We start from the raw sequence: 111992 nt of genomic DNA on the forward strand, positions 1-111992 counted from the left end.
TAGATCGGCGGTACCATTGCCGCGATCGTTTCGTCGCCGGCCTGCAGACGACTGAGGATCGCCGCCTCGCGCAGGCGGCGGTGCTGGACCAGCCCGCGCAGGAAGCGTTGCGGCTCGCGCACCGGGCCGCCATGGCCGGGCCAGTAGAGTCGGTCCCCACGTCCCCGCAATTTCTCGATCGAGGCCATGTAGGCGACCATCGAGCCGTCGGGCGGGGCGACGATCGAGGTCGACCAAGCCATGACATGGTCGCCCGAGAACAGGGTGTTCTCCTCCGGCAGGGCGAAGGCGAGATGGTTGGCGGTGTGGCCGGGCGTCTCCAGCGCCTCAAGCGTCCAGCCCGGCCCGGAGACGGCATCGCCCTCAGCCATGATGAGATCGGGCGCATAGTCCCTGTCCGCGGCGGCATCGAGCGGGTTGATCTCGCCGAGGACGAGTTCGCGTGCCGGCCGGTGCAGGCCGCAGCCGACGATACGCGCGCCGGTCGCCGCCTTCAGGGCCCGCGAGGCCGGGGAGTGGTCGCGATGGGTGTGGGTGATGACGATGTCGGTGACGGTCTCGCCGGCAATCGCCGCGAGCAGGCGCTCGACATGGCCGGGATCGTCCGGGCCGGGATCGATGATCGCGATGCGGCCGCGGCCGACGATATAGCTGCAGGTGCCGGTGAAGGTCATCGGCCCGCCATTGCCGGCGATCAGACGGCGCACCAGCGGCGAGAGCTGCACCAGCTCGCCCGACGCCGCGCCGGGGTCGCGGTCGAAGTCGAGCGGCTCGTCGGAGGTGTCCTTGGTGGCGCTGGTCATCTGCACATCCGGAAGCGGGCATGATCGCCGGCTTGTCGGCCGGCGGGCCATTTCCTATAGACGAACGAGCCGGGCGTCGACGGCGCCCGAAGAAGAAGGACAAATCCGATGGCCGAGACGCTGCCACTGCCCGCCACCACCATGGTCAACGCTGCCCTGCCGGCCTTGTCGGATCCGCGCACGCGCGTCCTGCGCAATGTCGCGCTCGCCTTCGTCGGCAGCCTGCTCATCATCGCCGCCGCCAAGGTCAAGGTGCCGTTCTGGCCGGTGCCGATGACGCTGCAGACTCTGGCCGTGCTCGGTCTCGGCGCCGCCTATGGCGCGCGCCTGGGCGCCGCGACCGTCGCGCTCTACATCGCCTATGGCCTGGTCGGCCTGCCGGTCTTCACCAACACCCCGCCGGTCGCGGCCGGCCCGCTTTATCTGCTCGGACCGACAGGCGGCTTCCTGATCGGCTTTATCGCCGCGGCGGCGATCGCCGGCTGGGCCGGCTCGCGTGGTGCTTCGCTCTGGCGCCTTGCCGGCGGCGTGGTGCTGGCCGAGATCGCGCTGATGACGCTGGGCTTCGCTTGGCTGGCGCTCGGCGCGCAGATGGCAAGCGGGGCGACCGGCCTCGGTTTCGCCAAGGCCTGGGCTTTCGGCGTGCAGCCCTTCCTGCTCGGCGACCTGATCAAGGCGGCATTGGCGGCAAGCCTGGTCGGAGCCGGCTGGTCGGTGCTGAAGCGCCGCGGCTGAGCCGTTCAGCTTTTACAGAATCAGAAAGCCGGGGCCTGGCCCCGGCTTTTTTTGTTGTCCACCGGTAGCGGGAAGTCAGCCCTGCGGCTTCTGGTCGGTGCAGGCCTTCTTGACCGGCTGCAGGAACATGTCGAGCTCCATCAAACTGCCGCAGCGGTCGCAGCCGGCGAGCAATGTCGTGAGGCCGAGGACGGCGATGAGGCGGATGGCGGATTTCATGCGAGCGCGGCTCCAGATTGCGGCGCGAGCATAGCGAAGCGGCCCGCCGCGCGCCACTCCGCTCCCATTCCGAGGCAACGGCGCGCGGAGCTACATGACCTAACGGAAGTTCGATAGATTCCGAAGATCGCCTCTCCTGTGGCTTCCACTCAGGATTGCATGCAAGACGCTGCTGCGGGCCTGCTGGTCCGATAAAGACCAGTTTTGGCTCGAAGGTGAATACGCATCCACAGTAATCGATCCTGTTTACCACCTGTAAAGTCCGGCGGCCGCACTCTTTTCGACGGATTACCAACTGCGGATCGATGCCGGGGGGGCACGCGATGCGTGAAATCGGTTTCGGGCTGATATTCAGCCTGGCCATCGCCTTGGCCGCCTTTCTGGTCGCTGCCTGGCCCGTTCCTGGGCAGCCGATCGCGGCCTTCTTTCGGTCTGGCACGTCCCAGCCGGAGATGGCGCGTGCCGTCGCCGCGGCCGGGGGCAGCCTCCTCCAACTGGACGGCACCGCAGCCGTCGCGATCAGCGTCGGCGACGGCCGCGATTATGCGACGTCCCTCTATCGGGCGGGCGCCTGGCTCGTCATTGACGGCTCGCTGGCGCAAACCTGCATCCGTCAGGCAAGGAGCCTCGCAAATGGGTGAGGTCGAGCGGCTCCGTGCGCGGTTCGCCAGGCTCCTGATGGCAATTCTGTGGACGAATGTCGGGCTGCTCCTGGTTGCAACGCCATCGGGCGGGCCGGCTCAGTTGAATCTCGCGGCGATGGGCACGGCGCTCGCGATCCTGGGCACCCTCGCCTGGCGGATCGACCGGATCGGCTGGGTTACGCGCCAGGTGTCCAGTGTCGTGCTGGTCGGCCAGGTCATGCTGCTGGTCTATGCCTTTGCCGGGCATCCCTATCAGGTCGACCTGCACATGTATTTCTTCGCCATGCTGGCGGTGCTGGCCGGTTGGCTGGACTGGCGCATCTTCCTGCCGGCGTCGCTCGCCATCACCGCTCACCATCTCGTGCTGAGCTTCGTCAATTCGATGGGTGTGTTTCCGGGCGGCGGCGATCTGCGCCGCGCGCTGCTGCACGGCGCCATCGTGGCGGTTCAGGCGGTGGTGCTGAGCTGGATCGTCTGGTCTCTGCGGCAGGCGGTGGAAGCCTCCGAACACGAACGCACCGAGGCACAGGCGGCGAGGAGCGTCGCCGACGAGGCGCGCCGGGATGTCGCCACGACGACGGCGCAGGCCGCGCATGAGCGCCGCCGCATCCTGCACGACCTAGCCAACGAGTTCGAGCGCAAGATCGCCGGCATCGCGCGGGCGGTGATCGCCTCGATCGCGTCGCTCAGGGCTGCCTCGGAGCAGATGCGCACCGGCGCGGAGGAGGTGTCGCAGCGTTCCATGGCGGCGTTGCAAGCATCGCGCTCGTCCTCCTCCAACGTCGTCGCCATCACCGAGACGACATCGGAACTGGCCAGCTCCTTCACCGAGGTCGACCGCCAGGTGAACGAGGCTGCGCGCCTCGTCGGGCATACCACGCAGCAGGCGCTCACCGTGCTCGACCGGGTCGGCGAACTCTCGCGCAAGGTGCATGAGATCGGCAATGTCACCCAGGTGATCTCGACCATCGCCCGGCATACCAATCTCCTGGCGCTCAACGCCTCGATCGAGGCTGCCAGGATCGGCAATATGGGCGGTGGCTTTGCCGTGGTCGCGCACGAGATCAAGGGACTCGCCGACGAGACCTGGCGGGCGACCGAGCAGATACAGAACCAGATCGACGCGATCGGCCTTTCCGGCGCCGATGCGGTCACCGCAATCGATGCGATGACGGCGACGATCGACGCGCTCAACCAGATCTCCTCCGTGGTCGCGGCGGTGGTGGAGAAGCAGAACGTGGCGACGGCCGGCATCGCCGAAAACGTCAGGCGCGCCGCGGACGAGACGGTGACGGCGGGCGGGCATATCGACATCGTCAGCCGCGTCGCCGAGGAGACCGGCGAGGCGGCCAACCATGTCGCTGATTCCGCCGATGTGCTGTCGCGTCAGTCGGCCGATCTCGACACCGAGGTCGCCGATTTCCTCGGCCGCATCCGGGTCGCCTGAAGCTGTCCTCTCGGCCGGGCCGAAGCAGCGCCCGAACCAGGCGGGCGGGGTCGCGCTCAACAGCGCAGGCGAGGACCGGTGGTTCCCAGGAAATCCGCTGGGCAAGAAAAAAGCCCCGAAGGGCTGTTCTCGCAAGATCTTGGACTATCTCGGGAAATTTTGGTCGGAGTGGCAGGATTTGAACCTGCGACCCCCTCGTCCCGAACGAGGTGCTCTACCAGGCTGAGCCACACTCCGATTAACTGGTGGCCGGCTTATAGCCAGCCCGCCGCCGCAGCGCAACAGCCAAGGATATGGGTTGTGCAATCTTTTCGGCAAAGGGTGGGATCAATGCGGGCCACGCGCATCGCGATCGAAACGGGACGTGCGTGATCCGATGTTGCACGCGCTCGCGACGCGCTCTAGAAGGCAGCGCAGATTGGGGCGTCGCCAAGCGGTAAGGCAGCGGTTTTTGGTACCGCCATTCCCAGGTTCGAATCCTGGCGCCCCAGCCACTTTCATGTAAAGCGCTGATTTACAAGCGGTTCTGCTGCCCTCATAGGTCCGGCAATGCGATTTGCCCGTCCGGTTGCTACAAAGGGCACCATTTTGGCGCGTCTTCTCCGCAACGTCGTCCAACGAAACCGCATCTTTCATTTCCGCCGCGGCATCCCGCTTGATCTACGCCCGCGCTTTCGGCGCCGCGAGATCACCTGCTCATTGCGAACCTCCGAACTTCACCTCGCCGGGATCAGGTCGCGGGAGCTATATTTAGCGGCAGAATCGCTCTTCGACGAAAGCCGCTGCGACCCCATGCTCTCAGACGACCAGCTCGCGGCCATCGTGCAGGATTTCTATGGCTACGTTCTCGAACAGGAAAACAAACTGCGGCTCAGGCATGGGCGCATCCCGGAGGAGGTTCGAGTCCGACGCGCCGAGCACTTCAGCACCGTCGCCAAGCAGGCGCGCGCCGACCTCGGCGCTAACGAGTTCGGCAGTGTCGCCTTCATCAGCGAGGCAATGTTGCGCAAGCACAAACTCGCCGGTCAGCTCGACGAGACGAGCCGGAACCAGGTCTCGCAGGTGCTGATGCGCGGGGGCATTGAACTCGCCGAAGCGGTCAGGGCTCGCTACGAAGGCGATTTCAATTTCGAGCCACGTGACAAGCTGCTGGCGCGGAAGGTCGAGGCCTTGTTCGCGGCGCCGGCGAATAAGGGCTTCGTCGCACCCCACTGGCTGACCTTCAAGCAAGCCCAAGCGCTCGGCGCCCAGGTTCGTAAAGGCGAGCGGGCCAGCCAGGTCGTCTATGCCGGGACGCTGAACCGGACCGAGATCGACGAGGCCGGGGCCGAGGTCGAGCGCGGCATCCCCTTCCTCAAAGCCTACGCCGTCTTCAACGCCGACCAGATCGACGGCTTGCCGGACCGGTTCATCCCACGGCCGCTCGAGGCTATCCCCGACCACACGCGCAACGCCCAGGCCGAGGCATTCGTCGCCGCAACGGCAGCCGATGTCCGCCATGGCGGGCCCCGGGCCTATTACAGTCCCAGCGGCGACCACATCCAGATGCCGCCGTTCGCCAGCTTCAACGAAGCCGAGGGCTACTACGCCACGCTTTGCCATGAACTGACCCATTGGACGGGCCATTCGACCCGCCTCGACCGCGACCTCAGTCGCACACGCTGGGGCGATGCCGCCTATGCCGCCGAGGAACTCCTGGCTGAACTCGGGGCCGCCTTCATCTGCGCCCAGCTCCAGCTCACGCCGCAGGTCCGCGAGGACCACGCGGCCTACATCGCTTGCTGGCTCAAGGTCCTCAAGGCCGACAAGCGTGCCATCTTCACCGCCGCCGGCCAGGCGCAGCGCGCCGCCGACTTCCTCCTCGCCTTCATCCACCCGGTCGAGCCGCTCACCGACGGCCTACCTTCATGAAGCGGCGCAGCGCAACCGACCCCAACCAACTCGGCTTCGACCTCCTGCTCGCCGAGACCGACAAGGCGAACCAGGCGGCTGCGCTCAACCGTGCCATCGGTCACCTTCCCAGCTCGCTGGAAGCGGCCTTGCCCTATTACCGCGACTTCATCGCCCGGCATCATGCCGCGATGCTGGCTGGCGACGGAAAGACCGCCATCGCGCTTCGTGAGGAAGCCGGCCATCTCGCCTTGCGCCTCAATCACGGCGAGCCGGGCATTCTCGCCGGCCCCGATGCCCCTGGCTGCCAGCTTGCCGATCTCACCGCCGCCGAGCCCGGCACAGTTCCAAGCTGGGGCCAGCAGGGCGAGTTCATCCTCAAGGTCGCCGGCATCCGCGTCCTCATCAATATGAGCGGCCTATTCGGCATCGGCGCGCGCTTCATGACGTACCTGAGCTTCAGCGCTCGCGCGGTCGACTGGGACCAGCCGTTCCTGAGCGAGCCCGGCTACCGCAGCTTCATGGGCACCAACGCGCCACTCGTGCCCGGCTTTACCCCAGCTGGCTTTGCACGCGCAGTCATCGGCAATCACGTCGCCACCACACTGAAAGGCAAGCTCGTCGCGATCACACAGCAGTATCGACCGACAGACGCGCGATGGGCAGCGCCGCCCGGCTCTGATAGGACCGCCGGTACAGATATCGATCTCTAACAGCCTGCACGTCTTGGGCACCGGTTTTCCAGAACCCCTCCCGTACGCTTCCAGAATCCGATTGTGGAAGCGCAGCAGCCTGAAATGCCGGCCGAGAGTCGAGTGCGCCGACGACCCACCTCGGACTTCGCGCATGTCGGCGCCTGGCCCATTGCCGACGTCTAGGGAGTCTGCTTTCGGGCAATCTGATCGCGGGCGCCGGGTTCGTAGTGCCACCGAGCTTGGCTGATTTCAACGGCCGAACCCATCGAGCAACCGGTTCCATTTCATGCCGAGGTCGAGCACGGCGCTCCGGGCGAAATGGAAGGGGAAGGGCTTGATCGGCGTGTTCGGCAGGCTGGTCGTCTCCGGCTTGCCGGCGAGGTTGCGGCCGAGCCAGGCGCCGCATCGGTTGGCCAGCGCGACACCGCGGCCGTTATAGCCGACCATGACATGCAGATCGTCTTCGAGCGCGTGATAATGGGGTAGATAGTCGAAGGTGATGCCGACCAGCCCCGTCCAGCGATAGGCGATCGGCACGTCGCGCAGTGCCGGGAGGATGCCGTGGAGCACCCCTTCCAGCACCGAGTAATCGGCGATGTCGCGCGCGGTCTCGCGCGACGACAGGAAGGAGGCGCGCCCGCCCAGCATCAGCCGCCCGTCCGGGCTGCGGCGGAAGTAGAGGACGAGCCGGCGGCTGTCATAGACCGTCTCGGCCCCAGGCAGAATGCCGGCATGCTCGGGGCCGAGCGGCGCGGTCGCGATCTGGAAGCTGTTCACCGGTAGCAGAGACTGCGCGAGGCCGGGTACGAGCGCGTCGCTGTAGGCATTGGTCGCGACGAGGACCTTGCGGGCGAACAGCACACCGTCGGGCGTCGGGATGCGCCAACGGCCGGCCTCGCGCCGCAGTGACAGGGCCGGCGAGTTCGGAAACAGCTCCGCGCCGGCGCTGCGGGCCACGCGGGCCAGCTCCCGGGCGAGATCCAGCGGCTGGACGCTCGCGCCGCGCGGATCGTAGAGGCCGCCGAGATAGCGTGTCGTGCCGACGCGCCGCTCGACATCGGCTGCGTCGAGATCCAGGGCGGCGACGCCGGCCTTGCGCAGCCCGCCGGCGGCCTGCCGCACGCTGGCGAGCGCGGCGGGATGATGCGCCAGGCGCAGCAGACCCGGCCGGGCGAAGCGGCAGGCGAGCCTCTGGCGTTCGACCAGCTCGGCGAGGAAATCGGGCGCCTCCTGCCCGAGCCGATGAAGCCCGCGCCCGGCTTCGCCATAGCGGGCCGACAGCGCCGCTTCGTCGAGCTTGACGCCGGGATTGACCTGCCCGCCATTGCGGCCGCTCGCGCCATAGCCGATCGGCCCGGCCTCCAGCAGCGCCACGGAGGCGCCGATCTCGGCGGCATGCAGCGCCGCGGACAGGCCGGTGAAGCCGCCGCCGACGATCGCGATCTCGACGCTGCGTTCGCCGGCGAGCGGCGGGGCCGAGAATGGCTCCGCCGAGGCGGTAGCGAGCCACAGGCTCTCGGGCTGGGCAAGCGTCGCGGCGCCGTCGGCCATGGTCAGCGCAGGCGCACGAAGAAGTGCTTGGCCATCGGCTCCAGCACCTCCCATGTCCCCTTGAAGCCGGGATTGATGACGAGCGTCGCGCCGGGCACGAGCTCGGTCCGGGAACCGTCCTCGCCGCGCACCACGCCGCGGCCGGACAGGATCGTCATGAACTCCCATTTGTCATAGGCGATCGTCCAGCAGCCGGGGGTCGACTCCCAGCGCCCGCTCGTCATGCCGTTCTCCGAGAGATAGAGCCAGCTGCGCCAGGTCGGCTGGCCGTGGAGGATGCGCTCGGGCGCCGGCGCGCTGTCGCGCGGCTCGGCGCTCGCATCGTTGAAGTCGATGATCGTGGGCATGGAAAGGGCTCGCTTGTTGGCTTCTGGTCAGCGCGGCGGGAAGAGCAGGGCGTCCCGCTCGTTCCAGCTGAGTCGGACGGTGTCGCCCGCCTTGAAGCGCGCGGCCTCGCTGACGCGCCCGTCGCGGACGATCATCGGGCCGAGCTCGGTATCGATGGTCAGGCGCACGGTCGCGCCCATAAATTCGCGCAGGGCGACGCGGCCCGGAATGGCGTTGCAGGGGGGTGTGTCCTGCAATGCGGCGAGCCGCAGAGCCTCGGGGCGGATCGCCATCACGGCCTGCGCCTGCGCAGGCGCCGCTGCACGGGAAGTGGTCGCGGTGAACAGCGCGCCGGGGATGCCCGTCGGGGCGACGGTGGCGAGCGGGCCGTCTTGGCCGCGCATCGTCACGTCGATGAAGTTCGACTCGCCGACGAAGCCGGCGACGAAGGCCGAGGCCGGGTTCTCATAGATCTCGTCGGGCGTCGCGAGCTGGCAGATCTTGCCCTCCGCCATCACGGCGATCCGGTCGGACAGCGCCAGCGCCTCCTCCTGATCATGCGTGACGTAGAGCACCGTCACGCCGAGATCGCGCTGGATGCGCTTGATCTCGGTCTGGAGCTGGTCGCGCAGGCTGCGGTCGAGCGCACCCAGCGGCTCGTCCATCAGCAGCACGGGCGGCTCGAAGACGAGGGCCCGGGCAAGCGCGACGCGCTGCTGCTGGCCGCCTGACAGCTCGGCGATCCGGCGCGTGGCGAGATGGCCGAGCGAAACGATGTCGAGCACCCGGCCGATAGCCTTCTCGATCGCCGGCTGCGTCCATTTGCGCATGCGCAAGGGGAAGGCGACGTTCTCGAAGACGTTGAGATGTGGGAACAGCGCGTAGTTCTGGAAGACGACGCCGAGGTCGCGCTTTTCCGGCGGGAGACCCGCGATGTCGCGGCCGTCGATCGCGATACGCCCGGCGTCGAGGTCGACGAAGCCGGCGACCGCCATCAGCGTCGTCGTCTTGCCCGAGCCGCTGAGGCCGAGCAGGGTGACGAACTCGCCCGGCGCGACGTCGAGCGAGACATCGTCGACCGCGACGAAATCGCTGTAGCGCTTGCTGAGATGGCTGATCTGGACTGCGGCGCCGGTCATGCTCGTGTCCCGCCGCTCACCAGAAGCGCATCGTCGCGTCGGTCAGGCGTTCATAGCCGTCGGGCGTGATCAGCACGGATTCCTCGTAGTCGCCGAGATAGCCGTCCTGCATGATCGTGCGCTCGACCGAGAGCACCATGTTCGGGACGATTGGCGTCGTCACGCCGCGCGCCAGCCAGGGATCGTCCCAGCCCAGCCCGATGCCGTGGCCCATTGCCGAGAACACGCCATCGACGGCAAAGCCCATGGATTTCTGCTTGTCGAGGCCTGCCGCGCCAAGATCGCCCGCAGTGGCACCCGGCCGGATCGCGGCCAGCGTCGCCTCGATGCTGGCGATGGCCGACTCGAACAGCTCGACCTGCCGGTTGGTGACCGGGCCGACGGCCTTGGAGCGCGCGAGGTCGAAGACATAGCCGTCGACCGCGCCCGAAATGCCGAGCCGGATCCAGTCGCCATCGGCGAGGCGCTTGTCGGAGCCCCAGGTCGGGAAGTTGCTCTTGGCAAAGCGCGAGGGATCGCCACCGCGGCCCGAGGCCATGAAGGAGTTGTAGAGCATGCCGCCGGCGGGAACGAGATAGTTCAGGCCGGCCGCGACGACGTCGCCATGCGAGGCGCCTGTGACGGCGGCGTCCATCATCGCCTCGATCATGCGCGAGCCGATCGTGGAGGCGCGGCGCAGCAGGGCGATCTCGGCCGGCGACTTGATCGAGCGCAGGTTCATCAGCAGGTCGTCGGCGGGCTCGATGACAAGCTCGGGCAGCGCGGCCCGCAGCTTGTTCAGCATGGTGAAGGTCAGCACGTCGCCGCCGACGAGGCCGATGCGCGCGCTGCCGAGCCCGGCCGTCTTCAGCGCCTTGACGGCATCGTCCAGCACGAAATCGGAATAGGTCACGCGGCCGTCGGCGAGCCGGATGCGTCCGTCGTCGGGCACGTCGATGACGAGCTCGGGGACCTCGTCCACGGGCAGGATCAGGAAGGTGTGGGCGCGCGCCGACCAGTTCCCCTCGAAATCCGGGATGAAGGGGAAATGCGTGTAAAAATTCGTGAGGTAGAGCACGTCGGCATAGCGGTCGAGCGTGCCGCCGCCACGCGAGCAGACCAGGAGGCCGGCGAGCCCGCGCGCCTTGGCGGTCGCGATCGCCCGCCGGCGGCGCTCGACGAACTCCTCTGCCGGGACGGTCGGCTTTCCGACCGATGCGGTTGCGTCTGCAGTCATGGGATCATTTCCGCTTGAGGAACCAGAACAAGGCGAGCAGCAGGCAGGACACCACCAGCAGCAGGCAGGAGGCCGCCGCGACGATCGGGCTGATCTCGAAGCGGATGCCGCTCCACATCTGGACCGGCAGGGTGGTTGCGCCTGAGCCGCTGACGAAGAGCGCGACGACGACCTCGTCGAAGCTGGTCAGGAAGGCGAAGATGGCGCCGGCTGCGATGCCCGGAGCCAGCACCGGCAGCGTCACGCGAAGGAAGGCGACGAGCGGCGTGGCGCCGAGGCTGCGCGCGGCGTTGACCATGCGCCAGTCCATCGATTGCGCGACGGCCGAGACGTTGATGACGACGAAGGGCAGCGCCAGAATGGTGTGCGCGAGCACGAGGCCGGGGACCGTCGCGACCAGCCCGAGCTTGGCGAAGGGCGAGTAGAGCGCGGCGGCGGTGATGATCGTCGGGACGATCATCGGCAGCAGGAAGAAGAAGCTGACCAGCCGGTTGGCCCGGCGCGGGAGGCGCGCGAGCCCGAGCGCGATCATGCTTCCCAGCAGGGTCGCGAGCAGCGTGGTGACGACGGCGACCATCGTGCTCGTGATCAGCGAGCCATACCATTCTGGCCGCTCGAAGAAGGCCTCGTACCAGCGCCCCGAGAAGCCGCGCGGCGGAAAGGTGATGAAATCCGTCTGCGTGAACGAGATCGGCGCGACGATCAGGGTCGGCATGATCAGGAACAGGCAGAGCAGGCCTGTCGCGCCCGAAAGGATGCCGTTGCCGAGGCCCTTGGTCATCGCGCACCCCAGAGGCGGCCGAGGCCGAAGAAGCGGTCCCCGATCCAGTAGAGTGTCACCGTGGCGGCGAGCAGCACGGTCGAGAGCGCGGCGGCAAACGGCCAGTTCAGCGTCTGGTTGATGTTGAACTCGATCAGCTGTGCGAGCAGCAGGTCGCGCGGGCCGCCCAGGATCGCCGGCACCACGAAGAAGCCGAGGCTGAGCATGAAGACGAGCAGGAAGCCGCCGAGCACGCCGGGCAGCGTCAGCGGTACATAGACCTTGAGGAAGGCCTGGGCGGGCGAGGCGCCGAGCGAGCGCGCCGCCCGCATCACCGCGGGGTCGAGCCGGCTCATCACGGCGGCGAGCGGCAGGACCATGTAGGGCAGCATGATCTGCGTCATGCCGATCAGGACGCCGGTGGTGTTGTAGACCAGCGGCACCGCCCCCTCGATCAGGCCGAGCTGGCGCAAGACCCCGTTGATGACGCCCTGCGGGTTGAGCAGGATGATCCAGCCATAGGTCCGCACCAGCAGATTGGTCCAGAACGGGATCAGGATGCAGACCAGGATCACGGCCTTGCCGATGCCTCCGGCGCGGTTGAGCTGATAGGCCAGCGGGTAGCCCAGCAGCACGCACAGCATCGCCGTCTGCGCGCTCAGCAGCAGCGTCCGCCCGACGACGCGCAGATAGGTCGGCTCGGTGAAGATTTTCACATAGTGCACGAGCGCACCGGCGCGATCGCCGAAGCTGGTCGCGACCAATTGCGCGACGGGCCAGACGAACAGGCCCGCAACGAGCAGGAAACCCGGCAGGATCAGGGCCGCCGGGACGGCGCTGCGCAATCTGGCGGACATCGCCGCTCCCATCGTCCCGGTCGGCTCAGGAGAGCTTCCAGGCGTTCACTTTCTCGGTCGCGGCGGCGAGGTTGGCGCCCCACCACTTCTCGCCCATGACGACGGCGTCCTTCATCTGCGGGCCGCCGGAGAGGATGGCGGCGCGCTCGGCCGGGATCATCTCGAAGGCCTTCGGGACGACGGGGCCGTAAGTGTAGGCCTTGGCGATCGCGGCCTGCGCGTCGGGCGTCAGCGCGAAGGCGAGGAACTGCATCGCCTGCTTGGCGCGCGGCGCGCCCTTCGGCACCACCATCGCCGACCAGGTCAGGAAGGCGAGGTTATTGGCGATCTCGATCGGTGCGCCGTTCTTCTTGGCGCTCAATGCCCGCCCGTCTGGGACGAGACCGATCACGGCCTGGCCATCGGTGATGAACTGCTCGGCCTGGGCATTGGTCTCGTAGAACAGGATGTCGTCGCGGATCGTCGACAGCTTCTTCAGCGCGCGCTCGATGTCGAGCGGATAGAGCGCCGAGGGAGCGACGCCGTCGGCGAGCAGGGCCGCCTCCAGGAACGCGCCGTTCGCCTTGGAATAGAAGGCGCGCTTGCCGGGGAATTTCTTGGTGTCGAACACGTCGGCGAAGCTCGCCGGGCCGGGCGAGAACTTCTTGTTGTAGGCGATCAGCCGCGAGAACAGCACCTGGGGCACGGAATAGGGCGTCACCAGATCGGTGGCGGTCATGATCGGCGTCTTGTCGACGACGGTGAAGTCGATCGGCTCGAGCAGCTTCTTCTCCGCGCCGATCCACTGGAAGTCCGGCAGCACCTCGACGATGTCCCATTCGGTCTTGCCCGCCTCGACCATCGCCTGGATGCGCCCATAGGCGTTGCCCGAGACGGTCCGGATGGTGATCCCGGTCTTCTGCGTGAACGGCTTGAACCAGGCCTCGCGCATCGCCGCCTCCCAGGAACCGCCCCAGCTCGCGAAGACGAGCTCGCCGGACTGCGCATTCAGGATCGACGGGGCGGCGACGGAAGCCAGGGCGGCCGTCGACAGCTTGAGGAGATCGCGGCGGCTGGCGCCGCTACGGGGCCGGGATGTCCAGTCGCGAGGGGACGTCATGGGGCACTCCTTCGATCGCGTCCTGCAAGGTTCGCCTGCAAGCCGCATTGGTATGAACCAATCCATACCATATCAGGTTACGCACGCGATCAAATGCTGTAAAGGGGAATTTCGGATACCAAATTCCGGCTTGCGGCGCCTGGATTGGTATGATTGGTATAGGCTTAGGAGACGCAGGCATGAGCGATCGCATCGGCAGGGATTGGCCAATCGGCGCCGCGTCCTCGCGCGACGATCTGTTGCAGCAATGCCTTGCTGCGCTGGAGCGCGGCCAGTTGCGGGCCGGCCAGCGGCTGCCGAACGAGCGCAACCTGGCCGACATCACCGGGCTGTCGCGTTCGACCGTGCGCGTCGTCCTCGACACCCTGGAGCGCGATGGCCGGATCGTCCGCCAGGTCGGGCGCGGCACCTATGTGGCCGATGGCGCCCGCGCCGAGGCGACGGACGTCCCGATGCTGCCGACGCCGGCCGAGTTCATGGAATTCCGCCTCGCCATCGAGCCGTCGCTGGCGGAGCTCGTCGTGCTCGGCGCCACGGATGCACGGCTGGAAGAGCTGAGCGCCATCGTCGCCCAGGGCGGCAGGGTCGAGCGCTGGCAGGAGGCGGAGGCGGCCGACAGGGCGTTTCACCAGGCGCTGTTCGACGCGACGGGCAACCGCCTCTTCACCGAACTCGGACAGCGCCTCAGCGATGCGCGCGAGAGCCGGAGCTGGCTACGGCTCAAGGAGGGCAGCTTCTCGCCGGAGAAATGGGCCGTCTATCATCGCGAGCACGAGGTCATCGTCGCCGCCTTGCTCGACCGCAATGCGGAGAACGCCAAGAATGCGTTGCGGCGCCATCTCGGCGGGGTGCGGGCGAATGCTCGCATGGCGGTCTGGGAGCTATAGGCAATCCGCGACGGCGAGATGGCCGGCCAGAATGGGCTGGTAGCGCTCGACCGTGCGCAGGGCGGCTGCCGCGCGATGTCGCGATCTTCATTTCCTTGAGATCGGCGACCGATTTGAAGGCATGCTGTATTCGCGGCCTTCACGATCAGGACGACGAGAATGCTGGCGATGCCGCTCTTTATGGCCTGGTCCTCGCTCACTGGAGAACGCGCCCCGATCGCCAGGACGACAGGCGCCGCCGTCAGGCCACGACATTATCCGCAGGCGCTGCCTGCAGGCACTTCATGGACAGGCTGCTTGACCGGCAAGCCTTTGTCTTTGCGGGCGAAAGTTTCGCAATGGCGCGGCAGCGCGGGTGCCAGCACCTAAGTACCAGCAGTTAGGCATCCTGCCCTTCTTCGGCCAGGGACGCCCTGCAGCGGCGCTCGGCGGTGATCCTGCCGACAAACCGGAGATCGGCCCCATGAGCGCTGCTCAGTGAATGTCCGCTCTCTGGCAGACAGCCAACTTCCGCTCTTGGCGCGATGGCGACACGAAGATGCCCCTCAAACTTTAGCTGGCTCCTCGAGCCTGCAACCGAGGCGGCCGCGCTGGAAGGTGTTTTAAAGCCGCCGGCGACAAGATCTTCCGCTTCTATAATCCCGTTCCTGACATTGGTTATCCCACATGCTCGCGTTCATCCCGCTCCGCGAAGGCTGCCTACCAACATAGCGCCTGCCTACCAAGCCTACCGCTCCGATCCTGTCCTGCTGCGTGATAGGTGATCAGGCGGTCTGAGCATGGAAACCAGCGCGACCTTCGTCATTCCGCTCGCCGAGCACGACCTCCTGCTAGCCAACGGCCGGCTGACTGCGTCTGGTGTCCAAAATGACCCGTTGCCAGTGGTCCGGCTGTTCATGAGCGATACCGAAGCGTTTTTCCTTCTGTTCAACCTCGACCCAGCACAGCCGGACTGTAGCCTGGCCTTTTACGATCTAGGCGTGGGCCAGCCCAGAGTCGGCCATATTTCGCTAGCCGAGGTCGCAGGCTTTCGGGGGGCGGGGAGCATCGCCCCGTGCGGCGCGACACTGCGTTCGAGCCAAAGCTGCTGCTATCCGCATATGCGCAGTATGCCGCCGCTTATGCACGGCTGTTCGCGTAGCCTCTATGCTGGATGCAGCTGCTGCATCAAAGCAGACTACGGGCGCTGAGAGGCTTTTAGATAGAAGTGATCCTAGATAAAGGGCAGAGCCAATCCAAATAAAGTGACAAAACCTGTCGCGATCGGCCGCAAAGGATAATTCTTATAATATTCTCTTGTTTCGCTCTGAATCAGCTCGGCGTTAAGACGAGCTTCTGGCATTTTACTAGAAATCACAGATGCAGCAATCATCAAGCCAAAGCCGATAAACGTTGCGATTATAGTCCATGGGATGGAAATAATATCAAAAGACATTACGGCAATTGGAAAAATAGACGGGACCCATCCTACGTCGTGGCGCAGTTTTAGAGCTCTAATACTCACTGAAAGCTCCCATCTGCCGTGCGGTTTCACTACCTTCGGTAGCAAGACATATAGCGCTCACGCGTTAGGGAATCTCGGTGACGAGTTGGTTGTCCACAAAACCGGGGCAACTCCATACTGGACCTGTTCCGGACCGGTGAGCGGTCCGACTACGCCGGTAAGGCCGACGGCTGAAACCGCCGGCCTTACCGCGAGGGCAGGGGGCTTCAGAGCTGCTGCAGCCCGCGATAACGCGCGAAGACGTTCTGCCGGCCGGCGGAGAAGACGACGACGTCATAGGTATCGGGCGGCTGCCCCTGTACTTCCATGCCGGGCGAGCCGACAGGCATGCCGGCGACGGCGAGGCCCGTCACCTTCGGCCGCTCGGCGAACAATCGCTTGATTGCCTGCGCCGGAACATGGCCTTCCAGCACATAGCCGCCGATCTCCGCGGTGTGGCAGGATGCGAGGGCGTCGGGCACGCCGAGCTTCAGCTTGAGCGGGCCGACATCCACGACCTCGACCACCTCGACCGGAAAGCCGGCCGCCTTCACATGCTCGACCCAGTTGCCGCAGCAGCCGCAGTTCGGATCGCGCGTCACGACCATCTTCGGCAGCGTTTCGGCGGCGCTCGACGGGCGTAGCAGTCCGAACACGGCGGCAGCCTGCGTAGCGCCGATCAGCAGCCCGCGGCGGGAGAGGGCGAGTTCTTTCGTCATGCTGGTCTCCTTGTCGTCTTGAGTTCCATTGCCGCCGGCATCAGTCGAGCGAGACGCTGCGCAGGCGCAGCGCATTGCCGATCACGCTCACCGATGACAGCGCCATCGCCGCTGCCGCAATGATCGGGGACAAAAGCAGCCCGAACAGCGGATAGAGCACGCCCGCCGCCACTGGCACGCCCGCTGCGTTGTAGATGAAGGCGAAGAACAGGTTCTGCCGGATATTGCGCATCGTTGCCCGGCTGAGCTGGAGCGCCCGCACGATCCCTTGCAGATCGCCCTTGAGCAGGGTCACGCCGGCGCTCTCGATCGCGACATCGGTGCCGGTACCCATGGCGATGCCGACATCGGCCGCCGCGAGCGCCGGCGCGTCGTTGACGCCGTCGCCGGCCATCGCGACCACGCGACCCTGCGCGCGCAGCCTGCTCACGACGGCGCTCTTGTCTTCGGGCAGGACCTCGGCCTCGACCTCGTCGATGCCGAGCCGGCGCGCCACGGCCTGCGCCGTGGTCCGGTTGTCGCCGGTCAGCATGACCACGCGGATGCCGGCTCCCTTGAGCGCCGTGATCGCTGCCGGTGTGGTCGGCTTGACCGGGTCGGCGATCGCCAGGAGCCCGCCGACGCGATCGTCGACGGCGACGAAGATGACCGTGCCGCCCTCGGCCCTGAGCGCCTCTGCTTCACTCGTCAGGGCAGCGAGATCGACACCGGCCTCGGCCATGATGCGATGGCTGCCGATCACCAGCCGCCGGCCGTCGACGATGCCGGTCACACCCTTGCCGACGGGACTGTCGAAGTCCTGTGCCTCGCTCAGGGCGAGCCCGCGCTCCTTTGCCGCGTCGACGATCGCGGCAGCCAGCGGGTGCTCGCTCGCGCGCTCCAGCGAGGCCGCGAGCCGCAGCAACTCGGCCTCGTCGAAACCATCGACCGGCTTGAGCGCGGTCAGCTTCGGCTTGCCTTCGGTCAATGTGCCGGTCTTGTCGACGACGAGCGTATCGACCTTCTCGAAGCGTTCGAGCGCCTCGGCATTCTTGATCAGCACGCCGAGATGGGCGCCGCGGCCGACGCCGACCATGATCGACATCGGCGTCGCCAGGCCGAGCGCGCAGGGGCAGGCGATGATCAGCACGGCGACCGCGGCGACGAGCCCATGGGCGAGGCGCGGCTCCGGCCCGAACGCCATCCAGGCAATGAAGGCGGCGATGGCGATGACGATGACCAGCGGGACGAACCAGCCGGAGACCTGGTCGGCCAGTCGCTGGATCGGCGCCTGCGAACGCTGCGCCTCGGCGACCATGCCGACGATGCGGGCGAGCATGGTGTCGCTGCCGACCTTGCCGGCGCGCATGATGAAGCCGCCGGTCCGGTTGAGCGTGCCGCCGATCAGCACGGCGCCGGCCTCCTTGGTGACGGGCATTGATTCGCCGGTGACCATGGATTCGTCGATCGAGCTGCGGCCCTCGATCAGCTCGCCATCGACCGGCACGGTCTCGCCGGGCCGGACGCGCAGGCGGTCACCGACATGGACGGCATCGAGGCCGATATCCTCATCGGTGCCGTCATCCCGCACCCGCCGGGCCGTCTTCGGCACCAGGTCGAGCAAGGCGCGGATCGCGCCGCCGGTCTGCTCGCGCGCCCGCAATTCGAGTACCTGCCCGAGCAGGACGAGCACAGTGATCACCGCCGCCGCCTCGAAATAGACCGCCACCGAGCCGTCGCCGGCGCGGAACACCGGCGGGAACAGGCCGGGCGCGACTGTCGCGATCAGGCTGTAGAGCCAGGCGACGCCGGTGCCCATGGCGATCAGCGTGAACATGTTCAGGCTGCGATTGACGAGGGAGGCAAAAGCCCGCTGGAAGAACGGCCAGCCGGCCCAGAGCACGACGGGCGTCGCCAGCGCGAGCTGAATCCAGTTCGAGCTCTGCGGGCCGATCCACCTATGCAGGTCGACGAGATGCCCACCCATTTCGAGCATGAAGACCGGCACGGCGAGGGCGAGTCCGACCCAGAACCGGCGGGTCATGTCGATGAGCTCGGCGCTTGGGCCCTGCTCCGCGCTCGCAATCTCGGGTTCCAGCGCCATGCCGCAGATCGGGCAATTGCCCGGCTTCGGCTGGCGGATTTCAGGATGCATCGGGCAGGTATAGATCGCCCCCTTCGGAGCCTGCTTCCCAGGGGAAGTCCCGATCGTCTCCGCGACATAGGTGGCCGGGTTCGCCTCGAACTTGCCGCGGCAGCCGGTGGAGCAGAAAAAATAGGCCTGCCCCGCATGGGAGACGCGGTGCTTTGCCGTCGCCGGATCGACGACCATGCCGCAAACCGGGTCTTTCACAACCGCGGCCGAGGTATCGTGGTGATGCCCGTGGTCATGATTATGACCGTGGTCATGATGATGACCGCTGTGATGATGCTGGTCCGTCATGGGAACGCTGCCCCGCTGTTCCATCTCGTCGCATAAATGCTGCGCCAGCCGGCGCTTTCGCGCCGGCTGGCGTGCCTCAGACCGGCTCGGTCAAATCAGCCTGCGCTGGGCGTATATCCCGCCGCTGACACCGCTGACTTGATCGCTGCGATATCGGCGCTGCCCTGCACGCTGACCAGCTTCGAGCCGGGATCGGCGGTGACAGAGGTGCCCGGGATTTTGCCTTCGATCGCCTGCTTGATCGTTCCGGCGCAGTGGCCGCAGGTCATGTCCTCGACGCGAAGGCTGATCGCCCCGCTGGGGGGCGGTGTCGCGGCCAAGGCCGGGGTCGAATGCTGCTGGCAGGAGCACATGGCTGCAATGTCCTTTGCGTGACGATTGCAGCAGCCTGCACCTTCCCACGATGGTAAGGTCAAGCGCCTTTCGATCATTTTCGCGAGGTGCTGCTGATCGCGCCATGCGGCTCATGCCGGATATGCGCTGTCGCACTGGTCCAGCGGCGCAAAGCCTGCATTGTGCGCGCAGCTACTCCAGCGGCGAACGCACATGCCCGAGACCATGGCCCAGCGGCCGACGCCGCTGCAGCTCTTCCTGATCTTCTCCCGCATCGGCCTGACCAGCTTCGGCGGCGGCCTCAGCGGCTGGATGCTCCGGGAGTTCGTGCAGCGGCGCAGGCTGCTGAGCGAGGAGGACTTCCTCAACGGGCTTTCGATCGCGCAGGCGTTGCCCGGCGTCAACGTGACCAACATGGCGATCTGGATCGGCTACAGGCTGGGCGGGCGGGGCGGCGCCATCGCCTCCTGGCTCGGCATGATCGTTCCGGCGGCGATCGTCATCGTCCTGATCGGCAGCGCCTTCGCCTCGATCTCCGGCTACGAACTCAGCCATGTCGCGCTCAACGGTGCGGCCGCCGCGGCGATCGGGCTCTCGCTGGCGATGGGGCTGACGGCGGCGCGGCGCGTACCGCGACGGATATTCCCGCTCGCGGTCATGATCGCGACCTTCATCGCCGTCACCGTGCTGCACTGGCCGCTGCTCTGGACCGTGCTGGGCATCGGCTCGCTCAGCGTCGCCGTCGCCTATCACCAGAGCTGAGAGGGCATCGTGCCTGCCACACCCTTCAGCATCCTGCTCGTCTTCCTGCCGCTCTCGCTGGTCACGATCGGCGGCGGCCAGAGCGCGATCGCCGACATGCATCGCCAGATCGTCGACGTGAACCACTGGCTGAGCGCCGCGCAATTCGTCGACGCCTTCGCCATCGCCCGGCTGGCGCCCGGGCCGGGCTCGTTGCTGGCGACACTGATCGGCTGGCAGATCGCCGGGTTCTGGGGCGCAGTCGCCGCGACGGTCGGCATCTTCGGGCCGACCGCCGTGCTGATCTATGCCGTCACCAGCCTGTGGTCGCGCTATCAGGGCGCCCGCATTCTCACTGCGCTGGAGGTGGGGCTTCGGCCCGTCGCAGCCGGGATGATCCTGGCGGCCAGCTATGTCCTGATCCAGGCGCTCGACGGCGGCTGGTTCGCGCGCGGCCTCGCGCTGGTATCGACCGCCTTGTTGATGCTGACGCCGGTCAATCCGCTACTGCTGATCGCGGCCGGGGCAGGCTGCTTCGTCGGCCTGCATAGCCTGGCGTTGATATAGGAAGGCTGGCTTTACACGCCGTTCCTGACGGCGCGGAACTGCGCGATGAAGGCCTGCGGATCGGGGAGCGAGGCCATGCGCGCGACCTCCCGCTCCTTCGGCGCCTTTGCTGCAAGCCCGCTGACGCTGGTTGGGAAGAACTGGATCGCCGGCGTGCCCTCGATACCGTAGCGCGCCGCGAACGCCTTCTCGGTCAGCTTGCTCCCGTCGAAATCGGTGACCTCGCGCGCGCCGAGAATGTTGAGGTGAAGCACCGCGAAATTGTCGCGGATATAGGCTTCGATCTTGGGGTCGGCGAGATGGACCTCGTGCATGCGCCGGCAGGCCGGGCAGTTGCGCAGGCCCCAGAGGATCGCGAAGCGCTTGCCGCCCTGGCTCGCCGTCGAGAGATCCTCGGTGAGGTCGAGGAAGCTCTCGAGATACCAGTCCTCCTGGTAGAGCCCGTCGTCGCCGAGGCGGGCCTTGGCCAGGGCCGGCGCCGCCGCCATCACCGCCAGGGTGCCCGCCAGCAGACCGCGTCGTGTGATCATGGCGTCGCCTCCGTACGGCCCGAACGGGCTCTGGTATATACATATGAATACGACTATGTTCCGGGGATGATTGCAAGCGGGCGATATCGCGCAAGGCTGGCGGCAACGCTCACATTGTCGCTATTCCTGTCGCTGCCGGCCTTCGCGGCCGAGCTCGTGATGTACACCCGCAATGGCTGCCCCTTCTGCGTGCGCTTTGAGCGAGAGGTCGCACCGGTCTACTCCAAAACCTCGGAGGGCAAGGCCGCGCCGCTGCGTCGGATCGAGCTTCCGGCTGGCGGTGTCCGCGGCGGAGAGTTGCGCGAGCCCGTCATAGCCACGCCGACTTTCGTGCTGCTCGACGATGGCCGCGAGGTCGGCCGCATCACCGGCTATCTCAATGACGACATGTTCTGGGGTTTGCTCGGGCGGCTCGTTGCTGTCATTGAGACTCCAGACCAGATTCAACGATCAAGTGCGGAGAAACAATGACCGCGATCGTCTCGAAGGCGCTCGAAACCGAACTGCGCGATGGCGCCGAGTTCTCGCCCGAGCTCGACCAGCTGATGCGCAAGGCCCGCAAGGCCAGCGATTTCCTGAAAGCCCTCTCGCATGAGAACCGGCTGCTGCTGCTCTGCCTGCTGGCCGAGCGCGAGCGGACGGTGACCGAGCTCGAGAACCTGCTCTCGCTGCGCCAGCCCATGGTTTCGCAGCAGCTGGCGCGCCTGCGCCTCGACCAGCTCGTCACCACCCGCCGCGACGGCAAGGCGATCTATTACAGCCTCGCCAGCGACGATGTCCGGCGCGTCATCGCCGTGATCTACGACATCTTCTGCGGCCCGCCCGGGACCGAAGCCGGGAAGTCGTGAGCCGACCTCGCCCGCATCGGCGCTCGTCATGATCGCGCTATCCGCCTGGGGCGCGACGCTCGCAGGCGTGGCGGTAGGCGCCGCCTGCGGCTTCACCGTTCGTCGCGCGCGGCTGTGCTCCTTCGGCGCAGTCGAGGATGCCTGGATGGGCGGCGACACCCGCCGGCTGCGGATTTTCGGTCTCGCGCTCGCGATCGCGCTGATCGGCACACAGAGCCTGATCGGGCTTGGCCTGCTCGACCCCGCGAATTCGACCTATGTCCAGCCGGCTCTGCCCTGGCTGTCGATCGTGGTCGGCAGCACATTGTTCGGGCTCGGCATGGCGCTGGTCGGCACCTGCGGCTTCGGCTCGCTCGTGCGGCTCGGCTCCGGCGATCTGCGCAGCCTGATCGTGATGATGATCTTCGGCGCGGTCGCCTATGCGACGCTGCGCGGCATGTTTGCCCCGATCCGGATCGAGTTGCTGGAGAAGGTCTACTGGCCGCTTCCCGGTGGTCTCAAGGGCGATCTCGCCAGCATCCTGACCTATCTCGGCGCCCCCGCGGCGCGCGTGCTGGTCACAGCCGCCGGCGCGTTCATCCTGATCGCCATCGTCGCCCTCGATCCGCGGCTGCGGCGCTCGCCGCGACTGCTGCTCGCCGGCGCGGTGCTCGGCGTTGCCGTCGTCGCCGGCTGGTGGGTGACAGGCGTCGCCGTCGATGCCTTCGAGACCGTGCCGCGAGCCCAGAGCCTGACCTTCGTCTCACCGGTCGGCCGGGCGCTCTATGCCGTGCTGAGCGTGCCCTCGGCCCTGCTCGAATTCGGGATAGGCACGCTCGCCGGCGTCACGCTCGGCTCGTTCCTGTCGGCGCTCTATGACCGTGAATTCCGCTGGGAGGCCTTCGACGACGACCGCGAGATGCGCCGCCATCTGCTCGGCGCCGTGCTGATGGGCGGCGGCGGCGTTCTTGCCGGCGGCTGCACCATCGGGCAGGGCATCTCGGCCGGTTCGATGCTGGCCCTGTCCTGGCCGCTGGCGATCGCCGGCATGATGATCGGCGCACGGATCGGCATCGCCTTCCTGGTTGAAGGCTCGCTCAGAGGGCTCTGGCAGCGCGGCTGACAGGGCGCCTGCGACATCGCTTCCGCGATCGCGCCAGGTCATCTCAATTGACGTATATCATTTCTAATATATATTGAATTTCATATTTGTTCAAGAAGCCGGATACCGGCTGACGAAAATCCTCATGGAGATCGCCATGAATCGCAGGACGATCCTGACAGTCGCAGCCGGGGCGGCCATCAGCGGCATCGCGGCCCGCGCCGAGGCGCAGCAGGCAGTCACTCCTCAAGCGACAGGCTCGCATGTCGGCATCGCCAAGGCCAAGCAGACGACGCTCGGCCTCTACATGACCCCGCGCGAGGCGGCTGATGCGATGGGGCGCGAAGGTGCAAAAACCCTGTTCGTCGATGTCCGCACCCGCGCCGAGATGATGTTCACCGGCTGGGCTCCGGCGATCGACGGCAATGTACCCTTCGTCGATGTCACCGAGTTCTGGGACTGGGACGACAAGGAAGGGCGCTACAGGCTCGATGCCAATCCGACCTTCTCGCAGGATGTCGGCCGGCTGCTGACGGCGAAGGGCCTCGCCAAGAGCGACCGCGTCATCGTCATGTGCCGCTCCGGCGACCGCTCGGCGCGCGCGATCGACAAGCTCGCCGAAGCCGGCTTCACGCAGGTCTACAATCAGTATGAGGGCTTCGAGGGCGATCTCACTCCTGAAGGCCGGCGCAGCGTCAACGGCTGGCGCAATGCCGGGTTGCCCTGGACCTTCAAGCCCGACAAGGCGAAGTTCTACCTGCGCGGCTGAAGGATCAACGAGCCCTTATCCTGAGGAGCCATGTCGCAGGCATGGCGTCTCGAAGGATGCTCCAGGAGGCTCCGGAGACATCTGAAACATCCTTCGAGACGGCCGCTGACGCGGCCTCCTCAGGATGAGGGCTGAGGTTCTGAAGCAGAATTCTCAGGATGCCGCGACAAAGCGGTAGGCCGTGCCCTGCCGCTCGACCCGCCCGACGGCGCCGGGCAGGTGATAGCCGATGATCTGTGCCTTGTCCTGGCTGAGCCGATCGAGCAGCCGGCGCCGCGTTGTGACGGCAAGATCGGCATCGTGGTCGGACGCCGGCCGCCAGTCCGGTCGCGCGAACGAAATCAGCGGATGCGTCAGCGCATCGCCCAGCACCATGACCGGCCCACCGGCCGTCTTGAAAGCGAACGAGACATGGCCGAGCGTATGTCCCGGCGTTGGAACCGCCTCGATGCCGGGCAGCCATTCCCGGCCGAGCTCCAGCCGTTCCAGCTTGTCGCCCAGTTCCTTGGCGATGCGCTGTGCCCCGGCCGCGAAGGCATGCCGGTCTTCGGGCAGGCGCTGATAGACCTTCGGATCGGTCCAGAAGCCGATCTCGGGCGCAGCGACCAGCCAGCGTGCATTGGGAAAGAGCGGGCTGTCGAACTCGTCGAGCGCACCCCAGAAATGATCGGGATGGAGATGGGTGAACAGCACATGCGTCACCGCATCGGGCTCGATTCCGGCCGTCTTCAGGCTCTCCCCGAGCTTGCCCGAGCCCGCCAGGAAGTTCGCGCCCGAGCCGCAATCGAACAGGATCACGTCCTTGCCGCGCTTCAGGCAGGTGACGTTGAGCACCGAGCGCGTCGGCCCGGCTTGCTTCGCCTCGGCGGCGAGTTCGGCCGGTGAGACATCACGCGCCAGCATCGACAACGGCAGCTCGAAGCTGCCGTCGCTGAGGACGGTCAGCGCCTCATCGCCGGCCCCGAGCGTCGCCACGACCTGGGCGAGCGCAGGGGAGGCGAGGGCGCAGGCACCGACAGTGACGAACAGGCGACGCGTCAACATGGGGCGCTCCGACAAGGCCTACTTGTTCACCGGCGATTCCGGATCGAACAGATAGGCCATCACGTCCTTGATCTGCTGCTCGTCCAGGACCTTGTTGACGCCGAAGCGCGGCATGTTCGAGCAGGGCACCACCGCCATCGAGTTGTAGATCTTGGTGTAGGCGTCCTTGATCGTCTCGGGGTCGTATTTGCGGTCCTTGCCATAGGCGGCGAGGCTCGGCCCGAGCGTGCCGTAGCTCACTTCCTTCGGGTCGAGCTGGTGGCAGGCGAAGCAGTTGCCGCCGGCGACCGTACCGGCCGGATCGGAGAACTGGCCGCCGCGGCCGTTATTGGCGACCTGATAGCCCTTCTTCCAATCGCCGAGGAATTTTCCGTCGGCGGGATAGACGACGCGCGCCGATTCCCGCTTCAGCATCGCGTCGGACTCCGCCGAAGACGGATTGTTGCGGGTCGTGTTGCAGACCGCCAACGAGTCGTCCGGCTTGATCCTGGCCTGCCATTCGGCCGAGGCCTTGCCGAAGGTCGATTTCAGATAGGCGTCGATCACGGCCTGAGCCGGGCGTTCCTCGGCGGTAGCGGCCCCTGCGACGACCAGCAGGGTCGCCAGGGGAATGAGTGTCCTGATCATCACGTTTCCCCTCAGCGCTTGATCGACGGAACTTTGATCTCGCCGCCTTCGGCCTGCTTCTGCAGGAAGACGGTGAGCGCGGTCAGGGCCTCCGAGCCGTATTCCGGCACCGGCCAGCGCTGCTGGCGATAGCAGTCCCAGAGCCGGTGCTGCATCGTCCTGAGCGCGCTCTGCGAGACGCGGTAGGTCGGCCAGGAGCCCATCGTCTCCTGCGCGGTCTTGCCCTTGACCGAAAGATTGGGCAGGCCCTGCAGGCGGATGCGCTTGCCCTCCTCGGCATGGCAGGTGGCGCAGGAGAAATCGTTGACGCCGCCGCGCGTGTAGAACAGGGCTTCGCCGACCGCCGCCATCTCCTTTTCCTTGGGATGAGCGAGCTGCGGCTGGATCTTCATCTCGCTCGACTTGTTGGCGATGAAGGCAACGAGGTCCTCCATGTCCGAGGCCCGGGCCGGACCCGAGAAGCGCCGCAGGACGACCTCCTTGGTGTCGAGCCCCTGCAACTTGTCCATGCACCAGAGCAGTCGCTGCTCAGTGTCCATCACCTTGTCTGCGTCGGCGAAATAGCGCGGTAGCTTGGCGAAGGCGCCCTCGAGCTTGCCCGCCCCCTCGCCGAGGTCGCAGCCCTCCAGCGAGACGTTCTTGGTGCCGCGCTTCTCCGCCCAGAGCACCTCGCCGCGGTCGACCGCGAGGAAGCCCGGATTCGAGAATGGGTCCGAGAGCATCTGGCGATAGCGCTCGATCTCCTTCTCGCTGTCGTCCTGCGGCGGCGATTGCGCGGTCAACGGTCCCGCGACCAATGTCATGACAGCCGCCAAAGCGGCCGCTCCGATGATCGGAAGCTTCATCCCTCGCCCTTTCGTTTCCTCCGGGACCGCTTATCCTGCGATCTCGTCGACGGCCCTCTCGGGGGCTTTACATTCACAAAAAACAATATCACGATACGTGCAAATGATTGGCGTCCCGCTGTCGCGCCGTCAAGAGTTAAAACAAGACGAATGTGAAGGAGGAGCCCTCGTATGCTGACCCCCCTGTCGACGCTGTCGCGCCGTGATGCGGTGAAGGCCGCCGCTTGGGCCCTCGCCGCCGCTGCGATCGCGCCGAAGCTCGCTTTTGCCGACGAGAAGGCCGTCGCCGCCGAGATCAAGAAGCTCTACGGCGACAAGCCGATGACCTCCGGCAAGATCAAGCTCGACGTTCCCGAGATCGCCGAAAACGGCCTGGTCGTTCCGATCAATATCGAGATCGAGAGCCCGATGACGGACGCCGATTACGTCAAGGCGGTGCACGTCTTCGCCGAGGGCAACCCCCTGCCCGGCGTCGTCAGCTACCAGTTCACCCCGGCCTGCGGAAAGGCCTCGGCCGCGACGCGCATGCGGCTCGCGCAGACGCAGGACATCATCTGCGTCGCCGAGATGTCGAACGGCACGCTGCACACGGCCAAGGCCAACATCAAGGTCACGATCGGCGGCTGCGGCGGCTGACACCCCGCATCGTCATCGAACAGAACAAGGCGAGGAAATCCCCATGACCACCAAGCCCACGCCCCGCGTGCGTGTTCCGGCCAAGGCCACTGCCGGCGAGATGATCGAGATCAAGACGCTGATCTCGCACGAGATGGAATCCGGCCAGCGCAAGGACGCCAAGGGCGAGACCATCCCGCGCCAGATCATCAACAAGTTCTCGGCGAGCTTCAACGGCAAGCCGGTCTTCGCGGCCGATTGGTTCCCGGCGATCTCGGCCAATCCCTACCAGTCCTTCTTCTTCAAGGCGACGGAATCGGGCGAGTTCACCTTCACCTGGAAGGACGACAACGGCTCCGAATATGTCTCGAAGAACAAGCTGACGGTCGGCTGAGCCCTCTCGTCATTGCGAGCGTAAGCGAAGCAATCCAGTCTCGTAGAGCTCTACCGCTCCTGGATTGCTTCGTCGCTTCGCTCCTCGCAATGACGGCCAAAGCTCCACTTGAAGAGCCCCTGGATCGCGATGTGCGCGCATCCAAAGGATGAGTCATGATTTCAAGACGTGAATTCCTGCAGGCGACGGCGGTCGCCGCAGCGTTGACGACCGGATCCGGCCTCGGCCCGCTCGGGCGCGCCGCCGCCCAGCAGAAGCTGTCGCAGGCCGATATCCTGCGCTTCGAGCCGCTGGGGCAGGTTACGATCCTGCATGTGGCCGACATCCACGCCCAGCTCATGCCGCTGCAATTTCGTGAGCCGGCAGTCAATCTCGGCGTCGGCGAGGTCAAGGGCCTGCCGCCGCACCTGACCGACGCGGCCTTCCGCGAGCATTTCAAGATCGCCGCCGGCTCGGCCGACGCCTTCGCGCTGACCTCCGACGACTTCATCTCGCTCGCCCGCAACTATGGCCGGATGGGCGGGCTCGACCGGATCGCGACGCTGGTCAAGGCGATCAGGGCCGAGCGCGGCGATGACAAGGTCGTGCTGCTCGACGGCGGCGACACCTGGCAGGGCAGCTGGAGCGCGCTCCAGACCAAGGGCCAGGACATGGTCGATGTCATGTCGGCCCTGAAGCTCGACGCGATGACCTCGCATTGGGAGTTCACCCTCGGCGCCGAGCGGGTCAAGGAGATCGTCGAGAAGGCACCCTTCGCCTTCCTCGCCCAGAACATCCGCGACAAGGAGTGGAACGAGCCGGTTTTCCCGCCGCGCAAGGTCTTCGAAAAGGGCGGCGTCAAGGTCGCGGTGATCGGCCAGGCGCTGCCGCGCACGGCAGTCGCCAACCCGCGCTGGATGTTCCCGGAATGGGAATTCGGCATTCGTGAAGACGAGTTGCAGAAGCAGGTCGAGGAAGCCCGCGCCGAGGGCGCGGCCGTCGTCGTGCTGCTCTCGCATGACGGCTTCGACGTCGACCGCAAGCTGGCGAGCCGGGTCAAGGGCATCGACGTCATCCTGACCGCGCATACCCATGACGCCATGCCCGGGTTGATCCGGGTCGGCAATACTGTGCTGGTCGCCTCCGGCTCGCATGGCAAGTTCGTCTCGCGCCTCGACATCGCGGTGAAAGACGGCAAGGTCGCCGATATCCGCTTCAAGCTGATGCCGGTCTTCGCCGACGCCATCGCGCCCGATCCGGAGATGGCGGCGCTGGTGACGAAGCTGCGCGCGCCCTTCGCCGCCGACCTCGCCAGGGAAATCGGCCGCACCGACTCGCTGCTCTACCGGCGCGGCAATTTCAACGGCAGCTTCGACGATCTGATCTGCGACGCCATGCTCTCGCAGCGCGACGCCGAGATCGCGCTCTCGCCGGGCTTCCGCTGGGGCGGTTCGCTGCTGCCGGGCGAGCCGATCACCTGGGAGGCAATCACCAATGCGACCGCGATCACCTATCCGAACTGCTACCGGATGGAGATGACCGGCCTGCAGCTCAAGGAGATCCTCGAGGACGTCGCCGACAACATCTTCCACCCCGATCCCTATTTCCAGGGCGGCGGCGACATGGTCCGCATCGGCGGCATGGGCTACGCCATCGATGTCGGCAAGCCGATGGGCAGCCGTATCTCCGGCCTCAACCATCTGAAGTCGGGCCAGCCGATCGACGCCTCCCGCAAATACGTCGTCGCCGGCTGGGCCAGCGTCAACGAGGGCACGCAGGGGCCACCGATCTGGGATGTGGTGCGCGACCACGTCGCCGCGACCAAGACCATCACCATCAAGCCGAACGACGCTGTGAAGGTGAGCGGAGCATGAGCGCCTCCGCCATTACGGCCGTTAAAGAACAAGGAGACGGGGCATGACCTCTCCCGCAAAGCCCGATCCGCTGAGCCGCCGCCGCTTCCTCGGCGGGGCGGCGATCGCTGGAGCCGGCCTCGCCGGCACCGGCCTCGCCCATGCCGAAACGGGCAAGCCAGACCCACTGATCACCGAGGTCCAGGACTGGAGCCGCTATCTCGGCGAGGGCGTCGACAAGCGGCCCTATGGCACGCCGTCGCGCTTCGAGAAGCACGTGATGCGCCGCGACGTCTCCTGGCTGACGGCCTCGCCCGAATCCTCGGTCAATTTCACGCCGCTGCACGAGCTCGACGGCATCATCACCCCGTCCGGCCTCTGCTTCGAACGCCATCATGGCGGCATTGCCGACATCGAGCCGGCCAATCACCGGCTGATGATCCATGGCCTCGTCGACAAGCCGCTGGTCTTCACCATGGAAGACCTCAAGCGGATGCCCCGGCAGAACCGCATCTATTTCCTCGAATGTGCCGCGAATTCCGGCATGGAGTGGCGCGGGGCGCAGCTCAATGGCTGCCAGTTCACCCACGGCATGGTCCACAACGTCATGTATACCGGCGTGCCGCTGAAGACGCTGCTGGCCGAGGCGGGGGTGAAGACCAACGCGAAATGGCTGCTGCTGGAAGGTGCCGATTCCTCCGGCATGAACCGTTCGCTGCCGCTGGAGAAGGCACTCGACGATGTGCTGATCGCCTTCGCCATGAACGGCGAAGCGCTGCGGCCCGAGCAAGGCTATCCCTTGCGCGCCGTCATCCCCGGCTGGGAGGGCAATCTCTGGGTCAAATGGCTCCGGCGCATCGAGGTCGGCGACCAGCCCTGGCAGGCCCGCGAGGAGACCTCGAAATACACCGACCTCCTGGCCGACGGTCGCTCGCGGCGCTTTACCTTCTTCATGGACGCCAAGTCGGTCGTGACCAACCCCTCGCCGCAGGCGCCATTGAAGCAGAAGGGCCGCAACGTTCTCTCCGGCCTCGCCTGGTCGGGGCGCGGCACGATCAAGCGCGTCGACGTCACCCTGGACGGCGGCAAGAACTGGCAGCATGCGCGGATCGACGGGCCGGTGCTCGATAAGTCGCTGACCCGCTTCTATGTCGATTTCGACTGGACCGGGCAGGACCTGCTGATCCAGTCGCGCGCGATGGATTCGACCGGCTATCTCCAGCCGACCAAGGAGGAGCTGCGCAAGATCCGCGGCACCAACTCGATCTACCACAACAACGGCATCCAGACCTGGCATGTGAAGGCAAACGGGGAGACCGAAAATGTCGAGATCGGTTAGGCCCGTCCTGCTCGCGGGCCTCGCGGCGATCACGGTTCTGGCCGCCGCGCCGCTTATCGCGCAGACCAAGCCGGCGGCGAAGCAGGCGCAGACGCATCCGCCGGCCAAGGCCGCTCCGGTCCCGGCCGCCAAGCTCGGCCTTGGCCGCGAGGCGCTGCCAGAGGAGATCAAGGCCTGGGACATCGCCGTGCGTCCCGACGGCAAGGGCCTTCCGCCCGGCAAGGGCACGGTCAAGCAGGGCGACGAGATCTTCCAGGCGCAATGCGCCAGCTGCCATGGCGAATTCGGCCAGGGCAACAACCGCTGGCCGGTGCTGGCCGGCGGAATGGGCTCGCTGAAATCCGACCGCCCGGAGAAGACGATCGGCTCGTTCTGGCCCGACCTCTCGACGGTGTTCGACTATGTCCGCCGGGCGATGCCCTATGGCAACGCCCAGTCGCTGTCGCCGGACGAGCTCTACGCCGTCACCGCCTACCTCCTCTACCTCAACGACATCGTGAAGGATGAGGACTTCGAACTGTCGGATAAGAACTTTACCAGTGTGAAGCTGCCAAACGCCGCGGCCTTCTACGATGACGACCGCGAAACCACGGAGAAGGCGTTCTGGGGCAAGGAGCCGTGCATGAGCAACTGCAAGCCGGAGGTGAAGATCACCGGGCGAGCTGCGGTCCTCGACGTGACGCCGGATTCCAAGTCCGCGCCGAAGGTCGACTGATGCGAGGAGCCGGCACCGTCCGTTTTGCGGTGCTCGGCTTCGTCCTGGCCTGCGCGCCGGCCAAAGCAGCCGGCGACCGGGCGCTGGGTGAGTATCTCTCGTCGGAATGCACGAGCTGCCATCAGAGCAGCGGTCGGCAGGTCGGCGGCATTCCGGCGATCGTCGGCCATCCGGCCGAGCAGTTCGTCGCGCTGATGAACGCCTATCGCGAACGTCAGCGCGACAACCAGGTGATGCAGGCGGTCGCCACCCGGCTCTCGAGCGAGGAGATCGCGGCGCTAGCTGCCTATTACGAGAGTCTGAAGCCCAATCCATAGCCGGGCATATGGCCCGAGCAGCGGAGGAAGAACGATGTCGGAAGACACTCATCAGGCTTCGCGCCGGGCGTTGATGCTGGCGGCGGCGAGCGGGGTCGTCGCTGCGGCCGCTCCGGCCCTTGCCGCGCCCCGGCAGACGGCGCTCGCCGACCTCAAGAAGGAGGCCGACATCGCCTGCCTCTATCATTGCGATTTCGGCGAGCCGCAGCGTTTCACCCAGATGCTGCAGAACATCGCCAACCACTACTCCGCCTATGGCGCCGACCCGTTCGCGCTCCAGCTCGCCATCGTCGCGCACGGCCCGGGGGTGAAATTCTTCCTGGACAACCTCGACGACACCACCTGGCGCGACGAAGCCGCCACGGTTCCGAAGATATTCGAGCGCATCGAGGACGTGGCCAAAAACGGGCTGAAAATCCATCTCTGCGAGATCACCTTCACCCGGCTGAAGATCGACAAGAGCAAGGCGCGCAAGGCCGAGTTCATCGGCTTCGTGCCGTCCGGCGTCGCCGCCGTCGCTGCACTGCAGACCAAAGGCTTTGCCTATTTGAAGGTCGGATAGGGCCCGCAAGAGGCCTGCCGTCAACCGTGGGAAAGGGAGAGGGAAAAATGACTGCTAGCCGCCGCACATTCCTGTCGGGCCTCGCCGCCGCCGGCAGCTTCGCTATCGCCTCACCGGCCGTGCTCGGCCAGGGCAAGCCGCGCGTCGTCGTGATCGGCGGCGGAGCCGGCGGGGCGACCGCAGCAAAGTACATCGCCAAGGAGTCGAACGGCGCCGTCGCGGTGACGCTGGTCGAGGAGAACGAGGTCTACCAGACCTGCTTCCACTCCAACCTCTTCATCGGCGGCTTCAAGACCTATGAGGAGATCAGCCATCGCTACGATGCGCTGGCGAAGAACCACGGCATCACGCTGGCCCGCGCCCGCGCCACCCAGATCGATCGCGACAAGAAGGAAGTCGTGCTCTCGACCGGTGACCGCCTGCCCTATGACCGCCTCGTCGTCTCGCCCGGCATCGACCTCAAATACGATTCCGTCCCCGGCTGGTCGAAGGAGGTCGAGGAAGCCATGCCGCATGGCTGGAAGCCCGGTCGCCAGACGCAGCTGATCAAACAGAAGCTCGACGCCGTGCAAAATGGCGGCACGATCGTGATGATCGCCCCGCCCAATCCCTATCGCTGCCCACCCGGCCCCTATGAGCGCGCCTCGATGTTCGCCCATGTGCTCAAGGCGAGCGGCCGGCGCGACTGCAAGATCATCATCCTCGATCCGAAGGAGAGCTTCTCGAAGCAGGGCGTCTTCCAGGAGGGCTGGGAGAAGCATTACGGCGCGATGATCGAATGGCTCGGGCCGAAGGTGCATGACGGTATCAAATCGGTCGATCCGAAGACGAACACCGTCGTCACCGGCTTCGAGACCTACAAGGACTGCGCCTTCGTCAACGTCATCCCGGCGCAGATGGCCGGCGAGATCGCCCGCTCGGCGGGCTTAGCGCCGGCTGGCGGCTATTGCACGATCGACCCGGCATCGATGAAGTCGGTCGCCGACCCCAACATCTTCGTGCTCGGCGATGCCTGCGTCGGCGGCGACATGCCCAAATCCGCCTTCTCAGCCAACAGCCAGGCCAAGGTCGCGGCGATGGTGATCCGCGGCGAGCTCGCCAATGCCCGCACCTTCCCGGCGCGCTACATCAACACCTGCTGGTCGCTGATCGAGACCGACGATACCATCAAGGTCGGCGGGCGCTACGAGCCGAAGGACGGCAAGATCGCGGCAGCTGAGACCTTCGTCTCGCAGCCGCGCGAGAGCGCCGAACTGCGCAAGGAAAACCAGGCCGAGAACGTCGGCTGGTACGCCGCGATCACCGCCGACATGTTCGGCTGAAAGCCGCTCCTCCATTCCCGTATCTGCAAGGTCTGACCGCATGAAACTGCCCATCCTCGCCGCCGCTCTCGCTGCCGCCTTCGTCACCACCGGCGCCCGGGCGCAGGACGTCTCGGCCGGCGAGCGTTCCTGGAACAAGTGTCGCGCCTGCCACCAGGTCGGCGAAGGCGCCAAGAACCTGGTCGGTCCGCAGCTCAACGGCCTGTTCGGGCGTCATACCGGCGAAGTCGAGGGCTACAGCTATTCCACCGCCAACAAGGGCGCCAACATCACCTGGGACGAGGCGGTCTTCGCCGAATACATCAAGGACCCCAAGGCCAAGATCCCCGGCACCAAGATGATCTTCGCCNNTCCGGCTCCGGCGGCAGCCTGCGAGCCTATCCGGGGCTGCTGCCGCTGATAGGCTGGGTGGAATTCGCGGCCGCACCATCCCTGGCTTTGATCCATGTCAAAGCAGTCCGGCGGCACCTCGCTAACCTTGCGGAGTGCGCCGGGCTGGACAACTTGCAGGTGAGGACTAAGCTCCTTTGACAAGCTCCAATCTGGCTGAAGGCGATATGTGATCGCCGACGCCGACGGCGATGGAGACTGGCGATGGGAACTGACCCTGCGGGCACTGCTGAGGTGCACCCGGTGCAGCCGACCAGGAAGGCCGAGATCATGGCCTTTCTCACGCTTGCGGTTCTGATCTGGCCGGTCGTCGCCGTCGGGATCGTCGGTGGCTATGGGTTCCTGATCTGGATGTTGCAGGTGGTCCTAGGACCGCCTGGACCGCCGCGCTGAGGTCCCGCCATGCTGACCGGCAAGCGCGAGATCGACCGCCGCAAATTTCTCACAGGCGACATCCTGCCCGAGCGCGGCGCCATGCCGGCTCGCCCGCAACGCTTCTTCCATATTTCCAGCGCGGTCGTCACGGCGCGCCCCGAGCACTGCGCCGAGATCGCGCGCCAGATCGCCGCCCTGCCGGATACGGAAGTGCGCGCGGTCGAGGGCAGCAAGATCGTGGTGGTGATGGAAGGCAAGAGCAGCGGCGAGATCGGCAGCCGGCTCACCACCATGGCGCTGATGGACGGCGTGTTCTCGGCCAACATGGTGTTCGAGCAGCTCGAACCGCTCGACGATTCGGGAGATGACAGATGAGCTTGTCCCGTCGCGAGTTGCTCAAGGCCCAGGCCGCGGGGATCGCTGCCATGGCGGCCAATATCGGCGGTGCAGCGCAGGCGCAGCCCGTCTCCGGCGGGGTCGATGCGCTGAAGATCTCCTGGTCGAAGGCGCCCTGCCGCTTCTGCGGCACCGGTTGCGGCGTGATGGTCGGTGTCAAGGAAGGCCGGGTCATCGCCACGCATGGCGACATGAAGGCCGAGGTCAATCGCGGCCTCAATTGCGTCAAGGGCTATTTCCTCTCGAAGATCATGTACGGCGCCGACCGGCTGACCCAGCCGCTGCTGCGCAAGAAGAACGGCGCCTACGCCAAGGACGGCGAGTTCACGCCGGTTTCCTGGACCGAGGCCTTCGACACCATGGCCGCGCAGGCCAAGCGCGTACTCAAAGAGAAGGGGCCGACCGCGCTCGGCATGTTCGGCTCCGGCCAGTGGACGATCTTCGAGGGCTATGCCGCGACCAAGCTGATGCGGGCCGGCTTCCGCTCGAACAATCTCGATCCCAACGCCCGCCACTGCATGGCCTCGGCGGCCTACGCCTTCATGCGCACCTTCGGCATGGACGAGCCGATGGGCTGCTATGACGACTTCGAGCATGCCGACGCCTTCGTGCTCTGGGGCTCGAACATGGCCGAGATGCACCCGATCCTGTGGACCAGGGTGGCGGACCGCCGGCTCGGCCATCCGCATGTGAAGGTCGCGGTGCTCTCGACCTTCACCCATCGCAGCTCCGACCTCGCCGACATCCCGATCGTGTTCAAGCCGGGCACGGACCTGGCGATCCTGAACTACATCGCCAACCACATCATCTCGACCGGGCGGGTGAACAAGGACTTCGTCGACAAGCACACCACCTTCGTGAAGGGCGCGACCGAGATCGGCTATGGCCTGCGGCCGGACGATCCGCGCGAGGTCAAGGCGAGGAAGGCCGAGGACCCTGCCGCGACGACGCCGATCGATTTTGCGGCCTTCGCCGCCTTCGTGAAGGACTACACGCTGGAGAAGGTCTCGGCCCTGACCGGCGTCGAGCCGGGCTTCCTGCAGCAGCTCGCCGAGCTCTATGCCGATCCCAAGCGCAAGGTCACGTCGTTCTGGACCATGGGCTTCAACCAGCATGTGCGCGGCGTCTGGGCCAACCAGATGGTCTACAACCTGCATTTGCTGACAGGGAAAATCTCCGAGCCCGGCAACAGCCCGTTCTCGTTGACCGGGCAGCCCTCGGCCTGCGGCACGGCGCGCGAGGTCGGCACCTTCGCTCATCGCCTGCCTGCCGACATGACGGTGACCAATCCAGACCACCGCAAGCACGCCGAGGAGATCTGGCGCGTCCCGCACGGCATCATTCCGGAGAAGCCGGGCTACCACGCCGTCGAGCAGGACCGGATGCTCAAGGACGGCAAGCTCAATTTCTACTGGATCCAGGTCAACAACAACCTCCAGGCGGCGCCCAACAACAGCAACGAGACTTATCCGGGCTATCGCAACCCCGACAACTTCATCGTCGTCTCCGACGCTTACCCGACTGTGACGGCTATGGCGGCCGACCTGATCCTGCCGGCGGCGATGTGGGTCGAGAAAGAGGGCGCCTACGGCAATGCCGAGCGGCGCACCCATGTCTGGCACCAACTGGTGCAGGCGCCGGGCGAGGCGCGCTCCGATCTCTGGCAGCTGATGGAGTTCTCGAAGCGCTTCACCACCGACGAGGTCTGGCCGGCCGAGATCCTGAACGCCAATCCGAACTACAAGGGCAAGACCCTGTTCGACGTGCTGTACCGCAACGGCAATGTCGACAAGTTCGACCTCTCCGAGATCGATCCCGGCTATGAGAACCAGGAGGCGAAAGCCTTCGGCTTCTATGTCCACAAGGGGCTGTTCGAGGAATATGCCTCCTTTGGCCGTGGCCACGGCCACGACCTTGCGCCCTACGACACCTATCATCAGGTGCGCGGGCTGCGCTGGCCGGTGGTCGACGGCAAGGAGACGCTCTGGCGCTATCGCGAGGGGCTCGACCCCTATGTGAAGCCCGGCAAGGGCGTCGAGTTCTATGGCAACAAGGACGGCAAGGCGCGGATCATCGCGGTGCCCTACGAGCCGCCGGCGGAGATGCCGGACGATGAATACGATTTCTGGCTGGTCACCGGCCGCGTGCTCGAGCACTGGCATTCCGGCTCGATGACGATGCGCGTGCCGGAGCTCTACAAGGCCTTTCCGGGCGCGCGCTGCTTCATGCATCCGGAGGATGCCCGCAGCCGCGGGCTGAACCAGGGCGCCGAAGTCCGCATCATCTCCCGGCGCGGCGAGATGCGCACCCGTGTCGAGACGCGCGGGCGCAACCGTATGCCGCCGGGCGTGGTGTTCGTCCCGTGGTTCGATGCGAGCCAGCTGATCAACAAGACGACGCTGGATGCGACCGATCCGATCTCCAAACAGACGGATTTCAAGAAATGCGCGGTCAAGATCCTTCCGGTCTCCGCCTGATGCGCGCGAAGGCCATCCTTGGGGCCGCGCTCGCGGCCTGCCTCGTCCTTGCCTTCGGCGCGGCCCTCTCGCAGGAGGGCGCGCCGGTGAAGACCGTGCCGCGGCTCACCGGCACGCCGCAGCCCATGGCGCTGGAGCGGGTTCCCGCGCTCGGCCGGCCGGTCGTCGACGATGTCAGGCGCATGCGCAACTACCCTGAGCAGCCGCCGGTGATCCCGCATGCGATCGACGGCTACCAGCTGACGCTCAACACCAATCGCTGCATGGACTGCCACAAGCGCGAGTTCACGGAAGGCTCGGGCGCGCCGATGATCAGCGTCACCCATTTCCAGGACCGCGACGGGCAGGTGCTCTCCGACGTGACGCCGCGGCGTTATTTCTGCACTGCCTGCCATGTCCAGCAGACCGATGTGCCGCCGCTCGTGCCGAACCTGTTCCAGGACGCCAACGATGTCGGCCGGAAGCCGTAGCGGGGCGCGGTGATGGGCAAGCTCAAGGCGCTCTTCTGGCGGCTCTGGGGCCTGGTGGTCGCGTTCTGGCGCATCATCAGCCGGCCGAGCGCCTATCTGCCGCTCGGCTTCCTGACGCTGGGCGGCTTCGTCTGCGGCGTGATCTTCTGGGGCGGCTTCAACACGGCGCTGGAGATCACCAACACCGAGAAGTTCTGCACCTCCTGTCACGAGATGCGCGACAACGTCTATCAGGAGCTGCAGTCCACCGTGCACTTCTCCAACCGCTCGGGCGTGCGTGCGACCTGCCCGGACTGCCATGTCCCGCATAACTGGACCGACAAGATCGCTCGCAAGATGCAGGCCTCGAAGGAGGTCTGGGGCAAGATCTTCGGCACGATCTCGACGCGCGAGAAGTTCTTGGGCATGCGGCTCGAGCTCGCCAAGCACGAATGGTCCAGGCTGAAGGCAAACGACTCGCTCGAATGCCGCAACTGCCATTCATCGGTGGCGATGGACTTCACCAAGCAGACGCGGCGTGCGGCCGACATCCACAGCCGCTATCTGGTCACGAAGGAGAAGACCTGCATCGACTGCCACAAGGGCATCGCCCACCTCCTGCCGAACATGACCGGGATCGAGCCCGGCTGGAAGGAAGCCCCGGAGCTGGAGGGCAAGGGCGCCTCCTGGCATGGACCCGAGCGCGCCGTCAGCGCCTATCTGGCCGAGATCGAGAAGCGCTGAAGCAAGCGTTTGCCGAACAGGGCAGGGTCGCTCCGGGCGACTTCTATCGGCGAGCCATTCTGGACTCTCGTTCAGCGAGGCTCCCCGCATGGACCCCGGATCTCTGCCTCGTCGCGTCCGAGATGTCCGCGCCGGCGACGGCGCGTCGGCTTGTCCGTGGGGCGAAGCAGGCCATTCATCTCGCAGATCACATTGTCGCCGGCGAGGACGCGAAGGCGCGCGATTGAGTCTGCGCGGGCCGGGCACGCCCTTGATCATTGCTTGAGGCGGCGCGGTTTCGGCACGCGGAAGTTGCTGAAGACTCGAATTTTCGCGATCCAAAACGTTTGCGCAAACGTTTTGGATCGCTATCCTATGCCGAAACGCGGCGTCGAGCCGTTGCAGGGAGGATGAGTTGGGGCGAAATGGCCGGTTTTCCCTCGCGTGCCGTCACGCCGTGGTGAAATTCGCACCGCGCCGCCGCGCCGCCCCCGCCGGTCGCGGGGGCGCCTGATGGTGACGATCAAGGACGTTGCCCGTGCGGCCGGGGTCTCAGTGACCACGGTGTCCCATGCGGTCAACCGCACGCGCCATGTGAATCCGGGTACGATCGAGAAGGTGCAGGCGACGATCGAGCAGCTCGGCTACCAGCCGAGCGGCGTCGCGCGGGCGCTGCAGAGCAACCGCACCCACACCGTCGGCATGATCGTCACCAGCTCGACCAACCCGTTCTTCGCCGAGGTCATCCGCGGCGTCGAGACCGGCTGCTTCGATCGCGGCTACAGCCTGATGCTGTGCAATTCCGGCGACGTCGCGCAGAAACTCACCGCTTATCTGCGCACGCTGATGATGAAGCGGATCGACGCGCTCTTGGTGATGACCAGCAACGCCAGCTCCGATTTCTTCCGCCATATCGAGCAGATCAAGACGGTGCCGATCATCGCGCTCGACACGACGATCCCGCGCGTCGACTGCCTGATCAACGACGATTCGCTGCTGGGCGGGCGGCTCGCCGGAGCGCATCTGGCGGCGAAAGGCTTCCGCCGCATCGGCTGCGTTACAGGCCCGGCCGATCACCCACGCAGCACGGAGCGCCTCGCCGGTTTCACCGCCGCGCTGGCGGAGGCGGGCGCGCCGCTCGATCCGGCCCTGATGATCGAATCCGACCTCACCGTCGGCGGCGGCCATGCGGCGATGGTCGAGCTTTTCGCCCGCCGCGGCACGAAACGGCCGGATGCGATCTTCTGTTTCAACGACCTCGTCGCCATCGGCGCGATGTGCGCGGCGCAGCAGCGCGGCCTGCGCGTGCCGGAGGACCTCGCGGTCATCGGCTATGACGACATCGACATCGCCGCCTTCACCTCGCCGCCGCTGACCACCATCCGCCAGCCGGCCTACGATATCGGCGTCAAGGCGGCCGAGCTTCTGGTCGGCCTGCTCGATCACGGTCATCCCTTGCCGCGCACGCTGGCGCTGGAGCCGACGCTGGTCGAGCGCCTCTCGGTGACGCCTGCAACAAGCCTTGGAAGGTCCGCATGACCCGCTACATCATCGATTGCGATCCCGGGCATGACGATGCGATGGCGATCCTCTACGCCGCCGCGCATCTCGACGTCGTCGGGCTGACGACCGTCGCCGGCAACTCCTCGCTGGAAAACTCGACCCGCAACGCGGTGGCGATCTGTACGCTGGCGGGCCTCAACCTGCCCGTCGTGCCGGGGCTCGACCGCGCCCTGATCGAGCCGCCGCTCGATGGCGCCTATGTCCATGGCGCGACCGGCATCGACGGCGCGGAGCTGCCGGCGCCGGGTTATGACCCGCTGAACCGGCACGCCGTCGACTTCATCATCGAGACGGCGAAGGCTGCGCCGGGCGAGCTCAGCCTGATCGCGATAGGCCCATTGAGCAATGTCGCCATGGCGCTGCGGCTGGAGCCGCGGCTGGCCGGTTGGCTGAAGTCGATTGCGATCATGGGCGGCTCGATCACCAGCGGCAACCGCACGCCCTATGCCGAGTTCAACATCGTCTGCGATCCGGAGGCTGCGGCGATCACCTTCGCTGCCGGCGTGCCGCTCAGCATGGTCGGGCTCAACGTCACCCGCCAGGCCGGCATCGCCGAGCGCCATATCACCAGGCTGCGCCAGGGCGGTGGGCGGGTCTCCTCGGTGATGGCCGATCTGCTCGCCTTCTACCTCGCCAAGATGCAGGAGCGTTACGGCACGCCGACCGCGGCGATGCACGATCCCTGCGCCGTGGTCCCGCTGGTCAAGCCGGGCCTCATCACCTTCCAGGCGCTGCCCGTCCATATCGAGCTCGGCGACGGCCCGCTGCGCGGCATGACCGCCTGCGACTCCCGGCCGATGCGGCGGGACCACGACCAGCCCGGCGCCAGCCGGCCGGCGAACTGCGACGTCGCCGTCGCCGTGGACGGCGAGGCCTGCGTCGATGCCGTCATCGACACCATCCTCGGATACGACCGCTCATGATCCCGCTGCTCATCGATTGCGATCCTGGCCATGACGATTCGATGGCCATCCTCTATGCGGCCCGGCACTTCGAGCTGCGCGGCCTGACCACGGTGTTCGGCAACTCGATCGTCGAGAACACCACGCGCAATGCCTTGAAGATCTGCGAGCTCGCCAAGCTCGACATCCCCGTCGCCGGCGGCATGGGCGCGCCCCTGGTCGGCAGCTTCGCGCCCTCGATGATCCATGGCGCCAGCGGCCTCGACGGCGCGGACCTGCCCGAGCCGAAGCGCCTGCCGGTCGACATGCATGCGGTGACGATGATCATCGAGCAGGCGAAGAAGGCCGAAGGAGAGCTCGTGCTCGCCGCCATCGGCCCGCTGACCAATGTCGCCGTGGCGCTGCGGACCGAGCCGCGGCTGGCGCGCTGGCTGAAATGCATCACCATCATGGGCGGCAGCCTCGATATCGGCAACGCCTCGCCTTACGCCGAGGCGAACATCCTGAAGGATCCGGAAGCGGCGGCGGCCGTCTTCTCCTGCGATGCCGAGATCCATCTCGCCGGCCTCAACTTCACCCGCCAGGCGATCCTCGACCGCAGCCATGCCGAACTGCTGCGGCAGGCGGGCGGGGCGGTTCCTGAGACCGTCGCAGGCATGCTCGACTTCTATCTCGGCCGCAACGAGGCCCGGTACGGCAAGCCGATCTCGCCGATGCACGACCCCAGCGCCCTCGTTCCCTTCGTCCGTCCGGATCTGGTCGAGCATCGCGCCTTCCACATCCAAGTCGAGCTGGCGAGCCCGCTGCTGCGCGGCATGACCGTGGCGGACCAGCGCAATGTGACGCGCCGCCCGGACGAGCCGGAGCCGCCGCGCGCCAACGTCAAGGCCGGCATCCGCATGGATGGCCCGGCCGCGACCCGGCATGTGATCGAGACGATCGCGAGCTATGGGCGCGGTTGAGCGCGCCCGACTGCGACTGGCCTGCTGCCTGCAACGAACAAGACTGATCAGGAGGATTGGATGACGACGCGCCGCACCGTTCTGAAGGGCATGACCGCCGCCGGCGGGATGCTCGCCGCGCCGCAGTTGCTGCGCGCCCAGGCCAAGACCGAGCTCAACGTGATCTGGGTCGGCTGGCCGGAGAGCCACATCACGCCGATGGCCGAGATGTTCATGAAGAACAATCCGACGATCGGCCTGAAGCTCGAGCGCATCCCTTTCAACGAGCTTTTCCCGGCACTCGAGGTGCGCCTGCAGGCGCGCTCGCCACTGCCCGACATCTTCTTGGCCGATGGCCCGTTGACCGCCTCCTATTCGATCCGCAAGCACCTTGCCGAGCTCGACGGCATCCTCGGCAACGACCTTGGCCGCTACACCAAGGCGGCGCTGGCGCAGGGCACCTACAAGGGCAAGCTGATGACGCTGCCCTATATCAGCAGCGGCATGGTGCTGTTCCTCAACCGTAAGCATTTCGCCGACGCCGGCGTCACCCTGCCCGAGGCCGACGTCGCCAAGCGCTGGACCTGGGAACAGACGCTCGAGGCCGCAAAGAAGCTGACCGACCCCGCCAAGAATCAGTGGGGCCTCGTTTTCGAGATGGCCGACCGGCCCTATCAGGCGCTGACCCTGCCGCAGTCGAAGGGCGCGCAGGTGCTGAGTGAGGACGGCTTGACCGCGACCGGCTATGTCGACTCGCAGCCCTTCATCGACGCGATGCAGTTCTACGCCGACCTTTTCAACAAGCATAAGGTGACGCCGACCGGCGTGTTCGATACCAATCTCGCGCTCGAAATGTTCGCGACCGGACGGGCCGCGATGTACTTGGCGACCACGCCCAGCCTCGCCTCGATCTCGGCGCGCAAGGATCTCGACTGGGCCGTGGCGCCGCAGCCCTATTTCGAGGGCGGCAAGGCGGTGACGCCGACCGGCAGCTGGCATATCGGCATGAACCCGCGCACCAAGCAGCGCGCCGCCGCCGAGACCTTCATCAAGGCCTTCGCCCAGCCCGAATATGTCGAGGCGCAGGCGCGACTGCGGCCGAACCCGCCGGTGCTGAAATCGGTCTGGGATTCGATGGGCGCCGAGCTCGCCACGCCCGGCTGGCGCATCGTGCGCTCCGAGATGGAGAACACCGCCGTGCCGCGGCCGGCGACCCCGGGCTGGCTCGAATACGAGGACATCCTGCGCGGCGCCTTCCGCGAGATCCAGGGCGGCGCCAATGTCGAGCAGCGGCTGAAGAAGGCGGCGCGCGACATCGACCGCGAATTCACCAAGTATCGCGGCTGACCGGTGATGACCGCCTTGTCCGACCGGGCCTCGGCCCCTGTCGCCGTCCCGGATGCGCCGCGCGTTGCGCGGCGCATCGCCGGCCGCTCATCCGACCCGATGCAGCCACGAACCTTGGTGTTGCTCGCCTTCCTGCTGCCGGCGCTGGCCTTCCTCATCCTGTTCCGGCTGACGCCGATCGTGATCGCCATCGGCGGCAGCCTGTTCACCCAGAATCTTGCCGGCGAGACCTCCTTCGGCGGCCTGATCAACTATGCCCAGCTCTTTGCCGACGAGCGCTTCTGGAACTCGCTCAAGGTCACGCTGATCTTCAACCTGATCATCAATCCGCTGCAGATCCTGATCGCCTTCGGCTACGCGCTCCTGGTGATGGCACCGGGCAAGGGCGTCACCTTCTTCCGCGCCGCCTTCTTCCTGCCGATGACGCTCTCCACCGGCCTCACCGCCGTGCTGTGGAACATCATGCTGGATTCCAACCTCGGACCGGTGAACGCCATTCTCGAGGGCCTCGGCATCGGCCGCCAGCCCTTCTTCCTCTCGGAGCATCAGGCGCTCGGCACGATGATCGCCATCGCGACCTGGAAGGGCTGCGGCTACTGGATGATCTTCCTGCTTGCCGGGCTCTACCGCATTCCGGGCGAGCTTTACGAGGCCGCGCGCATCGATGGCGCCAGCCGCTGGCACCAGCTCGTCCACATCACCCTGCCGCAGATGCGCCGACCGCTCGCCTTCGTCTTCGTGGCGGATACCGCGATCAACTTCCTGTTCTTCGCGCCGGTCTACATCATCACCAAGGGCGGGCCGAACGGCGCGACCGACCTCTTGATGTTCCGCGCCTATGAGAACGCCTTCACCTTCATCAACTGGGGGCGCTCGCTGGCGCTGTCGACGATCATCCTCGTGATCATCGGCGTGATCGCTGCGATCGAGCTCAGGCTGTTCCGCGACAAGGAAGGAGCCGACGCATGAGCGTCGATCGCCGCTCCACCGTGCTGGTCTTCGGGGCCGCACGCTATGTCACGATGTCGCTGATCGCGCTCGTGCTGCTCCTGCCCCTGCTCTGGCTCGCAGTCTCCTCGCTGCGGCCACCGGCCGACATCTTCGCCCATGGCAGCCGCCTCGGCTGGGGCATGGTGATCCCGGAGCGGCTGACGCTGGAGAACTACACCTCGCTCATCGGCACCGGCTTTCCGCGCGCCGTCGGCAATTCGCTCTTTGTTGCGCTGACCACCATGGTGGTCGGCGTCATCATCAATGCCGCCGCGGGCTTTGCCTTCGCGGTCTTCGACTTCCGCTTCAAGAACGTGATCTTCGTCTTCGTTCTCGCCGCGGCGATGATGCCGTTCGAGGCGATCGTCATCCCGCTCTACATCCTCGTGCAGAGTCTGGGCTTGATCGACACCTATGCCGCGCTGATCCTGCCGGACCTCGCCAATGGCTTCGTCATCTTCATGTTCCGCCAGTTCTTCGCCGGGCTGCCGCGCGAGCTCTACGAGGCGGCGCGGGTCGACGGCGCCTCCTGGGGGCATATCTGGCTGAAGATCGCGCTGCCGATCTCCTGGCCGGTGGTGCTGACCGGCGGCATCATGCTGTTCATGCACCAGTTCGAGGCGTTCTTCTGGCCACTTGTCGCGGCGCCCTCGCCGGAGCACACGCTCGTACAGGTGGCGATCGCGCGCAATATCAGCCTGGAGGGTACGGAGTGGGGGCGATTGTTCTCCTCGACCACGCTCGCAGGCCTCGTCGCGCTCGTGCCATTCCTGCTCTTCCAGAAGTTCTACATCCGCAACTTCGTCACCAGCGGGCTGAAATAGCGGCCCCAGCCCGGTGACGAGGGCACGACATCAGCGTCGCAACGCAGGCGCGAGCCCGGCCCCGGCCGGCTCGCGTTTCGTGCGCTCCTGCTCCCGGATGAGGCGAAAGCAAGGGGGACGCTAAATCTTTTATCACGTCGGCTACTGACATCGGCGGCGCGCTGGTTATTCTGATGCCGCTTTCAACCGGCTCATCGGTGGTTGTCTGGGCGAGGGGCCCGCGCAACCTCGGTGATCGATCGCTAAAATAGACCCTGGCATGAAGGACCTGGCATGACGTCTCCGATCCTCTCGGTCTCGAACCTGACGACCTCGTTCCGGGTCGAAGGGCTCTGGAAGCCGGTCGTGCGCAACATCTCCTTCGAGATCAAGCCGCAAGAGACGCTGGCGGTCGTCGGCGAATCCGGCTCCGGCAAGAGCGTGACGGCGCTGTCGATCATGCGCCTGACCCCGCCGAGCTCGAGCAAGATCGAGGGCTCGATCAAGCTCAACGGCAAGGAGCTCCTGACCCTGCCGGATGCGCAGATGCGCCAGATCCGCGGCAACGAGATCGCAATGATCTTCCAGGAGCCGATGACCTCGCTCAACCCGGTGCTGACCATCGGTTTCCAGATCGCCGAGGCGCTGATCCTGCATCGGAACATGTCGCGCAGCGAGGCGGAGGCCGAGACGGTGCGTCTGCTCGAGAAGGTCAAGATTCCGGCGGCGAAGTCGCGCTTCCACGAATACCCGCACCGCTTCTCCGGCGGCATGCGCCAGCGCGTGATGATCGCGATGGCACTGGCCTGCAAGCCCAAGCTCCTGATCGCCGACGAGCCGACCACCGCGCTCGACGTTACGATCCAGGCGCAGATCCTCGAGCTGATCAAGTCGCTGCAGGAGGAGGAGGGCATGTCCGTCCTCTTCATCACCCACGACATGGGCGTCGTCGCCGAGATCGCCGACCGCACCGTCGTCATGTACAATGGCGACGAGATCGAGACCGGCGCGACCGAGGACATCTTCGCCAATCCGCAGAAGCCCTACACCAAGTCGCTGCTCTCGGCCGTGCCGCGGCTGGGCTCGATGGATGGTCGCAGGCGGCCGATGCGCTTCCCGGTGGTCGACCGTCTGACGGGCCAGTCGGACGTTCCCGTCGAGGTGCCCGATACGGTCCAGGCAGCGGAACGCCCGGTGCTCGAGGTCTCGGGCCTGACCACGCGCTTCGAGATCCGCTCGGGGCTGCTCTCCTCGGTCAAGGGCCGGGTGCACGCGGTCGAGAACGTCTCCTTCAGCCTCAAGGCGGGCGAGACTTTGGCGCTGGTCGGCGAATCCGGCTGTGGCAAGTCGACGACCGGCCGCTCGGTGCTGCGCCTGGTCGAGCCGCTCTCGGGCTCGGTGCTGCTCGACGGCGTCGACGTGCTCAAGCTCGGCCAGACCGAGCTGCGTGAGCAGCGCAAGCGCATGCAGATGATCTTCCAGGATCCGTTCGCGTCGCTCAATCCGCGCATGAACATCGGCGCGGCGGTGGCCGAGCCGCTGCTGATCAACAATCTCGCCACCCGCTCCGAAGCGCGCGACAAGGTTGCGGACCTCCTGAAGCGGGTCGGGCTGTTGCCCGACATGGCGAGCCGCTTCCCACACGAATTCTCGGGCGGCCAGCGCCAGCGCATCTGCATTGCGCGCGCGCTCGCGGTCGAGCCGCGCCTGATCGTGGCGGACGAAGCGGTCTCGGCGCTCGACGTCTCGGTCAAGGCGCAGGTGGTCAACCTGATGCTCGACCTGCAGGCGAGGATGGGGCTGGGCTATCTCTTCATCTCGCACGACATGGCGGTGGTCGAGCGCGTCAGCCACCGCGTCGCGGTGATGTATCTCGGCGAGATCGTCGAGATCGGGCCGCGCGAGGCGATCTTCGGCAACCCGCAGCACCCCTATACCAAGCGGCTGCTGGCGGCGGTGCCGATCGCCGATCCAGCCCGGCGCCTGACGAAGCGTCCGGTCTCGAACGACGAGATCAAGAGCCCGATCCGTCCGGCCGACTATGTCCCGCCGGTGCGCCAGTATCGCGAGGTCTCGCCCGGCCACGCCGTGATGATCTGGGGCGAGGAATGGGAAGCCAAGCCGGTGATCGCCAAGGTGGCGTGAGCCGCTCCAGTCCGGACCGCACCGGTCAGCTTGCATCCAGGCCGACCGGTGACGCGCATGGCAGGGCGGCGAGGCGCTCCTCCGTCTGATTAGTCCCTTTGATCAACGGGCCTCCAGCTGCGCAGGCTGGCATGCGGAACGATCTCAGCCTATGCCAAGTGCTGAGAATCGTTGCTAGAACCAGTCATGCGCATCTGGATCAGGAATCCGCTCGCCATCCTCGCCGAGAATGCCGGCGGCGGGGTCGTGATCGAGAACGGATTGATCGTCGAACTCGTAGCGGGCGGCGGCTATCCGACGCTGCCGGTGACCGAGAGCTTCGACGCGTCCGGCCATGTCGTGCTGCCGGGGCTGATCAACACCCATCACCATTTCTACCAGACGCTGACCCGCGCCCACCCGGCGGCGATCGACCGCGAGCTCTTCCCCTGGCTGAAAGCGCTCTACCCGCTCTGGGCGCGGCTGCGGCCGGAGGATTTGCGGTTGGCGGTGCGTGCCGCGCTGGTCGAGCTCATGCTCTCCGGCTGCACCACGGCGGCCGACCATCACTATCTCTACCCAGCCGGGCTGGAGAACGCCGTCGACATCGCGGTGGAGGAGGCGACGGCGCTCGGCATCCGCGTCACCATCTCGCGCGGCTCGATGAACCTGTCGCAGAAGGATGGCGGCCTGCCGCCCGACGAGGTCGTGCAGGACGAGGACACGATCCTCGCCGATTGCGAGCGGGTGCTTGGCCTGTTCCATGACCCGAAGCCCGGCAGCATGGTGCAGATCGCGCTCGCGCCGTGCTCGCCCTTCTCGGTGACGACCTCGCTGATGGCCGCCTCGGCCGAGCTGGCGACGCGCTTCGATGCGCCGCTGCACACGCATCTGGCTGAAACGCAGGACGAGGACGCCTATTGCCAGGAGATCTACGGCAAGCGCCCGCTCGACCTCCTGGAGGAGGCCGGCTGGATGCGGCCGAAGACCTGGCTGGCGCATGGCATCCATTTCTCCTGCGAGGAATGCGAGCGGCTCGGCAAGGCCGGCGTCGGCGTCTGCCATTGCCCGACCTCGAACGGCGTGCTCGCCTCCGGCTTCTGCAAGACGCGCGAGCTCGAGGCGGCGGGTGCGCCAGTCGGCCTTGGCGTCGACGGCTCCGCCTCCAATGACGGCTCGAACCTGATGGAGGAGTTGCGCCATGCGCTCCTGGTCAACCGGCTGCACTACAAGAGTGCGAGCGCGGTGACGGCGCGCGACACGATCCGCTGGGCGACGGAGGGTTCGGCACGCTGCCTCGGGCGCTCCGATATCGGCAGGATCGCGCCTGGGATGCAGGCCGATCTCGCGCTCTACAGGCTCGACGAATTGCGCTTCTCCGGCGCGCATGACCCGATTGCGGCGCTCGTGCTGTGCGGGGCCCATCGCGCCGACCGCGTCATGATCGGCGGGCGCTGGCGGGTGATCGATGGCGAGATTCCCGGGCTCGATCTGGCATCCCTGCGCCGCGCCCATGGCTTAGCGGCGAAGCGCTACGCCTGAACTCCCCGCAAGCGTCATCCCGGACAAGCGGCGCAGCCGCGCCGATCCGGGATCCATTCCGGAGCCTTTCCGAAAGAGGTTCCGGAATGGGTCCCGGGTCTCCCTCCGGTCGCCCGGGACGACCTATTTGGAAACCGGCAGAGGGGTGAGTCCTGATTTCATCAGCGGCTTGAGGAACCCCGTCAGGTCGTCGGTGACGAAATGGACGTGGCCGGCCTCGACCACGGCCTGCTCCGAGGCGTCGCGGAAGGGGTCGGGCGTACGCGGCACGATCAACACCGTCTTCATGCCGAGCGCGCTCGGCACGATCAGGTTCTTGTCGATGTCCTCGAACATCGCCGCGCGGGCGGGATCGACCGCGTGCTTGGCCAGGAAGTTCTCGTAGGTCGCGCGCTCGGGCTTGGGCAGGAAGCCGGCCTCGACGATGTCGAAGATGTCCTCGAAGTGGTGGAGGATGCCGAGCTTGCCGGCGACGTTCTCGGCATGGCCGCGCGAGCCATTGGTCAGGATCAGCTTGCGGCCGGGCAGGGCGGCGATCGCCGCGCCCAGATCGGGATTGGGATCGAGCATCGACAGGTCGATGTCGTGGGCGAAGGCGAGGAAATCGTCGGGATCGATGCCGTGCTCCGACATCAGCCCGTTCAGCGTCGTGCCGTAGCGCTCGTAATAGTAGCGGCGCAGCTCGTGCGAGGAGAGCCCGTCGAGACCAAAGAGCTCGAGCAGGTACAGGCTGATCCGCTCATTGACCTGCGGCCAGACCTGCGCCTCATGCGAATAGAGCGTGTTGTCGAGGTCGAAGATCCAGTGGTCGACATGGCCGAACGCCGCCTGCTCCGGCAGGAGCGGGATGGCGGTGGTGATGGCTGCATTCTGGTTCATTGGGTCATGTCATGTGGGGCGCACCATCATGACATGCAAGATGCTTGCAAAGTGGTTGCGACGACGAAGTACCCCGTCATGCTCGGGCTTGACCCGAGCACCTCATGCCGGAAGAGGCCCCATCAACGTCCTCTCGTCACGAGATTCCCGGGTCTTTGCTGCGCTCCGCCCGAGAATGACGGCAGTGGCTTCTCACTTCCGGATAATCGTGCCCGAGCCGGTATCGGTGAAGAGCTCGATCAGCGCCGCATGCGGGACCTTGCCGTCGAGGATGACGACGGCCTCGACGCCTTTTTCCAGCGCGTAGATGCAGGTCTCGATCTTCGGGATCATGCCGCCGGAGATGGTGCCGTCGGCGATCAGGCGCCGGCACTGCTCGATGGTGAGCTCCGGGATCAGGTTCTTGTCCTTGTCGAGCACGCCCGGCACGTCGGTCAGCAGCAGCAGGCGCTTGGCGCCGAGCGCGCCGGCGATCGCGCCGGCGAAGGTGTCGGCGTTGACGTTGTAGGTCTGGCCGTCGGCGGCGGCGCAGACCGGCGCCAGCACCGGAATCAGCTCCTCCTTCAGGATCGCCTTGAGCACGGTGGTGTCGACCGTCTCGGGCTCGCCGACGAAACCGAGGTCGAGCACCTGCTCGATCTTCGAATCGGGATCGACGATGGTGCGCGTCGCCTTCCTGGCGAGGACCATGTTGCCGTCCTTGCCGCAGAGCCCGATCGCCTTGCCGCCTTCGCGCGAGATGTAGCCGACGATCTCCTTGTTGACCGAGCCGGCCAGGACCATCTCGACCACGTCCACGGTCGCAGCGTCGGTGACGCGCAGGCCCTGCTTGAACTCGGACTTGATGCCGAGCTTCTCCAGCATGCGGGCGATCTGCGGGCCGCCGCCATGGCAGACCACCGGCTTCAGCCCGGATTGCTCGAGCAGCACCACGTCCTCGGCGAAATCCTCGGCGGTGGCGGCGTCACCCATGGCGTTGCCGCCATATTTGATCACGATCACCTCCTGGTCGTAGCGCTGCATGTGCGGCAGCGCCTGGACGAGCAGCTCGGCGGCTTGCGAGGGCGTGAGATTATGAGGGGTATTCATCGGCAGGCTCCGAAGGCGCAGGAGGCAGCCGCGCCGCGCCGCGTTCTAACTGAAGATAACAGGCTGCGAAAGCGCGCCGATGCCGGTCAGGCGCGCTTGGAGAACAAGGCAGCGATGACGAGCCCGAGCCAGCCGCCGAGCATCATGAAGCCGCCGGCGGGAGCCGCGCCGAGGAAGAGCCGTTCGCCATGGAAGCCGCGCATGGAGAGATCGGCGGAAAAGAGCGCGACCCCGAGGATCATCAGCGAGATCGCGAGCCGCGCTGGCCAGTCCGCCAGCAGTTCGGCGCGCCGCGCGGCGCAGGCGGCGATCACTGTGGGAGCGTGGAAGAGCAACATCTGCCCGGCGATCTGGACGTTGTCGGAGGCCCCGGAATGTGTCGCGGCCGCGAGCAGCGTCACGCCGGCGAGCCCCATCAGCATGGCGATGGACAAGTGGATGCGGGTCGCAGTGATCATGACGGGTCCGTGTCATTGGCGCAGAGAGGGGCGGGGCGTACGGGTGAACAGACGCTGCAGCTGCTTGCAAGGTCAAGCGAGAGCGGCTGTGGCATCGTGCTCCAGCTACGCTTCAGTCTCGGTGGGGCGCATTGCGGCTGAGTTGCGTCACCGGCGCCGGCGCCGAGCCATACCGGCTCTGATGCTCGAGCTCGGCGTTGAGCTCGGCGCCGGCGAGAACGATGATCGCGGAGAGCCAGAGCCAGGTCATGAACACGACGATGGTGGCGAGCGAACCATAGGTCGCGGTGTAGCGGCCGAGCGTGCTGACATAGAAGGAGAAGCCGATCGAGGCCGCGACCCAAAGCAGCGCCGCGGCGACGGCACCGGGCAGCACCCAGGCGAAACGCGGCGGCTTGCGGTCCGGCCCGATCCAATAGAGGCAGCCGATCGCGGTGATGCCGACAAGGAAGAAGGCAGGCCAGCGCAGCCAGCGGATCACGACCTCGATCTCGTGGCCGAAGGGGAAGAGCGCGGTGACCACCGGCAGGCTGGCGATCAGGGACAGCGCCAGGATCAGCACGAAAAGCGCGCTCAGCGTCGTCCCGAGCGAGACCAGGTTGAGGCGGATGAAGCCGCGTTGTTCGCGCACGCCATAGATGATGTTGAGCGCGTCGAAGATCGCCTTCATTGCGGCATTGGCGCTCCAGATCGCGACGAGGAACCCGATCAGGAAGGTCAGCGAGAGATTGGTCGCGTTCTGGCCGGACAGCCGCACCGCCTGCTCGCGGATGAGCTCGCGCGCCGCTTCGGGCAAGACGGTGGTGACGTTGTCGAGCTGGCCGACGATCGTCGCCGGGTCGGTCAGCATTCCGTAGACCGTCACCAGCAAGGAAAGGGCCGGCACCAGCGACAGCAGCGTGAAGAAGGCGACGGCGCCGGCGAGCGACAAGACGCGCGCTTCCTGGATACGGGTGCTGAAGCGCAGCAGCACGTCCTTCCAGCCGCGCCAGGGCAAGGCGATCGGGCTTGCGGCACCTTGTCCGCGCCGGGCCTGGCGCAGGGGTTCGCCGACCCGGCGCGAGACCAGGCCATGGACATAACCGGCGGCCACAGCCGCGAGCCCGGCAGCGCCCGTCAGTCGCTTGAAATAGGCCATGCGCGCTCCGGTGCAGGGGCGGTCGATCCTAGACCGCTCCGTCGCGGTGGCAACGTTGCGGCAGGCGTTTTCGTTCCGGGAGACGGACGGAGGCGGGCCGCTTAGAGGTTCGTTAACCTTAACATTTTCATAATGCCGCTCCTGACGCCATCGCGGCGCCGGCCGGATCATCCACCCGGCCGCAGCCATTGTTCGAGCCGAGCATGTGATGAAGACCCTTCTGAAAGCCACTATCGCAGCCGTCGCCCTCTTGAGCGGCGGCGCCTCCCTGGCGGCTGACTTCTCCAGAAAGGGCCTTCTGCCGCCAGCACCGGACCTGCCGACATTCTATAACTGGAGCGGCATCTATGTCGGTGGCCAGGCCGGCTACTCCTGGGGCTCCGACAGGGCGAGCGAATTCGCCAGCGCCGGCCGGGCTCCGCTCGGCCGCTCCTTCGACTACAGCCCGTCCTCGTTCATCGGCGGCGCCCGCCTCGGCTTCAACTACCAGCTCGGCGTGGTCGTGCTCGGCGTCGAGGGCGACATCGAGGGCGTGAATGCGCATGCCGGGCAAGGCGATGCAGGCGGCGTCGTCCGCGTGCGGCAGGACTGGCAGGGCTCGGTACGTGCGCGCCTCGGCTACAGCCTCGACCGCATCCTGGTCTACGCCACCGCCGGCGCGGCCTTCACCAAGCTCGAATATTCCTATGTGACGCCGCTTGCGGGCCTGAGCGAGACGATCAGTGCCTCGAAGACCGGTTGGACGGTTGGCGGCGGCGTCGACTACGCCTTGACCGACAATCTCATCCTCGGCCTCGACTACCGCTACACGGACTACGGCAAGTTCGATCATGTCGGCTTAAGCGCCTATCTCGGCCGCACGGTCGAGCACGAGCCGTCGGCGCATGCGGTGCGCGCCAGCCTCGCTTACAAGTTCTGAGAGCCGGTTCGGACAATATCCAAGCCCTCATCCTGAGGAGGCCGCGTAAGCGGCCGTCTCGAAGGATGCTTCAGCTGGCTCCGGAGCCTCTCCGACCATCCTTCGAGACGCGCCTGCGGCGCTCCTCAGGATGAGGGCTGTGGGTGCATCGCGGGCTCCGAAAGATTTCGCGCGTTCTATCCCGCCTTGCGGAACATGCCGGGCGTGATGCCGTGCACGGCGCGGAAGCTGCGCGAGAGATGGCTCTGGTCGGAAAAGCCGGCGGCGAAGGCGGCGTCCGCCAGGCTGGAGCCCTCCTGGATCAGCCGGTTGGCGCGGCGCAGGCGGCGGTCGCGGATGAAGATGGCAGGCGTCGAGCCGGTGAGTTTCTTGAAGTCGCGGATGACCTGGAAGCGAGTGACGCCGGCGGCCGTGGCGAGGCACTGCAGATCGATCTCGCCAGCGAGCCCATCCTCGATCACCAGCTCGTAGCGTGAGAACCGGCGCTGCGAGCCGGAGCGGAGCAGCTCGGCCGGCCGATCATTGTCGCCATGTCGCAGGATCAGCCGGCGCAGCGCGGTCAGCAGGGAGGCCTCCGCGCGGGTCGCTTCCGACGAGGTCGATTCCACATGCGCTGCGGTAAGCAATCGGGCCAGTTCGGGATCGTCGAGCAAGGCCTGGGGGAAGAGCGGCACATGCGGCTGCCCGAGTTCGGCTGCGATGTCCGACAGCAGCCTCACCGAGGGATAGAAGGTCCGGTAGGCCCAGCCCTGTTCGGCGCCCGCCTGCCCATCATGCCACTCCTCCGGATTGACGACGAGCACCGAGCCGGCCGGAGCCAGCACCTCCTGGCGGCCGACGCGCACGCGCTCGCAGCCTTCGGTGATCAGCGCGATGACGTAGCCGTCATGGGTGTGGCGGTCATAGCGATGCTCGCGAAAGCGCGCCTTGAGCAGGCCGAGCTCACGGAAGGCGGCGTGGCGCCAGAATTCCTGGGTCTCCTGTCGCGGCTCGCTCATGGTCAATCTGGTTCAAGACGCTGCCCGGCCCGCTCTCCTAATCCTTGCGGGACAGGAGAGAACCATGTTGCACAATGACCCGATCGCCGCGCTGACACCAGAGGTCGTCGCCTGGCGCCATCACATCCACGCCAATCCCGAGCTCGGCTTCCAGGAGGTGGAGACCGCCCGCTTCGTCGCCGAGAAGCTGCGCTCCTTCGGCCTTGAGGTGCAGGAGGGCATCGGCGGCACCGGCGTCGTCGGCACGCTGCGTTCAGGCTCGGGCAAGCGCGCCATCGGCCTGCGCGCCGAGCTCGACGCGCTGCCCGTCATCGAGCGCACTGGCTTGCCTTACGCCTCGAAGAGGGAGGGCGTGATGCATGCCTGCGGCCATGACGGCCACAGCGCCATGCTGCTCGGGGCCGCCAGGCTCCTCAGCCAGAACCCGGATTTCGACGGCACCGTCCATTTCATCTTCCAGCCGGCCGAGGAGAACGAGGGTGGCAGCATGAAGATGATCGAGGCCGGACTGTTCGAGCGCTTCCCGGTCGAAGCGGTCTATGCCGTGCACAACTGGCCGGGCGTGCCCTTCGGCACGATCGCAGCCCGCGCCGGGGCGCAGATGGCGGCGGTCGACAATTTCGAGCTGCGCTTCTCTGGGCTCGGCGCCCATGTCGCCATGCCGCATCTCGGCGACGATCCGATCCTCGCCGCCGGCGCCTTCATCCAGAGCGTGCAGCGCATCGTCGCGCGCGCCGTCGATCCGCAGACGCCGATCGTCGTCAGCCTAACGCAGGTCCATGGCGGCAATGTCGGCAATATCGTGCCGAAGGAGGTCTGGCTGCAGGGCACCTGCCGCTTCTTCGATCCGGCGCTGTCCGATCTTTGCGAGAGGCTCATCGGCGAGATCGCGCAGGGTGTCGCCGCCTCGCATGGCGTCACCGCCGCGCTCGACTACAAGCGCGGCTATCCGCCGGTGATCAACACGGTGGAGGCGGCGGCGCTGGCGGCGCGGGCTGCGGCTGCGGCAGTCGGGTTGCAGAATGTCATGGCCGAGTTCAAGCCGAGCCTCGGCTGCGAGGATTTCGCCTTCATGATCCGCGCCGCGGGTGGCTGCTATGCCTGGATCGGCGCCGGCGAGGTCGGTCCCGGCGAAGGGCTGCACGGCGACCGTTATGTCTTTAACGATGCGATCGTCCCGCATGTGCTGCGCTACTGGCAGAATCTCGTTGCAGGCGCGCTGCCGAAGGCCGTGCCATGAACGCGCATGTCCCCCCTCGCCGGATGATCGACCGTCGCTGCGGCGGGCGCATCCTGCTCGACGGCGTCGACACGATCATGCTCGGCGCCAACGACTATCTCGGCCTTTCGACCGACGAGCGCGTGCTCGCTGCGACCAACGAGGCGATGCGGCTCTATGGCACCGGGACCGGTATCTATCCGGTCTTCGTGACGACACCGCTGCACGAGGCGCTGGCCGAGAACCTCGCTTCCTTCCTCGGCGTCGAGGCGGTGGCGCTGTTTTCCTCCGGCGGCAGCGCCAATGGCGGCGTGCTGACCACGCTGGTCGGCGCCGGCGACGCCATCATCTCGGACCGGCTGAACCATGCCAGCATCATCGATGGCTGCCGCCTGAGCCGTGCCGATGTCGAGACCTATGAGAACCGCAATGTCGCGGGTCTGCGCCGGGCGCTGGAAGGTACGAGGCAGGCCAAGCGGCGTCTCATCGTCACCGACGGCATCTTCAGCATGGAGGGCGGTGCGGCGCCGCTCGCCGAGATCCAGGCGCTGGCGCGCGAGTTCGACGCGCTGCTGATGATCGACGAAGCGCATGCGACCGGTGTGGTTGGGCCGGGCGGCGCTGGAACCGCCCCGCTCTGCGGCCTCACCAGTGGCGCGCCCGACATTCTGCTGACCGGCTCGCTGTCGAAGGCGCTGGGCGGCGCCAGCGGCGGCTTCGTTGCCGGTCCGCGCGTTCTGATCGAGCGGCTCAAGGCGCAATCGCGCAGCTGGATCTTCACCATGGGGATGACGACGGCGAATGCCGCGACGGCGCTGACGGCGCTGAAAATCTGTCGCGACGACCCCGGCCCGCGCGAACGGCTCTGGCGTAATGTCGCTCACCTGCGCGAGGCGCTGCGCTTCTACGCGCTCGCCTGCCATGACAGCGACAGCGCCATCACCGCGGTCAAGGTCGGTAGCGAGGAGCGTGCGCGCGCCATGACCACCCGCCTGGTCCGGGCCGGCGTCTTTGCCCTGGCGATCTCGTTCCCGATTGTGGCGCAGGGCGAGGCGCGGTTGCGGCTGCAGGTCAGCGCCGCCCATGAGACCGCCGAGCTCGACGAGGCGGTGGCCGTGCTGGCGACGGCGTTCGCGGAGACGGGTTGAGGTCAGGCCGTCGCGAGCCGGTAGAGATGCACCGGCTTGCGCGGCGCGCGCTTGATCACGCCTTTCGCCTCGAGGTCGAGCTGGACGGCCTTCAGCCACCAGCCGGCCGTGCTGCCCTGCGGGAAGAGATTATCCGGCAGCAAGGGCAGCAGCGCCTCTTTCGCATCGGGTACGGTTAGCCCGGGCGCCTCGTCCGGCAGGATGGCGAGCAGTGCCTGGCGCATTGCCAGATACTTGCCGCGGTCGACCCGCTCGGACTTGCCGGGCTTGTTGACATTCTCGATCTCAATCTTGTCGTCAGGCATCGACCGTCCCCGCTGTTGTGATCTTCGGATTGCGGAAGCCCATGGCGATCCAGGCGCCCAGCAGCTTCAGGTAGAATGAGACCGTGTGGGTCTTGAGATTGGGGATGTCGGCCGGCAGGGCGGATGCATCGGGCAGGTCGCCGGTCATGGTGCGCAGCGTCGCTTTCGGCCGGGCGTTCTCCAGCCAGAGATGCGAATAGAGGCTGAGCCAGTGCGCGCCCTTCATCTCCAGGAAGACGGGGGTGTTGCAGCAGGTCGCAACCACGCGGCGCGAGCCTGCATCGGGAGCCAGCCGGAACTCGCGCAGGGTTTCCGCGCCGGAGACGAACCGGATCCGGTCCTTGCGATATTCGGCGCTTGGCGTCGCGCCATAAGAGGTCAGGACGGGTCTGGCGTTGGGCAGCCTGGCTAGCCGCGCCGCAGCGGCTCGGCAGCTGTCGCATAGGCATTCGGAGACGAGGATCGGAGGCCCCTCGACTTCGAGCCGTGTATGCCCGCAGGCGCAGCCGATCGTCATGCGTTGGCTCATGCTGCCAAATCCTCCGCGACGTGGAAAAGGTGCCGGATGTACCGGTCGAGATGATCGAGGCTCTCGCGCGCGAGGTCCGGGTCGTTGCCGGCCTTGGCCAGGACGAAGCCGCCCTGGAGAACGGCCTGGGTGTGCCGCGCCAGGCTCTCGGCGGTCCAGTCGGCTGTGATGCCGCGGTCCTGGCGGGCCTGCTCGATGTCGGCTTCCAGCGTCGCGGCATGACCGAAGATGCTGCGGCCGCAGGCGTCGCGGATGTCGGGTGCACTCGCATGGACTTCCTGCGCCATCGTCCCGACGAGGCAGGTGAACTCGAAGAGATCGCCGGCGATGATCGCCTTGCGGAAGGCGACATAGGCGAGGACGCGATCGAGTGCGTCGGCCGGCTCATGATAGGGGGCGGCTGCGAAGAAGGGGGTGACTTCTTTTGTCCAGAACTCGGCCGCGGCGACGCCGAGCGCCTCCTTGCTGGCGAAATGATGGAAGAACGCGCCCTTGGTGACATCAGCGGCGCGGCAGAGATCGTCGACGCTGGTGGCAGCGAAGCCCTTGGCGCGGATGACGTCGCGCGCCGCTTCGAGGAGGCGGGTGCGGGCGCTTCCACGTTCGGGGGACAGTTTGGTTGGCCGTGGCATGACATATACATACCAGTCAGTTGGTATGTTGCAAGCGACTTTTCTCAATCATCGCCGTAATCCATTGACAAATAAATTTGTCAATGCGAGCTTGAGGCCATGCTCGACCTCGATGTCATCGACGATCCCGCTCGCGCCGCCGTGGCGCTCGACCCGGTCAAGCGCCGGATCCTGGCTGAATTGTCGGAGCCGGCCTCGGCCGCTTCGCTGGCCGGGCGGGTCGGGCTGACCCGGCAGAAGGTCAACTACCACCTGCGCGCGCTCGAGGAGCACCAACTCGTCGCGCCGGCGGGCGAGCGGCGATGGGGCGGGCTGACGGAGCGACTGGTGGTGGCGAGCGCGGCGTCCTTCGTCATCTCGCCGGCGGCGCTGGGCTCGCTCGGCGCCGATCCGGAACGCAAACCCGACCGGCTCTCGGCGAGCTATCTGATCGCGCTGGCAGCCCGGATCGTGCGCGAGGTCGGGGCGCTCTGGAATGAGGCGCGGCGACAGGAGAAGCGGCTCGCAACCCTCTCGCTCGACAGTGTCATTCGCTTCCGCTCGCCGACCGAGCGTGCGGCCTTCACCCGCGAGCTCACCGAAACCGTGGCGGCGCTCACCGCCCGCTATCACGACGACAGCGCGCCGGGCGGGCGCTCGCACCGCCTCGTGGTCGCCGCCTATCCGGCGCCCGAACCGGCCAATGCCTGAAAGGATACTGGACCATGCCGATCAAGAAGGACGGAACCGGCAAGCGCTGGGTCGAGATGGAGGTGCTGGTTCCCGGCACGCCCGAGCAGGTCTGGCAGGCGATGGCGACCGGGCCGGGCAATACCGCCTGGTTCACCCGCACCACGATCGAGGAGCGGGTCGGCGGCAAGCTCAGCTTCAATTTCGGGCCGGAGATGAGCTCGGGCGGCGAGATCAACCTCTGGGAGCCGCCGCATCGCTTCGGTTACACCGAGTACGAATGGGGGGAGAAGGCCCCGCCCGTTGCGACCGAGATCACCATCACCAGCCGCTCCGGCGATCAGTGCCTGGTCAGGATGGTGCATTCGCTTTTCGCCGCCAGCGATGACTGGGACGACCAGATCGAGGGCTTCGAGGGCGGCTGGCCCGGCTTCTTCGCGGTGCTGCGGCTCTATCTCAGCCATTTCGCCGGCCAGAAGGGCGCTTCCTTCCAGGCGATGCGGGTGACGGGAGGCGAGCATCTCGCCGTCTGGACGCAATTGACCGAGAGGCTCGGCCTCGCGGGCGCGAATGTCGGCGAGCGGCGCGAGCTGCCGGCTACGCCACAAGCCTTCTCCGGCACGGTCGAGCAGGCCGAGCAGGGCCGGAAGCAGCGCTACATCCTCTTGCGTTCAGAGAATGGCGTCGCGCTGATCGGCAGCTACCAGATGGGCGACAAGGTCAATGTCAGCGCTTGCCTGTTCTTCTATGGCGAGGATGCCGACAGGCGCGCCGCCGAGAGCGAGCCGGCATGGCAGGCCTGGCTCAAGGACAGCTTCGTCGCTGTCGGTTGATCGTTCGGCTCAGCAGCGCTGGGCGAGCAGCCACGCCTTGACCAGCGCTGCCTGCTCGGGATGGCGCGGTCTGCGGGCGCAGACGACGTAGAAGTCGAGGCCGCCGCGCATGCTGGCCGGCGTGCCCAGCGCGAGGCGGCCGGCGGCAAGGTCGGGCTCGATCAGGAAGCGGCTGGCGAGCGCGATGCCCTGGCCGGCAATCGCAGCGTCGATCGCCAGTGCCGTCTGGTTGAAGCGCGTGCTGCGGATCGTCAGCGGCATGGGCCGCCCGAGCGCACGCTCGAAGAACTCCGGCCAGAGGTCGTGCCCGTCGCGTAGCAAGGGCAGGCGCGCCAGCTCCTCTTCGTCGGGACGCATGGCGGGACGGCAGACCGCGACGATCTCGTGCTCGAACAACAGGTCTGCGGTCAGACCTGGACCGAAAGGCGGACGCCCCTGGCGGATGGCGATGTCGACGCCATCCGATTGGAAGTTCGCCAGCGCATCGCTGGCGAGGATGTTCAACTCCAGCTGCGGATGGGCGGCGGTGAAATCAGGCAGCCGAGGCACCAGCCATTTTGCGGCGATGCTCGGCGTGGCGCTGATCGTCAGCCGCAAGGGCTGCGGGCGAAGATTGTCGGTCGCCTCGACCAATAGAGAGAAGGCGCGGGCGACATGGGTCGCATAGCTGCGCCCGGCGCCTGTGAGCGCCAGCAGGCGCGGCTGGCGCTCGAACAGCTTCAGGCCGAGGTCGCTCTCCAGCCCGCGGACATGCTGCGCGACCGCACCCTGCGTCACGCCGAGCTCATCGGCGGCGGCGCGGAAGTTGAGGTGCCGCGCTGCCGCCTCGAAGGCGCGTAGCGCATTGAGCGACGGCAGGCGTTGCTGCGTCTCGATCATGCAGTAGTTTTTCTATCGATATGATGTTGACCAACTGACTGGCGAGCTTACGCGGCTAATGCGAGAAAGACCATAATGAGTACCGCCGCTCGCAGCGCTCATATGTCCTTCGCAGAATGATGGAGCTTCCTATGGCAGGAGAAAAAGTCGCGATCGTTACCGCCGGCGGTAGCGGCATGGGCGCAGCGGCGGCGAAGCGGCTGGCGCAGGACGGCTTCAAGGTCGCGATCCTGTCTTCTTCCGGCAAGGGCGAGGCGCTGGCCAAGGAGCTCGGCGGCTTCGGCGTCACCGGCTCGAACCAGTCGAACGACGATCTCAAGCGCCTGGTCGATGAGACGATGGCGCGCTTCGGCCGCATCGACGTGCTGGTCAACAGCGCCGGTCACGGCCCGCGCGCTCCGATCACCGAGATCACCGACGAGCAATGGCATACCGGGCTCGACGTCTACCTGATGAACGTGATCCGGCCGACCCGGCTGGTCGCGCCCGTGATGGCGGCGCAGACATCAGGCGCGATCATCAACATCTCGACCGCCTGGGCCTTCGAGCCGGCGGCCAATTTCCCGACCTCGGCGGTGTTCCGCGCCGGGCTCGCCGCCTACACCAAGCTCTTCGCCGACCAGTATGCGGCGCAGAATGTGCGGATGAACAATGTCCTGCCCGGCTGGATCGACTCGCTGCCGCAGACCGAGGAGCGCCGCGATGGCGTGCCGATGCAGCGCTACGGCACCAGCGAGGAGATCGCCGCGACGATCGCCTTCCTCGCCTCGGAGGGCGCCGGCTACATTACTGGCCAGAACCTGCGCGTCGATGGCGGCTTGATGCGCTCGCTCTAGGAGCGTAGCCATCGCGCCGCACGGTTTTGACGAACGGAGCAGGCGCGATGACGGGCAAGGTCGACTGGGATGCGAACCAGTATCTGCGCTTCGAGGACGAGCGGACGCGCCCGCCGCTCGACCTGATCCAGCGCGTGCGCCTCACCGACCCGCAACGCTGCATCGATCTCGGCTGCGGGCCGGGCAACAGCACCGAGCTGGTCGCCGCCCGCTTTCCGAATGCCGCCGTCGAGGGCCTCGATTCCTCGTCGGACATGCTCGACAAGGCCCGCAAGCGCCTGCCGCAGCTCTCCTTCACCCTGGCCGATCTCGGGGATTGGACGGCGGATGGGCGCTACGACCTGATCTTTGCCAATGCGGCGCTGCAATGGATTCCCGATCATCCCGCCTTGTTCGCGCGGTTGGCGCGGTCACTCGCGCCGGGTGGTACGCTCGCGGTGCAGATGCCCAACAACCTCAGCGAACCCTCGCATGTCGCCATGGACGAGGCCGCCACTGAAGGGCCGTGGGTGGCTCGCCTCGCCAATGCCCGGGCATCGAAGGCTGCGATCGGTTCGTTCTCGGATTATCGGCGCTGGCTGATGGAGGCCGGCTGCCAGGTCGACATCTGGCAGACGACCTATGTCCACGCGCTTGCGGGCCATGATGCGATCGTCGAGTGGTTCAAGAGCACGGGCCTCAAGCCTTATATCGATCCGCTGCCGGCCGAGGAGCGCGACGCCTTCCTCGCCCGCTACCGTGAGAAGATCGCGGCAGCCTATCCGGTCGAGCCGGACGGCAAGGTCCTGTTGCGCTTCCCGCGTCTGTTCATCCTGGCGACCCGGGCATAAGCCTCGGCGATTAGTGCTGTCCGGTCTTCGTCTCGGCCAGTACGTCGTGCAGGACGAGCTCATGCGCCAGCGCGTTGAAGGTGGCGTCGTCGATCTCGCCTCTCTTGAGCAGGCCGCGCAGAGCCTCGCGCTCGGCCGCCAGTGCGGTGTGGCGCAGGGCACTTTCGGCCCGCTGCAGCACCACGGCTTCCTCGCGCGGTGTCTTGCCGTCGTCGAGGAGAGCGAGGCGGCGCCGATAGGTCGCGATCAAGCCCTCCGCCACCGCTTGGTCGACGGTGGCGGCGCCGTCGGTGCCGCCACGATGGGCGACGCTTTCCAGACGAGCGATCGCGGCTTCGGTGGCCGTGATCCGCGCCCGCCGCATCTCGGTGGCGTGGGCAGCCCCCTGGCCGGCGGCGAGCCCGCGCACGAGCGGCGGCAGGCCGATGCTGGCGATGACCAGCCAGAGCAGGATCACGCCCGCGGCCAGGAAGATAGCGGCGTCGCGTCCCGGAAAGGGCGAGCCGTCGAGTGCGAGAACCGGCAATGACAATACGCCGGCGAGCGTGACGGCGCCGCGCACGCCGGCGATCGAACCGGCGAACCGGGTTCGCGCCGTGGTGTGGATCGGCTGGAGACGAAGGCGCAGGACAATGGCGCGGCTCAACGCGATGGCGACGGTGATCCAGACAAAGCGCAGCAGGATCAGGCAGAGCGTCAGCGCGACGATGATGCCGAGCGGCTGCCAGAGCCAGTGCGTATCGATCAACGCTGGCGGGACGGTACGGATGATCGCCGGCAATTGCAGGCCGAGCAGGACGAAGAGCGTGCCGTTCAGGAGAAAGGCGAGCATCGTCCAGAAGGAGTGGGCGAGCATATAGGCGGAGACGCTGAGCTGGTTCGCGGTCCGCGTCCGCCCGACCGTCAGGCCGGCGACGACGGCGGCGAGCACGCCGGAGGCATGCACGGTTTCCGCCGCGAGGAAGGCGGCGAAAGGCAGGAGCATGATGACCAGAACCTGCGCCTCCGGCGCGATCCGGTCGAACTTCGCCAGCAGTTTCAGCGCCCAGGAGACGACGATGACAGCGAGCAGGCCGGCTGCGATACCGCCGGCGACAGCGAAGAGGAAGGCGAGCGAGGCCTGCCAGAGCGAGAAGCTGCCGGTCAGCGCAGCGGCGGTGGCGAAGCGGAAGATCACCAGGCCGGAGGCATCGTTGAGCAGCGATTCCCCTTCGAGCACGTGTATCAGGTCCTTCGGCACGCTCTCCTTGTCGACGATGGAAGAGACCGCGACGGCGTCGGTCGGCGAGAGCACGGCGGCGAATGCGAAGGCGACCGGCAACGGCATGGTCGGTACCAGCCAGTGCAAAGCGAGGCCGCAGAAGAGGGTGGTGAAGAAGACGAGACCGAAGGCGAGCGACAGGATGGGCCGCATCAGCCGGCGGTATTCACGCTTCGGCGCCTCCCAGGCATCGGCGAAGAGCAGCGGGGCGATGAAGAGCAGGAGGAAGAGCTCCGGCTCGATATGTGGGTGGAAGCCGGCCGTCGGCCAGGCCAGGGCAGCGCCGAGCGCGATCTGAACGATCGGCAGCGGGACGATCCTGAACAGCCGGGTCAGTGGCTGCGAGGCCACCACGGCCATGACCAGGATCAGGATGAAGGTGAAGGTCTGCATCGACTACGCGGCCGGCCCGGTTTGCTTTGGGGTCAGCTGCGAGGTTTATCCTACCGCTATCCGGCGCGCCAAGCGCGCCGGAGACGGTTCAGCGATATCTCAGAACGCGACCTTATCGGCGCCCTTGAGCTGGAGCTGCTCGCGGGCATCGTCCGGCGTCGCGATCTCGAGACCGAGGCCTTCGATGATCTTGCGGGCGGCGCGGACCTGGTCGGCATTCGACTTGGCGAGCTGGCCCGGGCCGAGCCAGAGCGAATCCTCCAGGCCGACGCGCAGGTTGCCGCCCATCGCGACCGCCATTGCCGCGATCGGGAGCTGGTGGCGGCCAGCGCCGAGCACCGACCAGTGATAGTCGTCGCCGAAGAGCCGGTCGGCCGTGCGCTTCATATGGGCGACGTCTTCCGGATGCGGGCCGATGCCGCCGAGCAGGCCGAAGACCGACTGGACGAAGAAGGGCGGCTTCACCAGCCCGCGATCGACGAAATGGGCCAGCGTATAGAGATGGCCGATGTCGTAGCACTCGATCTCGAAGCGCGTGCCGTTCTCGGCGCAGGTCGTCAGGATGTTCTCGATGTCCTTGAAGGTGTTCTTGAAGACGCGGTCATTCGAGCCTTCGAGATAGGGCCGCTCCCAATCGTGCTTGAACTCCTTGAAGCGGTTCAGCATCGGGTAGAGCCCGAAATTCATCGAGCCCATGTTGAGCGAGGCGACCTCGGGCTTGAAATGGGCGCAGGGTTTCAGCCGCTCCTCGACCAGCATGGTCGGGGCGCCGCCGGTGGTGATGTTGATCACGCAGTTCGAGCGCTGCTTGATCACCTTGAGGAAGGGCTCGAACGCCTCCGGCGACTGGTCGGGCTGGCCGGTGACCGGGTTGCGGGCGTGGACATGGACCAGCGCAGCGCCGGCCTCGGCCGCGCCGACCGCAGCGTCGATGATCTCCTCCGGCGTCACCGGCAGATAGGGCGACATGGAGGGGGTGTGGATCGCGCCGGTGACGGCGCAGGTGATGATGACTTTGCGGTTCTTGGCCATGGTCGGGGCTCCGGTCGGATAGGTAGGATTAGTATCGCGTCAGGTCGTCATTGCGAGGAGCGTTAGCGACGAAGCAATCCAGGGGACGTAGAGCACTGCGGCCCATGGATTGCTTCGCTGCGCTCGCAATGACGGCAGGTGTTACTCACGCCGGCTTGCGCTTTGCCGCGCGCTTATGGGCCTGCAGGGCGGCGAGACGGCTGTCGCGCCAGTCGCTCAGGCGCTTGACCCGCGAGGCCTCCTGCGCGCCGCGCCATTCGCGCATCACCTCGGCGACCGTCTCCGGCTTGAACGGGTTGCCGAGCCCCTCGGAGGATTTGACCATGCGGTCGAGCGACTCCGAATAGCGCGCGCAATAATCGGGGATGCCGCCCGGCGCATTGAGTTCGATCGTCTCGAACGGCCCCATGAACGACCAGCGCAAGCCGAGCCCGTCGCGGATCGTCTTGTCGACATCCTCGGCGCTGGCGACGCCCTCGCCGACGAGGCGGAACGCCTCGGCCAGCAACACCGCCTGCAAGCGGTTGAGCACGAAACCGGGCTTCTCCTTGCGCAGCATGATCGCGACCTGGCCGGCCTGTTCGTAGATGCGCTTGGCCTTGGCGACGATCTTGGGGTCGGTCCAGGGCGCCGGTGCCAGCTCGACGATCGGCACCAGATGCGGCGGGTTGACCGGGTGGGCGACGAGGCAGCGGGCGCGGCCCTTCAGCTCTTCCGAGAAGGTCGAGGCCATGATGAAGGAGGTCGAGGAGGCCAGGATCGCGGAAGCGGGCGCGAGCGCGTCCATCTGCGCGAAGAGTTCGCGCTTGGCCTCGACTGTCTCCGGCCCGTTCTCCTGCACCAGCGCGACGCCCTTGAGCGCATCGGCGAGGTCCCTGGCGACGCGGATGCGGGCGAGCGAGCCCTTGGGATCATCGACGAGGCCATGACCAGCGAGCTCCCTGAGGTTCTTGCCGATATGGACACGGGCGGCCTTGGCGGCGTCGGGCTTCACATCATGCAGCGCGACCTCGAAGCCGTGGCTGGCGAAGACGGTGGCCCAGGCGCGGCCGATCAGGCCGGAGCCGACGATGGCGATCTTGGTCATGCGGGGAGGTTCCGTGACAGGACGTGGCAAAGTGAAAAGCTGCCGTCATTCTCGGGCGAAGCGAAGCGCAGACCCGAGAACCTCCGGAGAGAGATGCTCGGGTCAGGCCCGAGCATGACGCACTGAACGGAGGGGCGGCACATCACAGCCAGAGCACCTGCCGCCTCAGCGCCAGGTCCTGGCTCAGCGCGCGCGAGGGGCCGGTATGGGTGACCTGGCCGCGCTCAAGCACGACGGTGCGGTCGGAGAGCGCCAGCGCGAGGTCGAGATGGTGGTCGACGATGACGATGGCGATCTCCTTCCGGAGCTTGTCGAAGGCCTCGAACAATTCCTCGACTACTGCCGGGGCCAGTCCCTCGAACGGCTCGTCGAGCAGCAGCACGCGGGTATCGCCGGAGAGCGCGCGCGCCACCGCCACCATCTGCTGTTCGCCGCCGGAAAGGTAGTCGGCCGGCGAATGCCAGCGCTGCTTGATGCGCGGGAAGAAGGCGAAGATCTTCTCGTCTTCCCAATGCGTGCCGTTGCCGGTGCGGCGGCGCAGGCGCCCGAGCTCCATATTGTCCTTGACGCTCATGCCGGCGAAGAGGCCACGGCCCTGCGGCACATAGGCAATGCCGGCGCGGGCGATCTGGGCCGGCGGCAGGCGAGCGATGTCGCTGCCGGCAAGGCTGATCGAACCGGAGGCTGGCGGCGCGATGCCGGTCACGGTCTTGAGCAGGGTCGACTTGCCGGCGCCGTTGCGGCCGAGCAGGGCGACGATCTCGTTCTCGTGGACGTCGAAGGTAACCTGCCGCAGGATGTGGCTCTTGCCGTAGAAGGTGTCGACGCCCGCCAGTCCGAGCAGGGCCTTGTCGCCGGCGGCGCTCTCGCGCGGCTTCTCGGCCAGCGCGTGGGCGCCGGAGCCGATGTAGACCTCCTGCACCTTGGGCGAGGAGCGGGCGTCCTCGACCGTGCCGTCGACCAGCACCGAGCCTTCGTTCATCACCGTGACATGGTCGGCGATGGCGAAGACGCGGTCTATGTCATGCTCGACCAGCAACACCGGCAACTCGGTCGAGATCGACTTGATCAGGTTGCCGACGCGCTCGCGCTCGGCCGCGGCGAGGCCGGCGAGCGGCTCGTCGAGCAGGAGGATGCGCGGGCTGGTGGCGAGCGCGAGCGACATGTCGAGCAGGCGTTGGCCGCCATAGCTGAGCGAGCCGGCCTCCGCCGTTTCGATGCCGGAGAGGCCCATGGTCGAGATGACCTGACGGGTCTCGTCATTGACCTGGTCGAGGGCGCCGGCTGACTGCCAGAGACCGAAGCGCTGGGCTGACCGGGCCTGCACGGCGAGCCGGACGTTCTCGGCGACCGAGAGTGTCGGGAACAGGTTGGTGATCTGAAAGGCGCGGCCGATACCGGCCCGGGTGATCGCTTCGGGCGAAAGGCCGGCGATGTCGCGATCGCGCAGCCGAACCTGCCCGCGGTCCGGCTTGAACAGGCCGGAGATCAGGTTGAACGCGGTGGTCTTGCCCGCGCCGTTGGGGCCGATCAGCGCATGCAGCTTCCGGTCGCGCATGGTGATGTCCACATTCTCGACCGCCTTGATGCCGCCGAAGCTCTTGGCGAGCCCGGTCGCGGTCAGGATGGTGCCGTCGCCGGCATCCCCAGGCTTCATGAAGGCGGGGAGTTCGACCGCGCCGGCCTTGCGGGCCGACATCGCCGCGTCCTCCGCGACCTGCTTGCGGAAAGGCTTGAGCAGGCGCTGGCCTACGCCGACGAGGCCGTCAGGCGAAAAGACGATGAAGGCGACGAAGAGCAGGCCGAACCAGAACAGCCAGTTCTCGGTGACGCTGGAGAGCAAGTCGCGGAAGACGACGAAGAAGAGCGCGCCGAGCGCCGGGCCGAGGAAGGAGCGCATGCCGCCGATCACCACCATCGCCAGCAATTCGCCGGAGAAGGCGACCGAGATCGGCTCGGCCGAGGTCATGCGGTTGTTGAAGAGCAGGAGCGTGCCGGCAAGGCCGGTGAGCGCGGCCGAGACGGTGAAGGCGACGAGCTTGTAGCGGTTCGTGGCATAGCCGAGGAAGCGGGCGCGCTGCTCGTTCTCGCGGATTGCGACGAGCACGGTGCCGACCGGCGAGCGATGGAAGCGCCAGAGCCCGTAGACCACGGCGAAGCCGATCGTCGCCACCAGCCCATAGAAGGGCAGGGCGGTCTCGAAATCGATGCCGGCGAAGAGCGGGCGCTTGATGCCGCCGAGACCGTCCTCGCCGCCGGTGACCGAGGTCCAGCGGAAGGCGACCGAATAGATCATGGCGGCGAGCGCCAGGGTCAGCAGCGAGAAATAGACGCCTTTGCGGCGCAGGATCAGGGCGCCGAAGGCGAAAGCGATGAGGGCGACGAGCGCGACCGCCAGCAGGATCGGCAAGGCGAACTGGCCGGGCAGCCAGTTGCGCTGGATCAGGCCGGCCGCATAGGCGGCAATGCCGAACCAGGCGCCATGACCGAAGGAGACGAGCCCGGTCGTGCCGACCAGCACATTGAGCGCCATGCAGGCGATGGCGAAGACGACGACCTCAGTGGCCGAGGTGGTGCCGAGCCCGACCGCATGCATCAGCGTGGGCAGGATGGCGAGGCCAATTACGGCGAGGACGAGCGGGAGGTAATCGCGCTGGGAGCTGGTCATGTCGTCCTCACTCGAAGCGCTGGATGCGCTCGCCGAACAGGCCGCGCGGACGGAAGAGCAGGACGAGCAGCATCATCAGGTAGATCACCGCGGTCGACCATTGCGTCAGGCCAAGGCCGATGGTGATGCCCTTGACCAGGCCGACCATCAGGGCGGCGACGACGACGCCCCAGAAGGAGCCGAGACCGCCGATGACGACGACGACGAAGGCCGGCGTGATGATCTCCTGGCCCATGGCCGGATGGATCGAATAGATCGGCGCGAGCAGCACGCCGGCAAGGCCGGCAAGGCCGATGCCGATGCCGGCGACCGTCATCATGTAAGGCTGGAGCGAGATGCCGAGCGCGCCGACCATGTCGGGGTTCTGCACGCCGGCGCGCACGACGCGGCCGAAGGCGGTGCGCTGCAAGAGGAACCAGAGGCCGAGCACGCAGGCCGCGGCGATCAGGATCAGTAGGGCCCGGTAGCGCGAATAGATGAAGTCGCCGATGAAGATCTGGCCGCGCAGCGCCGGCGGGATCGAGAAGGAGAGCGGCGGCGCGCCGAAGATCATGCGCAGCGACTGCTCGGCGACCATGGCGAGGCCGAAGGTCAGCAGCAGCGAGAGGATCGGGTCGGAGCGATAGAAGCGCTGGAACAGCCCGCGCTCGATGACGATGCCGATCAGCGCGACCAGCACAGGTGAGGCGATGATCGCGCCGCCGAAGCCGATATGCGGGGCGAGCACGATCGTGAGATAGGCGCCGATCGCATAGAAGGCGCCATGCGCCAGGTTGACGATGCCGCCGAGCGAGAAGATCAGCGACAGACCGAGCGCGATCAGGAGGTAATAGACCCCGTCGAGCAGCCCGTTCAGCACCTGCTGGATAAAAAGGGTGAGCAAGGGATGGCCTTTACGGGGTTGCGCGGTGGGGCGGTTTGCCGGGCGGAGGGCTCGTCATGCTCGGGCTCGACCCGAGCATCTCAGGCCGAAGGAGGCGCCAGCCGGCGCCTTCCCGTCATGAGATTCTCGGGTCTGCGCTTCGCTTCGCCCGAGAATGACGTAGGCGCCTCAGCTCATCTTGCAGACGGCTTCGTCGCCCTGGGTGGCGATGACCTCCATGTCCTCGTTCGGGCCGGGAACCGGGGCCGAGGAGGTGAAGAGGTCCCACTGGTTCTTGACCTGCGCCGCCGGCAAGGCGGTGATCGTGTACATCTCGCTGATCAGCTGGTGGTCGGAGGCGCGGAAATAGCCCTGGCGCGGCTTCATCACGTCGAACTTCGCGCCTTTTTCGAGGTGCTCGAGGATCTTGGCGGTGTCGGTCGACTTCAGCTCGTTCATCGACTGGGCCATGACCTTGACGCCGACATAGTCGCCCCAGGCCTGGTTCTCCGGCGGCTTGCCGTATTTCTTGGTGAAGGCGGCGACGAAGGCCTTGGTCGAGGGCGTGTCGATCAAATGATGCCAGACGCAGGGCCAAGTGCCGCCGAAATTGTCCTTGCCGGCGGCCCAGGCCAAAGCCGTGTCGAAGCCGAAGCCGGCGACCGGGAAGGTCAGGCCGAACTCGGAATACTGTTTGAGGAAGTTGGTGATCTGGTTGCCGGCGAGATTGGAGATGACGAGATCGGGCTTGGCCGCGCGAATCTCGAGCAGCAGCGCCGAGAAGTCGGTCGCATCCGTCGGGACCAGCTTGTCGGCGGCGAACTGGCCGCCATTGGCTTCCATGAAGCGCTTGGCGACCTTGCTGAGGTCATGGCCGAAGGCGTAGTCGGCGGTGAGCGAGAACCATTTCTTGCCCTTGACCAGCCCCTGGGCCAGCAGCGAGCGGCCGCAGCTCTTCACATACATCGAGTTCTGGTGCTCGACATGGAACATGTAGCGGTTGCAGCTCTCGCCGCGCAGGGCGTCGGAATTGCCGCCGGTGTTGAAGAAGAGCGTCTTGTTGCGGGCCGCGACCTGCGAGATCGTCAGGCAGGAGGCGGACGAGATCTCGCCGATGATGCAGGCGACCTTGTCGCGCTCGATCATGCGCTCGGCCTTGGTCGAGGCGGTCTGCGGGTTGACCGAGTCCTCCTTCAGCAATTCGAGCTTGCGGCCGTTGATGCCGCCGGCTGCGTTGATCTCCTCCGCGGCGAGATCGGCGGCCATGACGCCGTACTCGCCGAGCGGGCCCAGGAACCCGGTGCGTGGCGTCAGGTGCCCGAAGCGGACCGCATCCGCGCTCTGTGCGAGAATGACCGCCGGGCTGGCGATCAGGCCGGTGGCCACTCCGCCGAGTCCGACGAGCGTTTGGCGGCGTGAAAGACCCTTGATCCTTGACTGCTCTGACATGCGTTCCTCCCAGAACTATTCCGCGCGCTTTGGCGTCGGATTGCGTCGATCGTCATTTCGTTTGCGCGGTGTTGGAACCGCTTGTCGTGATCTGTGATCACAGTTAGGTTGGCAGACATGGTTGCCCGAGTCCAGCCCTCAGATGTGCCGCAAGCGCGGCCGGCCGCCTCCACTGCGGGGAAGGTCGGGGAGCTGTCGGCGCTCGACGAGGTCGGCTCGCTTCAGCACGAGACGCTGGGCGAGCGCGTCACCGGCGAGCTGAGGGCGCTGCTGATCGCCGGGCGGTTGGCCCCGGGCGAGAAGCTGTCGCTGCGCCGCGTCGCCGAGGCGCTCGGCGTCTCGATGATGCCGGTGCGCGAGGCCGTCAGCCGGCTGGCTGCCGACAAGGCGCTGGAGGTTCTGCCAGGGCGGGCGGTGAGGGTGCCGGTGCTGACGCAGGCGCAGTTCCGCGAGCTGACCCGGATCAGGCTGGTGGTAGAGGGCTTCGCCGCCGAGGAGGCGACGAAGGTGATCACCGACGCGCAGATCGCCGTGGTCGCCCGGCACGAGGCAGCGTTCCTGGCCGCAGCAAAGGACCCGCCGGACCCGGCTGCGGCGGTCGCTGCCAATCGCGACCTGCATTTCGCGCTCTATGAGGCGGCCGGCATGCCCTCGCTGATCGAGATGATCGGGCGGCTCTGGCTCAAGGCCGGGCCTGTCCTCAATCTCGACATGCGGCACGAGCCGCGCCGGCTCGACGGCGGCAGCGCCGTCGTCGCGCATGCGCAATTGCTGGAGGCGCTGCGGCGGCGCGATCCGGTGGCGGCGAGGCAGGCGCTGGTCGAGGACATCAGTGCTGCAGCGGACCATATCGAACGGACGGCGCGGCTGGCGGAGTAGCCGGTCGCCTGAAGAACGACGGAAAAGGGGACGGAAACGATGGATCTGACGATCAAGGGCCTGCGCGTGCTGGTGACGGCCGGCGCCAACGGCATCGGCCGCGCCACGGCCCGCGCCTTCGCGGCGGAGGGCGCCAGGGTTCATATCTGCGACGTCGACGAGAAGGCGCTCGCCGAGATGGCTGAGAGCGATCCGGCGATCACGCGCTCGGTCTGCGACGTCTCCGACCGCAAGGCGGTGGCGCGGCTGTTCGAGGAGGCGCTGGCGGCGCTCGGCGGGCTCGACTGCCTCGTCAACAATGCCGGCATCGCCGGGCCGACCGGGCGTGTCGACGAGATCGCCCCCGAGGACTGGGATAGCTGCGTGGCGATCGACCTGACCGGCCAGTTCAACTGCACGCGGCTCGCCGTGGAGCATCTGAAGCAGTCGCAGAACGCCTCGATCGTCAATCTCTCGAGCCAGGCCGGCAAGCACGGCTTTCCGCTGCGCTCGCCCTATGCAGCGGCAAAATGGGGCGTGATCGGCTTCACCAAGGCGCTCTCGGCCGAGCTCGGCGAGTTCGGCATCCGCGCCAACGCGATCTGCCCGGGCCTCGTCGACGGTCCCCGCATCCAGAGCGTGATCGCCAACAAGGCGCGCTCGATGAACGTCTCGCATGAGGAGATGACGGACCGGCTCTTCGCCGGCGTCTCGATCAAGCAGTTCGTCGATCCCAATGACATCGCCAAGCAGATCGTCTTCCTGGCCTCGCCCTTCGCCAAGACGATCTCGGGCCAGGAGGTCTCGGTCTGCGGCGATACGCGGATGCTGAGCTGAGCGGGAATGTCGTCATTCTCGGGCGAAGCGAAGCGCAGACCCGAGAATCTCATGACAAGAAGGCGCCAGACGCCTCATCCGGCCTGAGATGCTCGGGGCAAGCCCGAGCATGACGTGCTGGTGGCTGCGGCGATCTGCTCGCCCTGTACCTTCGTCCCCGGATCGCCTAGAGCATGCCGCCTGAACAGGAGCGGCGGCTTGTCGAAGGGCGTCCATCACGAATTCGGGGCCGGAGCCGGCCATGACGATACCGAAGGGTCGAGCGATCGCTCCTTCGGCTTCGTCTTCGCGGCCGTCTTCGCGCTGATCGGCCTCTATAATCTCTGGCATTGGGGCCGGGCGTGGCCCTGGCTCGGGTTGATTTCTGCCGGCTTCCTCGCCGTCGCGCTGATCCGGCCGGCGGTACTGGCGCCGCTGAACAGGCTCTGGATGAAGTTCGGCCTGCTGCTGGCCATGATCATCAACCCGATCGTGCTTGGCATCCTGTTCTTCCTCGTCTTCACGCCGATGGCGTTTGTCGCCCGGCTTGTCGGCAAGGACTTCCTTCGGCTGAAGAAGCAGCCGGAGGCGAAGAGCTACTGGATCGTCCGCGATCCACCGGGACCGGAGCCGGTCTCGATGAAAGATCAATTCTGACCTGGATAGACCAATGTCGTTCCTGCGCGAGTTCTTCCGCTTCATGGCGGCGCGAAAGAAGTTCTGGCTGGTGCCGATCCTCTTGATGTGCGTGCTGCTCGGCGGCCTGCTCTTCCTGACCAAGGGCAGCGCAATCGCGCCCTTCATCTACACGCTGTTCTGAGCGTCCCGGCCGCGATGCGCATTCTCGGGATATCGGGGCTCTACCATGACAGCGCGGCCGCGCTGGTCGTCGATGGGCGGATCGAGGCGGCGGCGCAGGAGGAGCGCTTCACGAGGCGGAAGCACGACGCCGAGTTTCCCAAGCATGCGGTCGAGTACTGCCTCTCGGTCGCCGGCTGCGGCCTCGATCAGCTCGATGCGGTCGTCTTCTACGACAAGCCCTTCATCAAGTTCGAGCGCCTGCTCGAGACCTATCTCTCCTTCGCGCCTGCTGGATTCACCTCGTTCCGCATGGCGATGCCGCTGTGGCTGCGCGAAAAGCTGTTCCAGAAGCAGATCATCGCGAGGGAATTGAAGAAGCTCTCGCCCGGCTTCGACATCGAGAAGCTGCTCTTCACCGAGCACCATCTCTCGCATGCGGCCTCGGCCTTCTATGCGTCCCCCTTCGAGGAGGCGGCGATCCTGACCATGGACGGCGTCGGCGAATGGGCGACGATGACGCTCGCCATCGGCAAGGGCAGCGACCTCAAGGTTCACAAGGAGCTGCATTTCCCGCATTCGCTCGGGCTGCTCTACTCGGCAGTGACCTATTACATTGGCTTCAAGGTCAATTCCGGCGAGTACAAGGTCATGGGGCTGGCGCCCTATGGCGAGCCGCGTTTCGCCAAGCTGATGCTGGAGAAGCTCGTCGACCTGAAGGAGGACGGCTCCTTCCAGCTCGACCAGAGCTATTTCAACTATGGTGTCGGCCTGACCATGACCAACGCCAAGTTCGCCGCCCTGTTCGGCGAGCCGGTGCGTGGGCCCGAGCAGTTGCTGACCCAGTTCCATATGGACATGGCCGCCTCGATCCAGGCGGTGACCGAGGAGATCGTGCTCAGGCTGGCGCGCTCCATTCGCGCCGAGACCGGGCAAAAGAATCTCTGTCTCGCCGGTGGCGTCGCGTTGAACTGCGTCGCCAATGGCAAGCTCCTGCGAGAGGGCATTTTCGATGGGCTCTGGATCCAGCCGGCGGCGGGCGACGCCGGCGGAGCGCTCGGCGCGGCGCTCGCCGGCTATCACCTCTTTCACGGCAAGCCGCGCGAGGTGCCCGTCAGCGGCGACGCGATGCGCGGCAGCTATCTCGGGCCGGAGTTCAGCCAAGCCGAGATCGAGGCCGAGCTGACGGCCGCCGGGGCGAAGTTCACGGCGATGGGCGATGCCACCCTGATCGAGTCGACAGCGCAGGGGCTCGCCGATGGCAAGGCGGTCGGCTGGATGCAGGGGCGGATGGAGTTCGGGCCGCGCGCGCTCGGCGGCCGCTCGATCCTCGGCGACCCGCGCTCTCCGGCGATGCAGAAGACGCTCAACCTCAAGGTGAAGTACCGCGAGAGCTTCCGGCCCTTCGCGCCCTCGGTGCTGCGCGAGGACGTCGCCGACTGGTTCGAGCTCGACGGCGATTCGCCCTACATGCTGCTGGTTGCCGATGTGCGCGAGGGGCTGCGGCGCGAGATGACGGACGAGGAGAAGGCCCTCTTCGGCATCGACAAGCTGAACGTGCCGCGCTCGACGATCCCCGCCGTCACCCATGTCGATTATTCGGCCCGTATCCAGACTGTCCATGCCGAAACGAACCCGCGCTATCACCAGCTGATCTCGCGTTTCAAGGCGCTGACCGGCTGCCCGGTCGTGGTCAACACCTCCTTCAACGTCCGCGGCGAGCCGATCGTCTGCACGCCGGGCGATGCGTTCCGCTGCTTCATGGGCTCGGAGATCGAGCTCCTCGTCGTCGGTAATTGCCTGCTGCTCAAGGAGGAGCAGGACCCGGCGCTCAAGCTCGACTACAAGGACGCCTTCGAGCTCGATTGAGCAGCGCGGGACAATGGGAACCTGATAGGAACCTTCGCTCATGTGCGGTCTGTTTGCTTCAATCGGCTTCGAGCCTGATCCGGCGCGCATCGATATCGTCGCGCACCGTGGCCCCGACGGACGCGGCTGGCAGACCTATGCCAGCTCCGCCGGCCCGGTGGCGCTCGGCCATCGCCGACTCGCCATCATCGACGTCTCCGATGCCGGCCTGCAGCCGATGCCGGATGTTTCGGAGCGCTATCACCTCGTCTTCAACGGCGAGATCTACAATTACATCGAGCTCCGCGACGAGATGCGGGCGAAGGGCGAGGTCTTCGTCAGCGAATCCGATTCCGAGGTGCTGCTGCGCGCCTATATGCTCTGGGGTGCCGACGCCCTGCCGCGCCTGCGCGGCATGTTCGCCTTCCTGATATGGGACGCCCGCGACAAGACGCTGTTTGCAGCACGCGATCGCTACGGCATCAAGCCGCTCTATCTGTTTGCGACGCCGCGCGGCTCGGCCTTCGCCTCGGAGATCAAGCAGTTGCTCGGCCTGCCCGGGATGAGCGGCCGGATGAATGTCGCCCGCGTGCATGATTTCCTCGCCTCCGGTGTCTCCGACCACACGTCCGAGACGATGTACGAGGGCGTGACGCAGATTCGCGGCGGCGAATGCGCCCTGGTCGATGCCAGCCGCTCTGGTCCCGTCGATGTCGCGGTGAGGCGCTGGTATCCGCCGGCAGCCGGGGAGCTGTCGCTGTCGGAAGGCGAGGCGGCCGAGCGCTTCCGCGACCTGTTGACCGAAGCCGTCCGGCTGCATCTGCGTTCCGACGTGCCTGTCGGCTCCTGTCTGTCGGGCGGCCTCGATTCCTCTTCGATCGTCTGCCTGATGTCGAACATGATGGGGTCGACTGCGGGCGGCGCGAAGGTCAACACGGTTTCGGCCTGCTATGCCGAAAAGAGCGTGGATGAGAAGCCGTTCATGGACGCGGTGGTGGCGCATGCGCACACCGAGCCGCATTTCGTCTTCCCCAGGGCGGACGACGTGTTCCAGCGCGCTTCCGACATCACCTGGCATCAGGACGAGCCCTTCGGCTCGACCTCGATCTTCGCGCAATGGTGCGTATTCGAGGAGGCACATCGCGTCGGCGTCAAGGTCATGCTGGACGGGCAGGGAGCCGACGAGCAACTCGCCGGCTACCATGGCGGCTTCGCCTATTACATGGCAGATCTGACCCGACGCGGGCAGTTCGGCCGGCTGCTGCGCACCATGGTCGAGCGCAATCGCTACCACGGAACCTCGATCTACGAGCAGATCCGCACTCATCTCGTGCCGTTGCTGCCGCTGGGGCTGGCCGGTATGCTGCGCCGCCAGCACCGGGCGTTGAGCCGGCATGACTGGCTCGGCACCGAGATGTTGCGGCAGCGGGGCAATCCTCGCACCGCGACCGAACTCGCCAACGATGTGCTCGGCCTGCCGGCCGCGACCGATATCAGGTCGCTGTGCATGACGCTGGCCTATGGCTCCAACCTCGCCATGCTGCTGCATTGGGAGGACCGCAACTCGATGGCGCATTCGATCGAGGCGCGCGTGCCTTTTCTCGATCACCCGCTGGTCGAGTTCAGTCTGGCGCTTGGCAACGACCACAAGATCGTTGGCGGCGACACCAAGCGCGTCTTGCGCCGTGGGATGAAGGGCATTCTACCCGAGGCCGTTCGCGAGCGGCGCGACAAGCTCGGCTTCGCGACGCCCGAGCAGATCTGGTTCCGCGGGCCGTTGCGCGGTCTGGTCGAAGAGGGGATCGAGAAGACGCTCGCACTCTATCCGGAGCTGATGAACGCTAAAGGCGTAAGGTCATTGGCCAAGGAGATGCTCGATGGTGCGCGTCCGCTCGACTTCACTCTTTGGCGGATCGTCAATCTCGGTATGTGGGGCGCGCGGAGCGGAGTGACGAGCTAACTTGTGGCGCTCCGGCTCGGCGGGAGTTCGCCTTGCCTGCGTTCGTCATAAGCACTATGCGCTGCTCTGCCGAGGCGCCGTCAGCGATTATCAGGGACAGGGACGATGGATCTGGATTTAGGCCAACTGCGTGACGCAAAGATCCTCGTGACCGGATCCGATGGCTTTATCGGGTCTCATCTTGTGGAAACCCTCGTTCGGGCCGGATGCAGCGTCCGGGCGTTTGCCCTGTATAATTCTTTCAGCTCTGCCGGTTGGCTCGACACTGCCGACGAAGCAGTTCGCAATCGGATCGAATTTTTCTTCGGCGATATCCGCGATCCCAACGGCGTGCGGGATGCGATGCGCGGCTGCGACATTGTCCTGCATCTCGCGGCACTGATCTCGATCCCGTTCTCCTACCACTCGCCCGACACCTACGTTGACACGAACATCAAGGGGACACTGAACGTCGTCCAGGCGGCACGGGATCTCGGCGTTCGGCGCGTCGTTGCTACCTCCACGAGCGAAGTCTACGGAACCGCCCGCTTCGTCCCGATCACGGAAGAGCATCCACTCCAGGGACAGTCGCCCTATTCAGCGTCGAAGATTGGCGCCGACCAGATCGCGCTGTCGTTCCATGCCGCCTTCAACACTCCCGTCGTCGTGCTGCGTCCCTTCAACACCTATGGGCCGCGCCAGTCGACGAGGGCGGTCATCCCGACGATCATCACCCAGATCGCGGCGGGGCAGCGCTCGATCAAGCTCGGCGCGCTTCACCCCACCCGGGACTTCTCCTTCGTCGAAGACACCGTGCGCGGCTTCATCGCTGCGGCGCGCGACGACAGCGCGGTGGGCCAGGTCGTCAATGTCGGCAGCGGCTTCGAGATCTCCATCGGCGATACTGCGAAGCTGATCGCCGAGGTCATGGGCGCCGACATCGATATCCAAACGGACGAAACCCGGTTGCGCCCCGAAGCCAGCGAGGTCGAGCGGCTCTATGCCGGCATCGAGAAGGCGAAGAAGACCATGAACTGGTCGCCCATCTATGGCGGCGTGGAAGGCTTCAAGCGCGGGATGGCGAAGACCGTTGACTGGTTTACAAAGCCGGAGAATCTGGCTCGGTACCGGCACACACAGTACAATATTTGACGAAGCAAGATCTGGCCGCTCCATGAACCTCACCGCAATCATCGACGCCATCCGTGATGTCGCCGCGCCGGGCAATCAGCGCGTCGCGCTGCATGAGCCGCGCTTCGCAGGCAAGGAATGGGACTATGTGAAGGACTGTCTCGATACGGGATGGGTCTCGTCGGTCGGCCAGTATGTCGACCGGTTCGAACGGGACCTGGCGCGGACATGCGGGGTCCAACATGCCGTCGCCGTGGTCAACGGGACCGCTGCGCTGCACATGGCGTTCCTCGCCGCCGGTGTAAAGGCGGGCGACGAAATCCTGATGCCGACCCTGACCTTCGTCGCGACGGCCAACGCTGCAAGCCACGCCGGCGCTATCCCGCATTTCGTCGACAGCGACGAGATCAGCCTGGGCATCGCCCCGGCCAAGCTGGCCGAGCATCTCTCGAAGATTGCGCAGAGGACCGATGCAGGGGTTGTGAACACTCTGACAGGTCGCCGGATCGCCGCGATCGCTCCGATGCACACCTTCGGGCATCCGGTCGACATGGAGCCGCTCACCGAGCTTGCCCGCGACTGGGGAATCCTCGTGGTCGAGGACGCAACGGAGTCCCTTGGGAGCCTCTACAAGGGCAAGCCGACCGGATCGCTCGCGCCGATCGCGACGCTGAGCTTCAACGGCAACAAGGTCGTGACGACGGGCGGCGGCGGCGCGGTCCTGACCGACGATCCCGAGTTGGCCCGCCGTGTCAAGCACCTGACCACGACGGCCAAGAAGCCGCATCAATGGGCTTTCCTGCACGACGAGATCGGCTTCAATTACCGGTTGCCGAACATCAATGCGGCGTTGGGGTGCGCGCAGCTCGAGCAGCTCGACGGCTTCCTGTCGGCCAAACGGCGCCTGGCTGAAGCCTACCGGCAGAGATTTGGGTCGGTGGAAGGCTGCAGCTTTGTCCAGGAGCCCGGCTACGCGCGCTCCAACTTCTGGCTGAACGCCATCATGCTCGATGACGATCATGTCTCGCTGCGCGACGAGGTTTTGCGGCTGAGCAACGAAGCTGGGCTGATGACGCGTCCGTGCTGGGAGCTCATGCACCGCTTGCCGATGTATTGCGACAACCCGCGCATGGATGTCGCGAGCGCCGAGAGGATCGCAGCCAGGCTGATCAACATCCCGTCCAGCGCTGTCCTGGCCGATGGTCTCTGAGCCGACCTTCGCCTCGTCGTTCCGAAAGATCTGCGTCGTTACGGGAAGCCGCGCGGACTATGGATTGCTGTCCTCTCCCATGGCTGCGATCGCGCGGGAGGACAGGCTCCGGTTGCAGGTCATCGCAACCGGCCAGCATCTCGTAAGTGGCTCGGGCGAGACCATCGCGTCGATCGAAGTGGACGGATTCAAGGTCGATCGCATCGTCCCGCTGGACATCGAGCGTGACGGTCCCCTCGATGTCACCAAAGGCATGGGGCGGGGATTGATCGGGTTCGCCGAAGCCTTCGCTGCGTTGAAGCCGGACATCCTGCTGGTGCTCGGCGATCGCTATGAAATCCTTGCCGCCGCCGCCGCCGCACTGCTGGCGAGGCTGCCGGTGGCCCATATCGCCGGCGGAGATGTCACGACGGGCGCTGTCGACGATTCGATCCGCCACGCTCTGACGAAGCTGTCCCATGTCCATTTCGCGACGAACGCCGATTCAGCTCGCCGGATAAGGCAACTGGGCGAGGACCCGGCGCATGTCCACGTCGTCGGTAGTCCCGGCATCGACAACATCCTGACGACACCGCGGCTGACGCGAGCGGAGCTGTTCGAGTCGATCGGCCTCGACCCGCGCAGGCGCAATCTGCTCTTGACCTTCCATCCGGAGACCGCAACCGGCGACAGCGCCGGCCAAATGCAACAGCTCCTGGGTGCGCTGGAAGACCTCACGGCCGATGTCGGCCTCATCTGCACCGGCAGCAATATCGACGTCGAAGGCGCCACGTTGACGCGGATGATGAAGACGTTCGCCGCGTCTCGCGAGAATGCGGTCTTCGTGCCGTCGCTCGGTCAGAAGCGCTATTACAGCGCGATGCGATATGTCGATGCCGTGGTCGGCAACTCCTCGAGCGGTCTCTACGAAGCGCCTTCTTTCACCATTCCAACGGTCAACATCGGGATGCGTCAGGATGGCAGGCTCAAGGCGCGATCGGTCATCGACTGCGCCTGTGAACGGAGCGCGATCTCGGCCGCGATCCAGCGCGCCTTCGCTCTCGATTGCAAGGGTGTGGTAAACCCTTACGGCGATGGAGCGACGGGAGCGCGCATTGCTGGAATACTGGCGGACATCCGGGAGCCGACAGAACTGCTCGTGAAGCGGTTTCACGACTTGCCAGGAGAGTTTTAATGTCGCCAACGCTGATCATCGCAGAAGCAGGCGTCAATCATAACGGGTCTCTGGACCTGGCATTGAGCCTGATCGAAGCTGCGGCTCAGGCAGGTTCCGATATCGTCAAGTTTCAGTCGTTCACGGCCGCAAAACTGGTCCGCAAGGACGCTGCCAAGGCAGCCTATCAAGTCGCGAACACGGGTAATACCGAGACGCAATTCGCCATGCTGCGCCGGCTCGAGCTTAGCGACACCGCGCACCGGAGCATATCTGAACACTGCGCCGCGAACGGCATCGAGTTCCTGTCGTCGCCTTTCGATATCGAGAGCCTTCGATTCCTGCTGGATCACTGCGATCTGAAGCGGGTCAAGCTGGGTTCGGGCGAGATCACCAACGGGCCGCTCCTGCTCGAGGTCGCTCGCAGCGGCAAGCCTCTGATCCTGTCCACCGGAATGGCGACGCTGGGCGACATAGAGCAGGCGCTGGCGGTGCTGTGCTTCGGCTATGTGACAACGCAAGGGGCTCCAACCCACGAGCTGTTGCTGGAGGCACTCGGCGATGCCGCGGCCAGGCGTGTCGTCGCCGAGAAGGTCACGCTCCTACACTGCACGACCGAGTACCCGGCTCCGCTGGGCGAGGTGAATTTGCGTGCGATGGATACCCTGCGGGACGCATTCGGACTGAGCACGGGCTATTCGGACCACACCGACGGGTTCGAGATCAGCGTCGCCGCCGCCGCCCGGGGCGCGAGCGTCATCGAGAAGCATTTCACGCTGGACAAGACCTTGCCGGGGCCGGACCACATCGCCTCGCTCGAGCCGTCGGAATTGACCGCCATGGTCCGCGCCATCCGCAATGTCGAGATGGCCCTGGGCGAGCGGACCAAGGCGCCGACGCCGACCGAGCGGCGAAACTTGTCAGTGGCGCGCAAGAGCATTGTGGCCGCCAGGGATATCGCTGCCGGGGTGACCCTGAGCGCCGACGACCTCGACGTCAAACGCCCAGGCAATGGGCTTTCGCCGATGCTGATCTGGGAGCTCATCGGGAGCAGGGTCGGGCGGGACTACAAGACCGACGAGCCGATCGAGCGATGAGAAAGCCGGTCGTCATCCTCGGAGGAGGCGGCCACGCAAGGGTCGTTCTGGACACGTTGCGACGACTGGATATCGAGGTTGTCGGTCTGGTTGGCCCGGAGCCGCCACGCTGGGGTGACTCGGTGCCCTATCTAGGCGACGATGATGCACTCCGTGCATTCGAGCCCAGTACCGTGAGACTGGTCAATGGCCTGGGCTCGATCGGCCGCACGCGGCGCAGGCAGGATCTATTCTCGCGGTTCAAGAGCGCGGGGTTCAGCTTCGAGACTCTCGTCGATCCAACCGCTTTGGTTTCTCCATCGGCGGAACTTGGCGAGGGGGTCCAGGTACTCGCTGCGGCCGTGGTCCAGGCCGGCGTGCGGATCGCTGCCAACTCCATCGTCAACACCGGCGCCATCGTTGAGCACGACACCATCATCGGCGAGCATGGTCATGTCGCCCCTCGCGCCGTGCTCTCGGGTGGAATCGAGGTTGGAAATGGCAGTCATATCGGGGTAGGAGCAACCGTCATCCAGGGGATCGTGCTCGGCGACGATGTCGTCGTGGCCGCTGGGGCGGTAGTCATACGCAATGTCGAGTCTGGCGCGACGGTAGCCGGTGTGCCAGCCAGAATCATAAGCAGGTAGGACGATGGCCGACTTCAAAAAAGTGACCGTTGGTCTCGACAGCGCCGTCCTCGATGTGATCCAGACGATCGAACGGGGAGCCATACAGATCGCCCTCGTCGTCGATGCCGAGGGCGTCCTGCTGGGTACCGTCACCGATGGCGACATCAGGCGCGGGCTGCTTCGGGGTATCGACCTCCATGGACCCGTTGCGAGCGTGCTTCAGACCAAGCCGCGAACGATACGGGTGGAGGAAGGCAAGGAAGCGGCCTACCGGCTGATGCGGCGCCTGGAGATCCATCACATGCCCGTGGTGGACGGCGCCGGACGCTTGGTCGGGCTCGAGCTGCTGGACGACCTCGTGAAGCTCAATGCCCAGGATACCTGGGTGGTCTTGATGGCGGGCGGCAAGGGCACGCGCCTGATGCCCCTGACGGCCTCCACCCCTAAGCCGCTGCTTTCGGTCGGCGGCAAGCCCTTGATCGAAACCATCATCGGCAACTTCATCGACCAGGGATTCCAGCGCTTCTTCCTGTCGCTGAACTACAAGGCTGAGATGTTCCGCGCGCATTTCGGTGATGGATCTCGTCTTGGCGTGTCGATCGAATACCTGCACGAGGCGGAGGCTCTTGGCACTGCCGGGGCTCTCTCGCTGCTCCCGGCGCGTCCGACCGGCTCGATGATCGTGATGAACGGTGATCTTTTGACTGCGATCGATTTCCGAAACCTGCTGATCTTCCATCGCGAGCACAAGGCTGCGGCAACCATGTGCGTGCGCGAATATTCTTTCCAGGTGCCGTATGGCGTGGTCGAGATCGATGGACCCCGGCTCATGGGAATCGTCGAAAAGCCGGTGAGATCGTGCTTCGTCTCGGCGGGCATTTATTCGCTGGAGCCTGAGATGATGGACCTGTTGCCGGGCGGCTACTGCGACATGCCAGACCTGTTCGAGGCTGCGCGCACCTCGGGCCGGGAAACCCTGGCGTTCCCGGTCCGTGAGTACTGGCTGGATATCGGCAGGGTCGCCGACCTCGAACGGGCCCGGACCGAGTTCGATCAGGTGTTCGGCGGATGACGACCTTAACCGTCATTCCGGCGCGCGGCGGTTCGAAGGGATTGCCCGGCAAGAATATCATCGACTTCGGCGGTCGACCGCTGATCCATTGGACCATCGCAGCCGCGGTCGACAGCGGCGTCTGTGGCCAGGTCATCGTCTCGACCGATGATGCGGCGATTGCACAGGCCGCGGTCGATGGTGGCGCGTCCGTCCCATTCTTACGTCCGCCTGCACTCGCGACGGACAAGGCAAACTCGCTCGATGTCGTCAGGCATGCGATCCAAGCCTTGCAAGATGCATCTGGCGGGAAGATTGCGACCATCATCCTGCTCCAGCCCACGAGCCCTTTGCGAGACGCGAACGATATTGCACGAGCCCACCGGCTTTTCAGCGACGGCGCTGGCCGCAGGCCTGTCGTGAGCGTCTGTGCCGTGAAGTTTCAGCCGAGCTGGATCTTCGATCTTGCGCCCGACGGCGGACTGTCCCCTGCGTTCGGAGCCGATGCGGTCGCCAACCGCCGACAGGATAGCCCACAGCGCTACATGCCCAATGGCGCAATCTACATTGCGGACGCGGAGGCGATCCTGTCCGGGGGCGGATTCTTCGAGGGCGCGCAGGGCTATGTCATGCCGCGCGATCGGTCCGTCGATATCGATGACGCTGACGACCTCGAATTGGCACGCTTCAGATTAACCTCAGCATCTCGATCCTGATCGAATACCGTTGAGCGTGACTTGTCAGACTTGGCGCGAGAAATATAGTGCTATTTAATTCTTTTGAATTTTTGGCATTCATGGCCCTTGCAGTGGTTTTATTTTATACGACGCGGATTTATAAAGTTCGTCGCATCCTGCTGATCGTCGCGAGCTATATCTTCTACGGGGCGTGGAATCCGCCTTATCTTCTGCTTCTCGCCGGTACGACCCTATTGGATTTCAGCGTCGCCAAGCGGATGGACAGTGTGAACAGCGCCGCTGCTCGCCGCTTCCTGCTGATATTGAGCATCACTTTCAATCTGGCTTTGCTGGGATCGTTCAAATATGGCGAGTTTCTGATCAGCAACCTCAACCTCGTCATGTCTGAATTGGGGTTGTCCGGGTTTGAATATCGTTCTGGGGGAATTATTCTTCCCTTGGGTCTTTCATTCTATACCTTTCAGTCGATCGGTTATGTCGTCGACGTGTACAGGCGTCATATCAAAGCAGAGACCAATATTCTGGACTACGCTCTTTTCGTCAGCTTCTTTCCACAACTCGTGGCTGGACCGATCCTGCGGGCCGCAGAATTCATCCCCCAGATCAAGGCTTTGGCCCATCATCGTGTCGTCGGGCTCGAGCAGGCGGCCTTTCTTCTGGTCCTGGGGCTCTTCCAGAAGACGGTGATGGCGGACAATATTGCTCCGCTCGTCGATGCCGTCTTCAAGGCGCCCGCGTCCTACGGCTCCGCCGACGCCGCTCTGGCGGTCTATGGCTTCGCCTTCCAAATCTATTTCGATTTTGCGGGGTATTCGAACATGGCGATCGGCCTCGCAATGCTGTTTGGCTTCCGCATCCCCGAAAATTTCAACAATCCCTATGCCGCGATCGGCCTCCGCGATTTCTGGACGCGCTGGCACATCTCGTTGTCGCAATGGCTGCGGGACTATCTCTACATTTCCCTCGGCGGGAACAGGAACGGAAGCGGCCGGACGGCACGCAACCTGATGATCACGATGCTGCTCGGTGGCTTGTGGCACGGCGCAAGCTGGACCTTCGTGCTATGGGGCGGCATCCACGGGCTGTACCTCATCGCCGAAAGGCGCCTCGTGGCGCTCGCCGACCGGCTCGGACTGCGACGCCCGCTCGGCCCGGCGGCCCGGCTCGTTTTGATCATCCTGACGTTCCACGCGGTCTGTTTCGCATGGATATTCTTTAGGGCGCAGAACGGGTTGGACCAGGCCTTCCTGGTACTTCACCGGCTGGTCGTGCCGACCGGCACATCCGTTTCGCCGCTCCTGCAGGATCGCGCGATCTACGTCTATCTCGGCGGCCTCTATCTGGCGACGCTCTGGAGTTTCCATGCGCTGAGATTGCGGGCAATCGAGGCAATGTGGTTGCGTGGTCTTCTGGCGGGCGGGATGCTCGCGCTTACCGTGTTGGGCGCTGGAGCTGGAAATGCTTTCATCTATTTTCAGTTCTAGAACGGGGTTCTGGCCCGCGGGCCTGCTCGGATTGGCGGCGCTGCTGGGCCCGGCCGAGTCCATGATCAGGACGATCGAGCGCTCGTTCGGCGAAAAGGCCCGCTTCACCTATCCCGCCAACGACGCCCAGAAGCTCGACTGGGCGCTAGACTACCTAGCGCAGGGGCGGCCGATCTCGACCCTCATCGTCGGCAACTCGCAATGCGAATACGGAGTCGACCCCGCCTGGCTCGAACCGGGCAGCTACAATCTGACGTTTTCGGGAAGCTCGTTCATCGCGGGCCTGAAACTGGTGCGTACGCTCGATCTGGCTCCCAAGCAGATCGTGATCTGCATCTCGCCGGCCGACCTGACGCGCGACATGGTGACGAGAGGTGACCAGATCGTCGCGGCGGCGCAGGCCAAGCGCGGTCTGGTCCGCGGCTCGTCGTTCCGCGACAAGGTCACCAGTTGGCGGCAGCGCTTTGAGAATGAGGTCGGCGCCGGCTTCGCCGTCGTCTTTCGCAGCGGCGATCCTCACTACAGGCGTTTGCTGAGTGATTTTGGCCACCTCCTGACCCGACGCGACGCCTGGCCCGATACGCTCGAGGCATGGGGTAGGTTCTGGACATCGGGGCAGAGCAGGAAGCCCCAGCAGGTCGATGCCCGCTACTACACGGCCAGGTTCGATCGCGGCTTCCTCGGGCTGGTGATGATCCGGCCCTGGAACAGCGCGGATTTCGACAGCGGAGCATATCTGCCCGTGGTGAACAACTACCGCGCCACGGTGTTTCCCGACTACGACCAGAACGGCAACCGGTACTGGGAGGAAGCGAAAGCGCTGGTGGCGGATCTGTCGCGCTCCGGTATCCGCATCGTGTTGCTGCGGATGCCGGTCGCCAAGGACTTCGCCGTGATCGAAGACGAGGCTACCGGCTTTTCCAGGCATTTGGCGGCGTTTGCCACGAAGCTGGGGCTGCGCTCCCTCGACGGGGCGGCACTGGCGCCGGACATGGCGCGCGACGTGGCGAGCTACCGGGACGCCGCCCATCTGCACCAGCAGTCCGCGCAGATCTTTACGAACAGGCTCGCCAAGGAGTTGGCGCAAGGGCGCTAGAGCGTTTTCACGTTTTTCCGATTCCGGCGGGATTCCCAAGCCGGGCGAACAGTGCGATTCCTTCATCGTCTGACGACGGAGGCCGGAGATGGCGCGCGCCTACAGCCAGGATTTGCGCGAGCGAGTGATCGCCTCGGCGGAAGCCGGGATGCTTGGCCGTTATGCGGCGGCGCGGTTCGGAGTTGGAATATCGACGGCGATCCGCTGGCTTGTGCGCGAGTCAGGCTTGGCGAGACGAGCGCGCGACTGCAGGGTCGGCGGCGGGGTTCGCGGCTGGATGCGCATGAGGCCTTCATCGTGGGGCTGATCACGAAGCGCAAAGACATCACGCTGAACGAGATGATGGCTTGTCTGGTTGCCGATAGGGTTGATGGTGTGGCCGAGCTTGTCGATCTCGCAGCCCCAGTAATGGGCGCCTGGACAGGCTTCCATCGCGACGAGACAAGCCGGTTGAGCCGCAAAGAAGCTTAGGCCCGGCGACATCGTCGTCATGGACAATCTGCCGGCCCACAAGCCGGCGGGCGTCCGCGAGGCCATCGAACGAGCTGGCGCNTGCCCGAGCCGAGAGAGCGATCCCGGCTCTCTGGGACGTCGTCGGATCGGTCATCGACCTCTTCACGCCCGAAGAATGCGCAAATTTCTTCAAAGCCGCTGGCTACGATCCAGATTAAACCGGAAACGCCCTAGATCACCGCGCGTCCGAACGGGCGCGGTCACGATGATCTATCACATTGTTACCGCACCGTTTTCTTCCGAAAACTGGATTCCACTTTTCGGTCCGATGCTATTGAGAACGCGTGATCCGATCAGGTGATTCAACCTGACCGGATTCAGCTCCAGGACATCGGATTCACGGCCTGTGGAGACCGCGTTCGACCCAGTGCTCTAGCGATAGATGTCGCGAACGAGCTGCATCGCCTTGACACCGCTTTCGAGGCTGGGTAGCGGCGTCGACTGGCCCGCGGCTTCAGCGATCATCCATTCGGCCTGCCGGCGGAATCCCGGCTTGAAGTTCTGGTCCCAATCGTCGGGCTCGACCGGGACGAGCTTGCGGGTGCCGGCATCCTGGAAGGAAGCGCGCTCGAGCGGCTTCAGCTCCCACCGGCGGCTTCGGGTCGAGATCGTGCAGCTCCACGGTCCAGGAGCGGCCCAGAGGGCCTCGTACAGGCCGATGTCGCCGCTCGAGAAGCTCACCTTGGCGAGAACGAGAGCCGGATCATCTGCGTTCCAACGGTGAACGACGTCGACTCCTGTGACCTCGCCGCGTCCGAAGGCGAGCAGATAATCCACGAGGTGGATCGAGTTGGCGTACATCCAGTTCGCGACCACCTCGGGCGCATGGCCAATCGTCCTGGCGACTTCCAGCGACTGCTGATCCTGGACATGGATGAAGCGCGGTTCGGGATTCTGCGCGAGATCCGACAGGGCTGCGACCGTGCTCGACATCGCTCTGCGGTTCAGTCCGGCGTAGACATGACGGCCTGCGCTCTTGGCCTGCCGCAGGATGTCGATGGCTTCGGCGTGATCGAGCCCGATCGGCTTTTCCATTAGGATGCGCCAGGGGAAGGCGAGTGCCTGATCGAGAACCGATTTGATGCCGGTCTCATAGACGGAGACCTGCACCAGATCCGGCTCTGCGGCGCGATAGAGTTCCTCGATCGAGTCTGCAACGACGCCGATGCCGAACTCCGCCGCCAGCGCTTCGGCCTTATGGCGGGTTCGACCATAGATGCCGCAGACGCTGACGCCGGGCACGTCGCGGAACGCCTTGATATGTTCACGGGCCATCGCCCCGGTACCGATGATCGCCACCCGGTGTTCGGCTGCTGCCTTCATGCTGGTTCTCCTCAGGCGATCGGCAATTTGAGGGTTCGGGGAAGTTCGGGCCCGATGGACACCACGGCGCCGCCATTCTCATGGGAGAGATGGGCGGCAATCAGGACTTCCATCGCCAGTCGGCCGTCCTCGCCCGTCGGATAATCCACGCCCGCGATGAGCGCGCTGAGCACCGCGGCGCTCGGCGCGACTGCATCGGCCGGGGTGATGCTGAGCCGCTCGGTCTCGACCGGCATGCCGTAACGCGTCGTCGGGAGCTCGGAATGTTCCGCTTCGCGTACGACCGCGACGAGTTCGCCCGCGAGCTCGTCCACCGTGATGCGCCCGTTACGCGCCATGTAGACGGCATTGACGCCGTGGCCCTGGTCCGTCCAGCAATCCATATAGAAGCGCTGCCCGCTCTCGGTCTCGATCCGCACGGTTCCCGCAGCATCCTTGAACTGCGCACCCCGCGGATTGGGTACGGCCTCTTTCGAGAAGTGAGCGCTGACCCGGATCGGGCTTTCATCGGTCATGAATCGGAACATCTCGAAATAATGGGTTCCGTTCATCGCGATACCGAAGTTCCCGGCCTGGACGCCGACGCTCGTCAGCCCGCCGAAGCGCGGCTGCGCGAGCATGCGCTTGGGCAGCTGATACTGCTCCATGAAGCGCATCTGGTGGTTGATCGCTAGCCGGATGCCCGCGCTGCGGCAAATCCCGATCATCGCGTCGCATTCCTCCAGCGAGACCGCCATCGGCTTCTCGCACAGGATCATGCTGACGCCCGAACGAGCCGCGAGCTCGACGAGGCCTGCATGCGACGGGGCAGTCGTCGCGATCACGAGGCAATCCGGACGGGCCGTCGACAGCATGACGCCAGCGTCCGAATAGAAGACGCCGGACGGCAGCTCGAGCGTGCCGGCCGCGCCGGCGAGCGTCTGCTCGTTGGCATCGCACAGCCCGACGATGTCCAGTCCGAGGTTCCGTGCGACCTGCACATGCCGCAGCCCCATGCGTCCGAGGCCTATGATCGAGATTTTCAACATCAACTCCCTGCGGTCCGTGTTCGCGCAATCGCGGTATTGCTGTAGTGTCGAACAGGACAAAAGTGAATGCCGTCGGCTTGGCGGGCGGTCTTTTGGAAGGCAGATGGTCGGAATTTCAGATCTGTATCGATCGATCAATGCTGTCGACGATCTTGAGGCTGCCAAGCATATCGCGATCGGGCGCTGGCTGGCGTGGCCAATAGTGAAGATCACCCTGGCCGCCCGCGCCGTGGTCTCGGCCAATGCCGTTTCCCCGGCAAATGGCGTTTCCGGCGGCATTCTCAAGCGTTTTACCGCGCAGTTAGGAGCGGTGGTGCGCGACTGCCGACTGGCCTTGCGACCGGCGCTGTTGCCTGATCGTTCGACGATCCTGCTGGTCGGTGTCCGCAAGGCGGTTACTGCCGACGACGGTACCGAAACGGATTTTTTCTTCGGGAACCTCAACGCGACGCACTGGGCCGGACAATCGCGCTTTCTCTCGTTCCCGCGGATCGACGAAGATAAGCCGGGGGGCGACAGCCTAGTCAGCTATCTCGCCCACGCTCGGTTGCTGGCGAAAGTTCTTATGCCAGCGATGCTGCCACCCGCCTACCGGCTCGTCCGTGCGATGGGGAGGCAGCCGGGCGGTCCTGCAGTCGGCCTGGGCCGCGCCGCGTTGATCCTCGCCAATTTCCAGGCCAGGCGAATCCTGTTCCGCCGCTTCCTTCGAGTTTCGCAGTTCCAAACCATTCTGATGACTTACGCCCCTGGCCGCATGCCCGAGATCGCAGCTGCGCAGGAATGCGGCATTCCCGTCGTGGAGCTTCAGCACGGCGTCTTCGGCGCCAACGATCCGGACTACGGATGGTCGGCTTCGCTACGACCTTCAAAGGAGCGGATGCCTCTTCCGAACCGCGTTGCCGTTTTTGGCTCTCATTTCCGGGACCTGATGCTCGCAAAGGGCTTCTGGGACGCGCGGGATGTCGTGATTGCCGGTTGTGCGGCCATCGATAACGCATCCGCTGGCCCGATCGCATCTCGCGAGCGGCCATCTGTCCGCTTTTTCTCGCAGCCGCTGTTCCACGCTGTCATGCGCGACTTGCTGCTCAACCTTTGCCGCGAGCCGGTGCGCCTGGCAGATTTCGATTGCGAGTTGGTCCTTCACCCGGAAGAGACCGATGGCGAGGAATTCTACGGCCCGCTCAATCGGGTCTGGCCGACGCTTAAGATCATCCGCTCTCGCGGCAACCCGCTGCCGCTGATCGCATCGGCCGATGCGATCGTTGCGTGCAATTCACTTGCGTTGCTGGAAGCCTGCGGAATGGGGCGTCTCGCGATCTCGCTGACGCGCCCCGGCGGTGGCGGCGGCTTGAGCGACATGATGTCCGATCCGACGCTGGAGCAGTTCGTGCCGCATGTCGAAAGCAGCTCCGACTTGGTTGCTTTGCTGCTGCGGCTGTCACGAGGAGAGCTGGACGGCCAGCGGGCGGAGCTTTCGTCGCTGGGAAAGGCTCTCTACGCTGCCGGCTGGCATTCCCGGATGCGAGCCATACTGGCCGACGTCGCCAAGGAGGCGGATCGCCCCGGTCGATCATCCGCGGATCTTCAGCGTGAGGTCGCGGCCTGATGGCCACCGTCCCTGATTTCGGCTCGTCATCGCTCACCTGGAAGACGCGCTCGGGCCATTCCGGTGGATGGCGGCTCATCGCAACCGCGGCGAAGCTGGATGCCGACGGCAACAGTATCGAGGAGTATGGGCTGGCCCCGATGGTCATGGCCGGAAACGTCGCCGGCGACGGCCCGTTGGGTAAATCCCCGGCATACTCGTACCAGATCCTTGCTTCCCAACACCGGCACGTCATCTTTCGGACCCATGCGAGGGACGGGCGCTGCGACGATACCGAGAGCGAGAATGCGACGCTGTTCGAGCAGCTCGCAATCGATATCCGGCAGGTCAGGGCGGAGAAGCTGGGCCGCGAGGAGATCCAGCCGGACTTGCTTCGACGCTGCGGAACACTGATCGGTATCGTCGAATACCGCGAGGGCGCCGAGCGATGGCGGCTCGCCTTTCCGGTCAACCATCTGACCTATGGCCCACCGGGCGCGGGGCCGGTGTTGCAACTGGAGACCGGCCCGCTTCCGGTTCCGTCGACATGGTTTGGAGCGCGCCACGAATCGGCATGCCAGGCCTCGTTCCACCTTGCCTTTCTCTTCTGGCGCGATTGGTCCAGGCTGGAGTTCCAGGCTCCGGCGCAGGGCCGCGATCGTCACTCCGACGCAGTCGGTCGCCTCGAACGCGCCGGCACAAGCTTGAGTATCCTGGCCGGGCGATGAAGATGGTGACATGGAAGGAAGGGGGCTATCCTCAGCCCTGCGAGCATTCCTATCGTTCAGCCTCTGTTCAACCTCGGACAGTAAGCTTGCCGTACTCTGACCAAGGTGAACCCGATGAAACAAAGTCGTCTCATTGTACCGCTCACATGGATCGCCTTTTCAATCCTGGCTGTGACGCCCGCATCTGCGCAGTACTGGCGCCAGGACGACATCGGCTTCATCCAGCCACGCTGGCGTAACGGTTCAGCGGTGTGTCCCGAGGGTTATGACTATGATCGTGGCCGCTGCAAGCCGCAGGGTCAGTATGGCCGAGGGCGCGGTGGTAATTACGGAGATCGAGGCGGCTACTACGGAGAGCGCAGAAGAGCACGCGACGGTGTTCCGCCTCGTTTCAACCGACGGGGATCCGCCGTCTGCCCGGAAGGGTATGACTACTACGACAATGCCGGGTTGTGCTTCTCGCGCTAAGGCGCAGAGGGCATCTCTCCGGAGCAGAATTTTGCCAAGCACGTGCTGCCGGGAGGGCTCCTCCCGGCAGTGCCGTTTGAGGGGTCGGATTCCTCGCACTTGCAGCATCAAGCTGCTAGAGCAGTCTCGATGTGAGGCGCGGCAAAGGTGGGCCGATTTTTATGATCAAAGCAGCCATGATGCGCGTCAACACGACATGGAACGTCGTGCGGATGGTCGCTGAGCTCTCGCGTGCCAGGGTCGGGCTGATAGCGGCATTTGTCGTCGCCTCTGTCTTCAATGCGTTGACGGACGGCTTCACTGTCATGCTCGTCGTGCCGCTCGTCGACACGCTGGCCAGCAACAGCCTTTTCGCGAGCATCCCTTTGCTGGGGCAGTTCGGAGCCCTGTTCGAAGGGCTCACGGTCTCGCAACGCCTGCAATGGATCGCTCTGATCCTGGGCGTCATTGTGCTGGCTCGAGGAGCGATCCAGTATTTTCTGGATATCATCGTTTATGTCATTCCGACCGAAATCGAGAAGGAGCTGCAAGGCCGCTGCTTGCGCTCGATCATGGCGGCCAAAGCCGATACGATCGACAAGCTTTCGATCGGCGACCTGATCAACATGTCTTCCAGTTTCCCGATTCGCGTCGGGATTGCTGCCAGATTCTTGGCTCAGGCTTTTTCGAGCGTCGTTACAATCTGTATCCTGTTGCTTCTGATGTTGGCAGTCAGGCCTATCGTTCTCATAACGATCATGAGTTTTATTATTGTATGTTCGATATTTTTCAGATCGATTACGCGGCGTGTGGCCGCTGACATCAATACGAATTTAACGCGCTCGCAAATCGAGTTCTCATCTTACTATACTGAGATTGTACAAAATTTTAAATTTATCAAATTCTCTTCTGCGCATGAATTTTTCTACAAAAGACTCAATGCTTCGATGTTGAGATTGAAGCGGATTCAGATCAAATCCCTTGCCTTGCAGGCCGCGAGTTATCCTTTTTTTTCGACTGTAGGTGGATTGCTGGTCTGCACCATCGTGCTGATCGCCAGCCTCTTCAGTAGCGTCAGTGGCCAGGAAATACTTGCGATTCTAGTGATCTTTCTCGTGGGCTTTTCGCGGGTTCTGGGCCCATTGGCCACGTTTCACATCGCGCGCAATATTTTCGTTAGCAATGTCGAGGCCGTCGAAGGCCTGCATGGGTTCCTGGCCAAGCTCGACAGGGCCAAGGAGCCACAGGACGGTTTCAGGCTGTCCGCGCCGCCGGAGTCGGTAGCGTTCGACCGGGTTGGCTTTGGTTATGGAGAGGGTGAGCTGATCGTTTCCGATCTCTCCCTGAATGTCCCCCGGGGCGGGATGGTCGCCATCGTCGGTCACTCCGGCGCCGGCAAGTCGACGATCCTCAGGCTGCTGATGCGCCTGTACCGGCCGACGCGTGGAGAGATCCTCATCAACGAGGCCTCCCTGAACGACATCGCCGCCGAGACGCTCTGGCCGCGTGTTGGATATGTCAGCCAGGAAACGCCGCTGTTCCGCGGTTCTATCCTGGAGAACATCATGATCGCGGACCCGGAGGCGACGTTTCCGGAGGTCGTGGCCGCAGCCCAGGCCGCCTCGGCCAGCGGGTTCATCGAAAACCTGCCGAAAGGGTTCGATACGATCATCGACAGCGGCGGAGGTTCCCTGTCCGGCGGCGAGCGTCAGCGAATTGCGCTTGCGCGCATGTTCCTGAAGAAGCCCAGTTTGCTCATCCTCGATGAAGCGACCAGTCAGCTCGATACATTGACTGAAGCGGCGATCAGATCGGCGGTCAATCGTCTACGTGGGAGCGGCTGCACCGTCATCATCGTTGCGCATCGGTTGGCGACAGTTCAGGACGCTGACATGATCTACGTGCTGTCCAAAGGACAAATCGTGGAACAAGGTTCTCATAGTGAATTGATCAAGTTGGATGGCCTGTATTCCCAGATGGTCGCGACTCAAAGGCTGGAGGTGTCGTGATGCGGATTTACATCCACTGCGCGTCCGCTCATGAAAGGCGGATGGCTGCGGGTGTCGCGACACAACTCGGCACCAGCTATGACGTCATCGTTCCCGAGTTGGACAAGGCCAGCAGCTGGGTGCGGCTTTCAGCATCTGGTGAACCTGTGGAACTGCTGCCTGCGAGCTGTCCCACGGGGCCTTGCCAATCCAAACGGCCTCCTTCCCGCCGTCGGCTCATCCGGTTCATATCTTTCGCATCCGCGCTGCGGGGGAGGCGTGCCAGAGGCAGGCGCCTTCGCAGCATCGTCCGCTTTATCGAAGTTTACGGTTGGCGGGCCCTGTTCAGTCTCGGTTTGCGCAGAAGAAGGGAAGCGAGACGCGGGGCTGTGGGAGCGACCGCAGCTGATGCGGGGCTGGATAAATCCGCCGTTCTGGAGAAGAAGCCATCGCCGATCGCGCAGCTATGGCAATCAGGTTCTACCAACTTGACGGCTTTTACCTTGTTGGTGGTAGGTATTGGAACCGAGCGTGCGCGCCTCGCGCGGCACAAGAGCGAATTGCTGACGCTCGGCGCCGATTGCGTGGTGATGTTCGAAGACAATATCGGGAACAATTCGCGCCAGGTGGCTTTGGCCGCCAAGCGCGCCGGGCTGGATTATGTCATTTTGCCGACGACCATTCCCAACCCGATCGAGGCGGCCCATTACTATGCTTGCGATCCACGGCACCTGGCCAGTGGCTTTGTCGGATGGCTGATTCGTCAACTCAGGCCCGGCTGGATTTTCAATTACCAGGGGCACGACCGGTTGAGGCTTCCTGCCACCGACATCATTCTCTATGAGACCGTCGGCTTGGCTACGCGCAAGCCTTGGTTGCTGAACTATGGCCAAGCTTACAAGATCGCTGTCGATTCACCGAGGATCGCAGAGTGCTATGAAGTGCTCGGCTTTCCACCAGAGCAGCTGGAGACGCTGGGCAGCCCGGTGGACGACGTCCTTTTCGAAGCCAACCGAGATCGCGCGGCCTTACGCGAGGAGCTGTTGACACCACTCGGCCTGAGAGACGACCGCCCGCTCGTTCTGGTCGCTATCCCGCCGAATCAATTCACCTCGCCGTCGATTGAAGGCTTCGAATACGATTCCTACGAAGAGATGCTGCAGGGCTGGGTTGACGCGCTTGCGCCATTGGCCGCGCGAGCGAATATCCTTGCGGTGAAACACCCGCGGACCAAGGTCGAAGAGGTTCGGAGCTTCGCCCGCGCCGGCGTGCCGTTGGCCGATGCCGCGACAGAGACGCTCCTGCCGCTTTGCGATCTCTACGTGGCCAGCATTTCAGCCACGATCCGTTGGGCACTGGCGCTCGGCATTCCGGTGATCAACTACGATTGTTACCGTTATCGCTATGGCGACTATGTCGGAGCGAGCGGCCTTATCGAGGTCGAGGACCGTGCGAGCTTCGAGCACGCGCTACAGGACATCCTGGACTCAGCCGGGCGCCTGGACGAACTCGGCAGGCTGCAGACAAGCCAGGCGCCGGAATGGGGCGTTGTCGACGGACGTTTTGCGGCACGGTTGCGAGAGCTCGTCAATCGTGCCGCCAGAGAAAAGTCGCCGGCTTCTACACTCGAGCCGGCGAACGCATAGCTCCGAACCGCTCTCAGATAGCCATGAACGAACGAAACATCTTCTGACCGGCCAAGCTGCTGCGTTCCGGGTGAAATTGCACGCCGAAGACGTTGTCCTTCCGGACTGCAGCCGTCAGATCTCGGCCGTTATACGAGACCGTCGCCAGGAGATGGGCAGCGTTGGCGGGCTGGCACATGTAGGAATGCACGAAATAGGCGCTGGAGCGGCCTGGTTGCAGTTCCTGGAGGGGGGAGCCCGCCCAGTCGCCTTCGCCGACCCCGTTTTGCGGAAACTCGAGCGTACCCCAGCTGATATGGGGGACGGCATGCCTGTCGCCTGCGGCCGTCGTTTCGGGAATTCGAACGACATCGCCCTCGATCAGCCCGAGGCCAGGCGTCACGCCGAACTCCGTGCTCTTTTCCATCAGCATCTGCATGCCGACGCAGATGCCAAGAAATGGGCGCCCAGTCTTGATGAAGGACTGGGCGGCCGCATCCAGCCCGCGCGCGTTCAGTTCCTCCATGGCACGAGCAAACGCTCCAACGCCCGGCAGCACGAGGCGCTCCGCGCGCGCGACGACATCGGGATCGCCACTCAGGACCGGCTCAACTCCGACCGCCTTGAACGCATTGCAGACTGAAAAGACATTGCCGATCTGGTAATCGACGACAACAACGCTCCGGCTTTGCACGTCAGGCAGCCTCCAAAGAACGCACCGGAATCCCCGCATCGCCCAAGCGGGCTCGGAGATCGGGAAGCAAGACATTGCCGTAGTGCAACGCCTTCCCGATGGCGACGGCGTGGGCAGCGCCCTGCCGCAAGCCATCAATGACATCGCTGTTCCGGCCAACCCCCCCCCCGGCAATGACCGGTATGTCGACGGCGGCCGTCACCGCCTTGATCAAGGCGATGTCGAGACCGCGCGAGGTCCCGTCCTGGTCGATCGACGTCAATAAGATCTCGCCGGCTCCCAATTCCTGAGCCTTCGCGGCCCAGGCGATCGGATCCAGCCCAGTATGGTTGCGGCCATTGTCTGTCATGGCTTCCCAGCTTTTCGGCCCGGTCCGTTTGGCCTCGATGGACAGCACCGTCGCTTGAGAGCCATAGGTCTCGGAAATTTGTGATAGCAGCGACGGATCGCGGGTGGCGGCGGTATTGATGGCCACCTTGTCCGCCCCCGCCGCGAGGAGGGTCTTGACGTCTGCCAGCCGGCGGATACCGCCTCCGACGGTAATCGGAACGAAAATGCGCTCGGCCGCCTTCCTCACGATGTCGTCGAGGTTGTTGCGCTCGTAAAGGCTCGCGACGACATCCATATAAAGCAGTTCGTCTACGCCGGCTTCGTAGTATCGCAGGGCGAACTCGCCAGGATCTCCGATTTTCCGCCAGCCTTCAAACTGGACGCCCTTGATCAGGAAGTCCATTTTGAGATCCAGCCGGGCGATCAGGCGAACATTCGTCATCGATACTATCCGTCAGTTTGCCGAGAAGATCGTCCGCCTCAAGGCCCAGTCGTTACCGTCGAGCTTCCACAGATGCGGAGGACGGAAACGGTTCGCGAGCGCGTCGAAATAGGCCCTGTCCATGATCGGAGCTTCGAACTGCGTCGACGCCTTGTCGAACTCACGCTCCGGCAAGCTCAGATAGGTGAGGAGCTCCTCCGCAAAACGCTCCGGGAACTCGCCGTCATATCGTTTGACCAGCGCGATACCTTCCTCTCGCGTCAAATCGCCCGAGCGCACTTCCTGCGCTGCGTCGTAGGTAGAGCGGCCGATTCCGAACTTGATATAGGTCGTGTAGTAATGGAGGTCGTCGATCTTATCGTCGATCGAATTGTACTTAGAATAGGTTCCCGGAGTGCGCTCAGGCGACGCCTGGAAGCCACCGTTCTCAACGGCGAAGTAATAGGCCGACTGAGGGTGCCATTTGAGGTAGTAGCCGAGATAGTGGACCTCGATGCCACGCTTATCAAGCTCGGTGGGATCGATCGGGAGGTAGCTCTGCAAATCGGCCGGACGGACGCCGTAGTCGTTGATGAGCGACGCGACCGACGTTCCGCCCAGAAAGACCTCGTTGGGGTCCGTCGAGGAGAAGTAGGCGTGATCCCGGCGAGCGCTTTCGTTGTCTGCGATGGGGTTGCCATATTCCGCTTCGTTCTCGCCGTAGAAGATCAGCGGAATATTCATTGCCGCCGCCATTTTCGGCGCGAATGCCTTCTGCCCGATCATGAAGGCCTGGAAGGGGTGGAACAGATTCTCCACAGCCAGCCGCGTCATCAGACGCTTGACCCGGCCGTTCGGTGTCATCAGGTAATTGTCGAACCCGGAATGAATCCAGCGATTGAAGTTATGCCAGCCCCAATCCGTATAGACATGCGGCGCCCAGGTGACGGTGAGCGGGTTCATGCCGAATTCGTACTTCAGCATCCAGGACTGAAAGAAGGAATCCTTGCCGCCGGAGCCCGGCACGATGCAATCATAGCTGCCGTTGCGGGAGCGGTACTTGTCGCAGAGTTGGGTCAGTTCATGACGGCGCCTGTCCCAGTCGATGATCTGAGATTTACGCCGGGCCTGCTTGCACGCATCGCAGACGCCGTCGTCATCGAGCTGGATCGTCTGCTTGGTGCTCTCCTTGGTGTGCTTGTACTCCACAGCCGAGTTCGGCCTCTGGTTCGAGATCACACACTCGGAGCAGAACATCACGTTCCGGGGGAGGCCATACTTGGTTTCCGGCTCGGCTACATCAGCTGAGAACTTCGCACGGTCGAGGGAGTCGCGCCGCGGGTCGGTGTGCTTGTAGCTCATATTTGCCCTGCCTTCGAACCGGTATTGCCGGTGATGCCATGACGATCGGTCGCAAAGATGGACGACCACCCGTTCGCTGCCGGAAGAACGACGTCTGCTCGCTGATGCGATAGCGTCCCGCTCCACGGCATAGTTCTGCCCGAGCGGCCACAAACCGGCCCAAGGACCCGGGCCGCTCTCCCGGGCGATACCCGTTGCAGGCGGCAAAAGCAATATGGTCCATTCGCGCGGCCTGGCCGACAGAATGGCGGCGGAATGCCGCCGGCTCGCCGCCAGAAAGAAGCCGCTCCCTTCTCCGTTGCCGCCGGGGCGCGTATCTGCGATGGCCGCGCGTCAATCTCCCGCTGCCTGTCCGGAGATGTCGGTCGCCAAGGCGGCGATCCGAGCGAGTTCGGCTTGCTGTGCCCGTCTCTGCGTCCACCAGCGCCGGTGGTGGAGCCTCAGGCGCGGTGCATAAGCGAACGACCGCAAAAGGCTCTTTGCCGTGCTTCCGTAGCGACCTTCTCCTCGCGCGGCATTTGCCTTCTCGATCTCGAGATAAGCCTGAAGCCGCATCCAGGGTGCTTGTGGAAGAGGCTGGCTCGAGGCCGGGCCGAAGGTGGCCAGGATCGCCTCGCAAGACGTTGCCACTGTCTGCCATCCTGCGGGCGGAGAGCGAGTGACAACCGCCGCCGCCGAGGGCGCGACGACCAGACGCCCTCCCGCAAGACCGAGCCGGATACCCCATTCGAGATCCTCGAGCCGCCGCAAAGAGGGGGTCAGCGGTCCCACGAGATCCCATACCCTTCTGGAAAAGAGTGCGGTGGAACCTGGAAAATACCAGCAGCCGGCGGCCAGCGCTTCGAGGTCGGCCGCTTCGGCGGGCATCGCGAGAACCGCATCTTCGGGCGGCGACCAGCGCCATACTCCCGCTGCGCACAGGAACGGCGCAGCGTCGTCTTGCTTGGAAAAGAAGGCGAGCCGTTGTGCCAGGGTGTCCGGCAGGAAAAAGTCATCCGAGTCCAGGAAGGCGATGACATCGCTCCTGGACGCCTCGACTCCAGCATTGCGCGCGCCCGCAGCACCCCGGTTCTCGGGCAGACGCAACACTCGGACGCGCCCGCTCGAAACGAGCCGGTCCGCCAGGCTCACCGGGGTCGGTGACGCATCGTCGACGACGACCACCTCGGCCTGAACCCCAGGCTGCCGGAGCACGGACCAGACCGCCCTGGCTGTCTGCTCCGGTCGTTCGTAGCTCGGAATGACCACCGAAACATCGGGCTTCATCTTACGCGTCTCGCATCGGCCGCGAGGCCATCGACAAGGGCGACGAGCGACTTCTGCTCCTCGTCCCAGTTCAACCGCCGCGCGGCTGCCCGGGCCGCCGCCTTCATCTGTTTCAATTGTCCGGTCCCGATCCCATTGAGAGCATCGGCCAGTCTTTCGGGGGCGAGGTCGGCCAGGACGCCACAGTCAGCCGCCTCGACGATTCGTCTCATCTCGAGGCGCGGCGTGGCGAGCACGGCCAGGCCGGCCATCAGATATTCGAATAGCTTGTTGGGCAGGGCGAACTCATACTGCTCTGTCGTCGGCGGCAGGGCGAGATAGCCGATATCGGCATCGGCAGCCTGCTCGACGAGTTCGGCAGGCGAGACCGCGGGCGCGATGGCAAGCTGATCCGCGACTCCGAGCGATGTGGCCCTCTCGCGAAGACCTGCGATATAGGCGGCAGAACCATACCCCCTGATGACGATCTCGCCGTCGAAGGTCCATCGCGGGACGGAATCGATCAACTCCTCGAGACCCCGCTCGGGTCGGATGACGCCATGGAACAGGATGCGGCGCCGCGGCGCCGGAGGCCGGGGAGGAACGTCCTGGAACTTGGGAAGATTTCGGATGACCGTCGGTCGGTCCGGCAGCGAATAAAGCGTCTGCAAAGCATCTGCTATTCCATCGCTGACGGTCATCACGCGATCGGCGTTGCCGATATGGCGCGACTCAATGTGCTGGACGGCCGCCCGGGCTATGATCCGCCATTTCCAGTTCTGGACATGCTCGCGTATCGCGAATTCGTGGCTATCGTAGATTATGCGCGCTCCTGATGCGCGCTTGATCCTGGCGGCGACGGGAAGCGTGATCCAATCGTTGCTGACGACGACATCGGGTTTTTCCTGCAAAGCATATTGCAGCATCCGGGTTCGGTCGGCGCCAGTCCAGTACAGGAGCGATGCGACAGGCGGCACGAGCGTCGCGGGCCCCTGGGTCAGCACAAGTTCCAATCTTTGCCGGACTTCGCTCTTCAGCTCCGGAAGAGGCCGGAACCTGACGGCAGCGTCGGTGGGGAGGGGCTCCCGCCCGATGACCACGACATCATGCCCGGCTGCCTTGAGGGCGCCGGCGGTTCTCATGACCCGCGCATCACGCGCGAGTGGAGTGAGAGCAAGGATGGCGATGCGCATCAACGGCCCATCAGAAGCGTGTGGCCAGCAAGCGCCTCGCGCACGGCTGCGATGATGTAATCCTGTGCCGCCTCGTCGAGATAGGGGTGCATCGGCAGCGCCACGACCTCCTGTGCGGCGCGCTCGGAGATCGGCAGGCCGTTGCCGGCGACCGGGAAGTGCTTGTAGGCGACCTGCTGATGCAGGGGCTTGGGATAGTAGACCGTGGTCGGCACGCCCTTGGCCTTCAGCGCCGCCTGGAAGGCGTCGCGACGGCCGGCTTCGACGCGGATCGTGTACTGGGCCCAGGTCGAGACGCAGTCAGGCATCACGTAAGGCGTCGCGACGAGGTCCTTCAGCGCCGCGGTATAGCGGGCGGCCACGACCTGGCGCTGCTCGATCTCCTCGGCGTAGATCTTGAGCTTCTCGATCAGCACGGCCGCCTGGATGGTGTCGAGCCGCGAGTTCACGCCGACGCGGACGTTGTCGTACTTGTACGAGCCCTTGCCATGAAAGCGCAGCGAGCGCAGCAATTCGGCATGCTCGTCGCTGTCGGTGAGGATCGCGCCGCCATCGCCATAGCAGCCGAGCGGCTTGGCCGGAAAGAAGCTGGTGGTGGCGAAATCGCCGATCGCGCCGGCGATGCGGCCTTTGTAGCGGGCGCCATAGCCCTGTGCCGAATCGGAGATGAGGACGAGGCCGTTCTGCTTGCAGAAGGCTTCGATCGGCTCGTAGTCGCAGGCCTGGCCGAAGAGATCGACGGTGATCAGTGCTCCCGGCTTGAGCTCATGCTTGCGCGCCGTCTCGAGTGCCGCGGCGAGGCCCTTCGGGTCGATATTGTAGGTGGCCTCGTCGATCTCGGCAAAGACCGGAGTCGCCCCCATCCAGGCGACGACCTCGGCGGTGGCGGCGAAGGTGAAGCTCGGGCAGAGCACCGCATCGCCGAGACCGATGCCGAGCGCTTCGAGCACCAGGATCAGCGCGTCGGTGCCGTTGGCGACGCCGATCGCGTGCTTGGCGCCGCAGAAGGCGGCGAGCTCGGTCTCGAACTGGGCGACCTGCTCGCCGAGGATGTAGTTGCCGTCGTGAACGACCTTCAGGATGGCCTCATCCATCGCCTTGCCGATGCGCCGGCGCTGCGCCTTGAGGTCGATGAACTCGATCGCGGGGCGCTCGCTCATCCGACGATTTCCTCCAGGGTGTCCGGCCCGGTCTCGCGATAGCGCCGGCCGGTCTCGGGACAGGTGAGATCGGGGCCGAGCCTGGCGCCGTCATGGCTCATCCAGCCGATGCGACGAGCCGGAACGCCGGCCATCAGGGCGAAATCGGGCACGTCCTTCGCGACGACGGCGCCGGCGGCGATAAAGCAATAGGCGCCCAGCGTATGGCCGCAGACGATGGTGGCGTTGGCGCCGATGCTCGCGCCCTTCATAACCAACGTGCGGCGGAACTCCGCCTTGCGGTTCAGGAAAGCGCGCGGGTTGTTGACGTTGGTGAAGACGCAGGACGGGCCGCAGAAGACGTCGTCATCCAGTTCGACGCCGTCGTAAAGGGCGACGTTGTTCTGGATCTTGCAACCATTGCCGATTCGCACGCGCGGGCCGACCATGACGTTCTGGCCGAGGATGCAGTTCTTGCCGATCGTGGTCTCGCCGAGAACATGGACGAAGTGCCAGATCTTGCTGCCGGCGCCGATGGTCACGCCGTCGTCGACATAGGCGCTTTCGTGAATTTTCACGCCCGGAAAGCGCGGATCGTCACGCATTTCCGAAGCGGCCATCGACGCTCAGCCCTTCAGGTACTTGTTGATGAAGGGGTGACGCTCGCCATTGGCGCTAATTGGCAGCGTCCGGAACTCGGACACCACCTCGACGCAAAAGCGGACATCCTCTAGCCCGTAGCCGCGGCCGGCCAGGATCTCCTGGTAGCTGCGGGCGTGCAGGTCGGTGAAGCCTTCGGAGAACTCGACCTCCTCGCCGTCGAGCGTGATCGAGCGATAGGTCGTCTTCTTGCCCTTGACGTTGTCGGGCAGGTCGTTGGCGTCGACCGAGAGGAACCAGCGCACATCGGCCTTCTCATAGGAGAGCAGGCCGCCAGCGCGTTCGCCCTCGCGCAGGCTGGCGGTCTGCGACTGCAGAGGGCCGAAGACATAGGCGAGCATGTCGAAAAAGTGGACGCCGATATTGGTGGCGACGCCGCCCGACTTGGCCTCGTCGCCCTTCCAGGAGGCGTGATACCAGCGGCCACGCGAGGTGATGTAGGTCAGATCGACGGCGTGGCGCGCGTTCGACTTGGCGATGCGCTCCTTCAGCGCCTGGATTGCCGGGTGCAGCCGCAGTTGCAGGATCGTGCTGATCCTGTGCCCGGTCTGCTGCTCGATCTCGGCGAGGCCGTCGATGTTCCAAGGATTGAGCACGAGCGGCTTCTCGCAGATCACCTCGCAGCCCGAGCGCAGGCCGAAGCGGATATGCGCGTCGTGCAGGTAGTTGGGGGAGCAGATGCTGACATAGTCGAGCTGCTCCCCGCGGCGGCGCAGCTTGTCGACATGGCGGTCGAAGCGCTCGAATTCGGTGAAGAAATGTGCTTGCGGGAAGTGGCTGTCGATGACGCCGACCGAATCGTTGGGGTCGTAGGCGACCTTGAGGTCGCCGCCATTGGCCTTGATCGCCGCCATGTGGCGGGGGGCGATGTAGCCGGCGGCGCCGATCAGCGCGAAGCTCGTCATGATGGAATCTCGATCTCGTCCGTCGCACCGGGCGCAAACGGGCGGCAGCGTTCTATCAGGCCTTGAAGACGTTGTCCGCCTTGACGCCGGCGCGGGCACAGGCATTACGGGTGTCGACCACCAGCTTCGATCCGGCGACGATCGCCTTGTAATCGACGTCGTCATGGTCGGTCGCAATCAGCACGGCGTCGAAACCGGCGAGCGAGGCCTTGTCCACCGCGGCGCTCCTGCGGCCGGCGAGCTCGGCATGCTCGCGTGTCGGCGGGATCACCGGGATGAGGGGGTCGTGGAACTCGACCTGGGCGCCGCGCTTCTCGATCAACTCGATCAGCTTGAGCGAGGGGCTCTCGCGCATGTCGTCGATATTCTTCTTGTAGGCGATGCCGAGGATCAGGATCCTGGCGTCGCTCAGGTTCTTGTGGCCCTTGGAATCGAGGAGGGCGGCGAGCTGGTCGACCACCTGATAGGGCATGCGCCTGTTGATCTCGCCGGCGAGCTCGATGAAACGCGTGGCGACATCGTATTCGCGCGCCTTCCAGGTCAGGTAGAACGGGTCGATCGGTATGCAGTGGCCGCCGAGGCCGGGGCCTGGATAGAACGGCATGAAGCCGAAGGGCTTGGTCTTGGCGGCGTCGATGACCTCCCAGACGTCGATGCCCATCGCCGCGTAGACGGTCTTGAGCTCGTTGACGAGGGCGATGTTGACGGCCCGGAAGATGTTCTCGGTCAGCTTGACTGCTTCTGCCGTCGCGGTCGAGGAAACCGGCACGGCCTTGACGACCAGCGCGCCATAAAGCGCCAGCGCAATGGCGAGCGCGTCCGCCCCGTCGCCGCCGACCACTTTCGGGATGGTCGAGGTGCCGTAGTCGGGATTTCCGGGATCCTCGCGCTCGGGTGAGAAGGCAAGGAAGAATCCCTCACCGCTCTTCAGACCGGTGGCCTTCTCCAGGATCGGGCGCATGACCTCGTCGGTCGTGCCGGGATAAGTCGTCGATTCAAGGACGACGAGCTGATCCTTGCGCAGTCGCCTGGCGATCGCCTCGGTCGTCTTCACGACATAGGACAGGTCCGGCTCGCGGTATTTGGTCAGCGGCGTCGGTACGGCGATCAGCAGAGCATCGGGCTCGGCCATGCGATCGAAATCGGTCGTCGCGACGAAACGGCCGGTCTTTGCGCCTTCGGCGATCAGCTCCATCGGGATGTGCTTGATCGCGCTGCGGCCGGCGTTGAGGTCGTCGACGCGCTTCTGGTCGATGTCGAAGCCGATGACCTTGATACCCTGGCGCAGCGCAGCGAGCGCGAGGGGGATGCCGACATAGCCCAGACCGACGATGCCGATGACGATGGACCGGTCATCGACGCGTTGGATGAATCGCTGCGCTGTTGGCAAAGTCACAATGCGCTTTCGGCGGATAGGAGCTGGGCCTGATTTGAAGCGCGCTTCTTTCAGGATTGCTGACCTGCGTCAACATCGGCGGCCGCCGGGTACGACGAGGCTTTAGCGGTTGCACCTCGATATCAACGGTGATGCAATATGGTCTTTGCTGGGGCGGCTCAGCGTAGTCTTTGGATGATGTCTACCGATGAATCGAGAATTGGTGCTCTCCGATGCGGAAGAGCTGGCGCGGAAGCCGATTCGGATGCTGGTGACGGCTCGTGATGCCGCTGCGGCATTCCATCTTCTCGAAATCGTTCACGCTGCCAAGGACGACCCGAGGTTCGCGATACGCGTTCTCGCACAGGACCCTGCGAGCCAGATCTTTCGCGCGCACGATATCGGGTTTCGGCTCATTCCCTTGACGCCCGCCATTCGACGCGACTCGGTCGAGGCTCAGGCGCTGCTGGCCGCCGCTCGCGATGAACTCGCGCAGTTCGCTCCTGCTGCCGTGATCTGCGGCCTGAGTTCGCCGGGGCAAGGTGGCATTGATGAAGCCATTCTGGCGGAGAGCTCCTGCCCGAGCTTTGTCTTCCAAGACTTCTGGGGCGAGACCAACGAGTTCTTCGGGCGAGGTGCCGACACGTTCCTGGTGCTCGATGCCGAGGCGGCGGAGATCAATGCGGAACGCCATCGGAGAGCAAGCGTCGTCGTCGGCTCGCCTCGACATCAGCGTTACCGGAATCTCGTCACCCCCGGCTGGCGAGAGAGCGTCCGCGCCCGGTTCGGCCTTACGGGGACCGTCATAGGACTATTCGGACAATGCCTTCACTCCGTCGACAGCTACGGCCGGACGCTGGATCGGTGGAGTGCCATCGTCAGTGAGCTCGAGCCGCGGCCGACCATCCTGTACAGGCCCCACCCGCGCGAAGCTCCGGCAGACATACGGGCCACGCTGGAGATCGCGACTCGGCGAGGTCTCGAGCTGAAGTTGGCACAGGACTGTACTCTCGAAGAAAGCATCGCGTGCTGCAGCACGATCTTCAGCGCTTTTTCGAACTGTGCCTATGACGCGGCACATCTCAACGCGGTGTCATCCAGTCCGCTGGTCACGCCCGTCCTGATGCTGTTCGAGCCGGAGTTGTCGGCTCTTTATCGCTCGGTAGCGCCGTTCGATAAGATGCCCTACGCAAAGCACGGGCTTGCCGTCATCCTGACGGACCGGGATGCGGTGAGCGACCAGCTCAAGGCCAGCCTTTCGGATGAACGGCGCCGTTTCGTCTGGGACAATGCACACCGGCATCTGAGGTCCCCCGTTTCGTCGGCTGCTGCGATCCTGTCGGCCGCCATGGACCGTGTGGCCGAAGGCCGGACCTCTTCACGCCCGAAGAATGCGCAAACTTCTTCAAAGCCGCTGGCTACGATCCAGATTAAACCGGAAACGCCCTAGCGCCCGGTGATCACGGAGCAGCGCAATATCGGCGTTGAGGTTCGTTACATTGCGACAATCCACCGCTCCAGGTCACTTTCCCGTGATTACCCACCCCCTCTTCCTCCTCGGTCGATAATAGTGACGTTTGGTAATCTCCAAAAAAAGTGGCACCAATGCCTTCAATCCACATGGGACTGCCGCTTTCCACCTTGCGGCCCGCTTGCGATTAAGTTAGTTGCTTTCTCACCGATAAGGGACCAGCGCGGTAGTACGACGTGTGTTCGCACTATTTTCGGCTGCTGCTGCATACGCACCGGGCTCGGCATGGGCCAAGCGATCGCCGGCTTTTGCCACCGCGCGGCAGTTTTCGAAGGAGGCGGCCAGCCAATTCTGGAAGATTATCCCGCAAAATGGCGCCGGCCTGATCGGCCTCGCATCGATCTGAGCGTCTTGGCAATTTCGCGCACAGCAAAGCCTCGGCTCTTGCATGCAGGGCGCCGGGCAAAATTATAAACTTTGGCAAAACGCCATCAGGAGAGCTGGGCCGTGCATTGGCAGAAGGCCCGAAAGGAGAGCGCTTTTCGCTATGAGCGAGCAGAGAATCTATAACCGAGACCATGTTTACCTTGGCCCGAAAGCCAAAGATCCGAAGCACATGTTCGTGGTGCTGGGTGATCGCCTTCAGGATCACACGGGAGGGGCGGGCTTCTCACTCTGTGACATCGGCTGCGCATCGGGCGCCTTTATCGAATACGGCCTCTCACGTTTCCCGAATATCACGGCGACAGGAGTGGATTTCTCTCTGAGCCTGGTCGAGAGCGCTACAGCGCGGATTCCGAATGCGGTCTTCATGCATGGCGACGCCAACCGCCTCGACGGCCTGATGGCGGAGACGTTCGATATCGTCACCATGACGGGCACGCACAGCATCTTCGACGATTTTAGGCCATCCTTCTCCGAATGCCTGCGCATTGCGGCGCCGGGGGCGCTGGTTCTCATCACCGGCCTCTTCAACCCGTTCCCGGTCGATGCGCTCGTCCAGTGGCGTTATGCGGACGGTGTCGAGAGGGCATGGAATCCTGGGTACAACCTGTTCTCCGAGCGAGCTGTGAGTCGTTTCCTCCAGTCGAGCGAGCGGGTGGCGAGGTTCTCGTTCACGCCATTCTCGCTTCCATTCGACCTACCTCCGCAAGATGACCCGATACGATCGTGGACCGAGACCGAGCCTGCCGGGTCACGTGTCCTGCGCAACGGCATCATGTCGCTGCCGATGCAGACGCTTGCCATCGCGGTGAAGTGATGGACGCATCCGGTCCGGAAGATACAACTTCGCATGCCGATCGAAATGTCGAGCGCTTCTCACGCCTTTTTGCGGCCGGAAGTTATGCTCCGAAATATCCTGCCGAGTGGCTGATTCGCGCACATAACGGCTATATTCGGCCGCGTTCTCAGGTGAGACGGGTGCTAGATCTCGGATGCGGGACAGGAAACAACGCCCTGTTCTTTATCGAGCAAGGTTATGAAGTGCACTTGGCTGACGCCAGCAATACAGCGCTCGCGATTTGCCGAGACCGGCTCGGCCCCGGCGCAAACCTTCATCTGCTCGAACCAGACTGGGAAGAACTCCCTTTCGAATCCGGCACGATCGATCTCCTGATCGCTAACCAAGTCTTGTATTACCTTGGCGGTGAGACGCGCCTGCGCAGCGCCGCTCGGGAAATTGCCAGAGTTCTAGCACCCGGCGGCCATGCCCTCGTCAGCATGATCGGCCCGAAGAACTTCTACATCTCGGAGTTTGGCGAGAAGGGCCCAGACGACGTGGTCCTCGTCAATTTTCCTGCCGGGTTCCGGATTCAAGATCCAGAATACGTGTTCCCGATCAAGGACGAGCAGCACTTCGCAGCCGTGCTCGCGCCGCTGTCACCAATCTCGATCGGCTATTTCGATCATGCGCTGCTCGATGTGACGTCCAGCTTTCACTGGCTCGGCATCTTCCGGCTGGACGTTTGAGCGGCCCGATGAAAGTCCTGATTTCGGGCTATGGCCAGTCCCAGTGGCCGTTGATTGAACAGATCGCGCTGCGGCTCCTGCGGTCGCGCGTCCATGTCGCCTTCGCATCCTTCAACGCGGACGCTGCGGTCAATGCGGGGTTGACCGCCAGATGCGAGGCGCTGGGGATCGGCTTTCACTCGCAAGAGAGCCTGGTAGCTCAAATTCTTGAGCGACAGGCTCCTCGGGCAACACGCACGCCCAAGATATCGACGCCGTGGCAGCCCGATAGCACCGAAGAAAATTACCGCAGGCTGTTGCTGGCACAAATGCAGGCCAGCCAGGCGATCTTGAAGTCTGTCCAGCCCCACCTCCTAATCGTGTGCGAAGACGGGCCAGGCGGAAATGCCGCGCTCATCGCGACGGCAAGGCAAAAGGGGCTGCCGACGCTGGTGACTCCGTTCGGCATTGGCGAACAGAAGGATTACGACAACTTCATCGAGGACCGCGCCCGAGAAGGATCGCTCACACTTGTGCCGGAAGGTCCTATCGGCGAAGCGGTGAGAAGCTTCGCGCCGCACTGGATCCGGCCTTCGCCGCATGGCGAGGTCCTGATCCATCCTGCCGAGTTCATCCTGGCAAAGGTTGCGGTCGGGCTCGATCTTCCCAAACCCTGGGTCGTCCAGGGGGGAACGGCGGATCTCATCGCCGTCGAGTCTCCAGCCATGCGGCGACACTATCTCAGGGAAGGCATCGCCGAGAGCAAGCTGCGCCAGATCGGCTCGGTCTATTGCGACGTCATCGCGGACGTCCTGGCCCGGGATCCGAAGGCAATGCACGCTTATCGTTCCGCCAGCGTGATCGACGAAGGACGCCTCAAGCTTCTGATCGCGCTTCCGCCGAGCTACCACGGCGCGCGGGGACATCTTGCCGAGCATGCAAGTTATAGCGACTTCGTGCGGTCACTGGTGACCGAGGCCGCACGGATCCCCGGCATCGACCTGAGCGTCGCCGTTCACCCCGGCACGCACGCCGCCGACCGCCAGGCGATCAGCGCAGCCGGCGCCCGCATCTCGACGAACTGGTTGCTCGAGGAAATCCCGCGCTGCGACGTCTTTCTCACGACCTGGTCGAGCACGATCCGATGGGCGATCGCCTGCAAAAAGCCGGTTCTCAACTATGATGCGTACGGCTTCGCATTGCCGACCTATCGGGACGCAGGCGGCGTGACGACGACGCGAAACCTCGCCGAACTCATCGCACGTCTCAGGAATCTCGCAGAGAACCCGGACGCGCTGAGGGCTCACGCGGCACGTCAGGCCGAAAGTGCTCCCGACTGGGGACAATTCGATGGAGGCGATTTCAAACGGCTGCTACTGCTCGCCCGGGAATTGGTTGCGAGCCGACGGTTCTCGCCACGTCGTGCGGTGGCAAAATTGAAAACCATCGTCAAAAAACTCTAGGTGATCGGGAATTTGTTATGGAGATACGGCTCGGGCAGGACATCATAGGACCAGGAAAGCAGCCGCTATTCCTGCCTGACATAGATGTCTACTTCAAGAAGGACTTGAATCTCGCGAAAGACCTTATTTCAAAACTGAAAGACCTGGGCGTCAAGACGATCAAAGGAGCCCTCATTCACGATCGGGGCATGGTCGTCGCCAAAGACAACCTGACCGAGTACTTCACCGAGAATCGCGGCAAAGTTAGCGAACCATATGCCGATATCATCGAGCGGCATGTCGCATCGCTTCCCCAATTGCGGGATGTATACAGCTATGCCCACTCGCTGGGGCTGGATTTCGTCCTGAGCGTTTACGACTTTCAGGGGCTGCAATTCGCTCGGGACCTAGGCGCATGCGCCCTGAAAATTCCAAGCAGTAATATCGTGCATGCGCCATTGATCCGTGAGGCGGCGGCGTCCGGCCTTCCTCTCTTCATCGATACCGGCCGGTCGCGGCTCGCAGAGATCGATCGCGCAGTCGCGTGGGCACGGGCGGCAGGCGCGAAGAACCTCATCCTGCAACATAGCCCGCCCGGCCCCCCGGCAGCACCGGACCAGTTTCACCTGAGAATGATGGTGGCGCTGGGGCAGCGCTATAACTGCCTGTGCAGCCTGTCAGACCATTACGCCGGTACCGACATGATGATGCTGTCTGTCGCGATGGGCGCGCATGTCGTCGAGAAGGGTCTGTGCGACGACAGCGCCAGCGACGACATCGATCTCGCCCATGCACTGCGGATCTCCGACGTTTCGACGACGCTGCAGCGTCTGGATACGGCCTGGCGAGCGCTTGGCAACGAGACCCGCGAGCTTCCTGCGGACATGCCCCGTCCGCGAGATCGAATGGGACTGATAGCGTCGCGGGACCTGGAGGCCGGAGATATCATCGGGCTCGATACCGTGACCTTTGCTTTTCCGACGCTGGGCGTGGAGGTCGAGCGCTGGGACGAGGTCCTGGGTCGCAGGCTGCTGCGGAAGGTCGCGACAGGAACTCCGATCTCGTGGGGAGACATCGAGGGCGAATGACGGCTCTGCCACCGCATTCCGGCTTCGCTCCGAGGCCGCTGGCCTACAAGCCTGCTCCGGATCATCTCGCCGGGATGATCGCTGCAGTCATGGCGGCGACCGAGATCGAGCAGGCGGATGTCCCGGTATCGCCGCCGCGCGGATATTACCGGGCCACCGACCGTGGCGGGAAGCCGGTGTTCATCAAGATCGTCGATGCGAGGCGCGCCGAAATCCTGGCGTCGGCGAACGAGATCGTCGCAAAGCTGGCCGCTCGGGCCGTTCCGACCATTACCTGCATTCACGGCCCCTCGACGCTCGAGACGGGAGATGTCCTGTTCGCCTATCGCTGGGCGGACGGCAGCTTCGGAGAGCCCACTCCGCCTCAGTTGAAAAGCCTCGGCAGGGCAATCGTTCGGATGCACGGCGCCCTCGCCGCCGTAAATATCGATACGACATTGCGCGACTGGTCGTCATCGCATCGTACCATGCTGGAGGCTGCAGCGGAGGACACAGCGAACAGCGGCTTCGAGCGCCAAGCGGCCAGAGACCTCCTCGACCGATGGGGCGATTTCGTCCGGGCTCTCACCGACGACGCCCAACCCATCCACAACGACCTTCATCCCGGCAACGTGCTGTTTGAAGGTCACGAGGTTTCCGCCTTTCTGGATTTCGAGGAAACGATGAGCGGGCCCCTTTCACCGATCGTCGATCTGCACTGGGTGTGGGAACGCTGGTGCCTGCTGCGTCTGGACCCGAACCAGGCATTGACCGCGGCATTGACGTTTCTCGATGCCTACCTGGACGCCGGGGGCCGAAAGCTCGCGCCACCGCCCGGGACACTCGGCCTGATATCGAGATGGCGTTCGCTAATCGGAATCGCGACCCTCGAAAGCGCGCGGAGACCGGACCTGCCAGCCTGGGTGCGCGAACGCCGCAAATTCCAGTCCCTTTTGGAGCGCGCCGGCGAATGGCAGGAGAGCTTCGCGATGCTTGAGGCGCGCCTGCGCTAGGGCGTTTCCGATTTAATCTGGATCGTAGCCAGCGGCTTTGAAGAGTTTGCGCATTCTTCGGGCGTGAAGAGGTCGATGACCGATCCGACGGCGTCCCAGAGAGCCGGGGTCGTTCTCTCGGCTCGGGCGCGCAGGATCGCCTTGAGTTTGGAAAAGGCATTCTCGATTGGATTGAAGTCGGGGCTGTAGGGC

The 111992-nt window shown here is 65.0% G+C and carries 110 protein-coding genes, 2 tRNA genes and 5 pseudogenes (1 of these 117 running past the window's edge); 71 read left to right on the forward strand and 46 right to left on the reverse strand.

Annotated features, from left to right (window positions below):
- On the reverse strand, window positions 1–803 hold the 5' portion of the coding sequence (locus tag ASE66_RS19105; RefSeq protein ID WP_057191306.1) for an MBL fold metallo-hydrolase. Its footprint begins 136 nt before the window's first position; the window shows 803 of its 939 coding nt (coding positions 1–803); its start codon is at window positions 801–803; its stop codon lies off the left edge, out of view.
- Between the two features lie 108 nt (window positions 804–911).
- Here ASE66_RS19105 and ASE66_RS19110 point away from each other — a divergent pair, with 108 nt between their 5' ends.
- Window positions 912–1538, forward strand: a complete 627-nt coding sequence (locus tag ASE66_RS19110; RefSeq protein WP_082613575.1) for a biotin transporter BioY — start codon at window positions 912–914, stop codon at window positions 1536–1538.
- Between the two features lie 75 nt (window positions 1539–1613).
- On the opposite strand, the gene ASE66_RS32170 is transcribed toward ASE66_RS19110, so the two are convergent.
- On the reverse strand, window positions 1614–1757 hold the full coding sequence (locus ASE66_RS32170; RefSeq protein ID WP_156412242.1) for a hypothetical protein: 144 nt from the start codon (window positions 1755–1757) through the stop codon (window positions 1614–1616).
- A 323-nt stretch (window positions 1758–2080) separates the two neighbouring features.
- On the opposite strand from ASE66_RS32170, the gene ASE66_RS19115 reads away from it, so the two are divergent.
- Both ASE66_RS19115 and ASE66_RS19120 read left to right on the forward strand, forming a co-directional pair.
- Window positions 2081–2398, forward strand: a complete 318-nt coding sequence (locus tag ASE66_RS19115; RefSeq protein ID WP_057191307.1) for a hypothetical protein — start codon at window positions 2081–2083, stop codon at window positions 2396–2398.
- Complete coding sequence (locus ASE66_RS19120; RefSeq protein WP_057191308.1) at window positions 2391–3848, forward strand: methyl-accepting chemotaxis protein; 1458 nt, start codon at window positions 2391–2393, stop codon at window positions 3846–3848. Before ASE66_RS19115 ends, ASE66_RS19120 begins: the two co-directional genes overlap by 8 nt.
- A gap of 160 nt (window positions 3849–4008) precedes the next feature.
- Here ASE66_RS19120 and ASE66_RS19125 read toward each other — a convergent pair.
- Window positions 4009–4085, reverse strand: a tRNA-Pro gene (locus ASE66_RS19125).
- Window positions 4086–4267: 182 nt separating this feature from the next.
- Between ASE66_RS19125 and ASE66_RS19130 the strand changes: the two genes are divergently transcribed.
- From ASE66_RS19130 to ASE66_RS19140, 4 genes and pseudogenes are all read left to right on the forward strand, one after another.
- Window positions 4268–4342 (forward strand) — tRNA-Gln (locus ASE66_RS19130).
- Window positions 4343–4397: 55 nt separating this feature from the next.
- Window positions 4398–4619: pseudogene (locus ASE66_RS33990) on the forward strand (DUF6538 domain-containing protein); the annotation flags it as partial.
- A gap of 21 nt (window positions 4620–4640) precedes the next feature.
- Window positions 4641–5759 (forward strand): ArdC family protein, encoded by a 1119-nt coding sequence (locus ASE66_RS19135; protein WP_057191309.1) that lies wholly within the window; start codon window positions 4641–4643, stop codon window positions 5757–5759.
- A complete protein-coding gene (locus ASE66_RS19140) occupies window positions 5756–6451 on the forward strand; it encodes a hypothetical protein (RefSeq protein WP_057191310.1) in 696 nt (231 codons plus the stop codon). The genes ASE66_RS19135 and ASE66_RS19140 overlap by 4 nt, the downstream gene beginning before the upstream one ends.
- 231 nt (window positions 6452–6682) lie before the next feature.
- On the opposite strand, the gene ASE66_RS19145 is transcribed toward ASE66_RS19140, so the two are convergent.
- Genes ASE66_RS19145 through ASE66_RS19175 form a run of 7 tightly spaced genes read right to left on the reverse strand, consistent with a single transcriptional unit; the run spans window position 6683 to window position 13382 of the window.
- Window positions 6683–7984, reverse strand: a complete 1302-nt coding sequence (locus ASE66_RS19145; protein ID WP_057191311.1) for an NAD(P)/FAD-dependent oxidoreductase — start codon at window positions 7982–7984, stop codon at window positions 6683–6685.
- A 2-nt stretch (window positions 7985–7986) separates the two neighbouring features.
- Entirely contained in the window at window positions 7987–8331 is a 345-nt protein-coding gene (locus tag ASE66_RS19150) for a cupin domain-containing protein (protein WP_057191312.1), read from the reverse strand.
- Window positions 8332–8358: 27 nt separating this feature from the next.
- Window positions 8359–9450, reverse strand: coding sequence for an ABC transporter ATP-binding protein (locus tag ASE66_RS19155; RefSeq protein ID WP_057191313.1), 1092 nt, complete (start codon window positions 9448–9450; stop codon window positions 8359–8361).
- Between the two features lie 16 nt (window positions 9451–9466).
- Entirely contained in the window at window positions 9467–10666 is a 1200-nt protein-coding gene (locus tag ASE66_RS19160; RefSeq protein WP_057191314.1) for a M24 family metallopeptidase, read from the reverse strand.
- A gap of 4 nt (window positions 10667–10670) precedes the next feature.
- Window positions 10671–11447, reverse strand: a complete 777-nt coding sequence (locus ASE66_RS19165; RefSeq protein WP_057191315.1) for an ABC transporter permease — start codon at window positions 11445–11447, stop codon at window positions 10671–10673.
- Window positions 11444–12283: an ABC transporter permease gene (locus ASE66_RS19170; protein ID WP_057191316.1), complete on the reverse strand. Its 840-nt coding sequence runs from the start codon at window positions 12281–12283 to the stop codon at window positions 11444–11446. The genes ASE66_RS19165 and ASE66_RS19170 overlap by 4 nt, the downstream gene beginning before the upstream one ends.
- 25 nt (window positions 12284–12308) lie before the next feature.
- Complete coding sequence (locus tag ASE66_RS19175) at window positions 12309–13382, reverse strand: ABC transporter substrate-binding protein (protein ID WP_057191317.1); 1074 nt, start codon at window positions 13380–13382, stop codon at window positions 12309–12311.
- Between the two features lie 179 nt (window positions 13383–13561).
- Between ASE66_RS19175 and ASE66_RS19180 the strand changes: the two genes are divergently transcribed.
- Together ASE66_RS19180 and ASE66_RS19185 are read left to right on the forward strand one after the other, a co-directional pair.
- A complete protein-coding gene (locus tag ASE66_RS19180) occupies window positions 13562–14269 on the forward strand; it encodes a FadR/GntR family transcriptional regulator (RefSeq protein ID WP_057191318.1) in 708 nt (235 codons plus the stop codon).
- A gap of 779 nt (window positions 14270–15048) precedes the next feature.
- Window positions 15049–15459 (forward strand): DUF2958 domain-containing protein, encoded by a 411-nt coding sequence (locus ASE66_RS19185; protein WP_057191319.1) that lies wholly within the window; start codon window positions 15049–15051, stop codon window positions 15457–15459.
- Between the two features lie 23 nt (window positions 15460–15482).
- On the opposite strand, the gene ASE66_RS32175 is transcribed toward ASE66_RS19185, so the two are convergent.
- From ASE66_RS32175 to ASE66_RS19200, 4 genes are all read right to left on the reverse strand, one after another.
- Window positions 15483–15773, reverse strand: a complete 291-nt coding sequence (locus ASE66_RS32175; RefSeq protein WP_156412243.1) for a hypothetical protein — start codon at window positions 15771–15773, stop codon at window positions 15483–15485.
- A 206-nt stretch (window positions 15774–15979) separates the two neighbouring features.
- Window positions 15980–16471 carry a DUF411 domain-containing protein gene (locus ASE66_RS19190; RefSeq protein ID WP_057191320.1) on the reverse strand — a complete coding sequence of 164 codons (492 nt, stop codon included), beginning with the start codon at window positions 16469–16471 and terminating at the stop codon, window positions 15980–15982.
- A gap of 40 nt (window positions 16472–16511) precedes the next feature.
- Entirely contained in the window at window positions 16512–18893 is a 2382-nt protein-coding gene (locus ASE66_RS19195) for a heavy metal translocating P-type ATPase (protein ID WP_057191321.1), read from the reverse strand.
- 95 nt (window positions 18894–18988) lie between these two features.
- Window positions 18989–19213 carry a heavy-metal-associated domain-containing protein gene (locus ASE66_RS19200; RefSeq protein ID WP_244494988.1) on the reverse strand — a complete coding sequence of 75 codons (225 nt, stop codon included), beginning with the start codon at window positions 19211–19213 and terminating at the stop codon, window positions 18989–18991.
- Between the two features lie 226 nt (window positions 19214–19439).
- Here ASE66_RS19200 and ASE66_RS19205 point away from each other — a divergent pair, with 226 nt between their 5' ends.
- Both ASE66_RS19205 and ASE66_RS19210 read left to right on the forward strand, forming a co-directional pair.
- On the forward strand, window positions 19440–19988 hold the full coding sequence (locus tag ASE66_RS19205; protein WP_057191323.1) for a chromate transporter: 549 nt from the start codon (window positions 19440–19442) through the stop codon (window positions 19986–19988).
- Between the two features lie 9 nt (window positions 19989–19997).
- Entirely contained in the window at window positions 19998–20534 is a 537-nt protein-coding gene (locus tag ASE66_RS19210) for a chromate transporter (protein ID WP_082613581.1), read from the forward strand.
- Window positions 20535–20545: 11 nt separating this feature from the next.
- On the opposite strand, the gene ASE66_RS19215 is transcribed toward ASE66_RS19210, so the two are convergent.
- The gene (locus ASE66_RS19215) at window positions 20546–21064 is read right to left on the reverse strand and encodes a thioredoxin family protein (RefSeq protein ID WP_057191325.1); all 519 of its coding nucleotides are present in this window, start codon (window positions 21062–21064) and stop codon (window positions 20546–20548) included.
- Between the two features lie 159 nt (window positions 21065–21223).
- On the opposite strand from ASE66_RS19215, the gene ASE66_RS19220 reads away from it, so the two are divergent.
- From ASE66_RS19220 to ASE66_RS19235, 4 genes are all read left to right on the forward strand, one after another.
- Entirely contained in the window at window positions 21224–21535 is a 312-nt protein-coding gene (locus ASE66_RS19220) for a thioredoxin family protein (RefSeq protein WP_244494989.1), read from the forward strand.
- Window positions 21532–21912, forward strand: a complete 381-nt coding sequence (locus ASE66_RS19225; RefSeq protein ID WP_057191327.1) for an ArsR/SmtB family transcription factor — start codon at window positions 21532–21534, stop codon at window positions 21910–21912. The genes ASE66_RS19220 and ASE66_RS19225 overlap by 4 nt, the downstream gene beginning before the upstream one ends.
- Window positions 21913–21940: 28 nt before the next feature.
- On the forward strand, window positions 21941–23014 hold the full coding sequence (locus ASE66_RS19230; protein ID WP_057191328.1) for a YeeE/YedE family protein: 1074 nt from the start codon (window positions 21941–21943) through the stop codon (window positions 23012–23014).
- Between the two features lie 136 nt (window positions 23015–23150).
- Complete coding sequence (locus ASE66_RS19235) at window positions 23151–23762, forward strand: rhodanese-like domain-containing protein (protein ID WP_156412244.1); 612 nt, start codon at window positions 23151–23153, stop codon at window positions 23760–23762.
- Between the two features lie 153 nt (window positions 23763–23915).
- Here the strand turns inward: ASE66_RS19235 and ASE66_RS19240 are convergent, their stop codons facing one another.
- Genes ASE66_RS19240 through soxA form a run of 3 tightly spaced genes read right to left on the reverse strand, consistent with a single transcriptional unit; the run spans window position 23916 to window position 26236 of the window.
- Window positions 23916–24806 (reverse strand): MBL fold metallo-hydrolase, encoded by an 891-nt coding sequence (locus ASE66_RS19240; RefSeq protein WP_057191329.1) that lies wholly within the window; start codon window positions 24804–24806, stop codon window positions 23916–23918.
- Window positions 24807–24824: 18 nt separating this feature from the next.
- The gene (gene soxX, locus ASE66_RS19245) at window positions 24825–25433 is read right to left on the reverse strand and encodes a sulfur oxidation c-type cytochrome SoxX (RefSeq protein WP_057191330.1); all 609 of its coding nucleotides are present in this window, start codon (window positions 25431–25433) and stop codon (window positions 24825–24827) included.
- Between the two features lie 11 nt (window positions 25434–25444).
- Complete coding sequence (soxA, locus tag ASE66_RS19250; protein ID WP_244495017.1) at window positions 25445–26236, reverse strand: sulfur oxidation c-type cytochrome SoxA; 792 nt, start codon at window positions 26234–26236, stop codon at window positions 25445–25447.
- Window positions 26237–26449: 213 nt separating this feature from the next.
- On the opposite strand from soxA, the gene soxY reads away from it, so the two are divergent.
- The 22 genes from soxY to ASE66_RS19360 all read left to right on the forward strand — a co-directional run bounded on the left by soxY (window position 26450) and on the right by ASE66_RS19360 (window position 48396).
- Window positions 26450–26914, forward strand: coding sequence for a thiosulfate oxidation carrier protein SoxY (gene soxY, locus ASE66_RS19255; RefSeq protein ID WP_057191332.1), 465 nt, complete (start codon window positions 26450–26452; stop codon window positions 26912–26914).
- Window positions 26915–26957: 43 nt separating this feature from the next.
- Complete coding sequence (gene soxZ / locus ASE66_RS19260) at window positions 26958–27287, forward strand: thiosulfate oxidation carrier complex protein SoxZ (protein ID WP_057191333.1); 330 nt, start codon at window positions 26958–26960, stop codon at window positions 27285–27287.
- A gap of 155 nt (window positions 27288–27442) precedes the next feature.
- Complete coding sequence (soxB, locus tag ASE66_RS19265) at window positions 27443–29140, forward strand: thiosulfohydrolase SoxB (protein ID WP_057191334.1); 1698 nt, start codon at window positions 27443–27445, stop codon at window positions 29138–29140.
- Between the two features lie 43 nt (window positions 29141–29183).
- The gene (gene soxC / locus ASE66_RS19270; RefSeq protein ID WP_057191335.1) at window positions 29184–30458 is read left to right on the forward strand and encodes a sulfite dehydrogenase; all 1275 of its coding nucleotides are present in this window, start codon (window positions 29184–29186) and stop codon (window positions 30456–30458) included.
- Complete coding sequence (locus ASE66_RS19275; RefSeq protein WP_057191336.1) at window positions 30442–31173, forward strand: c-type cytochrome; 732 nt, start codon at window positions 30442–30444, stop codon at window positions 31171–31173. Before soxC ends, ASE66_RS19275 begins: the two co-directional genes overlap by 17 nt.
- Entirely contained in the window at window positions 31173–31490 is a 318-nt protein-coding gene (locus tag ASE66_RS19280; RefSeq protein ID WP_057191337.1) for a c-type cytochrome, read from the forward strand. The genes ASE66_RS19275 and ASE66_RS19280 overlap by 1 nt, the downstream gene beginning before the upstream one ends.
- Window positions 31491–31524: 34 nt before the next feature.
- Window positions 31525–32052 carry a DsrE family protein gene (locus ASE66_RS19285; RefSeq protein ID WP_057191338.1) on the forward strand — a complete coding sequence of 176 codons (528 nt, stop codon included), beginning with the start codon at window positions 31525–31527 and terminating at the stop codon, window positions 32050–32052.
- 47 nt (window positions 32053–32099) lie between these two features.
- Window positions 32100–33374, forward strand: a complete 1275-nt coding sequence (locus tag ASE66_RS19290) for an NAD(P)/FAD-dependent oxidoreductase (RefSeq protein WP_057191339.1) — start codon at window positions 32100–32102, stop codon at window positions 33372–33374.
- 40 nt (window positions 33375–33414) lie between these two features.
- Window positions 33415–33723 (forward strand): c-type cytochrome (locus ASE66_RS19295; RefSeq protein WP_156412271.1); only part of this gene is annotated, 309 nt, incomplete at its 3' end.
- 245 nt (window positions 33724–33968) lie between these two features.
- Window positions 33969–34157, forward strand: a complete 189-nt coding sequence (locus ASE66_RS19300; RefSeq protein WP_057191341.1) for a periplasmic nitrate reductase, NapE protein — start codon at window positions 33969–33971, stop codon at window positions 34155–34157.
- A gap of 9 nt (window positions 34158–34166) precedes the next feature.
- On the forward strand, window positions 34167–34514 hold the full coding sequence (locus tag ASE66_RS19305; protein WP_057191342.1) for a chaperone NapD: 348 nt from the start codon (window positions 34167–34169) through the stop codon (window positions 34512–34514).
- Window positions 34511–37012, forward strand: coding sequence for a periplasmic nitrate reductase subunit alpha (gene napA / locus ASE66_RS19310; RefSeq protein WP_057191343.1), 2502 nt, complete (start codon window positions 34511–34513; stop codon window positions 37010–37012). The genes ASE66_RS19305 and napA overlap by 4 nt, the downstream gene beginning before the upstream one ends.
- Window positions 36979–37482, forward strand: coding sequence for a nitrate reductase cytochrome c-type subunit (locus tag ASE66_RS19315; RefSeq protein ID WP_057191344.1), 504 nt, complete (start codon window positions 36979–36981; stop codon window positions 37480–37482). Before napA ends, ASE66_RS19315 begins: the two co-directional genes overlap by 34 nt.
- Window positions 37483–37494: 12 nt before the next feature.
- The gene (locus ASE66_RS19320; RefSeq protein ID WP_057191345.1) at window positions 37495–38205 is read left to right on the forward strand and encodes a cytochrome c3 family protein; all 711 of its coding nucleotides are present in this window, start codon (window positions 37495–37497) and stop codon (window positions 38203–38205) included.
- Window positions 38206–38697: 492 nt separating this feature from the next.
- On the forward strand, window positions 38698–39723 hold the full coding sequence (locus tag ASE66_RS19325; RefSeq protein WP_057191346.1) for a LacI family DNA-binding transcriptional regulator: 1026 nt from the start codon (window positions 38698–38700) through the stop codon (window positions 39721–39723).
- Window positions 39720–40670, forward strand: coding sequence for a nucleoside hydrolase (locus ASE66_RS19330; RefSeq protein ID WP_057191347.1), 951 nt, complete (start codon window positions 39720–39722; stop codon window positions 40668–40670). The genes ASE66_RS19325 and ASE66_RS19330 overlap by 4 nt, the downstream gene beginning before the upstream one ends.
- Entirely contained in the window at window positions 40667–41611 is a 945-nt protein-coding gene (locus tag ASE66_RS19335; RefSeq protein ID WP_057191348.1) for a nucleoside hydrolase, read from the forward strand. Before ASE66_RS19330 ends, ASE66_RS19335 begins: the two co-directional genes overlap by 4 nt.
- Before the next feature lie 60 nt (window positions 41612–41671).
- The gene (locus ASE66_RS19340) at window positions 41672–42937 is read left to right on the forward strand and encodes an ABC transporter substrate-binding protein (RefSeq protein ID WP_057191349.1); all 1266 of its coding nucleotides are present in this window, start codon (window positions 41672–41674) and stop codon (window positions 42935–42937) included.
- A 6-nt stretch (window positions 42938–42943) separates the two neighbouring features.
- On the forward strand, window positions 42944–43906 hold the full coding sequence (locus ASE66_RS19345; protein WP_200964620.1) for a carbohydrate ABC transporter permease: 963 nt from the start codon (window positions 42944–42946) through the stop codon (window positions 43904–43906).
- Complete coding sequence (locus tag ASE66_RS19350; RefSeq protein WP_057191350.1) at window positions 43903–44751, forward strand: carbohydrate ABC transporter permease; 849 nt, start codon at window positions 43903–43905, stop codon at window positions 44749–44751. The genes ASE66_RS19345 and ASE66_RS19350 overlap by 4 nt, the downstream gene beginning before the upstream one ends.
- A gap of 273 nt (window positions 44752–45024) precedes the next feature.
- Entirely contained in the window at window positions 45025–46875 is a 1851-nt protein-coding gene (locus ASE66_RS19355; protein WP_156412245.1) for an ABC transporter ATP-binding protein, read from the forward strand.
- Between the two features lie 186 nt (window positions 46876–47061).
- Entirely contained in the window at window positions 47062–48396 is a 1335-nt protein-coding gene (locus ASE66_RS19360) for an 8-oxoguanine deaminase (protein WP_057191351.1), read from the forward strand.
- A gap of 123 nt (window positions 48397–48519) precedes the next feature.
- Here ASE66_RS19360 and ASE66_RS19365 read toward each other — a convergent pair whose 3' ends face one another.
- From ASE66_RS19365 to ASE66_RS19380, 4 genes are all read right to left on the reverse strand, one after another.
- Window positions 48520–49275, reverse strand: coding sequence for a pyrimidine 5'-nucleotidase (locus ASE66_RS19365; protein ID WP_082613582.1), 756 nt, complete (start codon window positions 49273–49275; stop codon window positions 48520–48522).
- Window positions 49276–49467: 192 nt separating this feature from the next.
- Window positions 49468–50364 carry an acetylglutamate kinase gene (argB, locus tag ASE66_RS19370; protein WP_057191352.1) on the reverse strand — a complete coding sequence of 299 codons (897 nt, stop codon included), beginning with the start codon at window positions 50362–50364 and terminating at the stop codon, window positions 49468–49470.
- 86 nt (window positions 50365–50450) lie between these two features.
- Complete coding sequence (locus ASE66_RS19375; protein WP_082613583.1) at window positions 50451–50822, reverse strand: DUF423 domain-containing protein; 372 nt, start codon at window positions 50820–50822, stop codon at window positions 50451–50453.
- A 112-nt stretch (window positions 50823–50934) separates the two neighbouring features.
- Window positions 50935–51960: a YihY/virulence factor BrkB family protein gene (locus ASE66_RS19380; protein ID WP_057191353.1), complete on the reverse strand. Its 1026-nt coding sequence runs from the start codon at window positions 51958–51960 to the stop codon at window positions 50935–50937.
- 208 nt (window positions 51961–52168) lie between these two features.
- Between ASE66_RS19380 and ASE66_RS19385 the strand changes: the two genes are divergently transcribed.
- Complete coding sequence (locus tag ASE66_RS19385) at window positions 52169–52879, forward strand: outer membrane protein (RefSeq protein ID WP_057191354.1); 711 nt, start codon at window positions 52169–52171, stop codon at window positions 52877–52879.
- Between the two features lie 176 nt (window positions 52880–53055).
- Here the strand turns inward: ASE66_RS19385 and ASE66_RS19390 are convergent, their stop codons facing one another.
- Window positions 53056–53877, reverse strand: a complete 822-nt coding sequence (locus tag ASE66_RS19390) for an AraC family transcriptional regulator (protein WP_057191355.1) — start codon at window positions 53875–53877, stop codon at window positions 53056–53058.
- Between the two features lie 64 nt (window positions 53878–53941).
- Here ASE66_RS19390 and ASE66_RS19395 point away from each other — a divergent pair, with 64 nt between their 5' ends.
- Entirely contained in the window at window positions 53942–55117 is a 1176-nt protein-coding gene (locus ASE66_RS19395) for an amidohydrolase (protein WP_057191356.1), read from the forward strand.
- Window positions 55114–56244, forward strand: a complete 1131-nt coding sequence (locus tag ASE66_RS19400; RefSeq protein WP_082613585.1) for an aminotransferase class I/II-fold pyridoxal phosphate-dependent enzyme — start codon at window positions 55114–55116, stop codon at window positions 56242–56244. Before ASE66_RS19395 ends, ASE66_RS19400 begins: the two co-directional genes overlap by 4 nt.
- A gap of 2 nt (window positions 56245–56246) precedes the next feature.
- On the opposite strand, the gene ASE66_RS19405 is transcribed toward ASE66_RS19400, so the two are convergent.
- From ASE66_RS19405 to ASE66_RS19415, 3 genes are read right to left on the reverse strand one after another with little or no spacing between them, the layout of a single operon-like run.
- Window positions 56247–56549, reverse strand: coding sequence for a DUF6958 family protein (locus tag ASE66_RS19405; RefSeq protein ID WP_057191358.1), 303 nt, complete (start codon window positions 56547–56549; stop codon window positions 56247–56249).
- Window positions 56542–57078, reverse strand: coding sequence for a GFA family protein (locus tag ASE66_RS19410; RefSeq protein WP_057191359.1), 537 nt, complete (start codon window positions 57076–57078; stop codon window positions 56542–56544). Before ASE66_RS19410 ends, ASE66_RS19405 begins: the two co-directional genes overlap by 8 nt.
- Window positions 57075–57710: a TetR/AcrR family transcriptional regulator gene (locus tag ASE66_RS19415; protein WP_057191360.1), complete on the reverse strand. Its 636-nt coding sequence runs from the start codon at window positions 57708–57710 to the stop codon at window positions 57075–57077. The genes ASE66_RS19410 and ASE66_RS19415 overlap by 4 nt, the downstream gene beginning before the upstream one ends.
- A 99-nt stretch (window positions 57711–57809) precedes the next feature.
- On the opposite strand from ASE66_RS19415, the gene ASE66_RS19420 reads away from it, so the two are divergent.
- Together ASE66_RS19420 and ASE66_RS19425 are read left to right on the forward strand one after the other, a co-directional pair.
- Window positions 57810–58400, forward strand: a complete 591-nt coding sequence (locus ASE66_RS19420; protein ID WP_057191361.1) for an ArsR/SmtB family transcription factor — start codon at window positions 57810–57812, stop codon at window positions 58398–58400.
- A gap of 14 nt (window positions 58401–58414) precedes the next feature.
- Window positions 58415–59212 carry an SRPBCC family protein gene (locus ASE66_RS19425; RefSeq protein WP_057191362.1) on the forward strand — a complete coding sequence of 266 codons (798 nt, stop codon included), beginning with the start codon at window positions 58415–58417 and terminating at the stop codon, window positions 59210–59212.
- Window positions 59213–59221: 9 nt separating this feature from the next.
- On the opposite strand, the gene ASE66_RS19430 is transcribed toward ASE66_RS19425, so the two are convergent.
- The gene (locus tag ASE66_RS19430) at window positions 59222–60091 is read right to left on the reverse strand and encodes a LysR substrate-binding domain-containing protein (RefSeq protein WP_057191363.1); all 870 of its coding nucleotides are present in this window, start codon (window positions 60089–60091) and stop codon (window positions 59222–59224) included.
- A gap of 131 nt (window positions 60092–60222) precedes the next feature.
- Here ASE66_RS19430 and ASE66_RS19435 point away from each other — a divergent pair, with 131 nt between their 5' ends.
- Together ASE66_RS19435 and tam are read left to right on the forward strand one after the other, a co-directional pair.
- On the forward strand, window positions 60223–60927 hold the full coding sequence (locus ASE66_RS19435; RefSeq protein WP_057191364.1) for an SDR family oxidoreductase: 705 nt from the start codon (window positions 60223–60225) through the stop codon (window positions 60925–60927).
- A 47-nt stretch (window positions 60928–60974) separates the two neighbouring features.
- Window positions 60975–61757: a trans-aconitate 2-methyltransferase gene (gene tam, locus ASE66_RS19440; protein WP_057191365.1), complete on the forward strand. Its 783-nt coding sequence runs from the start codon at window positions 60975–60977 to the stop codon at window positions 61755–61757.
- A gap of 10 nt (window positions 61758–61767) precedes the next feature.
- Here tam and ASE66_RS19445 read toward each other — a convergent pair whose 3' ends face one another.
- From ASE66_RS19445 to ASE66_RS19470, 6 genes are all read right to left on the reverse strand, one after another.
- Window positions 61768–63411, reverse strand: coding sequence for a Na+/H+ antiporter (locus tag ASE66_RS19445; RefSeq protein WP_057191366.1), 1644 nt, complete (start codon window positions 63409–63411; stop codon window positions 61768–61770).
- A gap of 99 nt (window positions 63412–63510) precedes the next feature.
- The gene (locus ASE66_RS19450; RefSeq protein ID WP_057191367.1) at window positions 63511–64443 is read right to left on the reverse strand and encodes a 3-keto-5-aminohexanoate cleavage protein; all 933 of its coding nucleotides are present in this window, start codon (window positions 64441–64443) and stop codon (window positions 63511–63513) included.
- 145 nt (window positions 64444–64588) lie between these two features.
- Window positions 64589–65530, reverse strand: coding sequence for a 3-hydroxyacyl-CoA dehydrogenase (locus ASE66_RS19455; RefSeq protein ID WP_057191368.1), 942 nt, complete (start codon window positions 65528–65530; stop codon window positions 64589–64591).
- 142 nt (window positions 65531–65672) lie between these two features.
- The gene (locus tag ASE66_RS19460; RefSeq protein WP_057191369.1) at window positions 65673–68198 is read right to left on the reverse strand and encodes a branched-chain amino acid ABC transporter ATP-binding protein/permease; all 2526 of its coding nucleotides are present in this window, start codon (window positions 68196–68198) and stop codon (window positions 65673–65675) included.
- A gap of 7 nt (window positions 68199–68205) precedes the next feature.
- Window positions 68206–69081 (reverse strand): branched-chain amino acid ABC transporter permease, encoded by an 876-nt coding sequence (locus ASE66_RS19465; protein ID WP_057191370.1) that lies wholly within the window; start codon window positions 69079–69081, stop codon window positions 68206–68208.
- Window positions 69082–69249: 168 nt separating this feature from the next.
- Complete coding sequence (locus tag ASE66_RS19470; protein WP_057191371.1) at window positions 69250–70509, reverse strand: ABC transporter substrate-binding protein; 1260 nt, start codon at window positions 70507–70509, stop codon at window positions 69250–69252.
- A gap of 117 nt (window positions 70510–70626) precedes the next feature.
- On the opposite strand from ASE66_RS19470, the gene ASE66_RS19475 reads away from it, so the two are divergent.
- From ASE66_RS19475 to ASE66_RS33285, 16 genes and pseudogenes are all read left to right on the forward strand, one after another.
- Complete coding sequence (locus tag ASE66_RS19475; protein ID WP_082613586.1) at window positions 70627–71388, forward strand: GntR family transcriptional regulator; 762 nt, start codon at window positions 70627–70629, stop codon at window positions 71386–71388.
- 39 nt (window positions 71389–71427) lie between these two features.
- Window positions 71428–72204: an SDR family oxidoreductase gene (locus tag ASE66_RS19480; RefSeq protein WP_057191372.1), complete on the forward strand. Its 777-nt coding sequence runs from the start codon at window positions 71428–71430 to the stop codon at window positions 72202–72204.
- A gap of 198 nt (window positions 72205–72402) precedes the next feature.
- Window positions 72403–72840, forward strand: a complete 438-nt coding sequence (locus tag ASE66_RS19485) for an SxtJ family membrane protein (protein ID WP_057191373.1) — start codon at window positions 72403–72405, stop codon at window positions 72838–72840.
- Window positions 72841–72853: 13 nt separating this feature from the next.
- Window positions 72854–73003, forward strand: a complete 150-nt coding sequence (locus tag ASE66_RS32615; protein ID WP_164470445.1) for a DUF5989 family protein — start codon at window positions 72854–72856, stop codon at window positions 73001–73003.
- A gap of 14 nt (window positions 73004–73017) precedes the next feature.
- Complete coding sequence (locus tag ASE66_RS19490) at window positions 73018–74850, forward strand: carbamoyltransferase (RefSeq protein ID WP_057191374.1); 1833 nt, start codon at window positions 73018–73020, stop codon at window positions 74848–74850.
- 40 nt (window positions 74851–74890) lie between these two features.
- A complete protein-coding gene (gene asnB / locus ASE66_RS19495; RefSeq protein ID WP_057191375.1) occupies window positions 74891–76789 on the forward strand; it encodes an asparagine synthase (glutamine-hydrolyzing) in 1899 nt (632 codons plus the stop codon).
- Window positions 76790–76894: 105 nt separating this feature from the next.
- Window positions 76895–77920 carry an NAD-dependent 4,6-dehydratase LegB gene (locus tag ASE66_RS19500; RefSeq protein ID WP_057191376.1) on the forward strand — a complete coding sequence of 342 codons (1026 nt, stop codon included), beginning with the start codon at window positions 76895–76897 and terminating at the stop codon, window positions 77918–77920.
- Entirely contained in the window at window positions 77817–79109 is a 1293-nt protein-coding gene (locus ASE66_RS19505; RefSeq protein ID WP_244494990.1) for a LegC family aminotransferase, read from the forward strand. The genes ASE66_RS19500 and ASE66_RS19505 overlap by 104 nt, the downstream gene beginning before the upstream one ends.
- Window positions 79099–80283, forward strand: coding sequence for a UDP-N-acetylglucosamine 2-epimerase (gene neuC, locus ASE66_RS19510; RefSeq protein WP_057191378.1), 1185 nt, complete (start codon window positions 79099–79101; stop codon window positions 80281–80283). The genes ASE66_RS19505 and neuC overlap by 11 nt, the downstream gene beginning before the upstream one ends.
- Window positions 80283–81359 (forward strand): N-acetylneuraminate synthase, encoded by a 1077-nt coding sequence (gene neuB, locus ASE66_RS19515; protein WP_057191379.1) that lies wholly within the window; start codon window positions 80283–80285, stop codon window positions 81357–81359. Before neuC ends, neuB begins: the two co-directional genes overlap by 1 nt.
- Window positions 81356–81985: an acetyltransferase gene (locus ASE66_RS19520; protein ID WP_057191380.1), complete on the forward strand. Its 630-nt coding sequence runs from the start codon at window positions 81356–81358 to the stop codon at window positions 81983–81985. Before neuB ends, ASE66_RS19520 begins: the two co-directional genes overlap by 4 nt.
- A gap of 4 nt (window positions 81986–81989) precedes the next feature.
- Window positions 81990–83039: a nucleotidyltransferase family protein gene (locus ASE66_RS19525; protein ID WP_057191381.1), complete on the forward strand. Its 1050-nt coding sequence runs from the start codon at window positions 81990–81992 to the stop codon at window positions 83037–83039.
- Window positions 83036–83734, forward strand: a complete 699-nt coding sequence (locus ASE66_RS19530; protein WP_057191382.1) for a cytidylyltransferase domain-containing protein — start codon at window positions 83036–83038, stop codon at window positions 83732–83734. The genes ASE66_RS19525 and ASE66_RS19530 overlap by 4 nt, the downstream gene beginning before the upstream one ends.
- Window positions 83735–83814: 80 nt before the next feature.
- Window positions 83815–85200, forward strand: coding sequence for an MBOAT family O-acyltransferase (locus ASE66_RS19535; RefSeq protein WP_057191383.1), 1386 nt, complete (start codon window positions 83815–83817; stop codon window positions 85198–85200).
- Complete coding sequence (locus tag ASE66_RS19540) at window positions 85175–86296, forward strand: hypothetical protein (RefSeq protein WP_156412246.1); 1122 nt, start codon at window positions 85175–85177, stop codon at window positions 86294–86296. The genes ASE66_RS19535 and ASE66_RS19540 overlap by 26 nt, the downstream gene beginning before the upstream one ends.
- A gap of 88 nt (window positions 86297–86384) precedes the next feature.
- Window positions 86385–86638 (forward strand): annotated as a pseudogene (locus ASE66_RS33285) (IS630 transposase-related protein); the annotation flags it as partial.
- Window positions 86639–86656: 18 nt separating this feature from the next.
- Here the strand turns inward: ASE66_RS33285 and ASE66_RS33995 are convergent.
- Window positions 86657–86767, reverse strand: a pseudogene (locus ASE66_RS33995) (IS110 family transposase); the annotation flags it as partial.
- Between the two features lie 82 nt (window positions 86768–86849).
- On the opposite strand from ASE66_RS33995, the pseudogene ASE66_RS33295 reads away from it, so the two are divergent.
- Window positions 86850–86967, forward strand: a pseudogene (locus ASE66_RS33295) (IS630 family transposase); the annotation flags it as partial.
- A 214-nt stretch (window positions 86968–87181) separates the two neighbouring features.
- On the opposite strand, the gene ASE66_RS19550 reads toward ASE66_RS33295, so the two are convergent.
- The gene (locus tag ASE66_RS19550; RefSeq protein WP_082613587.1) at window positions 87182–88132 is read right to left on the reverse strand and encodes a Gfo/Idh/MocA family protein; all 951 of its coding nucleotides are present in this window, start codon (window positions 88130–88132) and stop codon (window positions 87182–87184) included.
- A gap of 11 nt (window positions 88133–88143) precedes the next feature.
- Window positions 88144–89298 carry a Gfo/Idh/MocA family protein gene (locus tag ASE66_RS19555; protein ID WP_200964621.1) on the reverse strand — a complete coding sequence of 385 codons (1155 nt, stop codon included), beginning with the start codon at window positions 89296–89298 and terminating at the stop codon, window positions 88144–88146.
- Between ASE66_RS19555 and ASE66_RS19560 the strand changes: the two genes are divergently transcribed.
- The 4 genes from ASE66_RS19560 to ASE66_RS19575 all read left to right on the forward strand — a co-directional run bounded on the left by ASE66_RS19560 (window position 89264) and on the right by ASE66_RS19575 (window position 95554).
- Window positions 89264–90766, forward strand: coding sequence for a hypothetical protein (locus ASE66_RS19560; protein ID WP_057191387.1), 1503 nt, complete (start codon window positions 89264–89266; stop codon window positions 90764–90766). The genes ASE66_RS19555 and ASE66_RS19560 overlap by 35 nt on opposite strands.
- The gene (locus ASE66_RS19565) at window positions 90766–91473 is read left to right on the forward strand and encodes a hypothetical protein (protein WP_057191388.1); all 708 of its coding nucleotides are present in this window, start codon (window positions 90766–90768) and stop codon (window positions 91471–91473) included. Before ASE66_RS19560 ends, ASE66_RS19565 begins: the two co-directional genes overlap by 1 nt.
- Window positions 91474–92102: 629 nt before the next feature.
- Window positions 92103–93929, forward strand: coding sequence for an ABC transporter ATP-binding protein (locus tag ASE66_RS19570; protein ID WP_082613588.1), 1827 nt, complete (start codon window positions 92103–92105; stop codon window positions 93927–93929).
- A 368-nt stretch (window positions 93930–94297) separates the two neighbouring features.
- A complete protein-coding gene (locus ASE66_RS19575; RefSeq protein ID WP_156412247.1) occupies window positions 94298–95554 on the forward strand; it encodes a hypothetical protein in 1257 nt (418 codons plus the stop codon).
- Between the two features lie 13 nt (window positions 95555–95567).
- Here ASE66_RS19575 and hisH read toward each other — a convergent pair whose 3' ends face one another.
- From hisH to ASE66_RS19620, 9 genes are all read right to left on the reverse strand, one after another.
- Complete coding sequence (gene hisH / locus ASE66_RS19580; RefSeq protein ID WP_057191391.1) at window positions 95568–96227, reverse strand: imidazole glycerol phosphate synthase subunit HisH; 660 nt, start codon at window positions 96225–96227, stop codon at window positions 95568–95570.
- A gap of 1 nt (window position 96228) precedes the next feature.
- A complete protein-coding gene (gene hisF / locus ASE66_RS19585; RefSeq protein WP_057191392.1) occupies window positions 96229–96999 on the reverse strand; it encodes an imidazole glycerol phosphate synthase subunit HisF in 771 nt (256 codons plus the stop codon).
- A gap of 12 nt (window positions 97000–97011) precedes the next feature.
- Window positions 97012–98340, reverse strand: a complete 1329-nt coding sequence (locus ASE66_RS19590) for an N-acetyl sugar amidotransferase (RefSeq protein WP_057191393.1) — start codon at window positions 98338–98340, stop codon at window positions 97012–97014.
- Between the two features lie 333 nt (window positions 98341–98673).
- Window positions 98674–99606 carry a glycosyltransferase family 2 protein gene (locus tag ASE66_RS19595; RefSeq protein ID WP_057191394.1) on the reverse strand — a complete coding sequence of 311 codons (933 nt, stop codon included), beginning with the start codon at window positions 99604–99606 and terminating at the stop codon, window positions 98674–98676.
- Entirely contained in the window at window positions 99603–100778 is a 1176-nt protein-coding gene (locus ASE66_RS19600) for a glycosyltransferase (protein ID WP_057191395.1), read from the reverse strand. Before ASE66_RS19600 ends, ASE66_RS19595 begins: the two co-directional genes overlap by 4 nt.
- Window positions 100778–101938: a DegT/DnrJ/EryC1/StrS family aminotransferase gene (locus ASE66_RS19605; RefSeq protein ID WP_057191396.1), complete on the reverse strand. Its 1161-nt coding sequence runs from the start codon at window positions 101936–101938 to the stop codon at window positions 100778–100780. The genes ASE66_RS19600 and ASE66_RS19605 overlap by 1 nt, the downstream gene beginning before the upstream one ends.
- On the reverse strand, window positions 101935–102537 hold the full coding sequence (locus ASE66_RS19610; protein WP_156412248.1) for an acyltransferase: 603 nt from the start codon (window positions 102535–102537) through the stop codon (window positions 101935–101937). Before ASE66_RS19610 ends, ASE66_RS19605 begins: the two co-directional genes overlap by 4 nt.
- A gap of 6 nt (window positions 102538–102543) precedes the next feature.
- Window positions 102544–103482, reverse strand: a complete 939-nt coding sequence (locus ASE66_RS19615; protein WP_057191397.1) for a Gfo/Idh/MocA family oxidoreductase — start codon at window positions 103480–103482, stop codon at window positions 102544–102546.
- A gap of 55 nt (window positions 103483–103537) precedes the next feature.
- Entirely contained in the window at window positions 103538–104878 is a 1341-nt protein-coding gene (locus ASE66_RS19620; RefSeq protein WP_274532968.1) for a nucleotide sugar dehydrogenase, read from the reverse strand.
- A gap of 187 nt (window positions 104879–105065) precedes the next feature.
- Here ASE66_RS19620 and ASE66_RS19625 point away from each other — a divergent pair, with 187 nt between their 5' ends.
- From ASE66_RS19625 to ASE66_RS19650, 6 genes are all read left to right on the forward strand, one after another.
- Window positions 105066–106307, forward strand: coding sequence for a hypothetical protein (locus ASE66_RS19625; protein WP_057191399.1), 1242 nt, complete (start codon window positions 105066–105068; stop codon window positions 106305–106307).
- A gap of 568 nt (window positions 106308–106875) precedes the next feature.
- The gene (locus tag ASE66_RS19630) at window positions 106876–107589 is read left to right on the forward strand and encodes a class I SAM-dependent methyltransferase (RefSeq protein ID WP_057191400.1); all 714 of its coding nucleotides are present in this window, start codon (window positions 106876–106878) and stop codon (window positions 107587–107589) included.
- On the forward strand, window positions 107589–108299 hold the full coding sequence (locus tag ASE66_RS19635; RefSeq protein WP_082613591.1) for a class I SAM-dependent methyltransferase: 711 nt from the start codon (window positions 107589–107591) through the stop codon (window positions 108297–108299). The genes ASE66_RS19630 and ASE66_RS19635 overlap by 1 nt, the downstream gene beginning before the upstream one ends.
- A gap of 8 nt (window positions 108300–108307) precedes the next feature.
- Window positions 108308–109741 (forward strand): hypothetical protein, encoded by a 1434-nt coding sequence (locus ASE66_RS19640; RefSeq protein WP_057191402.1) that lies wholly within the window; start codon window positions 108308–108310, stop codon window positions 109739–109741.
- Window positions 109742–109758: 17 nt separating this feature from the next.
- The gene (locus tag ASE66_RS19645) at window positions 109759–110808 is read left to right on the forward strand and encodes an N-acetylneuraminate synthase family protein (protein WP_057191403.1); all 1050 of its coding nucleotides are present in this window, start codon (window positions 109759–109761) and stop codon (window positions 110806–110808) included.
- Complete coding sequence (locus ASE66_RS19650) at window positions 110805–111800, forward strand: phosphotransferase enzyme family protein (RefSeq protein ID WP_057191404.1); 996 nt, start codon at window positions 110805–110807, stop codon at window positions 111798–111800. The genes ASE66_RS19645 and ASE66_RS19650 overlap by 4 nt, the downstream gene beginning before the upstream one ends.
- Before the next feature lie 12 nt (window positions 111801–111812).
- Here the strand turns inward: ASE66_RS19650 and ASE66_RS31475 are convergent.
- Window positions 111813–111992: pseudogene (locus tag ASE66_RS31475) on the reverse strand (IS630 family transposase); the annotation flags it as partial.

Source organism: Allobosea sp. Root483D1, from assembly GCF_001429505.1.
GTDB lineage: Bacteria > Pseudomonadota > Alphaproteobacteria > Rhizobiales > Beijerinckiaceae > Allobosea.

Excerpts from the sequence above, each read along its gene's own strand:
- ASE66_RS19110 (WP_082613575.1), top strand. The coding sequence starts at position 912 with ATGGCCGAGACGCTGCCACTGCCCGCCACCACCATGGTCAACGCTGCC.
- ASE66_RS32170 (WP_156412242.1), bottom strand. The coding sequence starts at position 1,757 with ATGAAATCCGCCATCCGCCTCATCGCCGTCCTCGGCCTCACGACATTG.
- ASE66_RS19115 (WP_057191307.1), top strand. The coding sequence starts at position 2,081 with ATGCGTGAAATCGGTTTCGGGCTGATATTCAGCCTGGCCATCGCCTTG.
- ASE66_RS19120 (WP_057191308.1), top strand. The coding sequence starts at position 2,391 with ATGGGTGAGGTCGAGCGGCTCCGTGCGCGGTTCGCCAGGCTCCTGATG.
- ASE66_RS19135 (WP_057191309.1), top strand. The coding sequence starts at position 4,641 with ATGCTCTCAGACGACCAGCTCGCGGCCATCGTGCAGGATTTCTATGGC.
- ASE66_RS19140 (WP_057191310.1), top strand. The coding sequence starts at position 5,756 with ATGAAGCGGCGCAGCGCAACCGACCCCAACCAACTCGGCTTCGACCTC.
- ASE66_RS19145 (WP_057191311.1), bottom strand. The coding sequence starts at position 7,984 with ATGGCCGACGGCGCCGCGACGCTTGCCCAGCCCGAGAGCCTGTGGCTC.
- ASE66_RS19150 (WP_057191312.1), bottom strand. The coding sequence starts at position 8,331 with ATGCCCACGATCATCGACTTCAACGATGCGAGCGCCGAGCCGCGCGAC.
- ASE66_RS19155 (WP_057191313.1), bottom strand. The coding sequence starts at position 9,450 with ATGACCGGCGCCGCAGTCCAGATCAGCCATCTCAGCAAGCGCTACAGC.
- ASE66_RS19160 (WP_057191314.1), bottom strand. The coding sequence starts at position 10,666 with ATGACTGCAGACGCAACCGCATCGGTCGGAAAGCCGACCGTCCCGGCA.
- ASE66_RS19165 (WP_057191315.1), bottom strand. The coding sequence starts at position 11,447 with ATGACCAAGGGCCTCGGCAACGGCATCCTTTCGGGCGCGACAGGCCTG.
- ASE66_RS19170 (WP_057191316.1), bottom strand. The coding sequence starts at position 12,283 with ATGTCCGCCAGATTGCGCAGCGCCGTCCCGGCGGCCCTGATCCTGCCG.
- ASE66_RS19175 (WP_057191317.1), bottom strand. The coding sequence starts at position 13,382 with ATGACGTCCCCTCGCGACTGGACATCCCGGCCCCGTAGCGGCGCCAGC.
- ASE66_RS19180 (WP_057191318.1), top strand. The coding sequence starts at position 13,562 with ATGAGCGATCGCATCGGCAGGGATTGGCCAATCGGCGCCGCGTCCTCG.
- ASE66_RS19185 (WP_057191319.1), top strand. The coding sequence starts at position 15,049 with ATGGAAACCAGCGCGACCTTCGTCATTCCGCTCGCCGAGCACGACCTC.
- ASE66_RS19190 (WP_057191320.1), bottom strand. The coding sequence starts at position 16,471 with ATGACGAAAGAACTCGCCCTCTCCCGCCGCGGGCTGCTGATCGGCGCT.
- ASE66_RS19195 (WP_057191321.1), bottom strand. The coding sequence starts at position 18,893 with ATGACGGACCAGCATCATCACAGCGGTCATCATCATGACCACGGTCAT.
- ASE66_RS19205 (WP_057191323.1), top strand. The coding sequence starts at position 19,440 with ATGCCCGAGACCATGGCCCAGCGGCCGACGCCGCTGCAGCTCTTCCTG.
- ASE66_RS19215 (WP_057191325.1), bottom strand. The coding sequence starts at position 21,064 with ATGATCACACGACGCGGTCTGCTGGCGGGCACCCTGGCGGTGATGGCG.
- ASE66_RS19220 (WP_244494989.1), top strand. The coding sequence starts at position 21,224 with ATGTACACCCGCAATGGCTGCCCCTTCTGCGTGCGCTTTGAGCGAGAG.
- ASE66_RS19225 (WP_057191327.1), top strand. The coding sequence starts at position 21,532 with ATGACCGCGATCGTCTCGAAGGCGCTCGAAACCGAACTGCGCGATGGC.
- ASE66_RS19230 (WP_057191328.1), top strand. The coding sequence starts at position 21,941 with ATGATCGCGCTATCCGCCTGGGGCGCGACGCTCGCAGGCGTGGCGGTA.
- ASE66_RS19235 (WP_156412244.1), top strand. The coding sequence starts at position 23,151 with ATGAATCGCAGGACGATCCTGACAGTCGCAGCCGGGGCGGCCATCAGC.
- ASE66_RS19240 (WP_057191329.1), bottom strand. The coding sequence starts at position 24,806 with ATGTTGACGCGTCGCCTGTTCGTCACTGTCGGTGCCTGCGCCCTCGCC.
- soxX (WP_057191330.1), bottom strand. The coding sequence starts at position 25,433 with ATGATCAGGACACTCATTCCCCTGGCGACCCTGCTGGTCGTCGCAGGG.
- soxA (WP_244495017.1), bottom strand. The coding sequence starts at position 26,236 with ATGACATTGGTCGCGGGACCGTTGACCGCGCAATCGCCGCCGCAGGAC.
- soxY (WP_057191332.1), top strand. The coding sequence starts at position 26,450 with ATGCTGACCCCCCTGTCGACGCTGTCGCGCCGTGATGCGGTGAAGGCC.
- soxZ (WP_057191333.1), top strand. The coding sequence starts at position 26,958 with ATGACCACCAAGCCCACGCCCCGCGTGCGTGTTCCGGCCAAGGCCACT.
- soxB (WP_057191334.1), top strand. The coding sequence starts at position 27,443 with ATGATTTCAAGACGTGAATTCCTGCAGGCGACGGCGGTCGCCGCAGCG.
- soxC (WP_057191335.1), top strand. The coding sequence starts at position 29,184 with ATGACCTCTCCCGCAAAGCCCGATCCGCTGAGCCGCCGCCGCTTCCTC.
- ASE66_RS19275 (WP_057191336.1), top strand. The coding sequence starts at position 30,442 with ATGTCGAGATCGGTTAGGCCCGTCCTGCTCGCGGGCCTCGCGGCGATC.
- ASE66_RS19280 (WP_057191337.1), top strand. The coding sequence starts at position 31,173 with ATGCGAGGAGCCGGCACCGTCCGTTTTGCGGTGCTCGGCTTCGTCCTG.
- ASE66_RS19285 (WP_057191338.1), top strand. The coding sequence starts at position 31,525 with ATGTCGGAAGACACTCATCAGGCTTCGCGCCGGGCGTTGATGCTGGCG.
- ASE66_RS19290 (WP_057191339.1), top strand. The coding sequence starts at position 32,100 with ATGACTGCTAGCCGCCGCACATTCCTGTCGGGCCTCGCCGCCGCCGGC.
- ASE66_RS19300 (WP_057191341.1), top strand. The coding sequence starts at position 33,969 with ATGGGAACTGACCCTGCGGGCACTGCTGAGGTGCACCCGGTGCAGCCG.
- ASE66_RS19305 (WP_057191342.1), top strand. The coding sequence starts at position 34,167 with ATGCTGACCGGCAAGCGCGAGATCGACCGCCGCAAATTTCTCACAGGC.
- napA (WP_057191343.1), top strand. The coding sequence starts at position 34,511 with ATGAGCTTGTCCCGTCGCGAGTTGCTCAAGGCCCAGGCCGCGGGGATC.
- ASE66_RS19315 (WP_057191344.1), top strand. The coding sequence starts at position 36,979 with ATGCGCGGTCAAGATCCTTCCGGTCTCCGCCTGATGCGCGCGAAGGCC.
- ASE66_RS19320 (WP_057191345.1), top strand. The coding sequence starts at position 37,495 with ATGGGCAAGCTCAAGGCGCTCTTCTGGCGGCTCTGGGGCCTGGTGGTC.
- ASE66_RS19325 (WP_057191346.1), top strand. The coding sequence starts at position 38,698 with ATGGTGACGATCAAGGACGTTGCCCGTGCGGCCGGGGTCTCAGTGACC.
- ASE66_RS19330 (WP_057191347.1), top strand. The coding sequence starts at position 39,720 with ATGACCCGCTACATCATCGATTGCGATCCCGGGCATGACGATGCGATG.
- ASE66_RS19335 (WP_057191348.1), top strand. The coding sequence starts at position 40,667 with ATGATCCCGCTGCTCATCGATTGCGATCCTGGCCATGACGATTCGATG.
- ASE66_RS19340 (WP_057191349.1), top strand. The coding sequence starts at position 41,672 with ATGACGACGCGCCGCACCGTTCTGAAGGGCATGACCGCCGCCGGCGGG.
- ASE66_RS19345 (WP_200964620.1), top strand. The coding sequence starts at position 42,944 with ATGACCGCCTTGTCCGACCGGGCCTCGGCCCCTGTCGCCGTCCCGGAT.
- ASE66_RS19350 (WP_057191350.1), top strand. The coding sequence starts at position 43,903 with ATGAGCGTCGATCGCCGCTCCACCGTGCTGGTCTTCGGGGCCGCACGC.
- ASE66_RS19355 (WP_156412245.1), top strand. The coding sequence starts at position 45,025 with ATGACGTCTCCGATCCTCTCGGTCTCGAACCTGACGACCTCGTTCCGG.
- ASE66_RS19360 (WP_057191351.1), top strand. The coding sequence starts at position 47,062 with ATGCGCATCTGGATCAGGAATCCGCTCGCCATCCTCGCCGAGAATGCC.
- ASE66_RS19365 (WP_082613582.1), bottom strand. The coding sequence starts at position 49,275 with ATGAACCAGAATGCAGCCATCACCACCGCCATCCCGCTCCTGCCGGAG.
- argB (WP_057191352.1), bottom strand. The coding sequence starts at position 50,364 with ATGAATACCCCTCATAATCTCACGCCCTCGCAAGCCGCCGAGCTGCTC.
- ASE66_RS19375 (WP_082613583.1), bottom strand. The coding sequence starts at position 50,822 with ATGATCACTGCGACCCGCATCCACTTGTCCATCGCCATGCTGATGGGG.
- ASE66_RS19380 (WP_057191353.1), bottom strand. The coding sequence starts at position 51,960 with ATGGCCTATTTCAAGCGACTGACGGGCGCTGCCGGGCTCGCGGCTGTG.
- ASE66_RS19385 (WP_057191354.1), top strand. The coding sequence starts at position 52,169 with ATGAAGACCCTTCTGAAAGCCACTATCGCAGCCGTCGCCCTCTTGAGC.
- ASE66_RS19390 (WP_057191355.1), bottom strand. The coding sequence starts at position 53,877 with ATGAGCGAGCCGCGACAGGAGACCCAGGAATTCTGGCGCCACGCCGCC.
- ASE66_RS19395 (WP_057191356.1), top strand. The coding sequence starts at position 53,942 with ATGTTGCACAATGACCCGATCGCCGCGCTGACACCAGAGGTCGTCGCC.
- ASE66_RS19400 (WP_082613585.1), top strand. The coding sequence starts at position 55,114 with ATGAACGCGCATGTCCCCCCTCGCCGGATGATCGACCGTCGCTGCGGC.
- ASE66_RS19405 (WP_057191358.1), bottom strand. The coding sequence starts at position 56,549 with ATGCCTGACGACAAGATTGAGATCGAGAATGTCAACAAGCCCGGCAAG.
- ASE66_RS19410 (WP_057191359.1), bottom strand. The coding sequence starts at position 57,078 with ATGAGCCAACGCATGACGATCGGCTGCGCCTGCGGGCATACACGGCTC.
- ASE66_RS19415 (WP_057191360.1), bottom strand. The coding sequence starts at position 57,710 with ATGCCACGGCCAACCAAACTGTCCCCCGAACGTGGAAGCGCCCGCACC.
- ASE66_RS19420 (WP_057191361.1), top strand. The coding sequence starts at position 57,810 with ATGCTCGACCTCGATGTCATCGACGATCCCGCTCGCGCCGCCGTGGCG.
- ASE66_RS19425 (WP_057191362.1), top strand. The coding sequence starts at position 58,415 with ATGCCGATCAAGAAGGACGGAACCGGCAAGCGCTGGGTCGAGATGGAG.
- ASE66_RS19430 (WP_057191363.1), bottom strand. The coding sequence starts at position 60,091 with ATGATCGAGACGCAGCAACGCCTGCCGTCGCTCAATGCGCTACGCGCC.
- ASE66_RS19435 (WP_057191364.1), top strand. The coding sequence starts at position 60,223 with ATGGCAGGAGAAAAAGTCGCGATCGTTACCGCCGGCGGTAGCGGCATG.
- tam (WP_057191365.1), top strand. The coding sequence starts at position 60,975 with ATGACGGGCAAGGTCGACTGGGATGCGAACCAGTATCTGCGCTTCGAG.
- ASE66_RS19445 (WP_057191366.1), bottom strand. The coding sequence starts at position 63,411 with ATGCAGACCTTCACCTTCATCCTGATCCTGGTCATGGCCGTGGTGGCC.
- ASE66_RS19450 (WP_057191367.1), bottom strand. The coding sequence starts at position 64,443 with ATGGCCAAGAACCGCAAAGTCATCATCACCTGCGCCGTCACCGGCGCG.
- ASE66_RS19455 (WP_057191368.1), bottom strand. The coding sequence starts at position 65,530 with ATGACCAAGATCGCCATCGTCGGCTCCGGCCTGATCGGCCGCGCCTGG.
- ASE66_RS19460 (WP_057191369.1), bottom strand. The coding sequence starts at position 68,198 with ATGACCAGCTCCCAGCGCGATTACCTCCCGCTCGTCCTCGCCGTAATT.
- ASE66_RS19470 (WP_057191371.1), bottom strand. The coding sequence starts at position 70,509 with ATGTCAGAGCAGTCAAGGATCAAGGGTCTTTCACGCCGCCAAACGCTC.
- ASE66_RS19475 (WP_082613586.1), top strand. The coding sequence starts at position 70,627 with ATGGTTGCCCGAGTCCAGCCCTCAGATGTGCCGCAAGCGCGGCCGGCC.
- ASE66_RS19480 (WP_057191372.1), top strand. The coding sequence starts at position 71,428 with ATGGATCTGACGATCAAGGGCCTGCGCGTGCTGGTGACGGCCGGCGCC.
- ASE66_RS32615 (WP_164470445.1), top strand. The coding sequence starts at position 72,854 with ATGTCGTTCCTGCGCGAGTTCTTCCGCTTCATGGCGGCGCGAAAGAAG.
- ASE66_RS19490 (WP_057191374.1), top strand. The coding sequence starts at position 73,018 with ATGCGCATTCTCGGGATATCGGGGCTCTACCATGACAGCGCGGCCGCG.
- asnB (WP_057191375.1), top strand. The coding sequence starts at position 74,891 with ATGTGCGGTCTGTTTGCTTCAATCGGCTTCGAGCCTGATCCGGCGCGC.
- ASE66_RS19500 (WP_057191376.1), top strand. The coding sequence starts at position 76,895 with ATGGATCTGGATTTAGGCCAACTGCGTGACGCAAAGATCCTCGTGACC.
- ASE66_RS19505 (WP_244494990.1), top strand. The coding sequence starts at position 77,817 with ATGGCGGCGTGGAAGGCTTCAAGCGCGGGATGGCGAAGACCGTTGACT.
- neuC (WP_057191378.1), top strand. The coding sequence starts at position 79,099 with ATGGTCTCTGAGCCGACCTTCGCCTCGTCGTTCCGAAAGATCTGCGTC.
- neuB (WP_057191379.1), top strand. The coding sequence starts at position 80,283 with ATGTCGCCAACGCTGATCATCGCAGAAGCAGGCGTCAATCATAACGGG.
- ASE66_RS19520 (WP_057191380.1), top strand. The coding sequence starts at position 81,356 with ATGAGAAAGCCGGTCGTCATCCTCGGAGGAGGCGGCCACGCAAGGGTC.
- ASE66_RS19525 (WP_057191381.1), top strand. The coding sequence starts at position 81,990 with ATGGCCGACTTCAAAAAAGTGACCGTTGGTCTCGACAGCGCCGTCCTC.
- ASE66_RS19530 (WP_057191382.1), top strand. The coding sequence starts at position 83,036 with ATGACGACCTTAACCGTCATTCCGGCGCGCGGCGGTTCGAAGGGATTG.
- ASE66_RS19535 (WP_057191383.1), top strand. The coding sequence starts at position 83,815 with ATGGCCCTTGCAGTGGTTTTATTTTATACGACGCGGATTTATAAAGTT.
- ASE66_RS19540 (WP_156412246.1), top strand. The coding sequence starts at position 85,175 with ATGCTTTCATCTATTTTCAGTTCTAGAACGGGGTTCTGGCCCGCGGGC.
- ASE66_RS19550 (WP_082613587.1), bottom strand. The coding sequence starts at position 88,132 with ATGAAGGCAGCAGCCGAACACCGGGTGGCGATCATCGGTACCGGGGCG.
- ASE66_RS19560 (WP_057191387.1), top strand. The coding sequence starts at position 89,264 with ATGGTCGGAATTTCAGATCTGTATCGATCGATCAATGCTGTCGACGAT.
- ASE66_RS19565 (WP_057191388.1), top strand. The coding sequence starts at position 90,766 with ATGGCCACCGTCCCTGATTTCGGCTCGTCATCGCTCACCTGGAAGACG.
- ASE66_RS19570 (WP_082613588.1), top strand. The coding sequence starts at position 92,103 with ATGATCAAAGCAGCCATGATGCGCGTCAACACGACATGGAACGTCGTG.
- hisF (WP_057191392.1), bottom strand. The coding sequence starts at position 96,999 with ATGACGAATGTTCGCCTGATCGCCCGGCTGGATCTCAAAATGGACTTC.
- ASE66_RS19590 (WP_057191393.1), bottom strand. The coding sequence starts at position 98,340 with ATGAGCTACAAGCACACCGACCCGCGGCGCGACTCCCTCGACCGTGCG.
- ASE66_RS19595 (WP_057191394.1), bottom strand. The coding sequence starts at position 99,606 with ATGAAGCCCGATGTTTCGGTGGTCATTCCGAGCTACGAACGACCGGAG.
- ASE66_RS19600 (WP_057191395.1), bottom strand. The coding sequence starts at position 100,778 with ATGCGCATCGCCATCCTTGCTCTCACTCCACTCGCGCGTGATGCGCGG.
- ASE66_RS19605 (WP_057191396.1), bottom strand. The coding sequence starts at position 101,938 with ATGAGCGAGCGCCCCGCGATCGAGTTCATCGACCTCAAGGCGCAGCGC.
- ASE66_RS19610 (WP_156412248.1), bottom strand. The coding sequence starts at position 102,537 with ATGGCCGCTTCGGAAATGCGTGACGATCCGCGCTTTCCGGGCGTGAAA.
- ASE66_RS19615 (WP_057191397.1), bottom strand. The coding sequence starts at position 103,482 with ATGACGAGCTTCGCGCTGATCGGCGCCGCCGGCTACATCGCCCCCCGC.
- ASE66_RS19625 (WP_057191399.1), top strand. The coding sequence starts at position 105,066 with ATGAATCGAGAATTGGTGCTCTCCGATGCGGAAGAGCTGGCGCGGAAG.
- ASE66_RS19630 (WP_057191400.1), top strand. The coding sequence starts at position 106,876 with ATGAGCGAGCAGAGAATCTATAACCGAGACCATGTTTACCTTGGCCCG.
- ASE66_RS19635 (WP_082613591.1), top strand. The coding sequence starts at position 107,589 with ATGGACGCATCCGGTCCGGAAGATACAACTTCGCATGCCGATCGAAAT.
- ASE66_RS19640 (WP_057191402.1), top strand. The coding sequence starts at position 108,308 with ATGAAAGTCCTGATTTCGGGCTATGGCCAGTCCCAGTGGCCGTTGATT.
- ASE66_RS19645 (WP_057191403.1), top strand. The coding sequence starts at position 109,759 with ATGGAGATACGGCTCGGGCAGGACATCATAGGACCAGGAAAGCAGCCG.
- ASE66_RS19650 (WP_057191404.1), top strand. The coding sequence starts at position 110,805 with ATGACGGCTCTGCCACCGCATTCCGGCTTCGCTCCGAGGCCGCTGGCC.